Consider the following 115,343-nt stretch of genomic DNA (forward strand, 5'->3'; position numbering starts at 1 on the left):
TTCAGGCCGCCATGCGCCTATCCTTGCATCGCTCTCTCGCACAGGCACAGAAGTATTATGACGACGTCGATATCGCGGAAAACCCGGCAGCGGATTTGTTGGGGTGAACTGGCGCTAAACGAAGAAGGCGGTAACCCATGGGTTACCGCCTTTGAAATCAAGAAATCTGAGCATGGGTAACCCGCGGGTTACTACTCGTTCAAAACAGCTTCGAAAGCTTCAACCGCTCTCTGGAGCTTCGACCGGTCAATCGAACTAAAGTCCTGACCAGACAATATCCTGCACTCTCCTTTTCGCGCAGTGACTTTTGAGCCTCCCACGTGGAACTCATACTTCACGCTTTCGGCTTTCTCAGGTCGCTTGTCACCACCCGGTTCAGCATCAGTATCTGCCAAGAAGGCATCCAGCGCCTCATTTTGCTCACCGGCTGTGGATGCGCGCACCAACACATCTCTTAGCCCAGCAGCTGAACCCGATGACGCTCGAAGTTTACGCGCAACCTCAACGCCAAGGTTTCTGGAGACACTCTTTGGAAACAGCAACGCACCCTCAAGTTCATTGAGCAGATAAACAAAGCTGCGAATGTAAGAGCGTTTCATCTTGTGCAAAGATGAGTACAGCCTTCCGACCAAAGCTTCTGCATCCCCTGCCCCCAACTCTGAATCTTTGGAAGCAAGAATTGCGACTTGCGCCATCTCAGCAAAAGTCAGGTCCTCCCGAACAACGTTCTCCTCAACCATGTCAATGTAGAGGTCGATGCGATCGCTCTGGGATTCGGCAACTCGCGCTGTAACACTGGCAAACCGTTCATCACCGGTCTCTTCATAAAGCTGCTTAAGAGCAGTTACCCGTCTCCAACCTTTTTTGAGCTGGAAGCGACCATCTGAATCTTTGTAAAGTTCTATGGGCTCCTTCTGGCCACGTTCCTGAATTGAAGCCTTGAGTTCATCCATCTCATCGGAACTTGCGACGGCCGAGAGATCCAAGCGATCTCTTGGCAGATCTGTCGTATGGATTTCATTGATGCCTACCGCAACCAAGACTCGCCCTTCGTCACGAGCTCTACGATACTCCTTGGCATCGGAGGCATTTTGCCGTCGCTGTTCGACACGGTTCTCAGTGCTTTCATTTAAGCTGTTTGCTGTCTCGCGCACCGCAGCCCCCATCGGACCCACTTCGCGGCGGCGTGTTTTCTTGAGGTCATCTTCATCAATCGGAGTGAAGCCAAACTTATTACCGCTCATTCTACCCGCTCCTCAACTTTAGTACGTGCATCCCAGGCCCGTAGGACAACATCCTTAAATTCGCTGTATGCACTATCAAAGGACTGACGCGCCCGCTTCCATGTGTCTCGAGTCATCTGTCTGTAGTCTTGCTCGTAAACAGACATCTGGAATCTGCCTGACTGCTCGACGGCACGCGTCATTTCGATAGGATTTTGACAGACGTCAGCTTCGAAGACATTTTTAAAAGCGTCCATCATCGCGACATGCAAAGAGTTGCTAGCCTCGAAGCGAGTCATGAGAACGCGTATATCATCGAACCGTTTAGGAAGAGTAATACCGGCATCCTTTGCAATACGTTCGAACCCGCTGGTTATGTCTTCCAAGGCATCGCCAAGCTGACCAAGATAACTCGTTGTACTGTCATACTCCCAATAGCCAGGACCAGACGGAATATAGAGGATGTCAGCAGCAAAGGCCGCATTCAAAGACTGGTATCCAATTGCCGGCGGGCAATCGAAAACAATCAAATCATATTGGTCGTCAGGCAACTCATCGAGATATCTTGCTACGCATCCAAAAAAACTCCACGCCTTATGAATGGACCTGTACTGAGCGGACGCAAATTCAACGAAGGCCGCGTTCGCACAGCTCGGGATGATGTCGATGGTCGACCATGAAGTTCTTTGAATGAAGTCTTGTACACGTTGCGCGCCAATCGACTGAACATCTTCAGGCAATTCGTCCGCAGTAGGGTAGGGGCAATCTGCGGGATCATCATATTCGTCCGCGATCCGGTTCGCCTCACGGCAGAGATCGCGGCACATAATGCCCCAGACAGTATTCCACTCTCTAACTTCAGCCAGACCCATTGAATGCGTGAGTGTCGCCTGGGGGTCGAAATCCACCACCAGAACACGGTAACCATCAAGCGCGGCCGCATTCGCCAAGTGCTGGGCAACGACAGTTTTGCCGACACCACCCTTAAAGTTCGAAACCGCTACTCTCATAGCCCGGCCTGCCGGCCTTCGAGGCAGAAGGCTTTTACCTCTAAATCTCAGGCGCCGTCTCAACTCATTTATCTCAGCCAGAGAAAACCATCTTTGCCGCCCATCATCTTCAGTCGCCCCTTGCGGAAGAGACGGGTCTTCTGCCAATTTCTTTCTCAAGGTGTCCGCCGGGACATCAAACATGAACTGGCTAATTTCCCAGATCGAGAATGGTCGAAGCACTTTCTCGTCAGCGGGCGAGAAAGTAGCGCGGCGGACGGCAGCCTGTTGAGCCAGGCTTCGTTCGTTCATAGCTTGAAGGTCGGTGTGGTCACGCATGGTGCTGCTCTTGTTATATCACGAATACCTTCTAATAACGCGATTTCCGAAAACTGCAAAACGTAAAGAATGGAATTTCCGCTTTTTCGCCTCCGACTTTGTAAAAACGGGAGGTATTTCGAAAGCGAAGCTATGTTTTGGTGACAGGCAGCGATCAATTACCAGATATATGGTGACACTCGACCCCCAATAGGGTGACAGCAGAGTGTCACCCATAACCTATTAACCGAATTTTCTTTTGAATTTGAAGAAATAGGCGGCCATCCTGTTTTTCAAAGCCCGTTGACAAACTACGGGATTTCATCACACTGAACCCAATTGATAGAATCGGTCAGCGAAACCGATCCGCTCGAGGCACGGTGGCAGTATCAAAATGGAAATAAAACGATTTACAGGATATCAGGCCGGTTCTCAGAAGTACGATCTTTTGACTGCAATCTCTGTTGCAGGATTAAATGGCACACCCGGCTTTCAATGTTCGATGATGCGGCTCATTGCGTTGATAACGGCCCGATACAACTGGCGCACTGATGAGCTGACGGTCGGGCAAAAAGAAATGGCCCGCCTCTGGTCCGTGGACGAACGAACCGTCAAGCGAGAGATTAAGCGATTGGCGGATTCTAATATTCTTCTCCAGCTTAGGCCTGGGGTTAGAGGCCGCGTTGCAGCGTATCGGCTCAACTACGCAGAAATTTATCGCCTGAGCGAACCGGTTTGGCAAAATGTTGGTTCTGATTTTGTATCGCGCATGGAGACACAAAGCCCAAAATCAACCGAAAAGGTTGTTCATGTTCAGTTTGGCCAAGAAAGACCAGCAGCTGTTGAACATGAAGGACAAGACCTTCAGGACCCGTGGGGCAGGGCGCTTCGGCGCCTATCAGAATCTGAAGCATTATTGTTTGAAAGCTGGTATCGCGAACTCAAATTTGTTGAAGCGCAAGATCAAACGATCACCTTGCGCGCACCCAGCAAGTTCATCGCGCAATATATTCAGTCTCACCATTTGAAACCTTTGCTTGGAGCGATCCAGCTCGAGTTTGGGCGAATTCATAAAGTGTGTCTGCTCGGCTAACAATCCAGTTTTGAAGCTCGCGTGCTGTGCCTTGAGACCACCAAAATTGCTGATTTCAACCGTTGAGTTTGGCCTCTAACACCCCAATGGTTTTCAGGATGTCATCGAACAAGGGGGTATCCCCGATGATCATTTCTTGCATCCCCACATAGTCCCGGCGCAGCGCTGCTTTCAGCTCAGGGTTTGGTAGCAATCTTAGAGATCCAGGCCTGGCATTCTCGTAGTTAGCCCAAGCCGCTTTGAAGAAGACGGACTTATGGTGTGCAACCTGATCCAGCAAGTCGATCTGTTCGATAGCGCGAGAACGGGACTCGTGCGTGATCAACTGAGCCATGTCGTAGTAGTGGCGCGACATACGGTCGGCCAGAGGTTTGGTGATGTCTTGATGATAGAGCATATGCAGGATCGTGGCTTTTTCCCAGAATGTGCGTTCAACACCCAAGACCTTCACATCAACGTCGCCCGCCCCCAACAGGTCTGGAAAGGCCTGATGCACATAAGGCGATATCCTGCGAGACTCGGCTGGTAGGTGAACCCCACGGGCGCCAAATTCGAACCGTACCACCGGTTGGATGTAGCCGCTGGCCGCACTGGTCTCCGATGGATAGGCGAAAAGCAAGGTTTGGGCATCATTTGGATCGACTGACAGGGAAAAATGCTGATCCAGCGCGGCGTCAAACTTGACCTCGGTTTCTTTCAACAGCGGACCTGAGACTACCCTAGTGGCCGTATCCTGAAGTTCCTGCAGCAGTTGCTTTTGTTTTTTGCCGGAAAGGGCAGGGTGCTCGGGGTCACGTTCGCCCTCAAACCCGAGCTGCGCCCGGTCGAGAGACAGATCCACGTCTTCTGAGAACCGATGGATGATGTCATAGGCCTTGGATAGCGATGTCCCGCCCTTGAAGATCATGTGAGCGCCAAAAGAGGGCAGGGCGAATAGATGTTTCAGTGACCAACAGACCCAGAAATCCTTCTCGACGATTGCTTTGGACAAACCAAGCTGTGCGGCCGATTCCTGAAAAGCCTCCTCACGGTTCTTTGGAGTATCGTTGGCAAACTGGTCCACGATCAGTTCCGCGCCACGATTTGCCGCACTACCGGGTGCATCCAGGCCGGTACATATCTACTTTGTGTTGCGAGCAAGGCGCGGTCCTTAATATCCAGATTGCGGGCTAGCGTGTCGACAACACGGCTATCCACCCGGTTTTTGCCAACATAGCGTAACGCCTGAAATACGGCGCCGGTTTTCTGGCCTGCACCAACTAGCGTTTTGGATGATGCATTTCGAAACTGGATGACTTGTCGACCAATTGTCTTGGTGCGGGTCGGGCCGTTGGTCATATAAGTCGGCTTGGACGGCACTTGGGTCGACAGCCCCAACTGGTTGGCTGCCATGGCAGGGGAGGGCTGTAGAACCTGGTTGTTTTTGCGTGCAATCGCTTTGGCTATGTCATCGGCTGACGGAGACAACAGCCCTAATCGGGCGCTCTTTCTCGGATAGTCATAAAGCCCACGCGTTAACCGTCGGACCATCCCTTGATCCGCCAAACGCGACAATGCCTGATCCACGCTTGCGCGGGAGCCAATATCCAGAAAGTCGGTTGGCGCAAAGATTGCGCCCCGGCCTTTTCCGATGATGCGTTGTCTAATCGATGAGGTGATCATAGCTTTCTCCTTGTCAGAAAATATAATACTTTTTTCTGACATTCAAGCTAGGGGAATATCTGGGTGTTTTTGTAAGTAGGGCGGAAACCGGTAGTTCGCTGCATCTGCGAGAGCCTCCCGTAAGGAAAGATAAAAGCGGCCATTCACAGGGGAAGTTGCTCCATCCCGACTCTGCACCAGCCATCAAGGTCAGCGACGCGTATTCAGTACATACAGAAGCTTACAAAGCGCTCTTGTAGAAACTCGTTTTGGTAAGGGACGAAAAGGGCTGGTGGCAAGCGGATTAGGTGAGCTCAAACAAGTCGCTCTAATGCGTCCGCCCGATTGGATATGGCGCTCGCGGCTTAATTGCTGCCGTTGGTTCGGGTCACCTTCCGATGCGGTGCGACCGTCAATCCAGGCATTCGCCGCAGCAGCGAAGGTATGGCATCGAGTTTGATCGGGTTGCGACCTGATGTCAGGCGATTAACTTCGGGGTCGAGTTCTTCCAAGAAGTGCGTATGTTACTAGTCAAATCACTTGAGTGGACATTTTCCAGCTCTGGTCGTTCTCCACTAAAGGACAAAAAATGCACGACATAGTTAGCGACATTGACAACGAACTTGATGTCATTTTCGGGGAATACAAAGATCAGGAAGCTGTTTCCAACTTCGTACAAGCTGCACGAGCAGCCAATCTGCGCGGCACCTTGTACATAGGCTACCCAGTACTAACAGTTGACGACGAAAAGATAGAGTTTGACGCCGTCTTAGTATCGCGGAACCGCGGCGTTATTGTCTTCGACCTGTACTCTCTTGGCGCCAACAACGACACTGGCCTCGACGAAGAAACCAAGACTAGACAGGAACGGCTGTACGTTGCCCTATACAATCGATTGAATTCCTTTTCGGAACTTCGAAGAGGCCGCAATCTACTCATAGAAATTTCGACAGTTACGATCCATCCGATTGCTGGAACATTTGAACAAGATGACGAAAATCAAATCGTCGGATTGGAGCGCTTATCTGAACTTGAAATACTTGATGAAAGTCTTTGGCCTGATGACGCTAAAATAGAGCACCTGAACGCTGCAATCCAAAGGATTTCCAACCTCAAACCTAAGAAAAAAAGGGCCAAAGTTACGCTACCCAACTCAAAGGGTGCGATCATCAGAGAAATTGAAAAGAAAGTTGCAAATCTTGATCTCTGGCAGAAACGAGGCTCAATCGAATACGTAAATGGTCCTCAGCGCATCCGAGGCTTGGCTGGATCTGGGAAAACAGTAGTTCTCGCCCTGAAGGCCGCATATCTGCACGTCAAACGTCCAGACTGGGATATTGTTGTAACTTTCAATACTCGGTCGCTTTACCAGCAGTTTGAATCACTGATCACCCGCTTCGTTTATGCGCAAATCAGTGAAGAGCCGGACTGGGAAAAATTACATATTATGCATGCTTGGGGCGCGGCCGATAGAACAGGTGTGTACAAGGAATACGCCGCCCGAACCAATTCCGTTTATAGGGATTTTGGTACGGCAGCGCGGTTATTCGGCTACGAAGATGCATTCAAAGGTGCGTGCGATGAGGCTTTGAATGGCACCGTAGACGATGAACTAGAAATGTATGACATGATGCTGGTTGATGAAGCCCAAGACCTTCCCAGCAGTTTCTTTCAACTTGCGTATCGTATGGTAAAGAAACCTAAAAGAATTGTATGGGCATACGATGACTTGCAAAACTTGAGTGACGTTCAACTGCCCTCCGCAAAGGACCTCTTTGGCCTGAAGGCCGACGGTTCACCAAAGGTGGTACTCAAAAACAACCCTGATCAGCCGCTGGAGGACATTGTGCTTCCACGATGCTACCGAAATCCTCCGTGGACACTGCTTTCAGCACATGGAATGGGGTTTGGGGTACATCGTGATCCCATGGCGCAAATGTTTACCGACCCCTCGATTTGGGAACGTTTGGGTTACACCTCTACAAAGAACCAGATCAACTTTGATCAAGACGTAGAAATAGAGAGGACACCTGACAGTATCCCGAGTTTCTTCCCAGAACTTTTGAATCCCGAAGAGACGTTAGTTGGTTGGAAGTTTGAGAATAGCCAAGCACAATACGATTGGGTTGTCGAAACCATTAAGACGCTAATTTCGACCGATGAATTGGAGCATAGCGACGTGCTAATAGTACTTCCCAATGTCCGGCGAAGTAAGTCTGACGGCGCAAAAATTCTCAAAACGTTGCTACGAGAGGGAATAAATGGCCACATTCCCGGTCAAACCTCCTCGAGAGATGAAATCTTCAGGGAGAATTCTATCGCAATAACACATATCTACCGAGCAAAAGGCAACGAAGCACCTGTCGTTTTCATACTGAACTCGGAGTTCTGCGAGAACCCCTATGGCATCAAACAACGGAGAAACATCCTTTTCACGGCCATGACGCGGTCTCGTGCTTGGACCTACATTCTTGGCGTCGGTGATGGAATGGATCAACTCGGCACGGAGCTCGCAAAAATTAGGGATGATGGGTTTAGTTTAAACTTCCACTACCCCACTCGCGAAGTGGCTTCCCAATTGGCTGTGTCAACAGACTCGCTCTATGATGAAGGTGTCGTGGAAGAATTTGACGACTTGCGGGAGGCACTTAGGAAGGCGAAAGAAAGTGGCGGCTGGAAGCAACTACCGCTAGATTTGAGACAGGAACTTGCCGACTTGAGTGGTGGCCACGAAGAATGAAGCCATCAGCTATTGTCGGCATCCTAGACCGGTTTCTTGTAGAGGGTCTGGCGTCTGGTATCTTTTTGGGCGTGCAGACTCACAAAGTCCATGAGCTTGGCTCGACAATGGTAGTTCGTCCACAAAACAGGATCGGAATGATCACAAATGGTGGTATCACTCCATCAGAGTACATCGCCATACTCGACGGGGATACCTATTCAGCCGTTTTCCAAGATGGATCGATCCTTTACATGGAGTGCTCCTTTGAAGGTCGAACGCTAATTGATCATCGGTATCTATTCATACCTTGCCCGTTCGACGCTTCAATAGTCTCGCAAAGACCGGATCACTTCTCTCTTGCTGACTGGTTAAGGGATAGTATTGAATTGGAAGGAAAAGATGTATTTAGCAGCCGAGGCGCATTTCGGTTTGACTGCGCGCGAAATGTAAGTGAGGAAGTAAAGGATCCGCACCCAATATCGCACTTAACCATTGGATCAGGAGACTGTCGGCTACCGCTCAGGGGCCCCATGCCTGTTTCCTCATTTCTGAACCTAGTCTTCGATAATTTTTTTCGTCCATACAGGCCATTTTGGCTTCAGTTCGCACCTTATTTGAACCTGGATCAAAGCGAGGTGACAATCCGGCAGAACGAAGAAATTTTGCATCATATCAATTGGGAGCCCCAGTGAGCTGTTATAAGCCCCCAACGTCCGCAACCAACAAACTGCGATTTGCAAGATATTTGAAGATTCGGTTGTCAGGAGGTCACAATAGAGAATGTTTGAAGTTGTAGATGATAAGCGACGGCTGATCAGAGCACTGGAGCAGCTTGTAGAGAATGCCGATCTTTATAAAAACGAAATTGGGTTTTGGGCAAAGGCCAGCATCACCAGTGCTATAGAAAGAAACCGTCTACTTGCAGCCTTTAAGCATGGAGAGGGAAAAGTTGTTGGTTTCTTGATCTACAGCGGCGTCTTCCCGACGAGCAAAATACAGGCCATTGCAGTTCACCCCGACTTCAAGCGTGTTGGTGTTGCGCAGTTACTGCTGGATGCAGTTATTGAAAAGCTTGAACGGGAAGGCTTCATGTCCGTAAGCGCTAGGCCCGCCGAGGACCTGCATCCAGCGCAAGCTTTCTATGCGCGGAATGGGTTTGAGGTTGCGACTATAGTCGAAGGTGGGAAGGCTCGAAAGAGGCGCATTATTGTTCGAGAACGGACTCTGGCGGTACCAACCTTATTTGATGCATTGGAAGGCGCGGCTCAGGCACCAAAATCATCAGTGCTGCCCGCCAAAGATCGTATATGGGTGCTGGATATCAATGTTCTCTTCGATTTGATTAAACACGGGCGCGATCGGTACCAACGAGCATATCGAGTCTTCGGTGCAGCGTTAGCTGGGCGCATCAATGTCGCCGTAACATCGGAATTCCAACGTGAATTGGCTCGATCTAAGCCGAAGCAGGGAGCCGACCCGATTTATGAACTTGCTTCGGCGTTACCTATGCTGCACTTGGATGACGCAGCAGGGTTGAGCGCCCTGACTAATGAAGTGCATCATCTTGTTTTTGTTCAAAAGGGATCGAGGCAAGCTGCGTCAGTGCAGGCTATGAGCGATAGCCGTCATGTGGCTGAGTCTATCAAGGGAAACGCAAGTGCATTTATTACCAGCGACGGACCGATGCTCAATGCGAGGAGCGAAATTCGAGCAAAATTCGGGTTGGACATCGCCGCGCTTGATGAATTTGACGACGCTCTTGGTTCATACGGCTTGGATGTCGATCTGACACAAACCAACGCTGATGGATTCACAATCACTGGCGGAACAATTGAGCAAATCAAGCCTATCGTAGCGGCCTGTAGTGCAGGGGCATTGCTCGCTGACTTTGAACAGGATAGCCGATTGGCAACAACGGCCGTCAATCTTACAAAGGGGCTAGATGGTGAAGTTCTGGGATGTTTATGTCTCAGGCAATCGCAGATTTTTGGTGAGCCGACGGAAATTCTACTTCTATGCGATCAAAGCAAAGGTGCAGCAACACATGCTGTTGATGCGCTATTGGCAAAGATCATTGGTGAAGTTGCGGCTATTGGGCCGCAGCTTGTGCGAGTTTCAACGGTTCAAGGTCAAACGGTAGTTTCCCGCATTGCTTTAGAGCAAGGCTTTCGACCTGCTGAAAGCAAGCATGTGTTTGAAAAGCTCATGTTGGGCTGTCCCGTAACACCTCAGTCACACGAGGCCATTCAAAACAAGCTTCGCTTGATAATCAGCGGGGAAGCCTGCGATCAACTAATGCCAGCAAGCTTTGAAGGAGTGGATCTATTATATGAGAATGAGCGTTCCGAGTTTGATGATCTGGAATCCTTTGCGTCTCCCGCTCTTTTTGTTGTAAATCAACGTAGTGTCATCATTCAACCAATTGGCAAGTCGTTTGCTGACCAGTTACTCGGCACAACAAATCAAATGAGCTTTTTAGATCAGTTCGGTGGGGCCACGAAGTCTGAAAAAATCTATGTTTGCAGCGGTCGTAAGCGTAGCTCGTATCATGTTGGACAACTGGTGTTGTTCTATGAGTCTGGCAGAACAGGTGGACGAGCGGCAGTAGTCGCGGCGGCTAGCGTTAAGAGTGTGACGCTTCTGGATAAGGAAAAGGTCACAAAGCAAAATCTATCTCAAACAGTTCTTGATAGCGTTGAGGAGATGTCGTCCACTAGTGAGGTAACACTGGTGAGGTTTTCAAATTTGCTCAGATTGCCGTCGCCTGTAGGGTTGTCGCGCTTGAAGGCTCTCGGTGCGCATTCGGGACAAAACTTTGTATCCGCCACGCGTATAGCAACCGCCGTTGGACAATCCATTCTTACGGAGGGATGGAAGTATGCAAGCGAATGATCACGCGATGATCTCAATCAAGCCTGGATTTGCGGCGAGTATTCTATCCGGGATGAAGACGATTGAATTGAGGCGGCGTTTTATCGATCTTCCTCTTGGTTCAAAGCTGTGGATTTACTCGACCCTACCAGTAGGGGCTGTTGTCGGGGTCGCTACTTTGGAATCTGTGGACAGAGACTCACCTCAAAACCTCTGGAAGAAGTACTCAGGCAGAACCCAGATCAGTAGCCCTGAATTCGATGCTTACTTCTGTGGATGCGAACAGGGCGTTGCGCTCGGTCTCAATAACATTCAAACCTTGGAACCAGTTGGTTTGCAAACCATCCGCGAAATTCGAGGCGTCGCATCTATGCCGCAGGTGGCTGTACGGATTACTCGAGAACAAGCAAAGTGTTTTTGTCTGAGAGGAAATACCTCTGGGGGCAAGTTGGCTGCAAGAGCGTAAAAGGTCTGTACCTATTGCAGCAAATGATAGTGGGCGTCACACGAACCTGACGCAACCGTCATAGAGCGACCACGACAGTGTGAACGCTGTACATCAGATTGCGCACCAACTCATCATTCCTTTTGCAATGAAAATGGCAATAAGCCGCAGGTCTACACGACGAAGCGTTGCAAAAAACGTCGACAACCGCCAGTTATTGTCCGCATTGCTTGAGAACTCTTCAGCCTCTCGGCGATAGACCATTAGCCTTCATGATCATTTGAGCCAATTCGGAGACACGCTCTTTTAGATCAAGAACATCAAAGTCGACGTCGCTGCCATCACCACAAATTCTGGTCGCCACTCCAACTTTGTCTGCATCTTTGTAAACGTTGTCGGAGCCAGCCTTTGCATTCTTGCGCTCAAAATAGAAAGCATGATCCCAGGCGCCACCAGCCAAAGGTGCACCGTAGACTTTTGGATGAAGCGCCTTCAGACTCTCTTGCAGCCGGTCATGGGGCACGTAATTCTCAATTTCGCGACCCTTCGTAATCCAGACAATGCCCCCGTCCTTGGACATTTCCTCCTTCAATCGGTGCGCTGCGGGTTTTGGGCGCGCACCTGAGCTATCTCTATCGCTATCAATCACGACTGCAATATTCCTGTTTAGGTCACGCAACCTAATGAAACCGTCTAGTGCAGTGTCATCTGCACTCAGATGGCTAATCAGTCCACCGCCATAAAACATGATTGTGTAGTGAACGCCCTCAACCAGGTCAGGACTTTCGGCCTTCAACCAATGGCGGATGTAAATTCGATCAGATGGCCCTTCGACCCAAATCACGGCATTGGCTTGCAGAATGTCAGATGCATGACAGCCGAGATCGTCGCAGATCTGGTGCTTCTCGCCTCTCAGTATCGCTGGCGTCACATAGCTCTGCACCCCATCATTATGCACACGAAAGACAGATGCGCCCGGCGTATCAATGAAAGCCGCCGAGTGCGTCGCAATGAAATACTGATTTTCTGTTTTCTCTTGCAGGTATCTAATCAGCTTACGCTGCAACAAGGGATGAAGATGGATCTCGGGTTCTTCAATGCACATAATGACGTTTTGGTGGATTGTGCAGAAGGCTGCGATGAGAATGACTTCGTGGATTCCTGTCCCAAAGGATGAAAGTGGCAATGTCTTGCCATCAATCTGCACTTGTAGATATCGTTTGTGATCCGGAACGGTTAGCCTTGCCCCTGGTTTGTCGATTACGGCCTGAAGGAATCTCTCTATCCGATCAAAAAGCCCCATTTCCTCTTCATAGTGCCTAAAGTCTGGATTTTTTAGTCTGGCGAGTTCGACGACCAATGATTGCCCCGATAGATCACCGGTTGCATTGTCATCATTTCCAATAATTCGCTTCGCTGGAATTAGAAAACGATCTGTTGCAAACTCACTCTGTAGTCGCACAAGACTGTCTAGTAGTTTTGGAACAGCATAAACGTAATTCGCGACAGCATCTTGCCCTCGGTGAACAACCATATTGTCTATCTCCGGAAGACGCAGACGCTTCATGTCTTGCCATTCCGAAAGACTCCAAGTTTCTGCAACCTCAGCTCTGTCGAATGATTCAAAATGAGCCCATCTCGACTTTGTTTCAGCTTGCTTTATCCAAATGCAGCCATTTCTCTTGAGTGGTTCACATAGCCTTTCCAGCATTGCTCGTTCTTCTACTGATCGTAAGTCCAACTTTTGACCAAGGGACCTATAATAGGGTTCAGCGATAGCCGCGGGTGTCAAGCCAATGGCCACCCTGAACTCTCCGCGCTCATTACCCAAAAATTGATCTTCCCACGATTGTGAAGCTTCACTGGAATCTTGTTCCAGTTCGACATCATCAATCGTTGGCAACCGGTCCTTAATCAGATTAAGGACAATCGACTTCCCTGCATTATTCGGCCCAACAAAGAAATTTACCCCCGAGAACGGCGCAATGTATTGAGTTTCGGAACCGATGCCCCGGTAGAACTGGACCGCGAGGCCCTGGAGGTAAGTTGGCATGCTCAACCAAGTCAAAATTGCAATCTAAACTATAGCCGCAATCAGTGCTTGAAACGCTCTAGTGCGTCAACACTATTGCAACTAAAGCAGCCCTTACGAACAGGTCGAAAGGGTTGGCTTCGATCAATGATGTCGTTCTGCGAAAGCTCAGTTTGTCCGACGAACTGGGAGTTCATGACTGCTCGAAATACCAAGCGCAGCGAACGGCTGCTTCGAAGGGTTGCACCGCGGCGACGGAACTCCGTGACCAACGGCAGGAAAGGGCCGGCTAGTATCATCGACCATGTCGGGCTGTTACGAGTATTAGGTTGCCCTCCTCAGAACTTGCGGGCAACGTCCAGTTTCGTAAGTTAAGCGCCAGCATCAGAGAGGACATGGAATGAGCTGGACCGAATATCTCGACACACACCAATCGCGCTTTGTCGAAGAGCTGTGCGACTTCATTCGTATCCCATCGGTGTCAGCCAAACCCGAAAACGCGGGCGATGTTCGAAAGGCCGGGCAGTGGGTCGTTGACCGGTTGGTCGCGGCGGGCATGGAAAACGTTCAGATGATGGAGACGGCAGGACATCCGGTGGTCTGTGCCGATTGGCTGCATGCTGGACCGGATGCGCCTACCATTCTGATCTACGGTCATTTTGACGTGCAACCGGCTGAACCTTTTGAGCTATGGTCCTCGCCTCCGTTCGAGCCGACGATCCGCGGGGATCGGATTTACGGGCGTGGGGCAACCGACGACAAGGGTGCCATGTTTATCCCGATCCTGGCCGCCGAGGCTTTGCTGGCGGAGACCGGGAAATTGCCTGTCAATGTGCGGTTTTTCTTTGAAGGCCAGGAAGAGATCGGGTCCCCCGACCTGCCGCCCTTTATCGAGGCAAATCTCGACCGGCTTCAGGCTGATATGATCTTCTCGGCCGATGGCAGTCAGTGGGACACCGAGACGCCGCAACTGGTTCTGGGGCTGAAAGGGCTCACTTCGCTTGAGATCTCGGTTCAAGGTGCGAAATCGGACTTGCACTCTGGTATGCACGGCGGCGGTGTTGCAAACCCGGCGATGGCACTGGCCCAGTTGCTGGCCAGTATGAAATCGACCGATGGTCGGATCACGGTGGATGGCTTCTACGACGATGTCGTCGCGTTGACGGATGAAGACCGCGCGGCAATTGCACGGGTGCCCTGGGATGAGGCGGCCTATCTGGCGCAGACAGGTGCCCCAGCGACGCTGGGTGAACCGGGATACACAACGCGTGAAAACCTGTGGGCACGTCCAACCCTTGAGGTCAACGGGCTGACCAGCGGTTGGCAGGGGGAAGGCACAAAGACCGTTTTGCCCGCAGTTGCTTCGGCCAAGATCACGTGCCGCCTGGTTGCCAATCAGAACCCCGAAAAGGTCTTTGACTTGATCTCGGCCCATGTCGAAGCTCACTGCCCGCCTGGTGTGACGGCACAGGTATCTCGCAATCCCGGTCGTGCGGACCCTTTCCTCGTACCGGCCGGACACAACGCAACCGCGATCGCGGGACAGGTCCTCGAAGAGGTTTATGGCAAACCCGCGTACAAAACCCGCGTTGGAGGCTCGATCCCTGTGATGTCGACCTTGCTGGACGAACTGGGTTTACATGCGGTCATGTTTGCGTTCGGACATGAGGATGAAAACCAACATGCCCCGGACGAGTTCTTTCGTCTGCCGACCTTTCGGCGCGGCCAGACAGCATATGCGAGGTTGATGGAACGGTTGGGTGAATAGGCATCTGCAGCCTCTGTTCACCCGTTTTCACAAGCTTCCGACATCACGGCATGGGTGCGGTCAATGACATGCCGCACCTCTGGAAGAAATCGGTCTTCATGATGTGTGACCAACCACTGATCATGTTCCAGATCATCAATCAGGGGTGAGACTGGTTTCAGACCCGGCTGCGTGTTTCCGATGAAGGTGGGCAGAACCGCCCGGGCCAGCCCTGCATTTGCAAGCTCCAGCGCATTTTTCGGCGCAGTCACTTCGATGGCGTCGTCCTTTTGCGAATGCGCCCTCAGCCATTTTGCCGAAGGTGTATTGGACATGACCCGAGCCCAGGTCAAAACGCTTTCATCCGTGGCGTAGACCGCAAACCGAACGCGCCCGATCTTGCGACCCGCCAGGTTGATCTCTTCTGGTCGGTGGTTTCGAATGCCGATCGCGGCCTCCCGGTGTCCGATCTTCAACACCTCTTCTGACGAGATGAAGCGCAGCCGAACCGGCATTGATCCGGTAAGCCTTCCGACCGCGCTGATCAAAACCCGTGTTACCCACGTCCCGGCCGAGATTTTGACCAAAGGTGGTGCGCTGGCAAGGCTGCTGTCTGTGACAGGTATGACGCGCGCCTCGATGCTTTCTACCTTTTTCAACAGCGTTTGCCCGTCTTCGGTCAGGTCATACCCTCGCGGTTTGCGGTGAAACAGCTCAGTTCCCAGGTTACGCTCAAGCTCGATCATGCGTCGATCCAGGGTGGGTGCGCTCTTGCCGGTCTGTTCGGCCGCTGGCCCAAGCCCGCCTGCTCTGGCGACCGCAAGGAAAAGCCGCAGGTTGTCCCAGTCAAAGTTGCTTTCATTCATGAAATAAAGCTTACATTCTGTGTTGTTGATGAAAAGACTTTGATGGCGTTTTTTCTGAAGGATCAGTCACGGGGTCCAAAGATGAACTTTCTCGAATCCGAAATCTCACCCCTTGGCATGGGATGCTGGCCGATCGGCGGCAAGATGTATTGGGGCGAACAGTCTCTGGGTTATACCCGATCAGACGACGAAACCTCGATTCGTACGATCCACGCCGCATTGGATGGTGGGATCACATTGTTTGACACCGCTGCCGCCTATGGCGCGGGGCATTCGGAACGTTTGTTGGGCAAAGCGCTAATGCACCGGCCCGACGCCCTGATTGTCACAAAGATCGGGGTTGGGATCGATGAGGCAAGCAAGCAGATTTCGTTTGACCCTTTCACCCCGGATCAGGTTGGCCTTGCTGTAGATGGGTGCCTGTCGCGGCTGGAACGGGATCGGATCGATCTCTTGCTGTTGCATGTGAACGATATGCCCATTGCTCAGGCCATGGCGGTGTTTGACGAGTTGGACCGGGTGAAAGAGGCCGGCAAGTTGCGCGCCTATGGTTGAAGCACCGACCATTCACAAAATGCCCGGGCGGCCTCAACCCGAGATGGTTTTGAGGCGGTGGAATACGTGTTGAACGTCTTTTTCGACGCGCCCCGCATGCAACAGATTGTCCGAGAGGAGGGGCTATTATCCCTTATCCGCTCACCTCTTGCGATGGGGTTGCTCTCGGGCAAGTACGATCAGAACAGTGTCATGGCACCGGACGACGTGCGCGCATCAGGTGAAAGCTGGATGGAGTACTATTCGGATGGAAGGGTAAACCCTGATTTCATGCAAAAGCTCGAAGCGGTTCGGGATTTGCTGACCACCAATGGTCGAACGCTTGTTCAAGGGGCTCTCGGGTGGATATGGGGCCAATCAGAAACATACGTACCGATTCCGGGCGCTCGGACAGAAGAACACATGGAGGGCATTTCAGGAGCACTGACCTTTGGTGCCTTGCCGGTTGAAGTGATGAGCGAAATAGAAAACTTGATTACACGCAACCCCAACGAGCCAGACCGCCCCAGGTAACTATAAGAACTGTATCAAAACTGTGCACCCGCAGCGAGTGTCGGCAAAACGGGCTGCTAACGCGGCATTTCAGTTTTCTGTTCAAGGTCTGCTTCGGGCCGTGGATGTGTCGTGGAGAACGAGGCAGGAGCCCATGCTGCGTCTTCTCCGAGGTCTGCATAGAGCCCAGAGTGACCGATGCCGCAAGTTGCATGAACGGCTGTTTTGCTGATCGGTTCGCGCTTCAAAGCTATTGTCCAAAGACTTTTCACTCTTCGTAGTAAAATGAAAAATACGTCATAGTTTGGCCGCTGTACTCTTTCTCAATCTCAGAGAACGCGCCATCAGTGAGCCTGCCGATAGCAGTCCTCCAAAACTGATATGCCGACAAGTTTTCCGGTAAGACCCGCACCTGCCACTGTCCGCTACGTCCTCGAAGTGACAGAGAAAATGCTAGGCGTCCTACACCTTTGCCCCGGAATTTTCTGAGAACGAAAAACTGCCCAACATCCCAAATGCGATGATCGATTGGAGAGGGTCTGACAAGGCAAAAACCTGCGACTTCGTCGTCTGTTAAAATAAAGTATGGGTGGTGGTCTGCATTTTCCCAGTATTGAGCAAGCAAGTCGTCTGGGTAGGCGTACATACCGTTTGTGGAGATCGGCCAACCGGCAAATTCGGACATGTCGTATAGGTAGAACTGGAACATGTGCTCCAACCTATTCCGGTCCTCTTGAGCAATGCTCTTTAGTTCAGTTCCCATGTTGCCTTAGACCCTGAGTTGTTTGATCTATATAACAAGTCAGCGAGCGAGAAGTTGCAACAGGTCTAATCTGTCAGCTTCGAAGAACCTTGATTGCGGTTTCCCTCAGAGCTGACATTTATCTCCGGCCCTTCAAAGGCTGCTTCGTCCCGCATCCTGTGATTTCGCAAACTTCGAGATTTTGCGTTTGCAGCGAATGGCCGGTTCAACGGGCCGCGCCGCAGCATCTCGACCAGGTGGTGGAGGTCTGCTTTGGGCCGCTGTGTGAACAGCAACGAGGTCCGGATTGAGCCGCGGCTGTGTGAAAACGCTGACTGTCTAGCGCAATATGCCGAAAACAACCTCTACCTTTCTGCTCTGGTCTTTGGAATGTCCGGGCTACACGCGCAATCGCTATCAATTGCATCGCATTCTCGGTAACACAGTGTTTGATCTCGGGCGGGGACTACCACGGCTTGAATGTTTATCAGAAACACCCGGCGATCGATCTCAGAATTTCGACAAACAATAGTGCGCTGTGAAAGGCATCAGCGCATCCAGGGGGCACGTATTTTGCATGTGTGTCCCTGGAGGTTTCAACTATTGTGATACAACCCGATTAAGCAATAGGCTGCTTCCGAACCTCGGATAGTGACTATTCAGGACTTGAGCCGAGGGACAAGCCGGCTTCTGCGACTTTGAGACAGTGAGTGACAGTGTGATATGAAGAAAACATGTCCTACATGCTCCTGTTTTGGCCTTTTGAGAAAGGGCTGTATGTCCTGCGGTGGGACGGGCAGGGTTACCGACTATGACACTGATATAACTTTCGCGCATACGCCACGCCGTTCGCTCGGCCAAGGTGTTAGGGAGGCGATACGAACTATGCTCGTTTGGAGTATTACAATTGGGGCGATCTCTTTTGTGTTAAGGTATTTGATTTAATATCAAAAACCAACTTGGTAACCAGAAACGGGAGCGCATGAGATTGTTTTTGTTAGTGAATGGCCGATTGCCGATAGCTTGAAGTGGCCGCGAAATGCAATGCGATTTTTTCTTGCTCTGGTGTTACGTGCGGCGTTAGCCTGCCTGCATTTCAAGTAGCTATTTCCGGGAACCAGCATGATCTTTAGAATCGCTTTCGCACTCTTCTTCACACTGACAACAATCGCAAATGCTGACGACAGACGGATTGACAAAGATCGGCTGGTGGTAATGACCATCAATACTTACTTCATGTGGGACGGGCGTGCGCCGGAAGATGGGTCGAGCCAAATCGACGCGGCGATCCCCTGGAAAAACTCGCCAACAGAGGCCGACGAACATATGGAGGCAATCGCGGAAGTAATCGCGCGACACAATCCAGACATCATCAATCTTGTCGAGGTCGAAAACGAAGCCGCAGTTGCCCACCTTAACTCAGAGTTTTTGGACGGGCGCGGTTACAACGTGTTCTTTGCGCAAGGCGGTGACACGTTTACTGGGCAGGATGTGGCGCTTCTGACAAAGATTGATCCGGTCGACGGTCAAATCCACTTCGACGATCAATTCGGTGAGAGCGGCAATACTCGAAAGCGGCTGACCAAACAGTACAGAGCGCGTATTGATGTCGGCGACCTAAAGCTGTTGATCGTTGGTGTACATTATCTATCCCGCCCTGATGACAGATCGCGTCGATGGGACCGTCAGGCTCAAGCTGATGCGACGAGGCAGATTGTGAGAGCCCATCGATGCGCGGACTGCGAGGCGGTAGTGCTTGGCGACTTCAATGACTACGATGGCGAAACCGGGTTTCGCGACCACATTGACAGCACTCCGATCAGTTCCGTTTTGCCAATTCTGAAAAAGATGCAGCAGAATGACAGCTCTGACAATCTGATCAACTTGAGCGGAGATATTCCGAAAGGTCTGCGATATACCGCTTTCTGGGATCAAGACGAAGACGGCATTGTCGATCGCCCACATGAGCTAACATCGATTGACCACATACTTGTGTCGCCAAACCTGCACGCGAAGTTGGATAGCGTCTCTGTTGATCATGACATGCGAGAAGTGATCGGCTCAGCAGATTTCGTCAGTGACCACTATCCGATAGTCGCGTTTTTTGATCTGTCGGACGGTGCCGGGGCCTCAACCCAGACAATCAATTTGACGAGCATTCTTCCCAACCCGGCAGGAAACGAAAACCAGAACGAGCTGGCGGAAATCACCAATGAAGGTTCGTCGGAGGTTTCGTTAGACGGGTGGCGGCTGGTCGACCGTGGAGGTTCCCATTGGGAACTGAGTGGTACGATTGCTCCTGACAGTTCGATTACGATAAGGCGTGACGGCCAGCGCATGGCGATGACGAATACCGGGGATACGATCGAACTGCGAGACAGTGACAATAGACTAATCGACTCGATCACGTATTCGAGCGCCGTCGAAGGGCAATTCGTGTTTTCGAACTGAACGATCCATATTGGACCCAGCTTTGCGGGTGCCGTGAATGGCGTAAATCGAACTGCGACCGCAGCGATGTGATGAGCGGCGAATGTCTCTCGTGCGCCACTCATGGGGGTGGCCCGGATCGTCGGGTTTCGGTTGCCTTTGTAGAGTCGAGTGAGGTTTCCTGCTCCACCGGACTTACCCAACTGCACTGTCCATCTCTATGCAATCGAGCAAAAGCGGTGCTAGGCGGTAGAATGCGGTTCTCTTGTATGCCGGTGTGACCTACAAGCGCCGCATTGAGTGCATGTTGTATGTGCTCACCCTTCGACCAATTGACATAACGCGATCGTGGGCAAGTCATGCGTTTCACCGGGGGTGTAACGAGAAGCGGCTCACGGAAGCGACCCCGGCAATACACCTGTGACCCAGAGGCTAAATTTACGGATCATTAACCAAAAATTTCGCATGTTTGTGACACAAACAAGTGTCTTGGATGCGGTAATGAAAAACCAATTGGTCAATCATGTAAAACGGGTCATTGCTGGTGACCGAAACCGATACGGCAAACTGGTCAAGTATGACGGACAAAGCGGTTTTTCGGAGGAAGAATTGCGAGGTCTGGAGGAGTTGAACACGCGGATTCCGCCACCTGGTACCATCACCGAACCTGCGTTTTCTCCGCCTTATGTAAGTCGAGATCGACTGTCCCACGAGAACGCGGCTGGTGGTGGATTTGTCAGAGGTGATGACGGGGCCAAGCGGCCTCATTATTGGGGGCACCGAGAACGATTGCGTACCCGCTTCTTGAATGGCGGACATGCGCCCATGCCGGAGTACGAGTTGTTGGAGCTGCTGCTGTTTAACGCAATTCCAAGGATCGACGTGAAACCACTGGCAAAGAGGTTACTCGCGGAGTTCGGCGACTTAAATGGGGTCATCGCCGCATCAAAGCACCGAATTTTAAAAGTGGAAGGGGCCAATGATTGGGTTTTCTACCATCTCAGGGTTGTGGAAGCGTTCGGACACAGAATGGCTCAGGCCAAGGTCATGCAGAGAGATGTTGTGTCGTCGTGGGAGGCCCTGGTGACATACTGTCGAACAGCCATGGCACATCGAGAGGTCGAACAGTTCCGTGTTTTGTACCTGGATCGAAAGAACGTCCTAATATCTGATGATGAACAGGCAAGGGGAACAGTGGATCACGTGCCGGTCTATCCGCGAGAGGTTGTCAAACGTGCGTTGGAGTTAAACGCGAGCTCGCTCATTCTGGTACACAATCATCCTTCTGGTGATCCAACGCCAAGCAAATCGGATATAACTATGACAGAGCGAATTAAAGACGCCTGCGATACCATGGGTATTCTCATTCATGATCATGTCATTGTTGGAAAAGAAGAAGAGTTTTCGTTTAGTGCGAACGGATTGCTCAATGGTTTCTAAACAGCAGCTTAACCGCTTCGACTCCCGGGCGATCGAACATCTATTGGAACCCTTCGTCTCTCCCTGCGGCTTGAGAACTTACTTCCCGACCTGGTCTGTTCAATCCGTGGTCAATCAACACCTTCCAGTGTCTGGCAAACGTCAGGCTATATCCGAATGTAAGAGCACCCAAAATACCCACTAAGATCGTGGCTGCTATCCCCTGGGGCGTAAGAAAGCTGTCTAGATCCTGTGTTTGCAGAAGTTTTGCGTATGCAGCGAACGTGCTGCCAAACATTGTGGTCAGGAGAAACACAATTAGGCCTACGCAAGGTGTCATCAAGTAATGGAAGCCGATGGGCATTTGGTTGAATGGGCGAGATCCATAGATCCGGCGGGCCCCGAGCAAAATGCCGACAATCAGCTGTATGAAATTCATGTGAGTTCTCCAAATTTGTAAGTCACAAGGTGTTCGACGACTGGCTTGGCCGAACTGTTTGCCATTATGTACTATCCTATTGCCTTCAAGGCGCTCCTTTGGTGCAAGAGCGATGCAAATTGCCTTGTGGCGGCGTGAAGGTTTTTCCAAAACGACTTGGCTTTTTTGCGACTGAGCAGCGAGCTGCTGCTGTTCGCAGAGACCTGTGAGATCCGCGCGCGGCGCGCGGCTCACATGATCCGGTAGACAGGGCTGGGGATCGACGCGCCTCGCGCGCTCACCCCGGCCCTGGCATTACACTTACTGTGATCGCAGACCGCGGGGCGGTCTGCTGCGCTTGTTTTCCCGAGCGTTGCGGGGCCGAAAAGCTCTCGTATCTGATCCGGTCCAGGGGGAAGGCGCAAAGAGAGACCCGCGCTAGGCGCGGCTCGCATTTCTCTTTTTTGTACGCCTCAAGCAGAAATCGCGAAAATCCCGGTTCCTCCCACGCGCGCGCGGGCCCCTCCAAAATTTGCCCGATTTCAGCCTGACCCCCAGTCCTCAGATCAGATCCGGATCTTTTCCATCGGCCCCCCTCCTTCGCCGGGAAAAACGCGGTGGGGTGCGGGTGGCTGATGTTCAGGCCATCGGGTCGTTTCCGTGACCCGATGGAACAAACCGAAACAAGGGCGGTGAGGCCGGGCGCAGATCGGCCACCGCATCACCACGAAAGAGAGGCCAAGAATGGCTGCAACCACACAACAGACCGTTGAGCCCGGTCAGGTCGATTATGCCCCTATCGCTCAGCAGAATGACGCTTTCCGTAAGCGTCAACCGGAAGGCGGCGAGGGAATGATTGTTCAAACAACCGCCATCGACAACATGGGTCCAATCTTTGTCGCGGCCTGTCTGGCCCAAATCGCCACCTATGACGATTTCACCGAGGACAACGATCCCCACGGCACCCATGAGATGGGGTTCATGGACATCATGGGTCGCAAAGTCTGGTTCAAAATCGATCTGTACGATGAGACCTATCAGTACGGGACACCGGCCCCCACCGATTTGAGCAAGACGCGCCGCGTCCTGACCATTCTTTTCCCCAGCGATTATTGAGTTCGGTCCCGGCCATGCGGTCGGGGCTGGATGCGCAACCCGCGCAGGAAAGGAGGTGAGAACATGAACCCATACACCCTTGAGCGTCAACGTCAGTTGGCTTGGAAGAACCTCAAGAAGGGCAGCCTTTCGACCAAGATCGCCCGCGCCTTCTTGAAGAAACACGCCGCCGCCTAAGCGGCCTCGCTCTACCCCAACAGGGGTAGGGCACCCTTACCACGAAACTTCACCATGAGAAAAGGGTTACCCCTATGACTAAGCAAACCAATATCACCGCAACCGAAGCCCGCTTTCCACTGGCTTCGCTGACACTTTCCCCGATCAACCCGCGTCAGACCGTATCAGAGGCCGAGGTAGTTGAATTGGCGGAGTCCATCTGGACTGTTGGCCTGATCCAGAGCATCGCCGGTCTGGCCGACGACAAGGGCGGTGCTGAAATCGTGGCCGGTGGGCGTCGCCTGCGCGCGTTGCAATATCTGGCTCAGAAACACGACAACCTTGCCAGCATCCGCCCCGAACTGGCGAACCCGCTGGTGATGATCGCGCCGGATGTCGAAACGGCGCAGACATGGGCGACTGCGGAGAACATCACCCGTAAGAACCTGACCCCCGCCGAGGAAATCCGCGCCTATGGTAAGATGGACAAGGCCGGTGCGCCTGCCGCTGGCATCGCGCGCGCCTTTGCTGTGACCGAAGGGCATGTTTACAAGCGCCTGAAACTGGCGGGCCTGCCGGAACAAGTGATCGACGCACTTGCTGCCACCGAAATCAACCTTGGCGAAGCTGCTGCGTTTACGATCTGCGACGATGCCGACCTGATTTTGCAAGTGCTGGAACAGGCCCGGAAAGGCCACCTGTCGGAATACCAGATCAAGAACATGCTGAAACCGGATGCGGTCAGCGCGTCGGATCGGCGGGCAAAGTATGTCGGTCTGGATGCCTACAAGGAGGCCGGTGGCCGAGTGTCTGGCGACCTCTTTGCCGATAAGACCCTGCTGGACGATGAGGCAATCCTTGACCAATGTTTCGCCGACAAGCTGGCAGTGGCCGCGCGCACGATCCGGCAGGAACAAGGTTGGAAATGGGCTGAGGTTGTCGATGCCAGCTACTTTGGCGGCTACGATATCGACCAGATGAAATGCGCCCGCATCTATGCCGAGCAAGGAGACCTGACCGAGGAACAGGCCGAGCGTTATGACGAACTGGCCGAGCTTGCAGAGGCGGAAGTGTTGGACGAGGCAGGCGAGGCTGAGTTGCAGGCGCTGCAAACCATTCTTGATGGAGAATATAGGGACGTTCAAAAAGACTGCGCCGGGATCATCCTGCATGTCAGCAATTCGGGCGAGTTGAGTGTTGTCGAAGGACTGGTCAAGCCCGAGGACAAAGAGGCGGCGATTGCCGTCGGTGTGTTGGCCGTGTCGAAGCACAAAAAATCCGACAGCAGCGCCGACACATCCAGTAAACCGCGCATGTCACAGGCTCTTGTCGATGATCTGAAACGGGTTGTCACGGGCGCACGGCAACATGCGGCGGTCAACAACCCCGATCTGATCCTTGCCCTTCTGGCCTTTCAGGTTTCAGGTGGGGCGAAATACGGTAATCCCATCGGTCTGAACGCAAGCGCTGTACCGAACTGGCCGACCACCGAGGCCAGCGGCTACGCACTGGATGGGCGCTTGACCACACCGACCGAATGGGACGGTGATGCTTTTGACCGCGATTTGGCGAAGGAATTCCGCAAGTTCCGCAAGAAGGGTGACGACCACGTACAGTCTGAGTTGATCCGGCATCTGGCGGCGCTTCTCAGCGGCGGCGACAAGACACTGAAAGCCCTGATCGACAAAGAGGTCAAGACCGACATTCGCGCGGTCTGGACGCCAACTTTCGACAACTTCTTTAGCCGCATCGCAGGGCCTTACCTCAACGACACCTGGAAAACCGTGCTGGGTTTGAAGGCTGGCAACTATCAGGTGAACACCTTCGAAAGCCTTAAGGTTGGCGACAAGCGCAAGAAGCTGCATGCGCTGTTCAATGAGCCTGAGACCCGCGAGGCGATGAAGCTGAGCAAAGCGGTCGAGAAGCGGATCGCCACATGGGTGCCCGAGGGCATGGCCTAAAAACCGCAGGCGGGGCGCGCAAGCGCCCCGCCACACCGATGACTTTTCTGCAGGCGATAATGGGTTGAAAACGAACACGGAAAACAGCCGATAGAGGTGGGCTTCAGGCAGCTTTGCCTTGAATGGAGCGGTAAGATAATATATATTAATGATAGATATCAAGTGAAGGTGACAATGCCAGATACAGCGGTTGCAAAAGTGTTCATGACCGGCCGGTCTCAGGCGGTTCGGTTGCCGAAAGAATTCCGGTTCAAGACCGATGAAGTGCGGATCAGGGCCGAAGGCTCGAAGGTCATTCTTGAACCCATCGAAAACGATTGGGAGTGGTTGGACGAGCTGCACAAGCTGGGTCCGCTCGATGAGGATGCCGCGCGGGCTGCCGAGGAAGATGTGCCGCCGCAGGACCGCCCGGAACTGGATGTGTTCAAGTGAGGTTCTTGCTCGACACCAACGCCGTCATTGGGATCATCGCGGCCAATAGCAGTCTGATTGACCGATTGTCTGAGCATGTGCCTAGCGATTTCGGCGTTCCCTCTGTCGTCATGTATGAACTCTATTGGGGCGCATACAAAAGCGCGAAGGTTGCTGAGAATGTGGCGCGTGTGGATGCGCTCAGGTTTGAAGTGCTTGACCTGTCAGCCGCCGATGCGAAAGCCGCTGGCCTGATCCGCGCTGATCTGAACAAAAAAGGCACGCCGATAGGGGCGTATGATTTGTTGATTGCAGGGCAGGCGGTTTCGCGATCCCTGACGCTCATCACCAACAACGTCAAAGAGTTTCGTCGGGTTGAAAACCTGATCCATGAGGACTGGCAAACATGACCAAAGTCACCACGCCAACCGTCACAGAGAGCGCAATCCGCCGCGTGTGGAAATCTGCGCAGATGTATATCGCGTTCCACAAGGACCAGAAAAAGCGCAAACGCGAGGAGCCGAAACTTTGGCCGCCGAAGAACGGCAGCGCATCTCTGCATGGTGATGTCACCGAGCAGGAGGCCATTGTTGTCGTCAAGGCCGCTGATGCTGAAGACACCCAGGATGTGCAAATCAAGCTGCATCCCAGCCGGATCGTTGTGCGCCGTGATGCGGACAAATGGTGGCAGGGTGTTGCGATGGACGATCATTCAGTGACCGTCCGCATGGCTGACAACACGATCATTGAAATCCGGCATGACGGGTCGATCAAACGCCGGTCCGCCGAGGATGAAACCCATGTTGAAGCGGATGGCAGCATTTTCAAATGGACACCGCACGCAGAGGCCATGATGACCGGCGACGGGGTCGAAATGTCCCGACGTACCGACGACCGCATTGCGGCCATCACGCATGACGGCGTTGTCGATCGCGCGCGTAAGCGTTAGCCTGACTTCAATACCTTGAGACTTTCCTTCGGTTAAACTGGTGGCCCGCATCGTCGGGTCATTCTTTTGCCACTGCGCTAGCGTCGATGTTCCTCTGGTGTCGCTTGGCACCTGGGGCCGTTGCCCCATGTGCCGGCCCGACTGGTCGCTTCGCTGTGACGGCCGTCACTGCGGCCGGAGCATCCCCGAACCGTGTTGCCAGGACAAACACAACCCTTCGCCTCCGCTTATAGAAAAGGGCGACCTGCGCCACCACGCGCGGTGCCATTCTCCTAAATGTCATTCCAATTCGGGAAGGCCACCAACTCGCGGATCTGAACTATGAGAATGTGATAGATCGACTTGGTTTCGCCGCCATCAGAAGTGGATCGGTGTTCTAGCCTTTCGCGCGCATCGTTCCCAATAGTTCGTGCCACTAATCCGGTCTGACAGTCTTCAACCCGTTGCCATGAAGATCCTCGCTCCCCGTGTTTCTTCAAGATGAACATATGCGAGCAGTCGGGTTTGGCGCTGCTGATCTGGCAACAGATCAGCAGCTTCAACGGCTATTTTCCGCAGCCGGGCAAGCCCGGCTTTGCATCGCGAAACAAATTAGCCGCTGACATCCCCTTCGTGCCCGCAAAAGCCATGTTCATCGAAACACTCAAAAGCGAGGATCTAACAATGGCAACTCAAACTCTGAAGCTGAACGTCAAAGCCGGCGAAAAAGATGGCACGAATTACTGGGACCGCTGCGGGGTTCTCTTTGTAAACACCGACGACGTTTCCGGCGAAATCAAGTCGATCACCGTCAAACACAGCATGTTCCCCAGCGTTGAAATGGTGGCTTTCCCAAAACGGAATGACGAGGACGGCGTGACCGAATAACCTGAGGGCAGGGCGGCACAAGTCGCCCTTTCCTGTGCTCCGGCTCCAGTACGGTCGCGGATCTGCCGCATCACTACAGGCGCCGTCTGGTTGAGCCGACACAAAGGTCTGGATTGAGCCCAAACTACCTCTGTGCAAACGCTCTGCTGGACACTTGAACTGAATTTCCCGAAGGGTCCTTGGTGTTGGCAAAAACGTAGCCATCAGCCTGATGAATCTTGCCGAACGTCAAACCATTTCTACTGGCGGCTTCGCAAAAGGCCGCGACGTCCTTCACGTCAAACACAAGTTTCACAAGAACTTGTCCTTCTTTTTGTTTGGCTGAAGCAGGGTGCAAAAGTATCGTAGAACCAGCGGCTTGTGGCTTTAACTCGGTAATGCGGTCGCCTTCGGCACGAGAAACTGAAAAGCCAAAATGCTCAGCATAAAACTCGACCATTTGCTCGATTTTCTTAGTATAGATCACTATTCGTCCGAGTGGTGCCGGCATCGTTGTAGCCTTTGGGCAATTCCTTTTGAAATGCATAGCAAGGAAAACACTTCCATGTCAGCTTTGGTCCACATACCTGACATATTGGTAGTGGGCAAATCCCGCGCTTTAAGCGCGTGACCGCGTGCTAGGCTCCAGCCGGCCTTGCCGGCCTACACCCCGAACCACACATGCCCATTCTCCCTGCGGCCCGGGTGTTGTGAAACCTGTCTCAACCGAGCCAGCTTTCACCGCGGCCGCAAGTCGCCTGGTCAAGTCCGTTTCGGCCCTTCGGGTGACGCCCGTTCGCTTTGCCTTTTGCAAGGACCACGCTCGATAGACATCGAGCAAAGCGCAGACCGACGAGCGGTCTGCGGTGCTTGTTTTCCCGAACGTCAGGGGGCCGAAAAGCTCTCGTATCTGATCCGGTCCAAGGGGAAGGCGCAAAGAGAGACCCACGCCAGGGCGCGGCTCACATTTCTCTGTCCCATGCGCCTCAAGCAGGAAAACGGCTTTCACGCGCAATGCGCGCAAACCTTCCGTTTTTCAGCCTGACCCCCAGTCCTCTGATCAAATCCGGATCTTTTCCATCGGCCCCCCTCCTTCGCCGGGAAAAACGCGGGTGGGCGAGGGTGACTGATGTTCAGGCCATCGGGTCGTTTCCGTGACCCGATGGAACAAACCAAACCACAAGCGGATAGGCCGGGGAGCATCGGTACTCGCTTCGCCACAGAGGAGTTTTCAGATGATTTACAATCGTTATATGCGGGGCATTTCATGCGGCGGACTGGTAACAGGGGAGGCGCTGACCAACGACCAGCTGCACCAAGCTGTCCCGTCAATTTTTGCAACCGAAGGTCACGAAAGCCGCTCTGAGCGCTTTGTGCCGGTTCCGACCGTGAACGTTCTGGACGGGCTGCGGAAAGAGGGGTTTGACCCGTTCTTTGCCCAGCAGGCGAACACCCGTGTTCCGGGCAAGGCCGCGTTCACCAAGCACATGCTGCGGCTTCGTCATCGTTCGATCACCAATAGTGACGGCGAGTCCTTCGAAATTGTTTTGGTCAATGCCAATGACGGGACCAGCAGCTATCAGATGATCCCCGGCTATTTCCGGTTTGTCTGCGCAAATGGCCTGATGGTGGGCGATACCTTTAACGAGGTGAAAGTACGGCACTCAGGAAATGCTGTGTCCGAAGTCATCGAGGGCGCGTTTACTGTTCTGGATGATGCCGAAGAGATCACGGAGCAGGTGCAAGACTTCAAGGCCATCACCGTGAACGACGCTGAACGGAAGATTTTGGCCGAAGCCGCACACCAACTGCGTTTTCCCGATGCTGATAAAGACGACAGAAAACCCGCGCCGATTGATGCGACACGGTTGCTCAGCACGCGCCGAAACGCCGACCGTGCCGCTGATCTGTGGACTGCGTTCAACGTGGTTCAGGAGAATGTCATCCGAGGCGGGATTTGCGGACGCGTCCGGACAGCCGATGGTCGGACCCGCCGTCAGCGGACCCGCGCTGTTGCCGGGATCGACCAAAACAAGACGCTGAACCGCGCCCTTTGGACGCTGACCGAGAAAATGGCCGAATTGAAAGGGGGTGGCGCATGAGCGCCCCTTTACGGTCCATTGCTCGAACTGCGGTGGCCAGAACGTCAAGCGCGAGGCCCACGCAGAATGGAAACCAGAGCTACAACAGTGGGAGTCAACTTCGTCTTTCCTTGGCTTGCTCAATCCTCACAACAAGCACAGACCCAAGAGTTTTGAAACGGCTCCTCCGCTGGCGGGGCCGAGGGTTATCCAGTGAGGTCAATTTCAACCTTGGGTGAAATTGACCTGACCGAAGCAGGCTGTAAGCAGAGACACTAAAAATCTCAGCGTCAGTCTGTAGGTAACCCTCGGCCAGCGCTACCCCTGCCGCCAGCGTGACGATAAGGCTTTGCGCCAACAGACCGAAACAGGTTCAATGCAGTGTTGGATCCTTTATCGTCGTGCGGATCATTTTGGCGATTTCTTTGTCGTTCTCCAACATCACTTGCCGGAACAACCTTCCGACGTTCACACTTGCTCGCAATGCAGGTGGAACATCTTCCAGCAGGTCGAGTATTTCCTTTTCGACGTCACCGCCTTCAAGGGCCGAAATCTGAAATCGGATCGGAGTACGAACGATGTTCCTGACTTCATTCGTAGTTTTTTTGCGCTTGCTCATTGTGCTCCCCCATTCAGGTGGGCTCGGATCAAGGCTGCGATTTCGGCGTCGTTGCCCCGCAAGACCTCTTTGAAAAATGCTCCAAGGTTAAAGTTCTTCTGGAAGGCGGCAGGTATGTTGCTGCGAACCTCTTCCAGCGCGGCGGCAGTCTCGCTGCCATCTGAAGTGGATATCTGAACCCTGATCGGTTGCCCTGCCGCGCCCAACTCTTCAGACCGGACGGGTGCCTCGTGCTCTGGTGCTGTGATGACCGATTTAGACCTTCTAGGTTTTGCGGTTGGTTCCATTTCTACTACCGGCTCAGTCCTTGCCGGTCCGGCGGGCTCGGGCTTTGGCTCGGCTGCAGGTTCGGTTTGTTCCCGCTTGCTCACATCCGTCACCGTCGGCGCGATCTCCGACGCGGAGCCCGCCAGCAGGCTATCTATGCTCTTAGGCCGCGACATGATGCACCTCGCTTTCCTTTATGGCGTTGAGCACATAGCCGGCATTGCTCAGCGCCTTGTTGCAGCGATCCGCCATGCGCCGCGCATTCGACCTGGCCGTTTGCGTTTCCGCGTGTTCCGCAGCCTCTTCGGCAAAGCGCATCAAACGCCCGATTGTGGTTCCCGTCCGCAACGCGTCGTCCATTGCGGCAGAGTCGGCAATGCCACCAATGCAGGTAAACTGCTTTTCCAGCGCCTGCTTACCTTTCTGGATGCCGGCTGACTGCGCGATGGATTGCCGGGTGAACACAATGCGGAATTTGTCCTTAGGGTCTGCCGCGCTGCCAATCTGCTTCAATGCAACTTCGCACGATCTGTATGTGACCATGATCGGATTATACTCTGCCGATGAGCCGTCAGACGGGCACAGCACCATGTCGGCCACAGCCATCGCCATCGCGGCGGTCATGCTGGGTTCGCCTTTGGTGTCGATCAGCAGATAGTCAAAGCCCCCCGCCTTTTCTGCCTCAAGAATGTGGGCATAAGCCAGTTTCGCATTCTCTGCATCTTCTTTGGCAAATTGCCCCGCCTCGATCAGAAGCTCATCGGTTGGAATCGGCTCCAGTCCGTTCCTGGGGTTCAACCATTCCGAGAGTGTACCCTGTGAATCCAGATCGAGGATACGGACACGTTTGCCCTGGTGGTGCAATGCGGAAGCGAAGGCGACGAGCATGGAAGATTTTCCAGCTCCGCCCTTGGAGTCTACGGCTGCATAGATTTTCAATTTGGTCTCCGGGTCTGCGCCCGAAAGTCACGCCGCTCAGCGGTGTGCCAAAACCGGGCTTGCGATTTCTAGTTATCGCGCGATCCGGCACCCGCGCTGAAAATAATGCTATTGCTTTTCTAAGCAATCATCAACCGTCGATCCTCATGAAAGCCAAAAGGGTTTTGGTTCAGACATTTGCAACACGCCAACTGGTCAACGACATTCGGGCAAATGGCTTATGGCAGCGGGTCGGTGCGAGATGGCACATGTGTATGTTAACGAGCCAACTGGCGGCCGAGAAAAGGCGTTTGATGTGAGCCGGATGCCAAGCGGCTGGTGATGGACGGCAAGCGGTAAACGGTGGTGCCTCTCGCTACGGATCGGCTGCATCCTACGCATACTTTGCGGGATTTTGTAGTTTGTGCTATCGACAAATTAAGGACTTGCAGTCGGCTACTTATTCAACTTACAAATGAATCTACATACGCGCGGTCTGCCGGGGCCTCGCACGATTTCTGATCGTGGAGAACCGCCCCGATGCCGTCAGGCGTACCCAAATCTGTCACTACAACTATGCGTTTCGACGAGGACGAACTGGCGTTTCTAAAGGAACGTCGGAAGATCATGCAGCTTCGAAGCGTGACCGGGCTAGTACGTGTTTGTATTCGGATGGCCCTTGGTATTCCCAATCTTCAAGAGCAGCGGCTGCTTCAGCTCCAACAACATCTCATTCAAGTGCGCGGCATGGCTGGCAATCTCAACCAGATGGCCAAAGCGGCGAATGCCGGGAAATTCCGACTGAACAAACGCACCGAGGATCTGATGATCCAAATGGACGAAGAGATCCACGAACTGCGGGGATTGATTGAACACTACATCAAAGTGGCAAAGACCCGGTCTCTGACAGAGGCACTGGAACTGGAAAGAAAAGCCGAAGAAGCACGCGCTCATCGCACATCGCCAAAGGTTCGAGCCTTGTTGGAGCAAAAGAAATGAGCAGTTTTATCGACGCTTACGATCCGGCTTGCGATCAGCTTTTTGGGGTGTTGGACCAGGCCAAAGAACCTGAGCCGAACCTTGAACGGAAGCTTTCCGAAATCGAGCCAGCCTCATCAAAATTCCTTCATGAATATGGGTTGACCCTCTCTGTAATAGCCAGGGGAGGCGTCAGATCCGCTCGCGGTCTATTCGGGTTGCTGTTTAGATTTGTTGAGAGCGAAGCCAGAGAGTTCCTTTGCAGCGATACCTTTCAGACATATCGTGGCAAGGACGCGCTGCGTGAGCGTGCCCGTCTTTGGGCAACGAGCTGGAAGCACGCGCAAACGACTGCAACGAGATTTACCTATCACATTCACCTCAGATACCCGATTGATGCAGATCCTTTTGCTGCCAGTGTGGCCGCTCAGAACTTTGCACGCGAGTTGACTGGTGGTGGTTTCGGCGGGTGTTACGAATTTATTCTGGTGCATCACCACGATACCGGGCGGATGCACTCAGACCTGATTATCAATCGGGTACCGCGTTCAGGAAACCTCTTTCATATAAGCAGGTTTGCAACCAAACCCGATCATTTGCGACGTCTCTTTTTTGTAGCCTGCTGTGAATCGGGTGCGATAACGGACCCAGCTGGCCCTGATATTGGGACTGCACCATGACCAGTCTCATCGCCTCTTATGATCCCGCCTGGGATGCGCTTTTTGGAGAGTTCCAATTGGTGCCGAGCCTTAAACCCCGGCCCGGCGCGCAGCAGGGCACCGGCGGCCGGAAGTCGTCCAGGCCCACCAAAAGCCTGTCCGGTGGTCCAGCGGGCATCATTGCAAACTCACTGCTGACGCAAAAGGCTGTGGTGAAAGTCGTGCCGAGCGGTGGTGTGACTTCTGCGGGTCGGTTGGGCGGTCAGCTGGCCTATATTTCCCGGCAGGGCACAATCACTACGGAACGGGGCGAAACAGGCGAACTGCTGGATGGCATGGATGCGCTGAAAGCCATTCAAAAAGACTGGGCTCAGGACTGGCAACGGATGGATGCGCGCACCACCAGCTATACCTACCATGTTATTGTTTCATACCCGAAGGACACGGATCACTATGCGGCAGAAGCGGCCGCTGAAACCTTTGCACATCGCCTGACGGGTGGAGAGTATGGCGGGCAGTACAAATTCGCCATGGCCCACCATAGGGACACGAACTATCCGCATACACATCTGATCATCAACCGCGCAGCCCAGGACGGCAAGACGCTACATCTCGGGCGCTTTGGGATCACCATGCAGGAGCTGCGCGACCTGCAGGCGGAAACTGCCCGTGATGTCGGAATTGTTCTGAACCCAACCAGCCGCTTTAGCCGGAATCTTGCCCCGGAATATGAAAGCAGCGCCCGCATCCACGCGCGTCGCAACGGCCGGGACTTGCGCGAACGACCAGCCCCCGAGACACGCACCGGCTTTCCTTATCATGGTCGGGGCCGACGGACGCCGATTGCACCGGAACTACTTCAATCGCTCAAAGACCAGCGCAACGCAGAATATTTCGCCCTGGGCGATACCCTCCGGTCACATCAGGCCAGGGTCTCGCAGGGGATTTTCACAACAGCATACCCAGGGCGTGCCGAGACCCTTGGGACCTTTAGCAAAGCTGTACTCGGCGCAGCTGCAATCCTGTTGCCGGACGGGGTTCTTGAGAAAGAGGAAATCGACATGAATACGCAAGTCGCCAACCAGATGGACCCGGCCCGAGCCCCGGCCATTGATGGTGAGATGAAGGCCATTGGAACTGATGTCCGTGAGTTTATCACGAGGATGGACGCCAAGGCCGAGGCCATGGAAGACGAGGACAAACGCGGTCAGACAGAGGCCGCGATTTCGCGTGTCCTGCGGGACTATGAGCCGCTGATGGATGACGAGACCAGGATGTTCTTTGGCAAGCGGCTGGAGCGGGACGATGATATCGAGGTTGGCCGCGATGACGTTGATCCGACGCGCCAGCGCCGGGCAGTTGAACGGGATGCAACAGATCCAACGCGCACTCAGCCCATCGGGCAAGAGCGTGCAGGCTCACAGGGTAGGGCGCGAGCCGATGCAAACGATCCGCGCGCTGCTGCCACCAATGCTGTGCTGAAGGATGCCGACAGGAAGGTGGCCGGGCGGTTCGAAGCCATGGGTATCAATGGCGACCTGGTTCTTTCGCGCATCCGCAATGGCGCCGACGTGGACAAGCAGACCCGCGAAAACTGGTTTGATCGAGATGTTAAGACCTTGGCGAACGCGCATTCGCTCAGCGAGAACCAGGCGCGGATCGACATGAAGGCCGCGTATAAAGATGCTTCTGAGATCTACCGCGATGCACGCGCCGAAATCCGCTCGATCAATCATGCATTCTCCGAGGGTAGGGGAGAAGAGTACCTGAAAGGGCGGGTCAACGAGGCCATTGTCTCCGAGCTGGAACGTCAGGATCAGCGGAAACTGGATGATCCCAGCTACAAGAAAGAAAACCCGTTGGATGTCTCAAATCGCCTGCAGGAGAAGATCACAGGCCGCGCGCACGATCGCGGTGAGGGCGAAGCACGCTCGGGCCCGGCGCGGTCTGGCGAAAGAACCGATACCCGCGCCGCTGGATCAGCGCCGCGGCGTCCCGATCTGGACGTGGGTGTACGCGGTCAAATTATCGGGACCGGTGACGCGCTCTTTAAGGAAGACGAGAAAGACAGCATGTCGCCATACGTCGATCTGAAGGTGGAGGGTCGCGACAAGCCGTTCCGCGTCTGGGGTGTCGATCTGCCCGACCTGATGCAGCGTGACAACTTGTCAGTCGGTGACACGGCCACGCTTGCGCATGACGGCTACAAGAGGGTGACGGTCAGCAAGATAGATCCCGAGACCGGCGAAGAGAAAACCATTGAGGCAAACCGGCGCGCCTGGAAAGCATCTGACATCGAGCGTGCGCCGCGTGAGGAACAACGCGGGCTTGAACCACAGCAAGAGGCCGCACGTATCAAAAGGGATGCACCCCAAGACAGGCCGGAAGAAAAAGGCCAGCAGGACCGTACTGTCCGGCAGGAGGTCTCTGTTGAAACCGGCGTCACAGGTGTCATCGTCGATGCCAAAGAGGCTCTGGTGCGCCCCGACGATCCGAACAGCAAGTCGTTCTATGTCGATATGAAGGTCGAGGGCAAAGACGAGCCGGAACGGATCTGGGGCACCGCCCTGCAAGACCAGATGGCGCGGAACAACATTTCGATCGGTGACTCCGCCACGTTCGTCAAAGCAGGCAAAGAGGAAGTCACCCGGTCACGCCGGAACCCTGAGACCGACGAGCCAGAGCGCGTCAATGTCACCCGCACGGCTTGGGATGTGAAAAACCTCGATCGACAGATTGACCGTGATCCTGTGGTGCAAGAGCAACGGCGTCGGGAGCGAGAAGAACGCGCTAAAGGTGATCGGGGTATCAGCCGATGAGCCGCCATCTGGAAAGCACGTTGAATCGGGTGTTCGGGGAGCAGTTGCTCTCCGATCCCCTTTTGTCTGAAATCGTCCTGAATCCGGATGGCAAAATCTGGATCGAGCGCAGCGGTGAGCCCGCCATGCGCCTGCTGGACGAGCCCATGGGCGAGGATGATGCGGAGGCGCTTGCACATGACCTTGCGGGCAGTAATCCCATTTCTGAAAAAACACCGCTTGCCGGGTCGCAGTTTGAAATCGACGGGTCATTGTGGCGGGCGCAGGTCGCGGTCAAACCTGCCGTTGAGGCTGGCGTAGCGTTTGCTTTGCGTCGAGCGGTGGCAAAGCAACTTTCGCTCGATGATCTGATGCTGGGTTTGCCGAATCTGGACGCCAACATGGATGATCTGAAATCCGGCGTTGATCCTGCGGATGCGGCCGTGTTCGAGGCATACGAGAACAACGTTTTTGGGGATTTCCTGCGCGCGGCCGTAAAGGCCAAATGGAACATCCTTTTGTCGGGGGGTACATCCTCGGGCAAGACGACCTGGTTGCGCGCCTGTCTTGGCGAAGTCGATCCCTCAGAGCGGATCATGACCATTGAGGATGTGCTGGAGATCCGACCCAGCCAGCCCAATGCGGTGTCTTTGGTGGTGAACAAGAACGCATCAAGCAGCGACCTACTGAAAGCGTGCCTGCGATTCCGGCCGGAGCGGATCATCATGGGTGAGCTGCGCGGCGCGGAAGCCTATGACTTTCTGTCTGCCATCAACTCAGGTCATCCGGGCGGGATTTCCACGCTTCACGCGGCATCACCGGAAGCCGCACTATCGCGCCTGGCCCTGATGGTTCTTCAGGCGGATACCGGCCTGACCTATTCAGAGATCCTTGAATACTGCCGCTCGATGATTGACGTCATTATCCAGTTTCGGAAGACAGGTGATCAGAGGCGACCGGTTGCCGTCCGGGTATTGCGGCAGAAGTGATTACAACCCAACGAGCATAGGAAAAAAACATGGCATTGAATTGTGGATTTTGTGGAACCGAAATCAAAGGCGGCTATCGCGGTTGCTCAGCGTGCGGTGCCGTCCTGCGCCGACCGCCGCTGAGAAGACTGGTACTCAATCTATTCCTGTTGCTTATTGCGGTGGGCGTTTTAACCCAGATCGGAATTGCCGTGAGGAGCGCCATACTACCCTATTCGGAACTTCTCGCCAGCCTTGTTGGAATCTGTATCCTGACGCTGCTTCCATTAGCAGCTGTCTGGTTCCTGGTGAAGTATCACGTTCAACGCCGATGGTACAATGTGAGCGTTCGGCGCTGAACTTGATTGGCATTGCAGCAAGTCGGCCCAGCTATAACATTGATCCTGGCCCGTTTGCGTTTTTTTACAATGTGCATCCATGTCCAGAACCTTTTCTTATTCTCGGGTCTCAATCGTGGAGCAGACTCCGGGAACGCGTACGCGTACCCTCAATGGAACGCTTTGGTGCAAAATCGAGCAGTGGTATCCCGGTCTGAACCTCACGAAAAAACGTAAATGGCGACCTGATTGCCCCGCACTTTAAGGGACTCTCCGAAAAAGAAACAAAAACCCGCGGAAAATGAGAAGTTCACTAGTATATTGGTTTTCTGACAATAAAAATTTTCATGTAGTAGATGTCATCTCGCACTGTGACATCCATCCCAAGTGATTGAAACACTGACAACAGCTCATTTTCCGTGATCGCACGCATCAATACAGGTCCTTGGTTTATGCCGTTGACATGCCATGTTGCTTTGTATACCTCGTCGTCGATCCATTCCCAAGTTTGATAGTAGTTCATTTCAGGCGACCAGTTCTGGGGGCTGCCGGTTGGCTTTAAGGGTTTTAACTCGTCATAGTGCCTCATGCTAAAGAAGAGATGACCGCCAGCTCGAAGGCACTCTGCCATGTTTTTGACAGCGAAATGTAGATCGGCATTTGTCAATAGATGTGCCAACGAGTTCTCAAAACAAATTACAGTGTCGTACTTTTGCTGGTTTAATGCGCGCGGCAACTCGTTCCACGAGCATGGGAAATTTGGAATCGCCAACCCTTTTGAATTCGCTTCTTTAGAAAGTACTTCGAGAGCAGATTCCGAAACATCTGTAGCAGTAACCTCGTAACCCATTTCGGCAAGAAGGAGCGCCTGTGTTCCTATTCCAGCGGCACAATCAAGAATGGATGTAGCCCTAGGCGCGTACTCGTCAAAAACCTGAGTCAGCATGTACCTAGACGTTTCAAGCCAGCCGTTCCAATCGTCGTCGATCAATTTGTAGTACGCGGCCATGGCATCGTAGAATTGCGAAGCTGGCAGAGAGTGCTCTTTGTTTTTGTTCATTTTTGGGATCTCCTTATGGTCAATTGCAGCGCGGGGATCAGCACTGATGTTTGCTATTCCGAATTACGAGCAATTCTAGATGCAGCCTCGGCGACAACAGTCTTGTAGGACCCGAAAGTTATTCGGAAGAAATTTGGCGAAGGAGGATAAAATTCTTCGCCTCCTAGTACGTCGATGCCGTAGGATTCCTTCATAAATTCGCGGGCAGAGTTATGCGCCGGGTCTACGCCACACCACAAGAATATACCGCCGTCCGGCATCTGCGGGTTTAAAGCCGGATTGGCGTCCATCGCCGGGTAGATCAGACTCAAGCCATCGTTGACGCGCCTGCGAATATCAGGCATTCGACACATCTGATGAGCGCATCCGAAAAGCATGAGTTGCGAGAACGTCGATGTCATCAGTATCGGGCCACCGTAAAAGCGATTTATTTCCGCGCTCAACCGGGGATGACAGATCATGAAAGATGCCGTTACGCCTGCTGCGTTTAAACACTTGCCGTAGCCGGAAAAGGTGATGGAATTGGCGGCGGTGTATTCGCTTGCTGAATAAACTGGTGTATATTGTTGGTCTTCTAAGAACCCCGAATACACATCATCGGAAAGTAGCAATGCACCCGACTGTTCACACAAGGACGCAATCTGATTGACATCAAGTCGGGATAAGGCTTTTCCGGTAGGGGAATGTGGGTTTACCAAAAAGAGACAGCATCTTTTGGCCTCAAGTTCGCCGCGCAATTGTTCCAACCAACTTGAACCGAAATCCAAGTAAGTGCAGCTTCCGCCATGAGATTGAATGCTAGCCAAAAGAGGGCGGTAGACGGGTGCGCCGAGAAAGATGAAATGATCTATCCATTTCGAAGCGAGAAACCCGGTAACCAAGGCGCATGCCAAGCTTATCGAAGGAATGAAATGTATTTGGTTTGCGTCTACACGTCTACCTCCCCTCTGCGATTCCAAACGAGCTATTTTTTCCTTGACCTCATAGAAGCCTTCTGTGGGCCCATATGCAGATCTTTTCTCGGAAACTGCATCGTTGACGTACCTGAAAATAGCATCATCTGGCTCGAAGTCGTGTTCTCCGCTTGCCATAGGAAGAATGTGAGGATCGGATGAGCACCACTTCAATTCCTGCGTTCGCCGGTTCCAAGACAATTGGTCTAAATATGTCTCACTAGTCTGCAGAGGATGCTGCAACTGAGGCACCTCGGGAGATAGGGTCATGACCCAGTGCATCCTTGTAGGATTGACGATGCCAATCCATGTAGACCCATTCCGAAGTCACGTCCTGTGGGCGCTCGATTTCTATTGGAGCCAAGCTAGCCGATTGTATTTCTTGAGAATACTCAGCCAGCCAATCGACATTGAAGACCGTATCTGCGTATCTAAACCCGTGATCCGGAGTGATGCACAGTACTCTGGCCTTTGGGGTTATCGACTTGATGTGAGATCCAACAAGATAGGTTGCTCCACCAGTAGGACCGATTAAAACACCCGCTTCGCGGTGCAACCGGTGCACGGCTTGCACCATATTTGACATCGGCACCCAGTGGACTTGATCGACAAGACTATGTCGTAAGTTTGAAGCGACAACGTCAGCCCCCATGCCCAGAACGGCGTTGTAGGCATCTGTGCAAAGACGGTTCACTTGGCCGGTAGTTGGACCGAAGAGAATAGAAGAATTGTGGTCTACAGCTACTATTTTAGCGTCTGTGTTCTTTTGCCGAAGCGCCGACCCAAGACCAGAAATTGACCCACCCGTACCGACGGAACATACAAGAACGTCAATCGGTCCGGAGGCGTCGAAGATTGTGTCGGCGACTTCCCCGCTGTAGGATAATGGATTGTCAGGATTTGTATGTTGCTGAGGCCAGAAGCTGTCGGGATTTTTGTCTAGAAGATCGAGCAGAACCTTCTTGCGATCAGCTTGAATACCACCCTCCTCCCCAGTTGGCTTTTCGAGAATCTGAATAGCAACGTCGAGGTTTTCTAACCTCCAACGAACAGACGGACTAAGTGGCCCGGTTACCAGGCTGAGATTGACGTCGAAGTGTTTGCACACGATAGCTAGAGCTAATCCAAAGGTCCCAGAACTGCTTTCGATTACGAGGCCGTTGGGTTTGAGCGCTCCCGTTTCGAGGGCTTTGCGAACCAAGGCATAGGCGGGAACGAGCTTCATGATGTCAAATTGGCACAACACCAAGCCGGGAGAAAACTCAATAACCGATGGGCGCATGAGTGAATCAAGTGCAGTCTTCATTTTAATGTCCCATCGAAACGTGTCGGGGTTTAGGAAAATTCGTATTCGTCAATGTTGTGGTAAGAAATAAAGAGCTCTTCGCCAGCGTAGATCTCCCTAGAGCTGAAAAGTTCAACATAAGCGTCTACCTTTCCGATTTTACACCACCGCAATTCCGAGTTTGGATTCGCATCGTGGTTGATGATTGAGATCGGGCCTATCGCGGCGTGTATCGGAGAGTTTTTTGTGCCACATTTGTAGGATCCCCTGTCTACAAAATAGAGATGGTATGCGGAGGTTTGTCTGATCAGCGACGCATCTTTGCCTGAGAACGTCCGAACTGGGTCGCGCAGGATGGAAACACCTCTGTCGATGTTAGTGCTGGCGCGTACACCTAAACCCATATCAGGCGTTTCAAAATAGCTGACTAAGTCGTTAACTTTCCACAGATCTCGTAGCTTGAGCAATTCCCCCATCTCAGTTAACCGGAACCAGTTTGAGGTCTTCTCTTTCCCCGAGAAACTTCTCAGATTCAAAGACGTGCTCGGGATCGGCCGAGCTAAGTAGAATGCGGGCCACCGGTAAATCCGACGCCGCGATTCCGGTATTGTAGCCTATGATGATTTCCTCCTGGGATTTCCGGCCGGACCCACCGTCGCTAATGTAATTGGCAAGCTCGCCGCGAATATCAAAACTTATGCCCTCCGCTGCGCTTGCGTCCTTGAACATTCCCATTTGCGGAATGTTCGTTGTGACTATGGGGAAGTTGGCGGCATAAACACTTTTGCTAATGCCGCCACCCGCGGCTATCACCGACGAGCCAGGCTTTAGCCAGTCAGCCTGTAGAGGCTCCGGCCCATGGCCCGCGCACCCGAAAACGAATTCAGACGCCCGCACGGCGTCCTCGAAGCCACTTTCTGTATCCACAATCTCAAAGCTGGTGGCGGGAAATAATCGAGATAGATCATCGAGAAAGGCTTGCAATTCCGTTCTTTTTCGCTGGCTAATAATATAGAGTTTCTTGATTGTTGTTTGGTCCAGGAGAAGGGACACAATGGTCGATTCTGCAACGGCACCAGATCCGATCACAGTTGATGTCATGGGGTCTTTGGGTTGGGTAGCCGAAGCCAACAGTGTATTGATGATCCCAGTGCGAATTGCGGTGACTGCCCCACAGTCCATGAAAGTGACAAAGTCATCTTCGGTTCGATCTACGATCAACAACGAGGATAAACTACCTGTGTAGTGTTCCCCGCCTAGCTCGATGAATGACTTTGAAGCAGAAACATAAGGTGCAAGCTCGGCGGCCAGCATGCTTATGGTGACATCGCCTTTGTCACTCGACGTGGCTATTTTCGCAGGATTGTCCATCCTACCGTCAGCAACCATGATCATGGTTTCTCTTATCGCACCAATAGATTTCTTGTAGGTATCGAGCGTGACGTTCAAAGCTTCGCAACCGACAAATTTTACCTTCATGTCAAAACCTTTCTTTTTCAACAGCGTGTTAGGATTCTTCAATTTGATTGTTTCGAATGACTACTCTTGGAGGAGAGGCTTGTTGGTGTAGGTTGGACTCGATGAAATCCATTTCATAAGCGGCCGTATTGGCATACAGAAGGAGATCACCGTGCTTAGGGGTTTGGGGGAATTCAATGCGCCGCCACGAAAAGGCGTCTGTTTGACTGCACGTGGAACCCATAACGTGCGCGCGTAGGACAACTTCGTCGCTATCTGACGTTTGGGGGATAAGGTAGGGATCAACTAGAAAATCCATGCCGAACCATCGGCTACAGAAGCTCAAGCTATTTCCGTCAACCACAACAATGGGCTCACGGTCACTGCACTGCTTCACGCCGTTTACCTGAAAGACACTTACTCCTGCCTGATCTAATAATGAACGACCCGGTTCAGCGATGACGCGGATGCCATTCGTCCTCAAGGTGTCGCAAAGACTGCTGGGCTGACCATCACCACGTTCAAGGATTTTAGACAGAAACAAGTGACCGGGGCACCGTGTCCAATGCTCATAGTATTCCGAAGCTACGCGCCGTTCATGATAAAGCCCCGCTTTTTCTTGGTCAGAGAGGTTCTTGAAATCAGACCATGTTGCCTCGGGCAAATAGGAACATGGAAAACCACCACCGATATCAATGGTGTCCATGTGTGAGTGCTCTGAGCGCCAGCGTTTGATGTACCCTAGGCAGTTCAAAATCATCTTTGTTCGACTGGAACTGTCGGGCGAGAAGAGATGGAAATGAAAGCCTCTCAGTCGCAAAGGCCCATTAAGACATGCGTTGACTGCGGAAGGGACATCCTTCTCAACAAACCCAAATCTAGATCTGGCATTTTTAGGCCCGCTAAGTCTGATAAGCACGTCAAGAGAGGTGCAATCGACGCTCTTCAAGACCTCCTTAATGAAGGAAATCTCGGAAGGAGAATCGAGAGAGATCGTGGCCATACAACTAGCTGCTTTTTTCACCAGCGGTTTAGATTTGTACGCTCCGCTAACCAAAATTCTCGACCCGGAAATTCCAGCCTCTAGAGCTATGTCCAGTTCCTCTAGGCTTGAAACGTCAGCACCTATGCCTGCTTTTGCACATTCGCGCACAAAGATGGGCGCTTTGTTCACTTTCAAAGCATAGCATAGGAGAGATTTACTACCGGCATTGCATAACGCCTCTTTGTGCCTCTTGATGTTTCCGGCGAATGTGTCAGGAAACAAAATGTGAAAGCTCCTACCGAGACGGCTTGAGACAGAACGCAACAAGTCACTTCCAGGTTGCGATAACAAAAAAGCCGCCTCTGAGTTCATCAGTGGCCGAAACTTCAATGGACTGCCTCCAAGGCTTCGCCCAAGACGGTTTCAACAATTGAAATACCGTCCGCCATTTGTTGGGCGCTAATCGTCAGCGGTGGAAGGATTTTTATAACATCGTCTTTCGGCCCACATAGCTCCAGTAAAAGACCGTCTTGAAAGCAATTATGTTGCATTTTTTTCGCGAAACCGGGATTGCCGGTTTTGAGACCCTGGATAAGCCCTTTCCCAACTACAGACATATTAAACCGAGTTGCGATCTTTTCCAGATGACCCTTCAGGAGCAAAGACTTGTTTTCAATTGCAGTTGAAAAATCGGCTGTACGCCAAAACTCATCTATCGCGGCTCTTGCGGTTATAAATGCATGTGAGTTCCCTCGAAATGTTCCATTGTGTTCGCCCGGTTTAAGAACATCGAACTCGGGTCGTACTAGAACCATCGACAAAGGTAGGCCGAACCCGGAGAGGGACTTTGAAAGCGTAACAATGTCTGGCTTTAGGCCCGCTTCCTCGAAAGAGAAAAAATTTCCGGTTCGCCCGCACCCCACCTGAATATCATCGACTATCAGGAGGGCCCCTATGTCTACTGACAGTTCGGCAATAGACCTTAACCATTCCAGAGATGCGCAGTTAATACCACCTTCTGCTTGCACTGTTTCAAGAACTATCGCTGCGGGTAGATCGACGCCCGACGAAGGGTCGTTGAGGAGTTTTCGAAGCGCAAAAGCAGTGTCAATGTCTTGGCCCAGATAACCGTCGAACGGCATTCGCGTAACACTGGCGTTCAACCCGGCCCAGCTTCCTCTATGGTGACTACTTCCTGTTAAGGATAGCGCACCCGCTGTGCAGCCGTGGAACGCGTTGGTAAATGCAATGATGTTTGGTCTTTGTGTTACGTTGCGCGCGATTCTCAATGCAGCTTCAACTGCGCTCGCTCCGGTTGGTCCTGGAAACATCATCTTGTAGTTGAGGTTCCGGGGTTTGAGTATGTGTTCGTGGAATGCATCCATGAAGTCTCGTCTTGCAACGGTGGCCATATCAAGCGACATCGCAACGCCGTCGTTTTGTATGTATTCTATCAGCTTCGATTTTAAGAAGTTTGGGTTGTGGCCGTAATTTAAAGCGCCACATCCGCTTAGAAAGTCGAAGTACTGTCTTCCGTCTTTACACTTCAAAAACGGGCCGCAGGCCGTGTCGAATATTTCCGGAAACACTCTGGAATAATATCTGACTTCAGATTCTGACGCCAATGAGTCGCTCATATTATCACCTAATTATGATTGGTCAGTCATTTCCTTATTGTTAGTAACCAGGACACTCAAAATACAACGTGAAGTTGATTTTTTATTTAGAAAATTACAAAGTAAGTTTACATTTTAATGTTTTCATATTTAGCGTGCTCTAGCGGGCTGTATGGTGGTCTTTTGGCTTAGTGATACACCGCCGGCCAATATCAAAATTCCGCCCACTAAAGTTGCTAACCCCGGCTCCTCTCCAAAGAATACAGCCCCAATCAACACTGCAAAAACAATCCAGGAATAATCTACCGGCCCAACCACTGACAGAGGGGCGGAGCGATATCCTATTATCGTCGTATACTGAGCGATGATCGCGACTGGGCCGAGAAATATGCAAAATAGAAGCTGATAAATCGTTATGGGTTGCCAGCTCAGGAAAGATGGGATGCACATTAGCGCAATTCCGAAGAAGCAAACATAGAGCATGACGCTTAGCGCTTTTTCTGCCTGACCCAAAATCCGGATTAACAATCCTTCGACAGCAAAGAGTAATGCGCTTCCGAAAGCAGCTATAGACGGCCAAAAGGGGAGGGTACTTTGGAAAGCTCCTCTTTGCAGAACGATTAGAAGAGCGCCAGCCAAAGAGAGAATTATGGCGAGCCAAATGCGTGGGCCAACATGCTCTTGCAGAAAGAGCGCGCCTAGAATAACGACCAGCACACCGTACAACATCCCGAACGCAGTTGCGTCGGCTATATCCATATGAGCGGAGGACCAAGTTATGGCAACGGCTGCAGCAGAACCCGACAATGCTCGCAAAAAGTGGGTGAATACTTGGTCACTTTTGTATGTAGAGAGACCGCCATTAAGGTGAGCAACTAGTGCGACAGTTGCGAATGCACCAATGTATCGTAGAAAGGTAATTTGGAAAGTGCCGATCATGCCGTCAGCGAACTTTGCCGCCGCGTAAATCAGTGACCAAAGGAAAGTGCTCAATAGCACCCAAAGTATCGCAGGAAGATAGTTGATCTTACTCAATTTAGTTGGCCCTGATAAACTGGTTAGGGCAAGAAAGCCATTATAAAATGCCATAAGCAAACGAGTTTTTTTGACTTTGAATGAGGAAAATTGATGCCCGACATTGGACGTATCTCATTGAATGCGGTCAGAGTGTTTCTAACTGCCGCGAGACATAGAAGCATCAAACTGGCAGCGGCTGAGCTTGGTGTCACAGCTGGGGCTGTAAGCCATCAGGTCAAAGGACTTGAAGCGGCGATGGGTGTTCAACTTGTGATCAGAAAAAACAACGCTATCGATTTGACCGATGTTGGCGACAGGCTTGTGAGTCACGCTGCGCCCGAGCTTCACAAACTAGAACAAGCCGTGAAATCTGCGTTGCCCGGTCACTCTGAAATTATGGTTCAAGCTCCGGTTACTTTCGCGACGAGATGGTTGATTCCAAGGCTTCAGGACTTCCGAAGAGTCCAGCCCGATATGCGGATAAGTGTCGAAACAACTACTAGCATAGGATTGAATTTTTCCGACCGCTGCGACGTCTGTATCGCTTATCATTCGATTACCGCCATGCCCAAACACGCCGACGTATTATTGTTGGATGCGTGCCGACCATATTTGTCTCCTAATATGTTGAAGGGGTTAGGTGCCGATTGCTCGGTGGAGAGTGTGCCAGCAATTCAAAGTTCCAGCGGAAATTGGGATTGGCATCTTTGGTTGCAGCAAAGCTATTCCGAAGAGATGGAGCTAAACTTTGTGGGCCAGTTTGATTTAGACGACGCAGCGCTGCGCGCTGCTTCGGCCGGTATTGGGATGGTCTTAGCACCAGAGTTTATGGTCAGAGATGACGTAAAGCTTGGTGCTTTGGTGGCTTTGCCCTCCTCGAAAGAAGTCCAACTGGGTATCTACTCGATCCACCGAAACGGTCCTCCACGTCGGGAGGTAGAGCTATTCTGCAAATGGTTAACAGAAGCGGTGAAAGTCTAGTGTCCATGCTTTGGAGAGTTTTGTTGCCTAATCATCCAGTGGAATTTATTGTGCGAATCCAGCGCGATATCTGGCAGGCATGAGCACATGGTTCCTAAAAGGTACAAGACCACGACTTCTCAGTTAGGAGTTAAAGCATTTCGGGGCCCTTTCGATCTGCTTCGATCCGGAGATGATTTGGACACTCCAACCATGCGGGCCGGGCGATTTGGCAAAGAACTTGACTGGAATAGCTCCGTTACCGAAGTTATGACGCTAGCATTTCCAAGGGCCACGGGCGAATTGCAGGCATCTCTCGTCGCAAGATGTGGCGGGTAGACTTCGGAGGAAAGAGTTGGCCCGATAAGCCTCGGGCAACGACTTCTTGCGGGTTTATTGGACCGCCATCTTGCCATGCCTCAAGGCGTACATCTGTATAATAGTTAACTAATAGACATGGAACTCGAGCAAAGCGCGCTTGCAACGCTGAAGCCAGACGATGGTGGCCGTCCATAACTACTCTGGTAGAGCTTTCCACCAGGATAGGTACGGTCCATTCGCCAGCGATCCTGATCATCTCTGATACGACTCGCAGTCGATCAGAAGAATATTCTTCCGTGGGCAAAAGTGTATCCGGATTAAGAAGAGCGAGCCTCATAAGTCTAGATCCTCCATGAAAATCTGCTCCTTAGATATAACCTGCAAATGACGTTAGACACCGTTGGAATTCAAAGGGTCGATATTAAAAATTATTTGAAACTATTTGGCAAAGCCAGCAATAGAGCCTCAAGTACAAATTAGTATCGAACAGCAATCAAATGAATAAGAAGAGTTTCATCCTGCCTACATATCAGTGTCTACCTGTATTTGGAATATTTTCTATTTGCTTAATTGCCATCCCGATCTAAGTTTTTCTTCTAAGGATAATTCGGAATTTATTAGTCTTGGCAGAAAGGTCACGATGACAGGGCAAACATCGTGACCTGAGCCCCAGGTTTCCTCCACCTTGCGGAGAGTCCTTGAGTTTGAGTGCTCTGCTACCCAACCTTCTGCCACCTGGGCATAGAGTTTTCCGCAACGAGTCCCTCGCTGCTTTCATCGCTTCCGCTCCTTCTCCCAGCCAGGGACTCGTTGCGGAAAACTCTAATCAAAAATGGCCGGAAAATCGGGGTTCAGAGCAGGCGAATGCGCCGAGCATCCGGCAAGATTAGCGGAAGCCAGTAGTAGCCTCCAAAAGCCGCCAAATGACGCCCTTTGTTTGATCTAGTAATACAGTCGCGAAAAATGACACGAGTCCTCAATGGTGAGTTTTCCGCTTTGGGTCGATATGAACGGCTTTTCCCATTTGCCAACTATCGGGAGCAATGTCAGCCTTATTGCATATCGCGCTCATCCGTTGCGATGTAGGGGTCGCGAAGAGTATTTCAGCATCAAACGGCAGAGTTAACCAAGCATCGCTTTGGAGTTCCTGTTCAAGTTGACCTGGAGCCCAGCTGGCGCATCCCGCAAAGAACAGACAGTTCTTCGGGCCAGTTCCTGCTGCAACGGCCTCTAAAATATCACCTGACAGCGTTAGCTGGGTGTCGTCGGTAACACGAACACTGTGGTTCCAGCATTGCGACCCCGCTTTATGAAGAACGTAACCAGATTGCGGCTCGGTAGGGCCGCCATCTAGCACCGTTTGCGTTGCAAGAGTTGAATCGCCGAAATTAACATTCCCAAAAACCTCGGAAAGCGTCCGTACGGTGCTACGATTGACGACAAGACCGACTGAGCCTTCGGAGGAGTGATCTACAATTAGTATTAGTGTGCCGCCAAGTGGGCAATGACGAATGCTGGGGAGTGCAAGAAGATATTTTCCGAGTAGCATTATGAGTTCTCCTGCGTTATCGGTTCTGCTTGGAAACGTCCCGCTGGAGAAAGAGCCAACAATATTGCCGAGACCGTTATCCCAAAAGCGGCAAACCAAGTGGTGAACTCCACACCCGCGTTTTCGCCAAGCCATCCTCCGACCAACGCACCAAACGGTAGTGCCATACTATGAAACACTGAAGAACTGGAGGTGACACGGCCCATTAATTCAGTTGGCGTAACAATCTGCATAATACTGATGCTAGCACCATTGAATATGCCTTGACCCAAGCCGAAACAAAAACTCGCTAACATCAAAATAGAGGATATCCAAACATCAGTATAGCTAGACACCGCGACCAAGGCGGCCCAAGCAGCCGTACAGCATATACCGTACACTGCGGTCATCCCTAATCCCAACCGTGAGCTTACAGTTTTCAACGTCATTCCGGCAAGCAATACGCCAATCCCGCCTGGAAAAAGAACGATACCGATATCGAGCGGCTTTATTCCGAGCGTATTTGACAAATAAAAAATATAAACAGCCATCATTGCCGCGTAGAAGAAATTCCAAATAGCAGCCGAGAAAAGTATATACCGACGAATTGGATGCCTCAGTACCTCCATGATACCCTGATGGATTTCGAGAAATACAGATGTATGTTCTATCTTCGGCTGTTTGCGTTGTTTTGACCGCAATCCCCAAAGCGCAAAAATAGAAACCAAATAACTTGCTGCACCCACAAGCACGGCACCCGCAGCTGAAAGTAGTTGTACGAGGAACCCGGACAACGGAACGCCGCCAACTTCTGCGAAGGCGCGTGAAATCCCGAATTTGCCATTTGCATCTACAAGATGCTCTCGCGCGACAGTCTGCTGAACAAAAGGCGTTAGAGCCATCGCATGGAAAGATTTTGCGGCTCCAAATAATGCAACTAAGGCAATGAGTAAGTGCAATGACAAAAAGTCAAATGCGGAGAAGATGGTTGTCGTAACCAGAATCGTCGTGCACAAAATTCCGGTCAAGATCAGCACCTTCCAAGCACCGATACGGTCTATTGCTACGCCGACAAACAGACCGAGCGCTACCATCGGGAGGAATTCAGCAGCAATCAGCACACCCATGCTGCTAGGCGTAGCATTGAGTTGAAGAACAGCTAAAAGCGGAATTGCAATAATAGTAATCTCGCTGCCAAGCAGCGCAGTTGATTGTGATAGCCACAGGAGGTGAAACCAATTACCAGGTCTTATTGAGTCCACAGATTCAATGTCTGAACTGTTGCGAAAGATACGACTACACACTTGATCGCCCGTTTTCGATTGACGCTGCAAAAATGATGTCGCCCATCGTCGTGTTGTCGATCGGCAAAAAGTTTAGTTTCCGCATCAATGCAATTGACGCCTGATTGTTAATATCCACAGTGGACCGCAACTCTTGAATGCCATGATCCAGCTTGAGCCGATCAATCATCATTTCGACCGAACGCTTCCCTATACCCATGCACCAGAATTTTTTAAACACAACATATGCGATCTGCGCCTGGTGGGAATCCTTGTAAATCGTTGCTTGGACGTATCCGAGATATTGTTTCATCGTCGGGGCAAAGATCATCCAATTTAGCCAAAGTTGGTGCCCGTCTGGTGAACACCCTAGGGCGCGTCGCTGATATATTTTGCGCAACTCCAATAAACTATCTGGTGGAGTATCGTCGATATAAGTATATAGTTCCGGGTCGTTTAACCCGGCAAACATAACTTCCGCATGGCTTATCTTGAGAGGTTCCAGAATTAGTGGGGGAAATTCTGTCATTTTATTGCGATGGGCAGAATTCGAGCATGCCAAGATCAAATGCTCGGATTACGGCTTCTTTGCCCTGTTTCAAATTCTGATTAAACCTTCTGAGAAAATCTGAGAGTTGTACGGGGCTTGAAAGTTCAAGAAACTCGACTGCAATGTCCCGAGATAGCGGAAGAGATCGGTGGTGGTTAATCACTACGAACATTCGTTTCCCTGCCGCTCCGTAGGCGGTGGAAACAATAGTGCCAGGGGTAACTTGAATCGTGCGTTGTGTCGTGGCTTCATCAAGGAAGGGATTCAAATTTCGCTCGTAGGCCATGTCATCGAGCAATAGAACATCTATATCATCTTTTTCTCGAAAGAAATGTATCGCCTGCTCATAGGTTTGCAGAATCGGTTCACCTCGTCCGTTCAACGAAGTGTTAACTAAAATTGGATAACCTGTTAGGTCGCCAAACGCGCCAATGATCTCATGCAAAAATGGATCTTCCTTCTGGTCCAATGTTTGCGCGCGGGTTGAACTATCGGGATGATACAGCGCCGGTAATGCGTCTTGATGCTCGGTATGAATATGGTGGACGAAGTTCATATATGGGCTGATGGTCGGTCCTTTAAGAAACTTTTTGACTGCGCTTGCATGGATTATCGGAGCAACTGGTCGCCAGTCTTGTCTTTCCTTTATCAGATTGAGCCGTGTTTTCGATGATGAGAGAAGAGGTGACGCGAGCAGGCTACGGCCACCAAGTGCACGCGGGCCAAACTCAGAACGCCCGGAACAGCGGGCTATCACAGCCCCGTTTTGTAACCGCTTGGCTATTTCTACTGCTTTCATCTTCCCAATGGACTTAATGAAGGGAGAATGTAGACGCACGGCTGCATTAGGGTTCTGATCCGCACAATCAGGACCTAACCGGTCAGAGACAGGATTCACTCTATAGAGTTGATTTGGAGACGACCAAATGGATTGACCGTAGAAGGCACAACCTACAGAGATTCCCGCATCGTGCGGGGCACTGGGAAAAAAATATTGGTCAAAGAGTTGACTGGCGCCAATCTTTGAATTCACCAAAATATTAAGAAATGTACCGCCCGCAACTGTAAAGTTTCGCGATAAATCATGATGTTGTGCGCGCCGCGCATACGCGAGACAGGCCCGTTCGAGTGCGTCCTGAACGCATTGTGCTAGCCCAATGTGTGCAAGCGGGTCGTTGGAAACTTGCAGCAGCGCTTGCCAATCATTGTAGAAAGTGACGCGATCTTCCTTATCTACTACCAGAGGAACAATACTGTCTTGACCGGATTGTTGGTGACCATTTGTCAGCGAAGCAAGGGCCATTAATTGACCGTGAGCATTCTCTGATCCAAAAACGAAGCGTGCAACATTATCGTACATACTGGAAACGCTATCGACAAAGATCTCCGGTGCGGGATGGGGTTTCGTGAATTCGCGCTCTAACAATTGTGGGCCGTTTCCGTCAATCCTGTAGATTGACATGCATTCAGTCTTCAACTCTGACAGTGCTGCCTGGGTCGATAAGCGGGCGCTAAAAGCTTCCATTCCGAGTGCAAAATCTAACCCGTCGTAGGTGGAAGAACCTGCACGATCAAGAACCAAGACAGTTGCATTGTCAAATCCAGAGCACCCAAAGCTCGAAACCGCATGAGCAAGATGGTGTGAGATAAACTGCAAGCGAGGATCTTGTAGGGAAAATGCCTCGAAACTGTCGTCGATCAGAGGTAAGTGCATTCCCACGCCACCGGGAGCAGCAGATTGTATGCAAATGACAATATCTGTCACGTCTGTCATCTGTAATCCCGCAGATGCGACACATTCTGATATCGGAATGCTGGAGTTCAAAACAGCGCGACCATCGTGCTTTTTACGCGATAGGCGCTCTTGCTGCACTGCGCTGCGCAATTCTCCATCGACAACCAACGCACAGGATGCATTGTGGCCGAGATGCAAACCCAAACTTATTCTATGCATGATCCGATCAACCGAGCGGATGGAAGCCGAAAGTGAGGATGGTGACAGCTTCGTTTTTCGCGATTGGTTCGCGACCGTGGGTTATGCTACCAGCGAACATGATGATAATGTCGCCGGGATTGAGGTCAAAGCGCTCTGGACTCGCCTCACTAGGATAGAGCACAAGATGCGAGCAAGAAGTATCAACGCGAGTATGCTCCAACATTAGCAAAACATTGAGCGAAAAAATGTCAGTGTCGATATGCGGCGCGATACCCTGACCTGTTCGATCATAGAAAATATAACTCGCAATGCCAGTGGGTTGAACATCCCCCGCGTAGGTGCGAACAAATTCTTGAAGTGCTTCTGACAAAGCTAGAGTGTTCGCAATTTCACCACCGTAACCAAGGAAATGGTCCGTGTTGTCTCGGGCTGATTGGCGGGTTTCCCTTGCTTCTGCTTGTAGTGAGTTAAGCAAGTCGTCGGTTATGAAATCTGGGCGCCCAAGCCAAGCTACGCCATTCCTTGATATCCGGTGGCTGTATGGCTGGAGGCCCGTTATGCAATTTCCAACTATATCAAAAACCGCACGGTTTTCCACTTCGTCGGCGACAGCGCTGTCTGGAGCCAAACCACCGGCAGCCAAGCCCAACAGCATCTTATAGTTAGCTCGCTCTCCCTCATCAAGTGTATTGTTGAAATCCAGCAGTTTAGCAGTAATACTTTGTGACATTTTGTAATCTCCGAGCAAAAGTCGATCTGTGGTCGTGTTCAAACTGGTTTGAATCCGAAAGCCACGATTCTAACGATTTCGTTTTTCTTCATTTTCTCGCGAGCATGCATCACGCTATCGGCGTAAAAAATTATTAGCTCGCCGCGCTTCAGGTCAAGCCGAATTGGTTCTCGGTCTTTGGGATAAAGCACCAGGCAGGACGGTTGATCTATATGTTTATGGTCCAACATCAAAATGGTGTTGAGCGGGAATTCGTGGTTATCAATATGGGGTTCAATCCCCATACCTTCAGTGTCGTAGTACAGATAGTTTGTCTTGCCGGTGGGCACCACCGCGCCAGCCCCGTCAGACACCAGATCCCTAAGTTGCTCAGAAAAAGCAACCAATTTTGCCGCTTTCTGGCCGGTTGATACAAGGTGGTCTGTAAATCGTTCGGACTCGGGGTATAAATGACGCGACTCGGCATCAAGCATATCCAGAAGTTCGTCGGTCATAAATTCGGGGCGACCTCGGTATATTATTCCATCAGGTCTCATTTCTTTTCTATTTGGCTGCAAGTTTGAAATGGCAGCTAATGATGCTTTGTAGGCGCCGGAGCTAGCAGTATTCTCGGCGGTGTCAGAGCTAGAAAGAAATCCACCGCATGCAAGCGACAGCAGCAGCTTGTAGTGTTCTCGATCCTCATTAGAAAGATTATTTGACAGATCTGAAAGTTTTGCCTCTAAACACATATTGGGCCTTTTAATGAATCTGGTATATTTGTAGAAGCAACGCAATAATATCGCGTTGCTTCGTCGTTTTTAGATTACCGTATATTCAGCGCCTTCGGTAACGCCAATATTTCGCTGCGGATTTTCGAAGTAGCCGCCGCAGAAATTGGCTTCACATACGCAAGCTTTTCCTCGACATTGGCATCGTGCTGAAGATTGGAAAGATGCCCTGCGGCTGAATTGATAATTTCATCGAAAACGGCCCGCTCTTCTTCCCCCAGGTCTTCCTTGAGGGCTGCAAGCTTCCCTGTCAGCGTGGATAGAGACTGCTCCAAGTCTTCTCCGGTCAGCTCTGAGCGATAAAGTGAATCAGACATCACGTAGTACCTTTCTTGGCTAAAATGTGGTCAGCAAAAAAATTGTTTTGCTAACCCTAAGATAGCGCCATTTCCAAACCGCGCAACCTAGAGTAACCTCAAGTGATGGGAGTTTGGAATTCCCTAAAGTATCAAAGTGATAGTTGCGTGCGCGCGCGGGCAGACCGCAAATTTTACATGCCCACCAGCAAGTATCCGCCTACAAAATCACCTCTATCTATATAGTGCGGTTGGGTCTTTTCTTACTTGTGTAATCAGTTGATTCGAACGTGCTCCGTTTGCCAAAAAGCGTGGGCCGATGAGGCATCAGCTTGATCGTGTAGCCGTCTATATTGAACAGATTCTACCACTGATGTGGCACAGCAACCCGCCACCCGAGAACGCAAGCCACCCTTCACCTAAGAAGGTTTTCGGGCTTACCCCTCATCCCTTATGATACAATCCTGCCCCCTACCGGAATCGGCCCCATTAAGCCTATCTGTCACTAACTGGTATCGGAATTCTCACGTTTGGATCGACCCTGCGACTGCCTTCCAGCACTGCCACTGCCGTCTCGTTCAACAGATTGGCAACCTCCATCGCGTCCTCTGGCGAGAAGAAGTGAACCTGTTCCCGCTCGCCGTCATTGACGAACAGTGTCACAAGTTTACCGGCTCTGGGTGTTTCTGTTCCTGTTGCTGAGACGGTTCGTGGTTTGGATTTTGCTGTTGTGAGCGGGTCGTTATCAGGCATGTTGTTCGGCGTTTTCATCGGGCTTGGCCTCTTTTTGAAGAATGTCGGAGAGATGGAACAACAGCAGCCGGACTAGGCCAGCTGCGCGCTTTCTCCGGTAAACAGAGGCATCAACCTGTTGACTAGCTCGTCAGGTGAGAGGCGATGTGCCAGATCCGCAAGTTCGGGCTCACTGTCTGGGTTGACCGGTGCCAGATTCAAGAGGCTGCCGAGGTTGTCCGCAAAGCTCGGCGCCTTCACCGTTTCGATTGCCTGCGTCAGCTGGCGGTCTTCGGCTGTTTCTCCGGCATCGGCAGCCTCGCGCGGATCTTCGAAATACCCATAGCCGGCCACACCCTGATCAAGATACCCGTTATACTCAGGCGGATCAAAAACACGTTGTCCAGTGACGGCCGCACGCTGCGACAAGGACGGTTTGGCGACAGGCTCAGGCTCCGGTTCTTCGGCATTGGCCGAGTTTGAGGAACCGGCATCCTTCAGGAACTCATCATATCGGGTCACAACGCCATCTTTGACCACGGGAACATCCGGCCAGGGCTTGCCCTTCTGACTGTCATTCAGCGCTTTGAATCGATGGTCTTTATAGTAGGACACCCGGTTCGTGCGGATCGGGAACATGCCCTTGCCGGTGATAATGACCTCTTCCTTGCCGAGACGGCCGATTTCTTCGGGGGTGAGCAAAGCCCGGCTTTTCTCGGACCAGCTCTCAGACCGGCCGGGCTCTTTCGACCAGTTGCGCCCTGAGACGGATTTTTGCGTCACCGTCTTGTTGCCAAGTGCGTTGGACAGCTTTTTCTTGGTCTCTTCGGAATTCGGTGTCAGCCAAACATGCAGATGCGAGCTTTCCGTCAATATCTCTTCACCTGCAGGTCCATAGTGTTCACGCAGTGAGGCCGGCGATTGCACAATCAGACACAAGCGACCACCATAGCCGGGCAGGGTAGTCACAGCATCGAGCACGCCTTGCATTTTCCCCAACGAATGAAACTCATCGATCAGAAACAGGACGGGTAGGAAATCCTCACCCGAAGCCATGAGACGCCGACGCAGCGCGTTGATGGCGCATTGGATGAACAGACGCACCAAAGGCCGCGACACCTGCTTGTGCGCCTCCGGAATCGAGATGTAGCAGGTCCGCGGTTCCCAACGCATCGATTCAAAGTCGAAGTCATTGGCCTTTGTCGCGCGCGCGATCGCAGGGTTGCGCCAGGCATTCAGCCCCCCGCCCATCAACACCGACAGGTAAATCCCCAGCTGTTTGTTGTCTTGGCCGGCCATGCGCAGCATCGCGCCTTTGGAGACCGGATCTGGCGCGCGTGGGGCGAGGGCGGCAAACATGCCCTTGTAATCCGGTATCTCATCATCGCCCGCCACTTCCGGCGTCAACACCTGAAGAACCCGGCCGAGCGACGGTTCAGGTTCGTTGCAGACGATGGCGGCCGCGGCCTCGAAGATTTCCTGCGCATCTTCCATCAATGACGCCTCAGCGCCGGTTGAACTTTTGGGCGAGAGCAGCGCGGCGCTGATTTCCGAGATCCGCACAAGCCGGTCTTCCAGATCTCCCATTGCCGCAATCTCAACCAGCGGGTTGAAGCTGTGCGATCGGCCGACAAGTGACCCGTCCGGGTTATTCGGAAACTGCACATCGAAAGGCGATAGGACCCGCACCTTGTCGCCCTTTGCCAACCGCCGCCGCGACGTGGTTTCAAAAAGCTCGCCTTTCACATCGTAGACGATGAGAGAGCCTGGGTAGTCGAGCAGGGTGGGGACAACGATACCGACACCTTTACCGGATCGAGGCGGACCCGAGACAAGCACCGTGCCCTGGTCATCCGTTTGGGCGCGCAGGTGAGGGGCTTTCTTCTCCGGTTTGCCCAGTTTGCCCAGCACCAGGCCCCAATCACTGATCAGACGCGCTGCGCGGATCTCTTTGGTCGTCGCCCAGCGTGCATCCCCATGCGCATCAGTCGCGGTCACCCCAAACACCATGCCGCCGAAGAGATAAGCAAGGCCGGCCCCGGTCATCAACCCGAGGGTGATGCCACCCCAAAGCACCAGGTCCCAATCCTTTTGGTGCAGACTATTGCGCTGGCTGAGCAGGAGCCAAGGTCGCCATGTTTCAATATCGCCATTCACCTTCCAGGCTATCAACAGCGCGGCCCAGAGCGGGATGCTGAGGACGCCAACTGCTATCGTATAGGGAAGGTGGGTCTTTGCCTGTATGGTGCTCATGGCATTCTCCTTCAGGACAAGAATGTTAAGGGGTGGAGAGTTCGAAAACGCTGCGGGGCACAACCATGTTGCGCCCCGCCTGGAATGACGCTCAAGGGGTCACATATAGAGGTCTCGCGATACGAACACGTTGATGTGCTCGCCCTGATTCACCCAGATTGTCGGCGGGATCGACAGGTACTCCTCAAAGGCATCCTGACCGGAATTCGCAAAGCCATCGGTGCCGGTGGACAGATCGTTCTCGCTCAGAGTGCGATTTCCGAAGCTCGATATGCCCGAGAAGATCGAGATGAAGAACGCCGCTTCAAACTTGAGGCCAAAGTGGTGCTGCACATTGCCCGTCAGACCAGCCCGGCCGAGACCATCGACGCCGCGTGACCCGATCATGATGGAGCGCTTGTCCGTTGTCATCACCCGGTTCCAGGCCACCAGAACCCGGCGCTGACCAAGGGAGATATCCGACGAATATTCACCAATCAGCGTTGAGCCTTTGGGTATCAGGATCGTGGTTGCATCCGCTGACCACACATCCCGGCTTATGGTGGCTTTCAGTTCACCGGGAAGATCGGACGATATTGCTGTATCCAGAACGCCCGGAATCATGGTGCCTTGTGTGATCAGACGATGGACATCCTGCAGCTGCGTGGCCCGCGACGTCTGGACGGTACGAGATGCAGCGGCATCGAGGAAGTCGTTGCCCGTGCTGTTATTCGAGCCGCCGCCAGCACCGGCCCCAGCAGCACTGCGCCCAAGGCTATTGGTCAAAGGCTGGGTCAACCGATCTTCTTCAGCCGCAACGGCATCCTGTATCGCATCGCCCTGCTGTGCCGGTTCAGACGTTTGGCCCGGTTCTGTAATCGGCCGGTTGGCTTGAATCCGCGCAATCAGCTCCCGTTGACGCCGTTCCGCCGCTAATCGATCCTCTTCCAGCTTTTTTAGGAACGCCTCGAGGGCCTGTTCTTGCCGTTCGGTGCGTTTTTCCAGCGCCGCGAGGGCCGCTGCATCAAGATCCGGGGTAGGGGTTTCTGTTGCCGTTTCTTCAACGGGTGCCTCGGTCTGTGCAGCTGCAATCAGTTCGCGCAATTCCGCCAGCTCAGCCTCCAGAATGGCAACGCGCGGGTCAGGCTCTTGTTCAACCTGGGGCAATGGTTCCGTTGGCACGGTTCCAAACAGGGTGCCCCCCTGATTACGCTGATCCGGCGTCTGGTTGACCTCGGGAATGATGCTGCCGCGTCGGCCGCTTTCATCCCCGCCGCTGTTGATCCAGAGGAACAAGCCAACAAAGGCAACCAAGGCACCGATGCCGAGGATCATGGGCAGGTTCAGACCGTTTTTTTCTTCCTCAGAGCCTACGATGCGGTTTTCAAGCAGTTTGTTTTTCTCAGACATCAGCGGTTCTCCCCACCTTGACGTGAATTGCGCTGTGACGTTGATGACGAAACCCTGCGCGGCTTATTCGGGTCGCGGTTCTGGTCGATTTCATAGAGGGGGATGTTGAACACGCAGACGACATACGGCCCGTCGCGCAGGACAAGGCGCGGATAAACACCGGTCACGACAATGGTCCCGTCTGTCAGATCCGTTGAGTTGACCAGACGTTCGCGCCCTTTTGCGTCCATGGCAAAGACAGCAGGCCGCACGCTTTGCTGTTTCAGGCGCAGGTAGGTCTTGCGCCCATCATCAAAGGCCACTTCTGGTCGCAACAACCTGTCACCGCTGGCGCTGTATTGGAGATTGGCAGGCCGCCCGGTGGTGTTAAATGCCGTCTGGATGTTCCCGGCTTGTCGCGGTTTGAAGCCCTTTTTCTGATCCGGATAGCTGAACCGATAGAGAAACCCGACATTATCAGGTGGACCGGCTTCATGCGCCTGAAGGAGAAATACATAGCTGCGCAGGTTGGTTTGCAGAATGAGGTTGCTCGCCTGCGTGGTGGCATGTTTGGCCTTCAGGACAAAGCCGTTGCCAGCGGTCAGAGGGATAAAGTCCCAGGTCTTTGGATCGCCCCGAACCTCATCGACCATCTGTTCATCGTCTTGAAGGTGAATGCTGAGCGCATATCCCCGCGAAACATCGATCTTGTAGACCTCGTCGGGGTGATACACAAGTGTCCGGACCCGCGCGTCCGTGCGTGTGCCCCGTCCTTTCTGTTCAGCTGAGACAGAGGCCGCGCCAAGCGCCAGCATCACAGCCACAGTGCAAATCAAACGCAGCATTATCGCGCCTCCTCATCCAGTCGGTAGTTGGCGACACAAAAGCCGGTTGGGTTGTTCCAACGCTCTTCCAGTGTCATGTTTCCGGTGCGGTCGAACTCGTACCCAATCGTGACTACGAAATTCCGTGTCGTAACCGGGGCGCCCTGTTGTTGGCGCGCGCTTTTCGTGACGCGCAGCGTGGCCGAGTTTGAGCTGTTCAGCGTGACAGACCGAATACGGACATCAACGCGGCCGTAGTTGCCGTAGATGTTCATGGGGCTGTTCGGATTTTCCTCATCATAGAGAGCAGCCAGATCCTCGGCGGCCCCGCCACAGGTTCGCCCATACACATCGGTCAGCCGCTCACGCTGATCGTGCGCGTCATAGGTTTCCCGATCACGGGCATACTGGAACAACAACGCCTGCGTGACATATTCGTCATCGTCCAGCGTCAGATCGCCCAGACGGGATTCCACGTTGACCAAGCCGGTATGCTTGTCGACAGTCATTGTGATGGGCACGACCTGTTTGAGCGGAGCGAGGCCCATAACGGCCGCAACGCCCATGACGCCGATCAGTGCGCCGATCCCGCCGATGACATAGGCAATCCGCGCTCTGCGCCGCATCGACAGATACATCTCATCTTCCCAGAGGTCGTGGCCGTCGTGAATGTTGGTGGTATCGGGCAGGGGAGAGCCCTGATACTGCCCGTCAGGATTGAGCGGATCGGGCCTCAAATCTGCTGTTGCATGTTGCATCTGGTGACTCCTCGTCTGTCGCGGGGCCAGCCCGACAGTGTTTTCAATGAGTTCTGATCAGTTTCCGCGCTGTCTTGCGTCTTCGGCCATACGTTCGGCACCGCGCCTCACCGAGTCGCGAATGCGCTGGTTATTGGCCTCAGTCCCTGATGGTTTGTCGGCTTCATTCACCGCACTTGCGCGCTGATTGGAGACGTCGCCCAAGTTGTTGCCGCCAGAGTTTACGCCAGTCAGCTGGCCACCCAGAAGTTTCATACCGGCCTGACCAGTACCTTTGATCTGAGATTCACCGAGGTTGAGAGCTGCGCCGCCGATCCGCTGTGCGATCATCGGACAGATCAGCAACAGCCCGGCTGTAATCCCGCTGATTCCTGCCAGTTTGAACATCTCAAGAGGGATGTCTGCTCCGGAAAGAACGCCACTTGAAACAGATTCCGAAACATCCTCTGTGGCGGCCAGAGCAATACCCATCACGCCAAAGAGCAAAACCTGGAACAAAATCAGCATGGTTATTCCACGCACCCAGCCATTAAATATCTCGGCGGAGCTGCGGAGGTAGGCCCAGACGGCCAGTACAGGGAAAATGGCCAACAATATCGCCAGAAGGACCTTGGAAGAAACGAGCAAAGCCAGAGCAACAATGATCATCACAAGGATGAAAAACGACGCAAGCAAAGCCATAAGAACTACGCCCAGTGCATCACCACCAAGGTAATCTGTCACCCCATACGACCCTAATGCAGTCGTGATGTTTCTGAACGATGTGTCAGCAACATCAGCAAAAGCAGAGGCGACGCCACCCGCATCGCCGCGCCCTCCGAAGCTGCCGATGATTGTGTTGCCGACATTGACGGGGAATTGCGTGACAAAGGGATAAATGTACTGGGTCCAGAGCGCCCCACCCGAAACAGCCAGATAAAACAATGTGAACCGAAATGCGAAGGTAATAAAGCCGTCGAGGGAAAAACTGCCCCGGAATCCGGCCGTAACCGCCCAGACCGCAAGTGCTCCGCCGGCGAGCAGGGTCAGGAATTCAGCGCTTGGGGTAGCAAGCGCCTGAAACACTTGCTGCGATCCACCGTTTATAAGTCTGTCAAAGCTCTGATCAGTACCGACAAGGAAATCTCTGATGCTCATGACCCATCATTCCTTTTTCTGTATTTCAGGATGCAGTCTTTCATGGCTCGCTCTGCTTCTGAGAAGGCATTCGATGCGAGTCCGTACTGTTCAGAAATCTCTTCGACGGACATGCTCATCAGATCGTCGTCGATTTCGATTTCTTCTGTGATACGCACGTCCAGTTCCGGCATGGGTTCACCGGCTTCAAAAGCGGCTTCGCACTTTTCAGCGAATGCGAACCTGACCTCGCCTGCCTTGCGAGTGAGAGATGCGCGACGAGCATCCGACAACCGCGACTTTTCCCGCTTTTCATCCGCCGTCAAAGCAAGTGCTGGCTGCACCGTTGCAAGAGGAGCGGCGACGAAAGCAGCGATGAGTAGGGCGTGAGTGGGAATGCGCATCAGTTTGATCCTTCAGGTCTGTACGCCTGACGCGCGACGATATCCTGACCGCGCAGACGCTGGTTTACGATTGCGGCGTCCAGCTGACCTTGTGCAGAGAGGGTCTGCAACAAACTGGCGAGCATCATGCCGTTCTCAATCGCTATGCGTGTATTCAGATCGATGCTAGCTTTCAGATCACCGGTCGCGGAAATCTGCTCACGATACCCGTCATAGCGTTCCATCGCTTCACCAGCCCCGGCAAAGCCTTCCTCGGCAATTGCCAGCCCGGCCATGCTCGATCCGGAAACCAGATCATGTGACCTTGTTGCTGGATCTTCCGCCGAACGTCCCAACGCCTGCAGCCCGCTCAACGGCTGAAAGTCCACCCGCAACTCTTCCATGTGATTGCTCAGGCGGCGGTTCACCGAATTGCCGGTCATAGAGAGTGTGGAAAGGGACGAGGACAGCTTGCGCGGGGTTATGTCGCCACTGAACAGGTTGCTGATCGTTTCACGCGCGCCGGTGATGGCACTGTGCGTCGCCCGCGCCTGGCGCAACTGTTCCTGAAGCTCGTTCAGCTGCAACAGGGCGTTGTCCAGAATCTCAGTGTTCAGACCGACCATTTCGCCACTGGAATTCAGCAATGCGATCAATTCCGCATGTTCTGTGACACTATAGGTTGGCACACCCTGGGCTTTGGCTGGGCCGGAGGCTCCGACAAATCCGGCAAGTGCAAGGGCAACAACCGCGGCGGTGCTTTTGAGAATGGTCTTCATTGTCTTGTCCTTTCAGGGGAGGGGTCAGATTTTGCCCGCGCTGAGCGGCAGGGTGGTGGAAAGGCCGGTTTGGGGGACCGGCTCTGCGTCTGAGATGTTGCAATTGGCCTTCAGCTCGCGGGGCGGATCGAGTGCATCACCGGTAATGGTGCAGGCTCCGAGAAGCGGCAGGCCAAGGGCAACGAAAACAAGTTTGCGGATCATTGGGAGGGCTCCTGTGGGGCTTTGGGGGTCATGTAGGCATCGAGCCAGCCGTCTTCGCCGTGTTCAGCGCGCAGCTGGTCCATCTCGGCAACGCTGTCGCCGGTGGCTGACAACACCCGGTAGAATTGCTCGGGAAGCTCAAGCCGCGTTGACACAACGGCGGACCCGTCTCCGTCATTGATCAGCACAAGACGGGATTTGGGTGGCATGGACGATACAGCGTTGAACTCGGCATCAGTGAGCCGGAATGCATCCACATAGGTTTTGTGGTCCGCTTTGGGGTTGGCAAAGAAGATGCGGTTTTCTGTCGATTGGATCAGCGTGTCCGAGATTGAAGATTTGGCGGCATCTGACGTTTCCTGCGTCATGAAGACCAGAATGCCATCCAGCTTCCGGATGGTTTTGATCCAATCCTGAATTCGGGGGCCAAACCGGGGGTCATCAAACAAAGCCCATGCCTCATCAACACTGATGATCAGCGGTTTGCCTTCTGCCAGTTTGCGCTCGATCCGGTAGAACAGGTAATCCAGCAGGGGCAGGCGAATGTCTGAGGCTTTGAGCAGGGCCGTCATGTCAAATGCGGTCACGGCCTGATCGAGGCTGAAACTGTCCTCATTGTTGTCGAATAGCCATGCGCGACTACCGGACCCATACCATTTGCTCAGCGCATCGAGCAGCTGCACAGGCGCGTCAGCATCGTCAACAGAGCGCAGCGTGTCGGCAAAATCCGAAAATGTGCGCAGCGCGGGATCACCCGATGCAAGGCGGCGCAGGCCAGTGGCAATCCGACGTTCCTGTTCCGGGGTGAGTTTTTCTGTGCCTGTCAGGCGTTGAATGAAACCCTCAAGCCATTCGATCCCAACCTCATCGGTGGCGACAGCAAACGGATTGAAGCCGAGGTTCATGCCGGATTTCAGATGAAGGTATGTGCCGCCAATCGCCCGGATGAATGTCTCGGACCCACGATCCTTGTCAAAGGCGATGACATGCGGGTGTTCGGGCAACCGGTAGCAGCTGGACATGAGGAAGTTCGCCAGCAGGGTTTTGCCTTCACCGGTCGCCCCAAAGATTGCTGTGGTTCCTGGCCCCTTGGACTTGTCAGAGCCTTCACGGTGGAAAGAGAACCAATAGGGCGTACCGCCCAGCGTCCGGAACGCCGCCACAGGCCCACCCCAGCGCAGTTTTTTCCGCGATCCCGTCGGCCAGGAATGCAGGTTGGCGAAATCGGCAAAGTTCTTGTCGGACACAAGGCGTTTCTTGCTTCGGGTCTGATAGGCAAAGTTGCCGGGCAGCTGCGCCCACCAGGCCGCCTCCAAGCCTATGTCTTCGCGCCGAGTGCGCAGATCCGCGCCAGTAAGACAGGAATTCACCCGCGTGGCTGCGTCTTCTAACTCCTCGCGCGTGTCGCCCAAAACAGACACCGTGAAGTGATGCCGTCCAATGGACATGGCACGGGAGGCAACCGCATCGCGCGCCTCATTCAGATCCTTTTGTAGCGACTCCGCCTCATCGCCTGCATCTGCCATGCCTCGCTTGGCGTCACGGATCTTTGTGCCGCCTGACACGCGATCCATCGGCGCATAGCATTGGGTGGCAATGAACTCGCAGCGTTCCCCCAGAAGCTCATCGAACATGTAGTATTTTGACCGTTCCGGGTAGGCATTGACCGCAAAGACAGCCGCAAACCGATCCTTGTCCCCGCCCGGCGACAAGCTTTGAACATGGTCTTTGCGGAAAGTGATACGCCCGTTTGGCACGGCATCCGCCAGATGGGTCCAGACGGATGGGGCCTTTTGCCAAATCCCGCTTTGCAGCATCGAGAGAAATGACAAAGTGCGGCTGCGATCTGCCTCTGACCCGGTGAGCCGGCGCGCGCCAAACACTGACAGATCGCGCTTCGCCTGTTCTGCCGCCACATGCAGGGCCTTGCGGTTCTTTTCGCGGGCGGCACTTGCGGCTGGATCTGTTGTTGCAGAGCGCAGAGACCGCAGCCCGGCATCCAGCAACCGTTTGCCGCTGGTATAAGGACGGCGAACGATTGTTAGGAAGTGGAGCAGCTCATAGGTCTCGTCCTGGTTCAGCTGAGCGCGATAGTGGCGGTCCAGGTCTTCGGAAAAGCCGGGGCCGTTCACAGGGGGCAGCGTGTCGGACAGCTTCACTTTTGTGCGAATGATATGGCTATAGAATGCTGTCCGGTTGTCTTCAAAGCTGGACGCAAGCCGGGCGAGCGTATCATTCGCGGCTTTGATTGCCGCTCGGTCAGCGGTTTCGTGGATGAACCCGGTTAGTTCCAATACCGCCACCAGATCACCGTTGCTCGTCGTGAATGTTCCGTCCGACAGGAAGCGAACAAACGGGATATGCGTGGTCGCTGGCACCTCTCGCGCGGCGCGGTGCGCTGACGGCATGGCCTTTTGAATCTCCGGGTGCATATTCATATCAGTCTCCGGCGTAAGAATTGCCGCCCCAGTAGGGCTTGTTCGGGGTGAACAGTTTGCAGTCAGCCATGGTGGCGACATGATCCGGTAGGTACGGATCGACGCTCACGACCCAGCGGGCAGCGGCATAAGACGGGGCAACGGCCAGCAATCCCCAGAAGCCCAAAAAGCCCTGTGTCATGATGAACGTCATCAGGGGAATGCTGAGCGCCACGATGTGAAACGTCATCGGCATCCCGGCCCTCTCAGAAGGCCGGGTAATCGCCTGGAATATACGGTTATCGTCGCCCATCAGGTCGCAAATCCCTGAATGGCTTCGGCAATGCCAAATGCACCGTAGAAGATGCCCAGCACGACGAGGATCACAAAGAAATGGCCCCATGTGACCGGCACGCGGGGGCTGGCGGCCGAGATCCCAGCCAGCGCAATGGCGGCACCACCGAGCAGAATACCATTGGCGCCGGTCACAAAGGTGCGGATTTGGGTCAGGATAGACACCGGGGCGTCAAACAGCGATTGCGCCATGGCCGGGCTGCTGAGTGCCATGAACGCCAGCAATGTCAGCACGGCGACGTTTTGAGGGTTCCGGTTCATTTATAGTAGTCTCCTTGGACTGGGGTGTTCAGGCGTCGGGCGGAAGCCCGGCCCCTTCAAGAACGGTTGCGACGTAGTGGGTGGTTTCCGAGTAAGGCGGGACGCCCTCATAGCGTTCCACGGCTCCGGGTCCGGCGTTGTAGGCGGCGAGCGCCAGACGCCATGTGCCGAACTTCAGGAACATGGCTTTGAGATACCGCGCGCCGCCATCTAGGTTCTGAACCGGGTCATGCGGATCTACCCCAAGGGCGGCGGCAGTGGGCGGCATCAGCTGGGCTAAACCGAGCGCACCTTTTGGGCTGACCGCGTTGGTATTCCAGCGGCTTTCCTGATGAACCAGCGCATGAAACAGCGGCACCGGAACACCGTGGCGTTTGGCGGCGCGCTCCGCTTCATCGGCCCATTCGCCCTTGGCACGCGGGGTTGCGATCCTTGATACGACCTGTTCAGAGTTGCCGCCATCCTCATATATGAGGCAAACCATTGCACCTGCCCGGAATGCCGGTTCCAGGCAGGTGCGGGCGGGGGCGGTCGCACACAGCAAGCGCCTTCCACTCAACAGCGGGCCATCACGGCTCGCGCAAATCGCGGCCTCGTCATTCTGAGCAAATGCCGGGGCTGCTGCTGTCCATAGAAAAGCAAGAGTTACGAATGCGGCTTTAGCCATGGTCGCCTGCTCCTTTAGGAAGAATGGGGCTATCCCAGATCGTGTCGCGCTCATCGCCCGATGCGCGGCGCTCGTTTGCCGGTGATGGCCGCACACTCTGACCGGCAGCGCCCCCCTCCGGTGGTCGTGAGTGATGGCTGGAGGGGGACGCGCCACGATGCGGGAACGGGCTCATCGGCCCATCGTCAAACCAGCACCAACTCGCATAACGGCCTTCCTCAGAGGCTTTGGTGAGAAGTGCCAGCGCCCCTGCATCTTCGGGATTGTCGGCAACAAAGACGGCAACCGGATCTGTGGTATCCAGCAGCACGGCCGATGCGATCGGTGCGTCCACCGGCAGGTTGAACCGCAATTGCTTTTGAAACGCGCGGCTCTGTTCGGTCAGCGCATTCAGCACGTCCAGTTCGCGTAGGCCTTCAAACGGGATCCAGTTGTCCGTCACCAGCATCATGCTGATTTCATGCAGAACCGGATAACCCGCCTTGGCGATGGAGAAGCTGGCGATCAGGATGGCATGGCCGGACCCCATCGCTTCGATGAGGTGCAACTGGTCGGCAAACACCTTCTCGAACTTTTGTGCCAGATCCACGTCAGCGAAAAATGAACAGTCAGGCGCGTGTTTGAAGATGAACCGCGCGCCATGCGCCGTTGGTTCCATGGCCTTGTATTCTGCCACCACCAAACCAAACGGAGTTGCACCGCGCCCATCTGGTCGGAGGTTGGCAAAGATCCGGTTCCGCCTGGCAACAATCTCAGCCTTGTCATCGACCCTGAAGTATTCCGGCACATAGAGGAAGCGAAACAGGTCCTGGCCCTTGACGATCTTTCCTACCGCCGCTCGGCACAGCGCGTGATAGATCACACCCCAGAACCGCTTGCTCTGCATCCTAGGATACCACTTTCCCAAGTCAGCCTCATGCCACAGGAAGTGAAGAACGCTGGTGATCGTCAGTTTGCGTGGGGCAACCTTGGCCTCGGTTGGCTTTGCGCCGGTCTGTTCCGGCGCGATGCGGCTCTTGCTGTTTTTGCGCAGCGGAAATCCAAGTTTGAGCGTGGTTGTCCCAGCGTCAGGATCTTCAGTTATGGCCGACGTCTGGACCTGCGCCAGTCCGGATAGTTCGTCTGGAGGCAGGAATGACGGGCAACCGACTGCGTGATCGGGCCCGGTGCCGGGCATACGTTTGACGATGAACCTGCGGCCAACGGCAGCGACATACATGGGTGGCGCCGGAACCCGACAGCGGCATTCAACGCGATCACCGGCTTGGTGCGCCTGTGACAGGCAGGTTTGACCTGTTGCGCTATCGGGGTTAAGCGGCTTCTGCCAGAGATAGAGAGTCAAGGGCTTGGCCTTTCATCTCTTTGGTGCGGCGGCTTCTCGGCTTTGGTCTGAACATTGAGTGAGCAGCCGCCGCTTCCATCTTTCTGCACTGCGCGCGAACGGGGCTGGCGGACATTCGCAGGCTCTTGGGACAGCCACTGCCGGGTCGCTGCCGGTCGGCATCTTTCGGTTGGACCAACGCGCAGTACAGCTGTGTTCAGAATTTCTGGAAGGTCAGTACTACTGACATAGTTAACATAAAACGGATTACGCGGAATGCAACTGCGGCGCTTGCAGGCGTCTGACAGCCTGCAGGCTATTAGATCCACGAATGGTTCAAAAACCAGCCAAAGCTGAGGTCTCACGGTCGAAGTCATTTTGATTGACTCCGCCGCATAGCTGTCCTTTTTAGGAACAGCGTCGGGGTTTGCTGTTTGCTTCATTGTTACGGTTTTCTCTTGATGCGCGAGAATTGCCCCGGATGGCTTTGGGGCGTCTCTGGCCCTGTCAGTTGTTGGCGCAACCGACAGGGCCGTTAACTGCTCGATTTAGTTCTCTTCCTCCTGCTGCATTTTAGTTTCCAGTCTTTCAGCTCTTGCGCACCAGGACTGACGTTTGCCGCCCCAGTATTCGCGCGCGAGACCCTCAGAAATCAAAGTGACCCCAACATCGTGCCCGTCCACACGACCAACCGCTAGGAAGCGGCCATGCCTGTCGACGTCGTCTTCGACTTCAAGGTCGATGTACCCGGCCGTTTGGATGAGTTCTGTGAGCCGTTTCGTGGCTTTCAAACCCAACGCTTTTTCGGCGTCACATTGGGGTCGGTAAGTTTCGGGGGTATCGAAACCAACAAGCCGGTAGCTGTCACCGCCATGGTCAATCGTATCGCCGTCAATGACGGTCGCGTCAGCGGCGGGCACCCTCAACGTCGATTTCCGATGCCCGATCAGATCTGCGAGCAACGCTGCACAGAGTAGTATAGCCGTGAGAGAAAGAAGCTTTTTCACCTGGCTTGCCCTCCTACTGGAGTAGCAAAGCCAATCCCGTGAAAGACTCGGTCCAAAACATCGATTAGTGAAAACTGCTTACTGCGCCTTTCGGACTGTCCCGAAAGCGGTGCGACCTCAATCCTCGTCTTCTTCCTTATCGAAATCCAGGTTGATCTGCCCCCGCACACCATCTGTCGTAATGGTAAGATCTTTGTGGAGAGTAATGTCGCTGCCCTGTCTGAAGCGACTGTGAAAATTGAAGAGGCCCGGAAACAGTGACAGTCTTCGCGGAACAACCCCTTGGGACGTTGCCCTCTCTGAGATGAGGACGTTGTCCTTACCGTCGTAGCGGTAGATGCAAATGTATTGCGGACGTCCATTTTGCCCCAGCTCGACTAGGTCATACCGAAACTCATAGTCCTTACCTGATGCATCAAGGTCTCGTGCTTCACCTTGGGTGATCAATGGAAAGTTCTTTCTGTGCGGCATGGTCGTCCCCCTATAGGACGACTTCTTGCATTCTTTCGAATTCTCCGAAAGTTCTGATCTGGTAAAATCAATAATGCAAAATTTTAAATTTGCAAAACAGAAAATATGATGATCTAACTTTCTTGCAGAAATCAGCGCAAACGATCCTCGAACTCATTGCTGCCGAAAGGACAATACCATGTTTCGACTGAAGCTACTGGGATGCACATCAGCTATCGCTCTTGGATTCACCGCTCCGGCTTACGCCTACCCAATCGACTGTGCGATTTTCTTATGCCTTGCTGGAGGGTGGCCGAGTTCACCAGATTGTAATGCCGCTCGGGCCGAGTTCATACGGCGTATCACCCCCCTGCCGGTTGAACCGCCGCTTCAGCTCTGGCGTTGCCCAATGGGCGTAACCACTGGTTCTGCCGACAAGTCACCCATGCTGCGTCTCGACGCTATCAAATCGTTAAGTGCCAATCCCCTTCCTGAATTTCCCGGGACATATGGCAATACCCCTCAAGTTGTAGATGTCACTTACTCTCGGGACTCTTGGTCAATGCTCGATGTCTCTGATGCCTTGGAATGGGTACCGCTTGGAACAAGGGAAACACCATTGGCAACTGTCGGCGCCGGTTCCCCTGCCCTCTCTGAGCCCACGTTGGCCAACGTGAATCTATCAGCTCCTGATTTCGATGTAGTCCGATCCATACGGGTGTGGCACGTCCGTCACTACAGCTACAAAGTGCGTGAACGCGAAGGGCCTTGTGAAACGCGTTTGGATATGGATGTCGGATCCTATGACGAAAGCGCCAGTTTCGGTTGGTCCGATCGCGCACCTGGTCCGCGCCCTTCGTGGCTACCTCTCCGGCGACAATGTCCAAGCTACTACCGCGGCGTGGGTGTCGAATGGTCGGACATTTTTGGCCGCTACGACTATGTGCTCGTGCCATACTAGCGAATACAAACAGTGGCTATCTGAGCGCGGCCAGAACACGGCTGGCCTACGTGCTCGACGCTATCGGCATGTCTTTGTGCGTTGAGCCGAAAAGCTCACAAATCTGAGCCAACACGTTTTCGCGAACACTTGGCACCTCATACAAGACGTCGTGTCTCGCGTTTTGCATCAGCTCGAATTTCCCGTTTGGCCAACGTGTCATCCTGTCCTTGATTGCCGGAATTGCGACGATTTCATCCTCAGCGCCGCAAAACGTAAGACACGGGATGTCGGGAGATTTCAGTTTGGAAAGTACTCGAGTTTCTTTGAGGGCCTGAAACAACCAGGACATACTGGGCCCGCCAATCTGCTGGTCAGGCAAGGATACCGAAACGTTCTGATAATACTGGTACATATCAGGGTCATGTGTCAGTCGGTTGTCGTCGAAATCCGTTGTCAGCACATAGCTCTCGCCACGGGTACCAGGAGCATAGGTGGCGCCTTTTCCAAGAGCTTGAAACGCGCCTGATAGAGGCCATGCTCCGAGTCGTTGCAATGTCGGTAAGTTAATGTCCCAAAGGGGGGCCGTGAACGCGCATGCTGCGATTGGCATGCCTTCGATTATTGCACGCAGACCGACACACGCGCCCAGAGAGTGCCCAATGAGATACCAAGGCTGTGGCAGATTGAGAGACTTGGCCGCTTCTGCCGCGGCCGCAACGTCCTTCTGGTAATCAGAGAACCTGACGACATGGCCCATCATCGGATCTTCGGCGATCCTGTCGGAAAGTCCCTGGCCGCGCCAATCAACGGCGAAGGCAGTATAGCCAGCGCTATGGAGATATTCGACAGTACGTCCGTATTTTTCGATGTTTTCCGTTCTCCCCTGAAACAGGAATACAGTGCCCTTGGAGGATTTCTCCGTTGGCCAATAAGCCACCCGGAGGCGCACATTGTCATCGGCAAGTACCCAATAGGCGCACACATCGGATGGGCCTTCCGCGACATCGGGATGAATGGGGGCTTTATCCAGAGGAATCGTCTTAAGCATCTAGTTCTCTCGTTTTTGTTGCGTTCAGCCGACCTAAAGTGGGACGTGCAAGGAAACATGCAGCCAAGACTAGGGCCATAACCAAAAGGATCGTGAAGCCGGGAAACACACCAATGAGCATATAGGTCACCGTCAACAAGAGCAGGACCCCATACATCGCCATCAAGGACAATCTTTCCGCGTTCTCGCCGTTCAGCAGGCCCAGGCTGGTGACCGCTTTACGTATTCTGGCTGTGCAGATCACAAACACTGCGAAAATCACAAGCAGACAGAAGAAGCTGTAGTAGAAACCTGGCACATTCTGATGGAAGCCGTATCCGTTAGAATGCGGGCCACTACTCCGAATAGGGGCTTGCAGATCGGCTGCTAGCCAACCAACGATGTCCCTGCTGCCAGAGAGCAGGAAGCTGGCTTGAAGCTTCATCAAGATGGTGATCATCAAGCCCAATGAACAACACCGGAATACCCCAATCATCAACTCGTCGCCGATCCTTGCCAGACGTCGCCGCTGTTCTACAGCCCCATCGTGGGCGAGACCCGCAGAAAAATCGATGAAATCGTCGGTGAGTGTATAGAGGACGATCAAGCCGGCAAAGAACAGATAGGACCCAAAAGCATTCAGCAGAAAGACGAGCCCGGAGAAAACAATGGCGTTCGGAACCGAAACCAGATCATGTTGGAAGATCGCAATTCTTCCCCAGTCTACCGGCCAGTTCCCTGCGTTTCCAGTTAGCAATGGGATCAGGTATGTTTCCACCCAGTTGAAAGCTGAGGCTATCAAAACGGTCACAACAAACACTGCCCAATAGACATAGGACATCGTTGTAACCCTGCTTGCCCAGCTTGTTCGTGGCGACTTGGAGCTCAAATTCGTTACTACGTCAGTTCGCCATTCTTCTTTCCACTGCTTTAACAGATTAATCAACACGGCGAGATAGATTGGTAGAAGTACAAGGAAAACGACTGTCCAATTCGGGGCCCACAAAAAACCGACTTGCTTTGTCGTACCGGTTGGAAGTGCGAAAAGAACGTTGTGAATGTTCAATGAAAACGACATCAGCCCCAAAGCGGTGGCGGCGGCGAACACGACGGCAGGCAAGCCCAATGAAGAACGAGCACTAAATATCGCCTCCGTTCGCCCGGCCAACCCCGGGATTTTCGTCGGCTCCACCCTCTTGTCGCCTTTCGTTGTGCTCGTGCGAGCATTTTGCTCTCCGTCTTTGGTCGCGCCGGCAGAAAGCTTCAAATCGCGTTTTTGAATGCTCCGCCTCTCTCGTCGCTTTGTTGCTAATCGTCTGTTGGCAGCATTGAGTTCCGCCCTCCACGCCGTGATGGCGTCAGGATCGTCACAGCCGAATACACGTGCCAGCCAATGAATGTTGTCGGCGCTAATACCCTTGTCATTGTCCTGAAACCAATGCTGGACGGTCCGAAGGTCTACGCCCATTTTGTTGGACTCGAATTGCGAGACTGTGCTGGCAAGAAGTTCTGGCGTCCAAGAGCCGACTGGTAGTCCGATTTCATCGGTCGGAAGACCAGCGCCGACAGACATCAAGTACTTAAAGAGCTCTTTGATGTCGCTGCCGTTGTTCGGCGGAGGAACAAAGTATTTCCCGCGCTTGATCAATGGCTTCCACGCTTTTGTTTCGTTCCATTTCGTCCTGTGTCGTTTCGTTTCGTGCGATTGTCAACGAGCCGAGATACTCAGCTAAAAGTTGAGCAATTTCCTGCCTCATTCCAGAAGTGGAACGCAAAAGTCGAACAGTGAAAAGTCCCCTGCCCTCCGGTTGACGTTGGATTTTGAGGAATGGACTTGTAGGACACCAAGGAACGAAAATGCAGACACAGCAACCAAACGAGCGTGCAAAGAGAGCCGAACCGATCATTGAGGTGCAGGATGCCCGTACCGGCAAAACAATGGTGCTTGTCTATGCTTGGAACAACGGACAGGTAAGCGTCGCATCTAACAGCGAGTTAAAGGTGGTCGAGCTTTCTCCGTCAGCGCGACTTCGTCTTTGAGAAAGTGATCCTCATGTTTCGTCGAATGCCTCGCGATCACTGATCTTAACATAATACAGTATGGCAACTATGAGATTAGACCAGTTTCCCTACCCTGGAATGAATTGGTGCCGCAGTTCAAGTATCTTTGACCCGAATGCTGGTATCGCACAACCGGCAACCAACTGGACAAGGTTAAGGCGGCAGGTTAACAAGCCGTGAACCCAGCGAGAGTGCAAGGTCTCATTGCAACTTGAATTTGGGGGCCACACACATGGCAAGAGTTATCTCCCGCGCGCCCAACGGCGTGCTTGTTGGTGATCAACGCAAAGATCAGATCCTTCTGCTTCAGGATGTCGACGGCGACGGCACCGCATCCGGCGCTGGTGAAACGACCGTTTTCTTGGATGGAGAAAATGCATCGGGACTAGCTGATCCGACCGCCAATATCTTCACGATCCATCAGGCGTCAGACAAATCCGTCTATGCCGGTGACGGCACCACCGATACAGTCTATCGTCTGCAGGACCTCAACAATGACGGTGACGCGCAGGACACAGGAGAAGCCAATGTCTGGTTTTCAGCGGATAACGCAGCCGGATTTTCGACGGTTACGCCAAACGGCATCCACGAAGGCAGCGACGGCGCGATATATATTGCAAATGCCGGTGTAAGATCAGCGCCGCAGGACGCGATTTACAGCACTGTTGATCTGAACGGTGACGGTGATGCGAATGACGAAGGTGAAGCGACCCTCTGGCTGGATGTGAAGACCATCGTCGACACCGCTGTACCGTTTGATCTGAGTTTTGATGGCGATGTTGCCTATCTGAGCGATCTGGCCGGGGCCGCGGCGGACGTGATCTATCGCATCGAGGATGTGAACGGGGATGGCACGATCCAGTTGGATGAAGTGACGACATTCATCACGGATGACATGAGTTTCGGCGCGCCGGTTGATATTGCCAATGCAACGGCGATCGACGGGTCCGTCTACACGCTCACATGGTTCGCAACCGGAGGGGATATCCTCAAGCTGTATCGTCTAACGGATCAGGACGGATCAGGCCAGATTGACGACGCAAGCGAAGCGGTCGAGGTGTGGAACGCTGATGCCCTGTCCGAGGGTTTCGATGCCGCGATCGGATTTTCCGTTGCGGCGGATGAGGATGGCAATGTCGTCCTGACCGGCAATGACTTTGGCGGTAACAGCCATGTGATCTCGCTGAGCGATCTGAACGGGGATGGCGATTTTCTGGATGAGGGCGAGACGCTGGTCTTCGGCTCGAACACCTATGACGATCAACTCGACCGCGCCCGCGCCGTCGAGTATTTCGAGGGCACCGCGCAGGTGACCGCCGCGACTGTCGGCGCGGGCAATCACTTCTCGGTCTTTTTGGATACCGAAACCAACACGCTTTATACCAGCGGTGAGAATGTTGTTGGTCAGTTGGGCAATGGCGCGACGGGGTTTGATGTGAAAACCCCTCTGGCCGTGCAGATGCCCGAAGGGTTCGATGCCAAGATTGTCTCGGTTTCCGCCGGTCTGCTGCACACGACCTTTCTGACCGAAGATGGCGATGTCTATGCCTTTGGCTTCAACAATCGCGGGCCGCTTGGCACCGGTGACGAAGACACCCGGACCACTGCTGTGAAGGTTGAGGCGCTGGATGACGTCAACATCGTGGCCATCGAAAACGGCAATGGCGTTTCTTATGCGATGTCTGACACCGGTCAGCTTTATGCCTGGGGATCCAATTCAAACGGTCAACTGGGTCTGGGCGATCAGGACACGCGTCTGGAACCCACCGTTGTCGAAGCACTGGCGAATGAAACCGTGGTTTCGGTGTCATCCGGCACATCTTTCACGCTGGCGCTGACCGCAGATGGTCAGGTCTGGGCGTTCGGCAGCAACACCGACGGTCAGCTCGGCTCGCCCGATGCGCTGGAAGAAGACGGAAGCCCCGCGCGGCGTGCAACAAGCCCTGTTCTGGTGGACGGCCTGCCGGATAACCTGACATCGGTGACAGCCGAAACCAAAACCTCGTTTGCCGTTACCGAGGACGGCCGGGTCTTTGGCTGGGGTGAATCGCGGTTCGGTCAGTTGCTGCAAGGCACGGACAACGGCGACGGCACCTTTGCCGTGGATCAGGCCGATGTGCTTACGCCAGTTGAGTTGACCGATTTCCTGCCCGATGGCGTTGTCGAGATCAAAGGCGGCGCGCGCTGGTTCATGGCGCTGACCGAGGATGGCGACGTTTACGCCTGGGGCCCGAATGACGAAGGCCCCACTGGTGGCCTCGACGGCGATCCGGCAGCGGAAACCGATGCGACCTTCTATCCGACTCTGGTGGCAGAGTTGGACGATGTGAACGTGGTTGAGCTGCATACCGGTCCGAATTCGATCATCGCGGTGACCGATACGGGTGAGATCTTCACCTGGGGCTCGAACTCGGACGGGCGGTTGGGCTTCTCGTCAGAGGGCTCTGTCTATGCGCCGACGCAGATTGAGTTGGGCGGTGAGGCCGATCCGTTCCTTGTTTCCGCCGATCCCGGCGACAACGGGCGTGATATCTCGAACGACGCTGAACTGACCTTGACCTTCACTGAAGAGGTGAATACGTGCGAAGGCACTCTGACGTTGGTCAACCGCGACACGGGCGAGCGGGTTGAAATCGACGTGACCGACACCCGGCTTGTCTCATTCGATGGCGAAAAGGTTGTCGTGACACCGCCCGAGCATCTGGACACCGATGCGCGCTATTATGTCGAGATAACCGAAGGGGCCTTTGTCGATCTGGACGGCAACGCGTACGAAGGCATTGCCGCAGGTGACACATCCACCTTCAACTTCACCACCAGCGAGATCGCAGCAGACTCCGAGCCTGCTAGGGGCACGCGCAAGGACGATCTGCTGCGTGGCGGCTCTGATGATGACTACCTCAATGGCGGGCGCGGTGACGACATCGTGTCGGGGGCCGGTGGGGATGACCGACTAAAAGGCGGTCGGGGCAACGACACCTTGCTGGGCGGGGACGGCGATGACCGTCTGAGCGGCGGCTGGGGCCATGATGATCTGGTCGGCGATACCGGCGACGACAGGCTCAGCGGTGGCTGGGGCAATGACTCACTTGACGGCGGAGACGGTGACGACAACCTGAACGGCGGCTGGGGGAACGACACTCTTGCTGGTGGCGCTGGCGATGACCAACTGACCGGTGGTTGGGGTGTCGACAACTTCGTCTTTAACGGAGGTCACGACACAATCCGTGACTTTGATGCGGGCTTTGACTGGTGGTTCTGGTCCCGTCCAGGCGATCAGGTCACCATCGACATTGACGGAATCGACAGCTTTGACGACCTCATCGCCGCCGCCGATCAACAGGGCCGAAACACCGTGTTTGACCTTGGCGAGGAAGACAGCCTGACCCTGCGCAACACCTGGATCTGCGATCTGGACAGCGACGCGTTCAACTTTGTCTAAACCCCAAGCTGACCGCGCGGCCTGAAAGTCGCGGGATCAGGCGCGTGACGCTCGGACCCAAGCTGGTGCAGGCGTCGCGCCACACCGCCGCACCGGCGACATCTCTCCTTGCCCCACAAATACCTTACAGCTATTGTCAGCTTTTGAGTGGGTGCATAATTTACTGTTCAGTAGCTTAGAGTTGGTACATTTTAGTGTAGGCTCGGGGCTCTTCTTTGACGGCGGCACAGTTCGGCAATGCTGTCTTCACCACGAAGACCGTCTAAAATAATACGGATCTTCTCCTCTGCCGAAAGCTGGCGTCGTGCCTTCCTGCTGATTTCTTTAATGACCCACTCTGCAGAGGCTTTCTGTTTCCCGGATTTTATTCTCATCTCCACTCTCTGATGGTTATGATGAGCCTGAAATCCTCTGCTACGCAATCAACCTATTCTGTTCCAGGGGTGCTGATGGCAGACAGCTGGCCCAGAATGATATTCAGGGGCTGATCGGTTCAGGCATTCTGAATCCCGCAAAGTCGCGATTGCTGTTGGCGGCGGGTATTATGGCTGGCCTGTCGTGGAATGATCTGAACGGTGTTTTTCAACGGTATGCTTGATATCGGCGATCAGGCGTCGGGCAAGCCTGGATTTGTAGTCTGAAGGCTTTCGCGCGGTGCTACCCTATCCCACCATCTGGCTAGCGCAGGATAGCTACCGAGCGCATATTGACCTTCCGGTGCTTGGACAAAACAAGCAATCATTGGAGCAAGGTGACAATCGGCAATTGTAGTTCTTTCCTTATTAAGGACGTACCCTTCATCCGCGATTGTGTTCAAAGCGCGAAGCACCGTCATTGATGTTTCCATCCCGGATGTGATCTCGGTTTCATCACCCGCCTCGCCTATCGCTGGCCGAAAAACCCGATGGGCAAAAACCTGTCGAACCATGGAGCGGTAGCCATAACTGTCCAGTATTGAGATAACCTGAGTTGCCCGTGTCAGCGGTTTAGCCGAGGTTGGAACAAGGGAAGGGCCATCGAATGCGGCATCGACATACCGCACGATCGCCGATGTCTCATAAACATCAAATGCGCCATGGCTTAGGACCGGCACGCGGCCAAAGGGGTGTCGTTTGAGATAGTCTTCAGGGATGTCGTTGGCGAATGGATTAACTTCTTCGGTATCGTATTTCACGCCTTTTTCGTGCAGCGCGACACGGGCAATGCGATTGTAGACACTGTATCTATATCCACGAAGAACTACCGGCTTTGGCATGAGTGCTTTGTCCCCAAAAAGTTCGCGACCAGTCTTAGTCGGGTCTTTTCATGAACTCATAGCAGAGAATATGGATCCTGCGTCACTCTTCTCTCATTGCGTATTGCCAATAGTCACGGATCGGTTTGAGCAGGAAAGACGCCGGCGTTCTGGCATCTGTTTGCAGGAACGCGCTGACTGGCATACCGGGGCGGAGTTCTTGCCCATCAATGATAGCATCAAAACCGTCGTTAAGGGTGAGTTCGGCCGTATAGTAGCGCCGACTTGTCGCTTCATCGACCAGCGCATCAGCCGAGACACGGCTCACCTGCCCGTCTAGCTCCGGTGTCAAATTCGTATCGAAATTCGGAAACGTGATTGTGGCCGACTGACCGACAAACACCCTGTCGATTTCACTGGGATCAACCTCGACTGTCAGGGTCAGCGGCACATCGTCAGGAACAACGTAGGCCAGTTCGGTGCCAGCCGGTGCCACACCACCTACGGTATTGGCGCGTAGATCAAAGATCCGTCCGGACATTGGGGCGCGAAGCACGAGCCTCGCAATATCCGTCTCGATCACGCGCAGCCGCTCGCGCAACTCCGCTGCTCCTGGCTGAATATCTCGCAGTTCTGCTTGCGCAGCTTCAAGAAAAGCGGCTTCTTGCGTCAGGCGTTCAACCTCAAAACCAGCGATCCCGCTGCGCGCCTCGGCAATGCCGGCTTCCAGTTCACCGATCTCACCTTCCAACTGTGCGACCCCACGGCGAAGCTCGCTGACGCGGCGGGCGTCCGTCAGACCACGCTCAAGCAGGTTCTCCTGAGTGCCCAGGTCGCTTTGCAGAAGGTCCAATCGACGCCGTGCGGCCTCGAGCTGTGTTGTCCGGCCCCGTATGATGGCCTCGGTTTGGGTCTGTCTTTCGAGGAGTTGCGCGTTTGTTTGGGTCAGCGTCAACCGACGCGCGGCAAACAGGGCCGCTTCGTCATTCAGTACTTGCAAAAAGCCTGGAAGATCGCCGAACAGTTCCTCTAACCCGTCTCGGAACGTGACTTCTTGGGCCTGTCGCAGCTCTGAACTCAAACGATCAAGTCGGGCGACGCTTTCCAATAGCTCACGGCGGGTGAGCGCGCGTTGCGCCTGAAGTTCTGTGTCATCGAGTGTCAGGATGGCGTCGCCTGCTGCGATGCCGTCCCCTTCTCTGACATGCAAAGCTGTGATGAGACCGCCGGTCCGGTGTTGGATCGCTTGCTGGCGCGCTTCGACACCCACCTGCCCGGATGCCACGACCGCACCTGAAACCTCAGTCAGACCTGACCAGACTGCGATACCACCAAACCCCAAGCCCATCACAATCAGGCCGCGCAGCAAGTATCCGCGAGGAGACCAATCAGACATGGTGTTTATCCTCCGTTGCTCTGTGCGGGATCGCTGGTTTGCGCAGCCACAATAGCCGGACGGTTCTTGACGAAACGTTCCAGCATTTCGTCGCGAGGGCCAAAGCCACGCATCCGGCCTTTGTCGAGAAAAAGCACCTTGTTGCATTCCAGCAAAGCTGCCGGGCGATGTGACATCACAAGAGTGATTTTGCCCGCATCGCGTGCCTGACCAATGGCATGGTTCAGCGCCTTGGCCCCTTCTTCATCGAGGTTGGCGTTGGGCTCATCGAGCACGAGCAAGACCGGATTATCATAAAAGGCACGCGCAAGGCCGATGCGCTGTCGTTGCCCGCCGGACAAGCGAGATGAGCCATCTGTCAATTCAGTGTCGTACCCATCGGGCAGCGCCAGAATAAGGTCATGGGCCGCTGCGAGCCGCGCGGCAGCCACAACGTCGTTAGCGGTCGCATCTGGATCGAACCTTGCCACGTTCTGCGCAATAGTGCCGGGGAACAGAACCGCATCCTGTGGCAGATAACCCAGATAACGGCCGAGGCGATCCCGGTCATACTGAGACAACTCCGCGCCATCGAGGCGAACTTCGCCGCGTGCGGCGGGCCAGAGCCCCACCAGCGCCCGCGCAAGACTTGACTTGCCGGAGCCCGATGGACCGATGACCGCGATACTGTCTCCGGGTTCTGCTGAAAAGCTTACCCCTTGCAAGGTGGGCGCATTTCCACCCGGCGGCACGACTGCGAGATCTTTGACAGCCAGACGCGCTTTCGGGTTTGGCAGGGCCGTCTTTTCTTTCGCCGGTGGAATGCGGCTGAGAAGCTCCGCCAAAGACGTCCATGCCCGAGATGCGCGCTGGATCGCGGGCCATTGCCCCATAGTCTGTTCAACAGGTGCCAGTGCGCGGCCCAAAAGGATCGACCCGGCAATCATCGCGCCCGGCGTGAGCTGGTCAAGCAGCACAAGATATGCCCCCAAACCAAGGATGGCTGATTGTAAGAGCAGTCGAATGGCCTTTGTTGTGGCAGCAAGCGCACCACCGGTGTCCGATGCTTTCATGCTAGCCGCTATGGCCGCATCCTGCGCAGTTTGCCAGTTCGCCCTGAGTGGCGCAGCCATACCAAGGCCGACGACTGTTTCAATTGACCGGCGTGTTGTGTCCGAACTTGTCTCGGCCATTCGAGACATCCGCGCGGCCTCAGACTGCGCCGCCCGTGTGCGCCATTGGTTCAGTAGTGCAAGGCCGAACACAAGTAATACGCCGACAATCGCAAAATATCCGAGCCATGGGTGAAACAGAAAAAGGATCAGGACAAAGAGAGGCGTCCAGGGCAGGTCAAACACAGCACCCGTGTTGGGGGCAGCCAGGGTTGATTGGACAGATGACAGGTCGCGCAACCCGATCGCCGGCGCATTGCGATAGCCTGGCATCTCTGCCTGACGCAACACGGCGCGAAACACGCGGTCAGACAGAGCCTCGAAAAACCCTGCTCCGATCCGTGCCAGCATCCTGCCGCGGACATGATCCAGCAAGCCAAGTAGGCCATAGAGGAATACGACGATGGAGAACAGCACCAGAAGCGTTGCCGATGATCCGCTTGCAATCACCCGGTCATAGACCTGCAACATGAACATCGGCCCGGTCAGCATGAGGATATTGACCGCAGAACTGAACAGCGCCACGCCGAAAAACGCACCACGCCATCTGAACAGAGCGGTCCTCAGTTCCCGGCGACCGGATGAGAGATCAACTGGACGGGACATTCAGGTTCCTATTCCACGAGTGCCGTTTCTGGCCAGACCTGCCGCATTTAACAGGTAAGCATTAAGAAGCTGTTCACACATCGAAGCGTCCGGCCTTCTGGTTCTTTTCAAGATCCTGGGCGTTAAAAACGCATCCGTTCATGACGCCATAGATTCCCGCGGGCAAGGTTTGCGCAGCAACAATTGAACCGCCGAGATTGAAATCAGCGTCCGAATTGCCCAACGAGAAAGGGCGCATGGCCCCGGTCAGCACGATGGTCTTGCCGCGGGTCTTCCCATCCAGGTATCTTGCGGTTTCCTCCATCGTGCTGGTCCCGTGGGTGATCACAATGCGCGTCTCAGTTTGCTCGCTGATGGCCTTGAGGATGTCTTGCCGGTCTTCCTCGGTGAAATCGAGGCTATCTTTCTGACAGATTTGCCGGACTACCGGAAAATAACATCTGCCAACTTTGAGAACTTTCTCGACCTGATTTTCACCGGAGCTTGGAAAGGAAAGTGCTTCTTCAAACTCGTTATGCACCTTTTCGAGAGTGCCACCGGTTGCCAGAATTGCCAAAGAGTTGTCCAACTATATTTTTCCTCTTTCCAGAAGACACACGACCTGCTCTGCCACGAGGACAAATTGCTCTCCCGCGGAAGTCAGCCTGATCGGGTGTTCAGAACGATCCAGCAACTCCACCCCTGCCCAGCCCTCAAGAGATTTTATGCGCCGAGACAGCGCTGATTTTGTAATCAGGCGCTTGTCTGCGGATTGGCCGAAATACCCAGTTTCCGCTATTGCAATAAAATCCTCTAACCAGGCCAAATGCATGGTTGCAATCCTCATTTCTTTGGGACGTCCCCAGGTCAGGTATTCTTGCTCCAGCTTACGCTGAGCGCCCAAAAAGAAGGGGCGAGCTACATCCAGCCCGCCCCATCGTTTCAAGTAGGCTGTTAGACCGTGGGTTGATCAGCCAAAGAAGTCCCAGAAAGCGTCAAAGTCGAAGGAGCCGAAATCAAAGCTCTGGTCGCCATCGTTGAAGCCCTGGAAGTTGATGCTCTGATCACCATCATTGGTGCCACCAAAGTTCACGCTCTGGTCACCGGTGTTCACGTTGAAATCATCGTCACCACCGCCGAAGTTCGCATTCTGGTCGCCAGTGTTGAAGCTGAAATTGTCATCACCGAAGGTGACCGACTGAGTGCCGGTGTTACCTTCCGCGTCACCGAAAGTGACGGACTGGGTGCCGGTGTTGCCCGACGCGTCACCGAAATTTACGCTTTGGGTGCCGGAGTTGACGTTGTTGCCTTCGTTGCTTCCAAAGACGATGTTTTGTGTTCCTGTGCTCATTTTAAGCTCCTATTTGGATATGGATAAGAGCGCTGCGCATCTTATCGGGAAGTGAATTCTGTTAGCCAGTTCGCTTGTGCCTCGCTGGCGATGTCCGATCACCTAAGACCGCCGGATTTGTAAGGCAATTGAGAAATCAGCAAGTTGCGTTGACGAACACGCAACGCTTTGAAATAACGAACTAAATCGGGATTCTACCTTGAATTATTGTCGAAATATAACGGAGGCATCGGCGGCTCTGTGAGTTGAAAACACTCTGATGCGATGTTCGAAGATCCCTGAATGGTGCAAAACAGGAGAAACCGATCTCGTTCAGGGATGAAAACGTGTTTTGTCCCGAATCGAATGGCTCTTACGGTAGTTCCGGATTTGAGTAAGGTGCCCAAAAAATATAGTGACACAGACTCGAATCGGGATCGCCGTAGGCTCGAATTCTGGCATGCAGAGCTTGAACTTTGGCGGGGCGTCGGGAGGAACGGGAGCGAACATGATCGTTGTGGTGGAGGGTATAAGCGCGGCAGGCAAGACGACTTGGTGCCGGAGCCACGCTGGCGAGCACTTGATCCCCGAAACCTTTCCATCCGATCGCGGCAACCAACCGGCGCAAGGTCTGGCGACCGCACGCTACTGGACCGACTGGAACGTGAAGCGGTGGCGCGACGCCCTGGCGATGGAAGCTGCTCGGGGACTTGCGGTATGTGACACCGATCCACTAAAGCTTCACTACTCATGGACGCTGTTCCAAGCTGGCGCTGGCGAGCGCGCCCAGTGGGAGTTGCAGACTCAAACGACACGCGAAGCTATCCGAGATAGAAGGATCGGCTTCGCGGACGCGTACTTAGTGAAGATTATCGACCCTGATACGGCTCGCAGGCAAAGTGATAGAGATAAGACAAGAGTTCGGACGCGGTTCAACCTTCACGTCCGCCTCCAAGAATCGCTCGTGCGTTGGTATCGTGCCCTAGACGCGGTTTTATCTGGACGCGTCCAACGGCAACTGCCGCATGGAGGTCTGTCGATCGACGAACTGCGTTCGAACGAGCTCCGCTATAACTGGGAAGCGTTCGATGCATTCATCGCCTCGCTGGAGGATGCGTAACAGTTTCAACCTATCTCCTTAGGCCACGGACTTTCTAGCATAGCGCAGCGAACGGCAGTAAAACCCGCGTCTTAACGGTTCATGCGACGCACAGGTAAAATCGATCCAACCCAGACCGGCTCTTGATGCAGATCGCTGCAAAGGTGCCTGGAGCGCCCAAATCGACGGCATTGCGATTTGCAATTTGATATTGCATACGACGGTGTACTGAATATTGTGGCCTGTGTAAGTCGGAAGATCGGTCAGGATGATTGAAGAACTGCATCATATCCAAATTGCTATGCCCATTGGTAAAGAAGACGACGCCCGCGATTTCTATTCTGGCGTATTGGGGTTTTTTGAAGTTGAAAAACCGAACGAATTGAGCGGTCGCGGAGGTGTTTGGTTTGAAAGTCAAAATGTGCGCTTGCATCTAGGGGTAGAAGAGCCTTTTGCACCTGCAAGGAAAGCTCATCCGGGCTTTAGGGTTGGTTCACTGGAGAATGCAGTCGCACTTTTTAAGGCGGCATGTATTGAGTTTCGACCCGACATTGATCTACCCGACATCAAGCGAATATATGTAAGCGATCCGTTCGGAAATCGCATAGAAATACTAGAAGTAGCCACCACGTAGCGTTCCGCTTCAAGGGCAACTAAGTCTGCATAGCTGTCACAAGCCACTGAAAATCGGGCGCTGCAGCGCCACAAGGCCGCTCTGAGCCCAAAGTGCCGAATGCTGCAGAGTGTTCGAAGGTCCGTTTCTGTAGAATTAGTGCTTGATCTCAACTTAGGTTGAGGTTGTAGACGTTCGATTTGTCTCAAATTGGAGGACGATTGATGCAGGTATTCATATTGGGCGGCACAGGTACAATCGGAACTGCTGTTGTTGCGGAACTGGTGCGCCGAAACCATCAAGTCTTGGCTTTAAGCCGTTCGGAAAAGTCTGACGGACTACTCATGTCCGCTGGCGCGAAACCTTTCAGAGGCAATCTTACGGAACCGGACAGTTGGACAAATGCAGCTGTCTCATCCGATGCGATCATTCAAGCTGCTGCGACGTTTGGTAAAGATATGGGAGATGTGGACGCCAAAGCGATGAAGGCCTTGGCGCTGGCGGCGGAAACAAAAAGCGACCCGACCCGCCTGATCTATACTGGGGGATGCTGGCTCTACGGCGAAACTGGCGATGAGATCGCACTGGAAGATCGGCCATTTGATCCACTGCCCTCGTTTTCTTGGATGGTTACGCATGCCCAGATGCTCCTGGGCGCCCCTAATTTGCGCACGGCTGTTGTCCATCCGGCAATGGTGTATGACATGCGTGACGGTGGCGTGTTTCACCGCTTTTTGTCCGCTGCGAAGACTGGTCAAAGAATTGAAATCTGGGGAAGTAGGGCGACACGTTGGCCGCTGATCGAAAGCTCTGATTTGGCCCGAGCTTATTGCGACCTCGTGGAACGCTCTGACCTTGTGGGGTATTTCAATGCAGTTGCCGAGGAAGGCGTCACTGTAGGCAAGATCACTTCCGAGATATCCGGAGCCTACAGGTCTCCAGCAGAACCGATCATCCACTCTGTAGATGATGTCGTGAAAGAGAATGGTGCCTGGGCGAAAGGCCCGACCCTCGATCAACAGATGTCAGCGCGGAAATTACGGTCAACTGTTGGCTGGCAACCGCGCTTCATTGACTTCGCCGAACCCATCTCCCGGTGGATAGCAGACCTTCGGGCTTAGCCTACGTAAGGCAACATCGTCCGCTTTGCAGTCGTTCTCGCTGTTCAAACCAATCGAAACTGCTCAATGACCGCCCTGAGCCCACACCTACAATTTTTGGCAATGCGGCAAAGGTCTGCTTTTCTCATCGAGCCGCTTGCTGAGACGGGAATTGTTTTTTAAAGTCTGAGCACACAGTCACAATCTACAACGGGAGGGCACAAGCTGAACATGCGTATCATCCGCCGACTTCAGCATGGTCCCCGTTTCGCCCTGTAAATGCGTTTGCAGGGCGGGCCCGAGAAACAACCCTTCTATCGGTCTGCCCTAAGCCGCACCGCGGCACCTCTTTCTATGTGCAGAGACTCCGATGACTGTGATGAACATCAACGCTTTAAGCGTAATCCGTGGCAACGTCCTTTTCGATGAACTGAACCTGACAATTTCCAAGGGTGATCGTATGGGATTGGTTGCCGCAAATGGGCGCGGCAAGACAACACTTTTGGAATGCATCGCCGGTCAATCCGAACAGACCAACGGGAGTATCGTCCGGGCGCGCGGTTTGCGGGTGGGATATGTGACCCAATATGTGCCGGAACGCGCTTATACCAAAACGCTCTATGAGTGGGTGCTTGGCGCCCTTCCTGCCGAGCAGGCAGAATACGAAAGCTGGCGTGTAGACGTTGTGCTTGGTGATCTGAGTGTTCCGTATGAGTTGCAGCATCGTCTGCTCAACGAATTGAGCGGCGGATGGCAAAGGACTGCATTGTTGGCTGCCGCCTGGAGTCAGGAGCCAGACATCCTATTGCTGGATGAACCAACCAATCATTTGGATTTGCATCGTATAGGTTTGCTTCAGAATTGGCTGTCTGCCTTGCCACGTGAGGTGCCCGTCGTGGTGACGTCTCATGATCGAGCATTTCTTGACGCGACCACCAACAAAACTCTGTTTTTGCGCGCGAAAAGGTCACGTGTTTTTTCACTCCCATTTTCGGCAGCGCGGGTGGCGCTTGATGAAGCGGATGCTGCTGACCAACGGCGTTTTGCCAATGACTTGAACAAAGCGCAGCAGCTGCGCAAGCAGGCGGCGAAGCTGAAAAACATCGGCATCAACTCGGGGTCTGATCTTCTGGTGACCAAGACCAAACAGCTAAATGATCGCGCGGCGCAGATTGAGGCGGGTGCCAAACCTGCCCACCACGAACGCAGCGCCGGTGATATCAGACTGGTGAACAGCGGAACTCATGCCAAAGCTCTGGTCACTTTGGATGACGCAAAGGTCGAAACACCAGACGGTCGCTTGTTGTACAAGACCGGGCGGAAGTGGATTTTGCCCGGAGACCGCATCGTGCTTTTGGGGGCCAACGGCACCGGCAAAACCCGATTGGTAAAGATGGTGCAAAGCGCACTCTCAGGGAATGATGGGACGGTCAAATGTGCCCCTTCGGTAGTGCCAGCCTATTCAGACCAGCATCTGAGCCAGCTTTCGGACAGCGACACACCGATGGTTGCTGTTACGGGGCAGTTTGACATTGGTGATCAACGTGCGCGTGGCGTTTTGGCAGGCGCGGGTGTGAACATACAGATGCAAGACACCAAAATCGGTGCGCTGTCCGGGGGGCAAAAGGCGCGCTTGGCAATGCTGATACTGCGGCTCAAAAATCCGAATTTCTATTTGCTTGATGAGCCGACGAACCATCTTGACATTGAAGGGCAAGAGGCGCTTGAGGATGAATTGATCACACACGGCGCTTCATGTTTGCTTGTTAGTCACGACCGCAGCTTCTTGCGAAATGTCGGCAATCGGTTTTGGCTGATCACAGATAAGGGTCTGGAAGAAACGGACAGCCCCGAGCCGTTTTTGGCGAGAGAGATGAGTTTATAGCGATCATTTTGGTCCAACATTTTGTGCAGGGCAGTCGCATCGAAACGGACTTTCGTGTGTTTTTAACTAAAGCTCACTTTGTCCGCGTCTTGCCAGTTCATGCGGCGCGCGGCGAAAGCCGATCCATTCCAGAACGGCCCTTGCTGCAGATCGCGGCGAAGGTGTCAGGGGAGCCCATTCTGCCGGATGCTGCGATGTAGACGAATGACAGGTTTTCATTCTAAAATCGAGAATCTAGCGAGGCCAATGCCATCTATGACAGATCGTCATTCTGCCCATTGGCCGACCAGCTTGTCTATCTTGCTACCATAAGCTATTCGTATCATCACGGTCGGCAGACACCGAGGCGTCGCTGCTCCTTTGGAAGAGCTAAACCTGCCATCCTGACCAACGGCATCGCATCTATTCACTCTGATATGAGCGCCGCGTCATAAAGCCAGCGACCGATGATAGCGACTGGCGCTCGCCGTGGATGAACTATGCCGAAGACTCCTTTGCCGCTTCGAGCGGACGACTTGACGACTTTTGTGCGTGCCCTCTCAGAACAGTTGGGTGACGCGGGCCCATCGCACCTGACGCTCATGAATATGGCCGCGCGAGCGGCAGGCTACCAGAATGTGCAGCATATGCGCTCTGCATATGCAGCGGAGCAAAGACTGGAGCGCGTATCGCAGGAAATTCCTGCCGACGCCCGAACAGTTGAGCGTGCTTTGCATCAATTCGATAACTTGGCTCGTCTCAAACGATGGCCTTCCAAGCGCAGTATCCAGACACTTACTCTTTGGGCACTGTGGGCAACGCTGCCAACTGGCCGCCCCATGAAAGAGCAAGAAATCAATGAGCGCTTAAATGAAGAACACTTGTTCAACGATCCAGCCACGCTTCGGCGGACCATGATTTGCTGTGAGCTTCTATCGCGCCGTAAAGATGGTTCAGACTATCGACGGATCGAAAAAGAACCGCCCGCCGATGCCAAGGCGCTCATCCGTGCGCTCGGACCGCGCCGCCGGACGCGCGCTGAAGAAGTGGTGGAGCGGACCGATGCATAGAGGGTCCTGCTTGTGCGGTGCGGTTCGGATCACAGTCGAAGGCGATCTTCCGCAGCCGAATGCCTGCCATTGCTTCGCGTGTCGAAAGCAAACAGGTCACTTCGGAGCTTCGCTGGATGTTCCACGCTCGGCGCTAAAGATCGAGGGTGAGGAGGCGGTCCTCTGGTACCGTTCGTCCGAGAAGGTTCGGAGAGGTTTCTGTGTTACCTGCGGGTCGACGCTGTTCTGGGACCCGATCCACCACGACTGGACAGCGATTGCGATGGGCCTCTTTGATGGGCCAACCCAAACCTCGTTGTCGATGCATATCTTTGTCTCGGAGAAAGGTGACTACTATCAGATTGGCGATGGTTTGCCACAGAACGCCCAGTAAGCGCGTCACCCTTGAGGCGAAGGTCACCCCCTTAGTCTAGCGCTTGTGCGCAGTCAGACATTTCAAAAGCGGCCATTCGCGCAACCGCAGTAATAGTCCCGCTGGTCCCGCGTCGTCCCAGTTTATGCGCCATGCAGTGAAAGTCGATCCATAACAGACCAGCCCTTGTTGTAGAACGCGGCGAAGGTGTCAGGAGAGCCCCACCTGATCATCTGTCAGACCGCAGCGAAGGTCCGGTTTTCCCTTTTGCGGGCCAGTTGATCAATGCGACTCCCGCTATTGACGCACAGAGCCCTACCGCCACCGGGAGCGTGAATGTCTCGCCTAGGAACACGAGGCCAAGGATAACGCCAATGCCTGCCCGCAGATAGCTTTGGCTCGCAACCCCCATGGAACCGAGTGTGCGCAACAGCCGGAAGTAGATCAGGAGCGCAACCCCGGTGCAGAGGATTGACAAGATCGCCGTTGCGGCCATAGCCGTTAGGCTTGGAGCCAACGTCCACGGTCGATCCAGCAAGAGCGCAAGAGGCACTAGAACAACCGAAGCCCAGATCATCGTGCCGGTGGCTGTGGTGACGGCGCTGATATGGCCAAAGCGCTTGCCATAGATCGCCGCACCAGCGTAAAGCGCGGCCCCGATGAGGCAGGCGATTTGCTCGGCGACCTGATCACCGAGACCGCGCAGGACATCCACGCCGACGATTAACGCGACACCGACGAGACCGAGAACCGCCCCGGCCAATTTTCGCCCACCGAGCGCTTCGTGCCGCGTGACGAGCCCGGTTATGAGAAAAACGAAAATTGGGGAGGTCGAGTTCAGCACACTGGCAAGGCCGGTCTCGACGTATTGTTGCCCCCAGGCGAGAACGGTCCAAGCTCCGATGCTGTTGAGCACGGATTGCAACAAAAGCATCCGCCAAGTGCGGGCATCGCGCGGCAACTTTTCGGATCGTGCGCCCATCACCAGAAGCAGGAAGAGGGCCGCGCCCAGCACGCGGAGCGCGATCAGTGTGACAGGAGGAGTCTCCGCTACGGCCACTTTGATGAAGAGATAGGATGATCCCCAGAGCAACGCCAGAAGGGCCAACAGTGGCAGTTCTGTCCGTAAGTTGGCCGATCTCATGCTGTGTGTGCCTTTCGGCTATCAGTCGGCGCCTGTGCCCGGTCGAACATGCCGTAGTCCCGGATCACGCTGGCGATCCGCAAGCGGTAGTGGTCGAAAATCCCACTACGCCCTTTTGCCTGCGCGCCTCGATGAGCGTTGAGGTTGCGCCAGCGGGCTATTGTGTCTTCATCCTCGAAGAAAGATAGGGACAGAATTTTGCGCGGGTCGGTGAGGCTTTGGAACCGCTCCACGGAAATGAATCCGTCGATCTCATCGAGCATTGGGCGCATCTCGGCGGCGATGTCGAAATAGTCATCCTTTCGGCCCTCTGCCGGTTCAACTTCGAAGATCACTGCGATCATGTGCTGTCTCCGTGCGGTGCAGAGACGAGCTTGAGCCAGGTTCGATCCTCGCGGAGCAAGAACTTCTCGTTCTTAGCGAATTCGTAGTTTTTGCGCCCGAGTGGATCGGCGGCGAGACGCGCGCGATAGGCTTCGTAGTCAGCTAGGCTTGCCACATTGTAGATGCCATAAGCGAGGGTCGATGACCCCTCGTGGGGCGCGTAGTAGCCGATCAGATCGGCACCGCAGCGTGGGATCGCCTGGCCCCAGTTTCGGGCGTATTCCTCGTACTGGGCCTTCTTTGTCGGGTCGATATGGTAGCGAATTATACAGGTAAGCATAACGGATTCCTTCCAGTGGTTTCCACGATCCTAGAGGTTTGCTATCCGTAGATGCTTCGACTAAGGTCGAACTATGAAAGAAGGTCCAGATATCGCCCATATCGCTGCTTTGATCGGCGATCCTGCTCGTGCCAACATGCTGACCGCGCTGATGAGCGGGAAGGCCTTGACGGTCAGTGAGTTGGCTGAGGAATCAGGGGTGACAATCCAGACGGCGAGCTCGCATCTGTCGAAACTCGATGAAGGGGGCCTGCTAAGGCCCCGGAAACAGGGCCGGCACAAGTATTTTTCGCTGGCCAGCGATGATGTTGCGCATGTCCTGGAGGGTCTGATGGGCCTCGCGGCTGGTTCGGGATACTTGCGAAAGCGGACGGGCCCCAGAGACGCAGAGCTGCGCGAGGCGCGCGTATGTTACAACCATCTGGCCGGAGACATGGGCACGCGGATGTTCGACAGCTTAATGGCGCAAGGGCACCTGGTTTTGGATGGCCAAGAACTGGAATTGACCGATTCAGGCGCTGCATTTGCCTCAGAATTTGAGATCGACGTAGATACCCTGCGCAAGGCGCGTGCGCCGGTTTGCCGGGAGTGTCTCGACTGGAGCGAGCGCAGATCGCATCTGGCGGGCAGCTTGGGGCGCGCGTTTCTGAGCCGCTTTGAGGAGCTGTCTTGGGCAAAACGGGATCAGAAAACGCGGGTGGTGACCTTTTCTCGAAGCGGCGCAGCCTCGTTCAACGAGATGTTTCCTTTGGGCTGAGAGTATTCTGCGTTGCCGATAGGGCGCGCAATGGAGCCTTAAGTAGGCGGCTTCTGCGCGTGGCACAAATGTCATCTTTCAGACTTTGCAGCGATAGCTGTAATCTCAATCAGAGTAACTTCATCTCCCAAGTCAGCCCCCACGCAGGCTCTTTGAGACCAATTCTCTTTTGGTCCGATCCAATCACACCAGACCTCATCCATTGCTGGTTTCATCGCCATGTCGCTCAAGAACACAGTGACCTGAAGAAGTGTCTGTTTTCCGCTACCTACTTCTGACAGCTTGCGATCCAGAAAGCGCAGGCAGTTGCGTGTTTGGTCAGTAATCCCCTCTGCCGCTTCAGGGTCGTAGGCAACCACGTAGGCCATGCCATTGAACGCGACCGCATCACTTCGTCCGCGTGCACTGCTAAGAACCCGTTTGATTTGCATTGTTTTGATCTCACTGGATCGTTTCCTTGATCTCTGAATAGCAGACATTCCACTTGAGAAAACTGGCATCGGCTTTGTCCGCGTCTGCTCAGTTCGTGCTCCGCGCCGCTAAAGGTATTCCACCCCGGAACGATCGTTCATGGATCTCGCGGCAAAGGTGCTGGGAGATACTCCAGCGCCGTGAGCTGATGTACCGCGTCGCGCTTAAACCCGGCGCTGCAATTACTTGCCCCCATGTCGAACGCCTTGCCTCAAAGCTAGGGACAGTTCGACTAGTTTCAGATACTTGGAGGCTCAGGTGGCATTCTGTCATCAACGGAAGACCCGTTCATGCTCTCAAGGTAACGAGATTCAGTTCGACAGCGAAAGTCGTTCCCGGGCCAGCGTTTTTGGTATAAGTTATGGTACCATGATGGGCATTCATGATTTGTCTGGAAATGTTCATGCCCAGGCCTGTACCACCAGTTTTGCGCGTATCTGATGAATCCACCTGCGTAAACCGGTCAAACACTTTTGCCTCGTGCTCTTCCGACAGCCCAATTCCTTCATCCCGAAACAGAACCTTTGCTCGCGTGTCCGAAACCTGAAGCGATACACGTATTTCGCTCTTGGCTGGCGAGAACTTGATCGCATTTGACAGTACATTCAGGAAGACCTGTTGCAGTCTTTGTTGATCCCCTCGCACAATGACTTCGCAGTCAGGGAGATCAGAGCTTAAGACAATCCCCGCATCGCTCGCCAACAGGCGGTTGTCGGCGAGCGTCTCAGCAACCAATGCAACCAGATCCAGGTTTTCATGGGAATAGGCCATGCGGCCAGACTCGATACTCTGTAGATCAAGTATCTCTTCAATCAGTTTTAGCAACCTCATGCAGTTCCGATGTGCTACCTCCAGCACCTCCGATACTCTGTTGGGGAGTTCTCCAAGCTTACCCGTCCGAGCCAGATCGACTGATCCCCGTATTGAAGCAAGCGGTGTTCGCAACTCGTGGCTCATCGTCGCGATGAATTCAGATTTGGCTTTATATGCTATTTTTGATTTCTCATGCTCAGCCTTCAGAAGGTCGAACTGTTTGACCTGATCACGGTATTTCCGAAGGTAGCCGAGCGAACTATCGATGATAAATGTCAGAACAAAGATGCTTGTGAACAGTTGGGCCCAAGCCTCCGAATGAAGTGGCGCACCGGTAATAACGATATCTCGGATTGGTATGAACAAAAATGCCGCGCAGAAGCAAACAAGTCGTGTTACGAGGACATGCAGGACATAATGGCTATTCATAGCTGCAAATAGTGCAGCAGCAAACAGGAAGAAGGAGGACATAAAATGGGTCGTTGGCCCTTGGATTATAGCGATGCCAACTGAGTAGGTAATGATCAATGAGGTGCTAAACAGCGTGCTCAAATACAGATAGGGAAGCAATTTTCGCGCGGCCGCGTCGCTGAGATCCATACACGCCATAACACGGTTGAAGAACCAGAAATCGTACAATTCAGAAAGCACAAGAAACACGAGCATGATGCCAGCGAATTTTGCGTCATAGTAGTAACCAGCCAAAGCGAGGGCTGCGGCAAATATGAATATCCTTTGCCAAGTCAAGTCCAAGCCAGCTTGGGCGTAGTCCTTCATTTGTCGCATGAGAAGCGACATTGGTCTGGTTGGTACTTCACCCACCTCTAAGTCTGATGGGTCATTCAAGTCCTTACGCCCCGTTCTTACCCGAATATGAGCAATCAATAAGAAATTTATGACATCGAAAATCTACTTTGGGTAGAGTTTTTTGCGAGGAGTTCATTTAGTTGATCTGCAAGGGTAAGAGGATCAAAAGGCTTTGTTAAACAAGCCAGCGCACCACCGCATGTAGGTGATTCCTGAAAGCTGCTTTCGGCTTTTGCAGTCATGAATACAACAGGGGTGTTTTTGTACTCATCGAGTTTTCGCAGTTCAGCCAGAAGCTGGGGTCCATCCATTTCCGGCATCATCACATCAAGCAAGAACAGATCTGGTTGAAGCCCACTCAAGTTCTCAAGTGCCTCATGTGCGGAGCTGAACTGAGTTACTTGGAAATCTCCGACGAGTTCGAGCGACATGCGCGTAATTGTGAGCATGTCTTCATCATCGTCTACATGCACCACTCGTTTTGGATGGCTCATAACAATAGTCTTTCATCACAATATCTCACGAGCCTAGCTCACCAGTATTGTCATTTCCAGAAGTAACAGCAGCCCGCTCGTTTGAAAGCGTGAAGTCAACCATGAGGATTACTTCAAATTTGCTGCCCTGGCCGAGTGTACTGGAGACCGATATCTGCCCGCCATGCAACTCCACCAGGTTCTTTGTTATGGCAAGGCCAAGCCCGGTTCCGGATTGACCTTGCTGCTGTTTGCCCGCAACCTGTTTGAAGCGATCGAAAACCAAACCCAGTTGATCCTCAGGGATACCTTGTCCGCTGTCCTCGACCACGACCTTGACCGACGTTGTGCCGTTCAGAACGGAGATATTGATGAAACCGCTATCCGTAAACTTGATCGCGTTGTTGAGGAGATTCACAAAAATTTGTCTTAAGCGCATGGGATCGCCATGAATCGAAACCGGATCCGCCTCGACGCGCAGTTGCAAACCTTTTTCATCGGCCGCGACGCCAAATTCATCAGCTAGACTGTTGAGCAATTTGTCGAGTTCAACGGTTTCCGTATTCAGTACAACGCTCTCTGAATTGAGTTTGGCCCAGTCAAGCACCGAGTTGATGAGGCCGAGCAAGTGTTTACCCGAGGCTTCGGATTTGGCCGCTTGCCCAACAACCACGTCCGTAAAGTCATCTAGTAGCTTTGTAAGATCAGCGTCGTTACCAAGTTCCCTCCGCAAGGTTTGGTATTGAGGATACAACGCGACGTTCTTGAGAAATGCAATATAGCCAAGCACCACAGACAGGGGTGCACGTAACTCGTGGTTCATGTTGTTAATGAATTCGGTTTTTGCTGTGATGGCCTGTTCGGCAGCATGAAGCGCCCGTTTTAGCTCGGTGATGTCCGTTCGGATTCCGACGGTACTACCGTCACTGGTTTTTGACTCTGACGCTTTGATCCAGCTGCCATTTGCAAGTTCAACTTCTGTTTGACCAGTTGGGTTAGCGTGCAGCGCGAGCCGCTCCGCAATCCACTCCTCTTCGCATCCGTTTGCCTCAGGATACTGACCCCGTTCGACGCCATCGCGTAGAATGGCCTCAAATGAAACGCCCGGCACAATTTTCTCACGCGAAGCTCTAAAGAGCTCTCGAAACTTATCGTTGCACATGACAAGTCGGTCATTTCGGTCAAAAATGACAAAACCATCGTGAATTGAGTCGATGGCATTCATAAGCTGGCGCCTTGCCTGCGCCCTTTCTATGATCAGGCGCCGCGCATAATTGACGCCAAATAGCGCGATCACAACAATTAACGTGGTTGTCATTATCAGAACAAAGCGATGAGACTTGTCGATTTTCCAGCCATTGGTGGGCATCTTTGCAAGTTCCAGCACCACATCACCCAGCAGAACTTCCGTGAGAACGGGATCGGTTGCCCAAACAGACGGTGATCCAAACAACAGGGCATTGTTCTCGTCATTCTTTATTCGCGCAGAGGACATGAACACATTTGGTTCAGCATTCATCCCGGCCTCCTTAAGAAGCCAATCAAAATCCAGAACAATGTTTCCGACGATGTTTCCGGGTCCGGGTTGCGCATTTCTGAGCAAAAGCCCACGGCCTCCCTGAAACAACTCAATCGGTCCCACGATGACAGTCTCTTGTGTGTCAATTGCCTTCTGGACTGACTCTAGTTGCTTGGCATCGTCCCGATAATCGTAGCCAAGCGCGGCGCGGTTGGGCTCAATCGGGTGCACATCCGTGATTACGAAGTTCTGCGACCGGGCGATATTGACGACGCCGGGGTTATTGTTTCGAAGCAGCTGGGCCAAGGTCTGAAAATCGGAGTCTGTCTCAAATGCTTGCGCTACCGCGAGGCTGCGGGACATATGGCTATAACTCTCGATCAGACGGTCAAGACGGAATTTGACCGAATTGAGAGTTCTTTGGACATTCGCACGCTCTGCCTCTAGCTTTTGAGCGACGATAACATGATCCATGAATGCGACGCTCAATACGCCGAGCAAGATGATCGAGGCATATATCAGTGAAACTGTCCGCCGGTGCCGCCGCCTTCGCTCCTTCAGTGTTTCCCTTCGGTCCTGCAAACCAGCTTCCTATCGTTCAAAATCAACCTGTGTCCTCTGTCTACGAAATGCGCCTTTGTTCGCACACAGCAAAGGGGGAAATCTCTAAAGAGACTCACCTATTCGTTGAGGTCTTTTAAGCTCGCCATGAGTTCTTCGAGTTTCGGGCCGAGATCCACCCAGCCCACCTGGCCTTCTTTCAGACTGATGTCGATATGCTCTGCCAGGTCGCCGATAGCAGGAAACCCAATAGATCCAGACAAACCCGCAAGCTTGTGGCATTCGCGCCGAATACTCTCGAGTGCCGCAGTGTTAGTTGGTTCGGCCTTGAGGTCCGTTGCCGCAAGCGAAATAACGTCCAGACGCTCCTGACACGAAGTCAAAAACTTGGAGCGCAAACGTAATAGAGCATCATCAAAGCTGTTAGTGCTCAACGCGCTGTCCTCTCATGCCGGCAATTACATTCCATCGGTCTGGTTCTGCGCTTCAAGTGCCGCTGACAGATTTACCCCCGACTCCGCTCCAACAATTGCTTTCGACGCATTTGCATTCTCCAGTGCTGTCTCAAGAACTTCCGTCGCCGACGATAGATTGACAATCCCGCGCGTGATCGGAGATCCGATTTTCATCAGCGTCGGCATCTGACCAAGGTTGGCATACCATTCGTTCAGTGTCAGAAGTTTTACTTCGAGCTGATCCGTGAGATCTTCGACAGAAATTTCCGGAACCCGCTTGGCCAGCGCCACAAAGGTTCCTGACCCGGCATATGAAAGGATTGCATCATTGGCGATCAGTGCCTCCGCAATGATCTCGGCGATGTCAGACATCGAGTCTTGGAACGTTGAGTTGTCCAGCGTCATGAACAATTGCCGCGCGTTTGCAACCTGAAACCCAATCGCGACTTGGCTGAACATGCTCATTGCACCCAGTTTCAGCACATAGTTTTGCAGGGCAAGATAATCTAAACAGGAGTAGTCCATTTCAAGTCTAAAGGTATCTGCGAAATGCAACCTCCGGGTATCGTCCTTCTGTAACAAGGCGGCTTGGCGCGCGGCACGTTCGCGCGCAATACCCGAGGCCATTGTCATCCGGCCCTGCAGTTCTCGCCTGTTGAGCGGCTTGGTCAGATAATCGGTCGCGCCGGCTGCAAATGCTTCGTCTACGCTTTCTATCTCGGAACGTGCCGTGACCATGACAATCGGGATATCGGATGTATTGACTTCAGCCCGCAGGGCACGGCAGAGCTCAATACCATTCATACCTGGCATATCAATATCCAACAAAGCACAGCTAAACAGACGAGAGGGTTCTCGGACCAGGTCTATCGCTTCTGCCCCAGAGTTTACGATGTGAACATCGGTGTATCCGCACGCCGCCAATTCCATGGACATCAGGTCACAAAATAGAGGGTCATCATCGACAACCAGGATTCTCATTCAGAACTCCCCGGCAAAAGAGAAAATGCATTGGATAATTTCCCGTATAGATTGCGCTTTATCTTGAGCTGACGTCAAGTCAGTGAAATAACAATGGCTTCAGATGTGATGTCGTCTAAGTCTGGGCTGTCTTTTGTTGTTTCAATTCGTGCAATCAGCCCGTTCAAATCATCACAGCTGGCGCGCAAGCAATGACAAGTAGCGTTCCTTTCCCACTGAAAGCCTTTAGAATAAGAACCTTAACCCGACGGTACCGTTGAAGTTTTCGGTTTTGATGTCTGCGGTCCGATCGAATCCGGTGCTATATGCAACTTCGCCGTACAGATTAGCGTTGCCAAACAACCCAACTTCGCCACCAAGGCTGAGCTCTACACGTTTACTATTCGACGCCACATTAGATAGCTGCGTGCCTGCAACCGTAACCGCGTCACCGTCATAAACGAAATCACGGATCAGGCTGCCCACAACGTAGGCCTGGAGCCGGTCGTCTATCGCATATTCATAGGCCACGCCAATCCGACCGCTGGATGACTCCTGCGTGCCCAAATCGATAGAGTTATCTTGGCGATCGACAAAGTTGCCCATGTCAACGCGACCCCATGTGAACTGGAACTGAGGCACGATACTGGTATTCTCGCTCAGAGCGAAGCGCTGGCCGAACTCCAGGCTCGCGGCAAATAGTGTTGAACGCTCGCCCGAAGCTGTCTCACCAAGTATTGAAGAAGATATATCCGTCTCGAGCCAATTGGCCTGAACCTGGGCATCCACATACCCCCCGGAAATGCCGTAGTAGGTCGCCGTTGCGCCCAGACCATAACCGCTGGCGTCAATACCCCCGGTGAACACGCTGGTTCTGTTTGTGATTGTCGCCGATAGTTTACCATATTGAGCCGTCAAACCCAGAACCCACTGGCCCAAATCACCTTCTTCAACCGCAAAGTCCGCCCCCAACTGTACACCCCAGAAGTCGCCGTCACTCCTGATACCAGTATTGAAGCCACGTTTGGCGTTGTCGCCATAAAACCTCACCCAAGTAGGTCGGCCTGCCACCTGCGATCTTGCGCCGACGCGTTCGCGCAAGGTCGGCAGATTGTTGAACGCCCCACCTAGGACCGATCCGGTCACACCATAGGTCGCTCCCGCCGGACCGAGTTCCCCCACCAGCACAACAGTGTTACCCACTATTTCAAACTCATAACGATAAGCCCCGACCTCATAAGAGCTTTGGCCGGCAAAGACAAAAGCGTCTGCAGAGATGGTGCCATCCACCTGTACGAGCACGACATCAAAACCGTTGGCTGCGCCTGAGGAGACATCCGCAACCTCAATAGTACTGCGACCTAGAGCTGATCCCGCGATATAAAGCGTGTCAGCGCTGTTGGTGGCATAGTCGACATCGAAGCGCAGTCGCCCAGAACTCGAATAATCTCCTGCGAATTCGACACGGTCTCCTACCGATCCATTCCCCAGGTCGATCAAACCATTATTGATGACATCACCAGAAAACCGAGTTGTGCCGCCAAAGACCTGGATCGCCGCTCCGGCCTGAATTGTGGTAAGCGTAGAAGAAACGCGTTCCCCAAAACGTAATGTCGAGCCAGACTGAACGTCGATGGTCTCCCAATTACTAACAGCACCATTCACTGTGCCGCTGGTCCCGCCAGAAAACGTCAAAATATCGCCAGTATCTGCGCCGCCATCAAGATCGGAGATCGTCTCGAGACTTACGGCATCCAGTGTCAGCACGTCGCTGCCACCGCCCAGCCTCGCGCCGCCGGACCAGTTCCCCAAAATCGCGATACTTGACGCTCCAGCACCATTCTGGATATCGCCGGTTAATCTCGCGCCGTCATTTAATGTGAAAACATCATCTCCGACACCCAGCAATACATCTCCTATCACGACACCACCTGAGTTCACGGTGAATTGGTCATCATTTGCTCCAAGCACACTGGTGCCCAAAACGGTCCCGTCAACAGTCACCTGCGCGCTGCCGTCTTCATCCCGTATGGCGAAGCGCCCCGCATCGATACGACCAGTTGTGCCAATACTGATAATCGCTGTTTTCGTCGCGCCGCCCTGCGAGATCGTATATATACCGTCCCGACCAGCATTAATTGCCCCATCAATCGTTATCGATGAATTTGACGTAGTGTTCAAAACTCTGATCGCGTCGGCATTGGTTGCCGTCGTCGTGACATTGGAGCCAGCCGCGAGAACGACCGTGTTTTGATTGGATACAAGGCTTTGGCTACCGTCCCCCAGAGCAACGAGCGCTTCATCCGAATTCACCTGAACTGCATGTGCAGCGCTTCCGGTTGTTCGGATATTCGTCACGCCCGAAGATTTCATCTCAACCCCAACGCCATTGGTAAAGATGCCCCGAGCGGAATTTGCGGCAACTGATAAATCCAGGGTATCGTTGAATGTAGCAGAACTGTTGAGCAGGGTCAGCCCATTACCTGCTGTTAGATCAATCGTCGAAGCACCATCAAATGTAGCATCGCTTCTGTTCGTAAGGCGCAGGCCGCCAACTCCTGTAAAGAGACTCGTGTCTCCAAACGTCAACGAACCGCGGTCAGCGTTGACGTGCTGTGAGCCGCTGCCAGTTGCTGAGAAAATGGCCGCACCTTCGAAATTTACGGTACCACCGTCGGTCGGCGTGACAAGGCGGGTGTTAGCCGCCGTCGACTGAACAGTAGTTTGCCCTCGCACAGTAGCGATGTTGCCGGCTCCGGCGACATCCAAACCAACCCCAAGCCGGTTAAGTCCAGCGATCGTTAGATTGCCACCATCAATTGTGAATTCATTATTGCTCGACCCATCAGCCCCTAGTCGGATTGCATAACCTCTGGCGCCAGCGCTTGGCGGATTTCTTGAGTTGATAACAGTAACATCTCCTCCGGAAATCGTTAGACTCGAGTCTTCAACAACTGTAACCGTGGAAACCCCGTTGGAGTCAAAAGTGACAGGTGCTGATGCAACACAATCCGAGCCGCCATCTGCTGTGTAGGTACTTCCCGGAGTGCTGCAGGCCGCCCGAATTGAGGTCACGGTCAAAGGCACTAACGCCGTTGAGCATAAAATCGCAGCAAGAAATCTAACAGGACTGTTCATTGTTTTTTCACACAAAGAAACAGTTGCATCAAATTCAGGTAGACTAGCATGAGAACCGCTGTCAAAGTATCGTAATGATACCTGAAAAAAGGAGACTAAATGTGTTATTTTGGTAACATCAGTCCCTTTGCGACCGCAACTCAGCATGCGTACACCAGCAGATAAATCGCTTCCGCTGTTTTGGGAGCAACGAAGGCCACATACATGGTCCAAAGGTGCCGCTTCCGAGCGTTTTGCACCTGTAATTGATGCCTGGTGGTGCGATCCATACGATGGAACTGTAAGATCGCGACGTGATTGTCTCAAATAAAGCAGACCCGCCGGGAAGTTGGAGGATCTGCTCAAATGTACTGGTACTAAACAGTGGGAATCGCTACGTAATACCGCTAAGAAAGCTTGTGTGGATTAACCCGGAGGTTGCTCACAACAGTGTGCTAACGCGCCTCAACTATCTGGGGTAGGTTCGCTTCAGACGGAATACCGAAATGGCCTTCATCTCTGAAATTCACTACCGGACCGCTGATGTAGAGGTCAGTGACAGCACAACCCACGAGTTTGTAGAAATCACTCTAGGGCCAGACGATGATCCCGCCGACTTTGTTGTTTCCTTTTATGGAAACGATGGTGCCCTCATGGATGATGCAGGGGACAACATTCAGGCAACGGGAGTGGCTAATGGCGAAGTCCGGCTCAGCGATCTCGTTGGCGTCCCTGATCCGGACAATCCTGACTTCACGATCTACACGATCACCGCCACGAGCCCTGACCGCGAGTTGATCAACGCTACTCCAAGCCAGGTAGCTGATGAAGCCAACTATGTTGCGCTGACCAATACATCAACAGGCGTGGTCGACGACGCGATTGGCATTGGAAGCAACGGTCCAACTACATTGACCGGCGGGGCCGCAGACGGTGCAACGACAACAAATGCTCCGACGGTTGGGCCCGGCGAGTCGGTTCAATTCGACGAAGAAGGCAACAACGTTTCAGGGCCACGTACCCCGGGCAATTCGGATGTGCCATGCTTCACCGCTGGCACATACATCACAGTTCCCGGAGGGTTGCGATTGGTCGAAGACCTCGCAGTCGGTGATGAGGTCATCACTCTGAACCATGGTCCGCAACCCATTCGTTGGGTGGGTCGTCGGCACCTGTCGGTTGCACAGCTCAACGCGAACCCCAAACTCAAACCAATTCGGATCCGCAACGGCAGCCTCGGTAACGGCTTACCAAATCGAGACCTACTGGTTTCCCGGCAGCACCGGATGCTTGCATCATCGCGTATTTCCATGCGCATGTTCGGCGATACGCTCTCACTGATCGCGGCGATCAACCTTACACAACTGTCGGAGGTTTCCGTAGTAACCAAGCCGCGCGATGTGATGTATTTTCATCTGATGTTTGATCAACACGAGATTATCTTTGCCGAAGGCGCCCCTACGGAAAGCCTGTTTCTTGGTGCGCAAGCTCTTGAAGCCTTGGGGGCGCAAAGCCGGGAAGAGATATTGACGCTCTTTCCTGAAGTCGCGCGGGCAGATTTTAGACCGCGTCCTGCTGCGCACTTGCCTGTTCAGAAGAGACAGAAAAAGTTGGCAGCGCGGCATATCAAGAATGGTGTCCCCTTATTGGACACAGATTGGCAACACACTTAGCCATAGATACAGTCAATGGTACGATCTTGAGATCTTTGACGGCGGGAGCACTTCTTCGTCAGCGAAACCGTATAAAACGGCTTCAGTGCATTAAACGTCGAAGCGTCCAGCTTTCTGGTTTTTCTCCAGGTCTTGCGCGTTGAAGATACAACCGTTCATGATGCCATAAACACCGGCGGGCAAAGCCTGGGCCGCGATTACTGCGCCGCCAAGGTTGAAATCGGCATCCGACTTACCCAGTGAAAATGGCCGCATGGCACCGGTTAGCACGATGGTCTTGCCGCGGGTCTTCCCATCAAGATATCTTGCGGTTTCATCCATTGTGCTGGTCCCATGAGTGATCACGATGCGCGTCTCAGATTGTTCGTTAATGGCCTGAAGGATGTCTGCCCGATCTGCATCGGTGAAATCGAGGCTGTCTTTCTGACAAATCTGACGAACTTCAGGAAAGTAGCATCTACCGACTTTGAGGACTTTCTCCACCTGGTTCTCGCCCGAGCTTGGGAAAGAAAGAGCTTCTTCAAACTCGTTATGAACCTTTTCCAGGGTGCCCCCGGTCGCCAATATTACCAGAGAATTTTCCATCTTCATTCTTCCTCGTTCCAGAAGATACACCACCTGCTCAGCCACAGGGATAAACTGTTCTCCCGCAGGTGTCAGCCTGATCGGGTGTTCGGAACGATCCAGTAGCGCAACCCCTGCCCATTCCTCAAGAGCCTTTATTCGACGAGACAGCGCTGAATTCGTAATGAGCCGCTTGTCCGCGGATTGACCGAAATGCCCTGTTTCCGCAAGCGCAATGAAGTCTTTCAACCAAGCCAGTTGCATGGGCAACCTTCCTTCTAATTTGAGGCCTTCCCAGACCGACTCTGCATGTTTCAACTGGCAGCCAAACTTGGATATGAGAAGGGGCGAGCCGCCCTTAGCTCGCCCCCCCCTCCGTGTTAGGACATCTGTTAGATCGTCATTAGATCAAGCAAAGAAGTCCCAGGCACCGTCACAGTCGCACGAGCTAAAGTCGAAAATCTGATCGCCATCATTGAAGCCTTGGAAATCGACGCTCTGGTCACCGTCATTGGTACCGCCGAAGTTCACGCTCTGGGTACCGGTATTGAAGTTGAAATCATCTTCACCACCGCCGAAGTTGACGTTCTGATCACCGGAGTTGAAGTTGAACTCTTCATCGCCGAAGGTCACGGTCTGGGTGCCGGTGTTACCCTCAGGATCACCAAAGGTAACAGTCTGCGTCCCGGTGTTGCCTTCCGCATCCCCGAAGTTCACGCTCTGCGTGCCAGAGTTGGTGTTGGCTCCCTCAGCGTCGCCGAAGCTGACATTCTGGTCACCCGAGTTGACGTTTGTACCATTGTCGTCGCCGAAGGTGACGGTTTGAGTACCGGTGTTGCCCTCAGGATCACCAAAAGTCACCGTCTGGGTGCCGGTGTTGCCTTCCGCATCCCCGAAGTTCACGCTCTGCGTACCAGAGTTGGTGTTGGTGCCGTCGGCGTCGCCGAAGCTGACATTCTGGTCGCCCGAATTTACGTTTGTTCCATTGTCGTCACCGAAGGTGACGGTTTGGGTGCCAGTGTTACCCTCAGGGTCGCCGAAGTTAACGGTCTGAGTGCCGGTGTTGCCCGCGGCGTCGCCAAAGTTCACGCTCTGCGTGCCAGAGTTGGTGTTCTGGTCGCCGTTTCCGAAATTCACGTTCTGATCGCCAGTGTTGGTGTTGGAGCCATCGGAATTTCCGAAGTTGACGGTTTGGTTGCCGCTGTTGGTGCCACCAAAGTCCACATTCTGGTCGCCAGAATTGGCACCGGAGGTGGTGCCGGTGTTTCCGAACTTGAAGTCAGCGCTTTGCAGGTCGTTGATGTCGACACCACGCAGTGTCATCGTGTTGCCCAGGCCGTCGTCGATGATGACGTCATCACCGACTTGCGTGAGGTGGTTTGCGACCAGATCGTCGAAGTTCGTGATAGCGTCGAGGGTTGCGCCTTCGAAGCGGATCACTTCGTTGTCGTCGTTGGCATCAAAGTCGGTTACAACATCTGCGCCTGCCGAGAACACAAAGCTGTCGGACCCGGTGCCACCGGTCAGTTTGTCGTTGCCCGTGCCACCGTTCAGATCGTCTTCGCCCGCGCCGCCGTTCAGGACGTCACGGCCCGCGCCACCGCTCAGCGCATCATTGCCCGCGCCGCCGTTCAGTTTGTCACGGCCGCTGCCACCGTCCATTGCGTCGTTGCCTTCGCCACCGTTCAGCGTGTCACGACCACGACCACCAACGATTGCGTCATCGCCCGCGCCGCCGTTCAGTTTGTCGTTGCCACGGCCGCCTTCGAGAATATCGCTGCCGCCAAGGCCAAAGATTGTATCAGCTGCGGCAGTACCCTGAAGGATGTCCGCATTTTCAGTTCCACGAATGTCACTCATGTTGAGCTCCTTTTGCGTTCTGGGCGGCGTTCAGAAGTGCCCGCCCATTTGAAATTTCTGCGTCGTCAAGTTCACGAACGAGGGGGTCATGTTTGTCGTGAGTGGTGTCGATTGCGTGAGTTCACCTACACACCGAAAATTGCGTCGGGCAATTGAGAAATCGGCAACGCGCGTTGACGAATTTGCAACGGGTTGGAAAATGCTGGATTTTGACTGTTAAGGGCTGTTTTTACAGGCAAAAACTTGCCGATAGTCGACTCTGGCATTGCAAAAACCTGCTTGGATCGCGCTTTGGTAATCAAGCAAGAATTCGGCTGCCGGAACATGACGTTAGGTAAGCTTTTGCCGCTATCTGCGGAGAATCGGCTCGTGCCAATCCCAAAGCTGAGTCTTGCCTTCCCAAAGCCTGCTTCAGAGGATCTCAGAATGGTCATCAAACACGCCCACCTGCCAATCTCTTTAACAGGCGCTTTGGCCTTCCGCGGCCGATGAGTGGCCACGGAAGACGTCTTTGCAGGAGTCAAAGAGACGGCTCAGGAATGGGCTCAGTGACCGCGCTCATGGCGGCTGCAATAGCGATCAGCAGCCGATCCGAACCCATCGGACCATCAAGGCTTGCCCCAATCGGCATACCGGACGGGGACATCGCAATTGGCATTGCAAGCCCCGGTGTGCCCGCCAGGGCACCAGGCCCTGAGTTTCGGTCGTTGATGTAGAGAGACGCAGGGGCCCCGTCGATTTCAATTTCCTGACGGTTCTCAGGCGTCGCGCTGGACGCCGTTGACGCCGTTGCGGGGAACAGCATCACGTCTACATCATTCGCTTTGAAGTAGTCTTCATACGACTTTTGCATCTTCGGTCGAATGTCAGCAATTGCCTGCTCATAGACCTCTTGCGGGATTTTTTGCGCGGCATCCGGTATGACCAGCGCGTCCCAGAAACCGCGTACATCCGGTCCGACGGCTGCGTGCAGGTCTTCGACCGAACGACCATCGCCCCATTCCGCAAGAAACGCGGTCATCGCAGGCCATGTTTCGGTGAACAGGATCGGATACAGCCCTGCTTCCACCAATGGTCCGGCCTCTTGCAGGTCGGCCTCTACAAACACCACACCTTGCTCGCGCAGCCGAGAAACAAAGGCTCCAAAGGCTGACCGGACATCCTCGGCCAGATCATCCATGAACAATGCGGAAGGCAGCCCCACGCGCAATCCGTCCAGCGAGACCGGCGCAACAGCCTGCGTGTCATCCGAGAGCACTTCGTCAATGATCCGCACATCACCGATGGAGCGTGCAATCGGGCCGACCGTATCAAGCGTCGGAGCAATCGGTGACACGCCCGAATTGTCGTATCTGCCGTGGGTTGGGCGCAGACCATAGAGGCCGTTGAAGGCGGCCGGAACGCGGATCGAGGCCGCTGTATCTGATCCTATCGCAATTGGAACAAGACCCGCCGCAACAGCCGCAGCACCACCGCCCGAAGATCCACCCGCGATCCGCGTCCGGTCGTAGGGGTTCAGCGTCTGCCCATAGTGAGAGTTATAGCCGTTGGAACCGTATGCGAGCTCGTTGGCATTGTTCTTGCCAAAGATAATTGCACCTGCATCCAGCAACCGTTCGACCAGAGGCGCGTTGACCTCGGGCACATATCCTTTGAACAGCGCGGTGCCGAAGGTTGTTTCGATCCCTTCTGTCACCACCAGATCCTTGATCGAAATGGGCACACCAAAAAGAGGCAACGCGTTTTGCCCGGCGTCCTGTTGCGCTTGCAGTTCACGCGCACGCGCCAGAACAGCCTCTGCATCAAGAGAAATGAACAGATTGTAGTCACCGTTCAGGGCCGCCGCGCGCTCAAGCTGCTCCGTAACATAATCCACGAGATTGACCTCTCCGGACCGAATGGCCTGTGAAATCTCCTGCCCCGAGCGTGCAGCGGCTTGTTCGGCGCGCACGCCCCCAGCGAACAGGCCCGTCACTAGCAGTGATGTCGAGAACGCTGTGAATTCACGACGTGAGAGCTTGGTGTGAGAAGTATTATCAGTCATAAGTTGGTCCAACCATGTCCCTGTTTTTGTGTTGTTCGTATGCGTTGAAACGGTTTGGCGAGAACAAGATTTCCTGTCAGATTGCCAATTCCGAAGCTGATGTGAGTTATGCTCCTAGCAGTTGTTTCCATTGAGATTGAAGCCGCCGCGCGACAGATCATCCAAAGGGATTTTCTGTCTTTGGCCAGTACCTGCCGTGGCGTTTGGTATAGGGAATGCCGGCGAAGTCAGGTGTGATCGCGCCCGGGCTGGCGATGTGAATGACTTCGGACGCGATGGGTGCGAATGCGGCATAGAAGTGTTGAGTGGATTTTACCACCAAGGCCTTCATGCTGCCGATATCCATACCAAGATCGGTAAAGGCAGAGGGGTGGAACGTCTGACTGCGCAGGTCATTGACCACCAGATGGACGCCATCGGCCTCGAGCCACACGCCGGTTCCCATTGGCATCGAAGAGCCACCCATTTCCTGGGTCATATCATCGCGAATGGACCGGACGGTCGCCATAAGATCCACGGGTTGACCAGACATTTTTCCGATCTTGCCACCCAGACGGATCTGTATTGTGCCCCCCACGCCGACATCCTTGCACATCCGCACCAGCACAGGGTCCCAGAACAGGCCGAGCGCGATATCCTTCAGCCCGCGTTTCAGCACCTCCTGCAGCACGAAGGTGGAATCCGACGGCGCACCGCCACCCGCATTGTCTGCCGTATCAGCAAGCACGACAGGATAGGCGGTTGCGGTGTCAATCCGATCCAGCGCCTTCGAGATGTCGGGCCAATCGATCCGCAGGTCTTCACGCAAGTCCCAAAGCCGCGCGCCAAACTCGGCGGCAACGCGTTCGGCTTTGGCCGCGTCGCCATCGGCGATTGCCAGCATCCGCGATCCGACCCGTTCGCTATCTCCCCAGGGAAACCCATGGGTCAGAGACAGGCTCAGAACGCCATCCAGGCCTTCCCGGGCCTGCATCTGTTCGACGAAACTGCGCATCGGTTCCATGGGCGTCTGATAAAATGCGATCATGCGGCAATCGTAGTCGCGCATCACCGGGTTGATTTTGTCCAATGCGGTATCGGCAGCGAGCGTAAACAGCTCTCGCGCGCGTTCTGCGGTGTCCGTATGGGGATATTCCTTGAAAGCGACCAACAGATTGGCGGCGTCCAACATGGCAGTGGTCAGGTGATGATGAGGATCCAGCTCGGCCCCGACCACGGCAGACTTACCCAAAATATCGCGGGCGCGCGTTAACAAATCGCCTTCGCAATCGTCATAGCCCTCGGCCATCATTGCGCCATGCAAGGAAAAGAGGACGATGTCGGGGCGTGATCTTTCGATGTCCGAGAGTATTTCATCGCGAAATTCCTCATAGACCGCCCGGATCGTTGGGCCGGCGGGTTGGGCCAAGGCCGCCAGGCTTTCGACAACCTCCCACCCTCGTGCTTCGGCGGCGCGGCGCCATTCGATCAGCGGCGCCGAGAACGGATTCGGTTCCATCTGTGTGGCTTGGCGAGTCAAAAAGGTCTCTTCGAAAGCGGCCCGCCCCGTTGGTATTGGCGAGAACGAGTTGGTTTCGGTTGCCAGCAACGCAATCAGAACTTTCATGGCTTGTCCTTATGGTTTGCAGGGCCGAAATGAACGGCCAGTTGCGCGAGCAGATGTATCAGGATGAGAGCAAAAGCCACCGGCACCGCCAGGCCAAAGACAATCATCAAAACATCCATTGTGGCGGCCTGCCGCCCTGCAAGGCGTGCCAGATAGCCTTTGGCGGGGTTCATATTGGCCCCAAAAATACTGAACCACAGAATAGGTGTGACCAGAGCCAGAGCCCCAAGTGCCCGGATGACTGCCAGAGCATGACCGGTTGCGCCGCGCCTTTTCCGCATGTCAGGGAAAAGAGAGGGGTCGGTGTTGAGCCGAAAGGCGCAAGAGGCCCCCAGAAGACCTGCCCATACCATGGAATATCGCGCCAGCTCTTCAGTCCAGGCCGGGGGTTGCGACAGGATATAGCGCGCAAAAACCTGCCAGAGCGCGGCCCCCAGCATCACCAACACACCAGCAACAGCGCCCCAAAGCGCCAGTCTGTGGAGCGCCCGCGATAGCCGTTCTATCCAAAGGGCCGCAGCTCGCATGTCGTTTTATTGACCGATCGCAGCGATCCAGGCGTCCAGCGCCCCGTCGGGCATTGGCAAGGTCGCCCAACCGGCTTTCGACGCTTCACGGAAGCCGTCGCGCGCCGCCTCGTCCAGCCGGATCACTGAAATCCCCGCCTCTTCCAGTTGCTCGATCACTACGGTCCGGCCAGCCAGCCATTCGCGGTTGGCGGCATTTGCGGCCGATATGGCATCATCGACGATTTTGCGCTCATCCTCAGACAGCCCCTGATACCAATCTTCCGAAATGATCGCGAGGCGTGTGGATGGCGTCATCGACACATCGGTGAAATGCTTGATGAAATCTGTGTGCCCAAACAAAAGCGGCACGAATGGAGGGTTGATGTAACCATCCGCAATACCGGTTTGCAGCGCGTTGGGCACTTCGTTCCAGCTTACGATCGTCCCCTGGCTGCCCCAGGATTCGAATATGGCAATCTGCGCCTCGTCCAACGCCCGCATCCGCAGGCCCGAGAGATCTTCGATGGTGTTCACAGGTGTCTTGGTGGTGAAAATACCGGCAGGCCCGCCCGAGTATACAACGCCCGCGATCCGCACGCCCTTGGGCGCGATTTCTGCATTGACACGATCCAGCATGCCGCCGTCGTACAGAGCTTGATCCAGCTGGGCATCATCAGCAAAGAAGTAAGGCAGCAACAGACCAAAGATCGTACCGTCGAGCGTGCCGACCTGTTTGTTGTCGGACATAGAGACCTCAAGCAGCCCCTGGCTGACCTGATCGAGCCTTTCCGCCTCGCCACCCAAGGCACCCCGCTCGTATTCGACCGGGTCCATGCCATTGGCCTTGAGATGTTCGCTGAACGTATGCGCCCAGACATAGGTGCCCGAATGTTCAAGCGTGGGTGGGGTGTCCAGCGCAATTTTGACCTCGGCGGCCACCGGTGACACCAGACCGATGACCAGACCAGCCAGCGCCCCTCTGAGGAAGCTTTTACGTCGCATTCTGTGTTCTCCTATTCAAAGTGTTTCTAGTTCCACACGTCCATGGCGCGAGGCAGGAAAAGACTGATTTCCGGCACGAAAACCAGAATGCCCAGCACGAGAATTTCGATAATGACAAACGGAATGACCCGGGCCGCAAGCGCCCAGTAATTCACCCCTGCCACGGTCGATACGATCAGAAGGCACCCTCCAAGCGGCGGCGAGACCAGCCCGACCGACAGGTTGAAACAGATGATGATGCCCAGATGCACCGGGTCGACACCATTCGCCAAAGCCACCGGGGCCAGAAGCGGCACCAGCAGCGCCATCGCCACCGCAAGATCCAGAACCATGCCAGCAAGAATGAAGACGACATTCATCAGCAACAGATATCCGACGGGGCCAAGGCCCAGGCTGGTTACCGTATTGGAAATCGCCTTCGGCACCTGCTCCAGCGATGCAACATGACCCAACGCGGCCACCGCGCAAAGGATGATGAAAATCGAGCCACTCAGAATTGCGGTGCGTTGCAGGCTTTCCTGAATATCGTGTTTTGAGAAGCCGGCGTAGAAATATCCCACCACAAAGGCGGCGATCACCGCAATCGCGGCAGCTTCTGTCGGGGTCATCCAGCCAAACACAATGCCGCCCAGAATAATAACCGGCAGTGACAGGGCCGGAAAAGCAACGCGCAAAGCATTGAGGATAGGAACCCGGTCTTCTTTGGCGATGCGTGGATGGTCCTGGACAATCGCAAAGACCGTGTTGGTCACAAAAAGCGCCACGGCCAGCAGCAGCCCGGGCAGAATGCCCGCAACAAAGAGCGCTGCGACGGAGGTTTGCATGAGCGCGCCGTAAAAGATCAGAATGATCGATGGCGGGACAATCGGCCCGATGATCGCTGAGGCCGCAGTTATGGCCGCGGCATAGTTTTTCTCATAGCCCTGCCTTTCCATTTCGGGCACCAGCGTATTTGACAAGGCCGCCGCATCCGCCACGGCTGAGCCAGAAATGCCCGCGAAGAAAACCGACGTCATAATGTTGACATGGCCCAGACCGCCGCGAATGCCCCCGACAATGGCAACGCTCAGGTCAATCAGCGCTTTGGTGACGCCGCCTCGGTTCATGAATTCCCCAGCCAATATGAACAAAGGCATGGACAGGAGCGAAAAGACCGAGATCTGCGAGAATACTTTCTGCGGCAGTATGGCCAGGTACCGGGCATTATCGGTGAAAACAAAGGCCAGCACGGCCGCACCGCCGATGACATAGGCCAGTGCCAGGCCCGAAGCCAGCATCAGGACAACGCATATCGGAACAAGCCAGATCACGATGGCACCGACCGGGTTCGGTCGCCCCGGTCCTCATTCGATCCGGAAGCAAGGATCGTGTGTTCTGCCAACTTGTTCTTTCGTAGCTTCAAGTTCACTTCCCATTGCGCAGAAGGGTTTTGACAAACCTCTGGTGGTTCGGTCACTCAAGGGTCGAAATGATGTCGGCGACGCCAAAGCGCACCGGGTCGCAAGCAGGCACGCCATGTTCGGCGCTGAGATCTGCCAGACGCTGCCGAGCCTCCGTTTCGGTCAAACGTGACGTATTAAGACAGATACCGGCGCATTTGATCTCGGGCGCAACACGGCGTGACAACAGCACGGCCAGTTCCTTGATTTCAGAGATCGTTGCCGTCTTGTGACCCGGGAATGCCGAAAGCTCCTCGCGCCCATCTTCGTGGCAGACGACAAAAGCGGTCGGTTGCGCACCGTGCAGCAATCCCAGCGAAACACCGGCATAGGCCGGATGAATAAGTGCGCCCTGCCCTTCGATAACATCCCAATGAGCTGCATCGTTTGCAGGCGTCAGTTGTTCAACCGCGCCGGCGATGAAATCCGAGACGATGGCATCAACGCAGATACCCTTGCCATCGATCAGAACACCTGTTTGCCCGGTCGCGCGGAAGGTCGCGTTCATACCCTGCGCCACCATTTCCCGATGAATGGCCAGCGCGGCGTATTTCTTGCCAACCGCACAATCGGTCCCAATCGCCAGCAGACGCTGACCTGCGCGCGGCAAGCCGGTTGCGATCGGGTAATTGCCATGTGCCAACCGGACATCGTGGATGATCCCGCCGGTCCTGTCTGCTGCCTCTGCGATGGCGGGAATAGATCGCAGCGGAGTGTGCATGCCAGATGCCACCTCCATGCCCGCCTCCAGCGCCTCGACAATTCTGCTGATCCATTCGGGTGGTATTTGGCCGCCGATAAACGCGGTGCCCAGAACCAGCGTTCGCGCGCCTGCGGATACAGCTTCGGCGATACTTAGGTCCGGTAGCCCAAGGTCGGCGACGCAGCCCTCGTCCCGCAACTGTCCAATGCAGCGCTCCGGCCGCCAATACGCCAGACCAAGGCCGGTTTTTGCGAGCCCCGGGATTTGTGTGTTGCCCAGGTAGATCAGATAGGGGGAACTTATCTCTGCCATTTTGGTCTTTCGTTTCAGACTAGCCCCAAAGGGCGGTATCGTAGTGCTTCAGTTGTCCGTTTTGGTATTGCATTGCGGGGGTCCGGTCCGATGCCAGTTGCAACGGTCCATCCAGATCGGACCAATCCGAAAGGCTGCCAATCACATAGCCGGGGGCCATGGACAGCGACGTGCCTGACATGCAGCCCACCATCACGCCCATTCCGGCCTCTCTGGCGGCCCGGACCAAAGCCAGCGCCTCTGTCAGCCCGCCGGTCTTGTCCAGCTTGATGTTCACGCCCTGATACAGGTGCTTGAGTCGCTCGACATCTGCCGCGACATGGCAGGACTCATCCGCAAACAGCGGCACCGGGTTGTTCAACTCGGCAAGCGCTTCATCCTGCGCGGGTGGCACGGGCTGTTCGATCATCCTGACGCCAAGTTCGGCCAGCTTGCCGCTGACACGTTGCAGCAACTCAACCGTCCAACTCTGGTTGGCGTCCACGATCAACTCTACACCTGGCCGTGCCTTTCGAATGGCGCTGACGCGATCGACGATATCCTCCCCATCCAGCTTTAGTTTCAGAATGTGATGGTTCGAGGCGCGGGCGGCTTCGGACATCTCCTGGATGGTGCCCAGACCAACAGTTTGATCCACGTCGATTGCTGCAGGCCCCTCTGCCAGACCCGCAAGCGCCCAGATGCTTCGGCCGCTTTCTTTGGCCCGCAGATCCCAAAGCGCACAATCCAGTCCATTGCGGGCAGGACCTGCGGGCATGGCGGCGCATACAGTTTCGGCGTCAGCACCGTTTTCAATCTGAGCGATGGCTCTGTCGAGATCGGCTTTGATCTGTTCCATAGTCACGTCGAAGACGACGGGATAGATACCTTCGCCCTGCCCGGATTTGCCGTTGCGCGATACCGTGACATGGACACAATCCAGCGTTTCAATTGTGTAGCCGGCAAATTTGAAAGGCTCGGCAAGCGGCCATTTTTGCGGTGTGTAAACGACCTGTGTCATTCGCGTATCTTCTCGTGTGCCATGCGACCCTTGCGTTTGCTCAACAGCGTCGGACCGGCCAGCATCGCGATCACAAGGATGCCGGTCGCGATCTTCAGATCGCTTGGGGCGAGCCCGGCCGCGAGACAAAAAGAAATCAACTGGTAGTAGATGATGGACCCGATAAAGGGCGCGGCCAGTTGTTTCAGAATCCGGTCGCGACCCGTGATCGCCTCTCCGATCATCAGCGCGGCCAAGGCGTTGATCAAAATGCCCAGACCCATGTTCACATCGACAAAGGACTGGCTTTGCACCATCAGGCTGCCGCTGAAGGCCGAGCACCCCCCGGCAACCCCTACACCCAGAAAGATCATACGGTTGACGTTGTTGCCCTGCGCTTCGGCCATGTCGGGATTGTCCCCGACAGCTCGCATTGCGATCCCGCGCTCAGTGCTGAACCAAAAGCGCAATGCCAGAAAGAACAGCCCGGCCAGTACCCCGGCCAGCAATATCTTGCCCCCGTTGACCGACAGCGACGGCACAGAGACATAGTCAAACACCTTGGTTTCGCGAAACAAGGGAATATTGGGCTGACCCAGAATTCTCAGGTTCACGCTGTAAAGCATGGTCGTGACCAGAATCCCGGCCAAAAGGGTGTGGATCTGAAACCGAAGGTGAATGAAAGCGGTCAGAGTGCCCGCCATAAACCCGGCAACAAAGGCAAGGATCACCGCAAGATAGGCCGGAACGCCCGCCAGAATTGCCACTGCAGCGACCGCGCCACCCAGCGGATAGGCACCTTCAGAGGTCAGGTCGGGAAAGGACAGGATGCGAAACGGGATCATGACAGCGAGAACCACAAAGCTGAGGATCAGACTCTGGGCCAATGTGACGGGCACGAGCGCCCAAAACACAGAAAACACATCAGCCATTGCCAGCCCCCAGAAGCATGCGGTCGGTCTTGATCGAGAAATGGTCCGTCAGGCTACCCACGGTGGCCGAGGTCTTGTCGTCCCCGGTGATGTCAAGCTTCACCTTGCCCGCTTCCAGCATCAGAATGCGGGTTCCGTAATCCACGGCGTGTTGCATGTTGTGCGAAACCATGAGTGTCGTAAGCTTGAGGGTGTCGACCGCGCGGATCGTTGCATCAAGCACAAGCGCTGCCGTGCGCGGGTCCAATGCTGCGGTATGTTCGTCCAACAGCAGTATGTCGGGTTCATCCATGACCGCCATGACCAGGGACAGGGATTGGCGCTGCCCGCCCGACAGCAGGGACACCCGGGTGTCCAGCCGATCCTCAAGTCCCAGTCTGAGGTATGACAGTTGCTCTCTATACCAGTCACGGCGCTGCTTTGTCAGCCCGATCCGCAGCCGCGCCTTGGATTGGCGCAGTTCGGCCAGCAGCATGTTCTCGGCAATCGTCATGCCTGCGGCGGTGCCCTTCATCGGGTCCTGAAACACCCGCGCGACGTGGTTCGCGCGGCGGTGCACAGAAACGCGTGTCACGTCGTCGTCACCGATGCGAATGCTGCCCGAATCCAGCATGAGTGAGCCGGAAATGGCATTCAGTAATGTACTTTTGCCCGCTCCGTTCGAACCTATGATGATCGCAAACTCACCTTTTTGCAGGGTCAGGTTCAGCCCATCAAGCGCCACTTTCTCATCGGGTGTGCCCGAGAAAAACGTTTTCCTCGCCTCGCGGATTTCTAACATCGGTGCATCCCAGTCTGGGCGTACCGCCCGCAGGCGGTACGCTGATACGCTTAATCGGCGATGCAGTCGCAATCGTTGAATGCATCGGGGATCGGGGCTCCGACACGCGCCATGGCAGATTTGGAGATCGCCATGACATGATCCTCAAAGCTGGGCTTTTGCGGCGCAATCGACGCGGGGGACTCTCCGGCCAGAACGCGCACGGCGATTTCGCCGACCATCTCGCCGATCCGATAGTAGCTGACGGTAAAGCCGGCGGGGATCAGCCCCTCGTTGACCGGACCGTCATCCATGTTGACAACCGGCTTGCCCATTTGGGTCGCAGCACTACTGACCGCAGCGATTGCGGGCTGGATCATATTCGAGGCAGGCCCGTAGATAACATCTGCGGATGTCGACAGCGACGTGATGCGCGCCATGATATCATTGGTGTTGTCGATCCCGACGCTTTCAATCTTCAGGCCCAGCTCGGGACCGTGGGTTTCGAACAATTCCAGTGTGGCAAGATCGTTTGCTTCGGCCGGGTTGAAGGGAACACCGACACTTTCCGCGTCAGGAAACAGTTGGCTGATAAATTCCAGCGTTGCCTTGATGTCCAGCGCATCTGCGACGCCGGTGATATTCTTGCCGCCCTCTTCCCAACTGGGAACGAGCTCGGCGGCAACCGGATCGGTAACAGCCCCAAACAGCAGCGGTTTGTCACCGTCGCCGAAGAGATTCAGCATGTTCTGGGCAACCGGGGTGGTGATCGCCACGATCATGTCGGGGTTCGTTGCTTCGATCTTGGCAAACATCTGCGGCAACAGGGTCGGATCGAAATTAACGTGATCGACCGTTATTTCAGCATCGACGCCCGCAGCATCAACCGCAGCCTGAAACCCCTCCGCGACTGCATTCAATTGCGGATGCGACCCGAAATTCGCAATGGCGATTTTCTTGGTTTCAGCCATGGCAGTGGTCGCAGCAAGCGTTGGTACAGCCAAACTCACAGCGATTACGAGTTCGCGAAAATAAGTCCTCATTTGCATTCCTCCCAGATGCGAACTGCCAGCGTATTGATGACAATTGGGGGGATCGTAAAATTTACTAAAAGAAAATCAAGTTTTATTTTACGAAAACTTTGTGATCCATAATTGGTTTGTGGAGAGCCCGGACTGACAATAGTCTTGCAGCACCGAAACAGGAGAATTCGCTCGATGACAGAAGCAAACGGGGCGCGGC

105 protein-coding genes and 2 pseudogenes (1 of these 107 running past the window's edge) are annotated in these 115,343 nt (G+C 53.9%); 33 read left to right on the plus strand and 74 right to left on the minus strand.

Going from position 1 to position 115,343, the window contains the following annotated elements; all coding sequences use genetic code 11:
* Positions 1-191: 191 nt before the first annotated feature.
* Together ACR0J1_RS16105 and ACR0J1_RS16110 are read right to left on the minus strand one after the other, a co-directional pair.
* Positions 192-1,244, minus strand: coding sequence for a ParB N-terminal domain-containing protein (locus ACR0J1_RS16105; protein WP_480733651.1), 1,053 nt, complete (start codon positions 1,242-1,244; stop codon positions 192-194).
* On the minus strand, positions 1,241-2,551 hold the full coding sequence (locus ACR0J1_RS16110; RefSeq protein ID WP_480733650.1) for an AAA family ATPase: 1,311 nt from the start codon (positions 2,549-2,551) through the stop codon (positions 1,241-1,243). The genes ACR0J1_RS16105 and ACR0J1_RS16110 overlap by 4 nt, the downstream gene beginning before the upstream one ends.
* A gap of 373 nt (positions 2,552-2,924) precedes the next feature.
* On the opposite strand from ACR0J1_RS16110, the gene ACR0J1_RS16115 reads away from it, so the two are divergent.
* Positions 2,925-3,623, plus strand: a complete 699-nt coding sequence (locus ACR0J1_RS16115) for a DnaA N-terminal domain-containing protein (protein WP_480733648.1) — start codon at positions 2,925-2,927, stop codon at positions 3,621-3,623.
* 55 nt (positions 3,624-3,678) lie between these two features.
* On the opposite strand, the gene ACR0J1_RS16120 is transcribed toward ACR0J1_RS16115, so the two are convergent.
* A complete protein-coding gene (locus tag ACR0J1_RS16120) occupies positions 3,679-4,686 on the minus strand; it encodes a nucleotidyl transferase AbiEii/AbiGii toxin family protein (RefSeq protein WP_480733647.1) in 1,008 nt (335 codons plus the stop codon).
* 2 nt (positions 4,687-4,688) lie between these two features.
* Positions 4,689-5,285, minus strand: a complete 597-nt coding sequence (locus tag ACR0J1_RS16125; protein WP_480733646.1) for a DUF6088 family protein — start codon at positions 5,283-5,285, stop codon at positions 4,689-4,691.
* Between the two features lie 568 nt (positions 5,286-5,853).
* On the opposite strand from ACR0J1_RS16125, the gene ACR0J1_RS16130 reads away from it, so the two are divergent.
* The 4 genes from ACR0J1_RS16130 to ACR0J1_RS16145 all read left to right on the plus strand — a co-directional run bounded on the left by ACR0J1_RS16130 (position 5,854) and on the right by ACR0J1_RS16145 (position 11,323).
* Positions 5,854-8,004, plus strand: a complete 2,151-nt coding sequence (locus ACR0J1_RS16130) for a DEAD/DEAH box helicase (protein ID WP_480733645.1) — start codon at positions 5,854-5,856, stop codon at positions 8,002-8,004.
* A gap of 137 nt (positions 8,005-8,141) precedes the next feature.
* Positions 8,142-8,678 carry a DUF2290 domain-containing protein gene (locus ACR0J1_RS16135; protein WP_480734554.1) on the plus strand — a complete coding sequence of 179 codons (537 nt, stop codon included), beginning with the start codon at positions 8,142-8,144 and terminating at the stop codon, positions 8,676-8,678.
* 88 nt (positions 8,679-8,766) lie between these two features.
* A complete protein-coding gene (locus ACR0J1_RS16140; protein ID WP_480733643.1) occupies positions 8,767-10,878 on the plus strand; it encodes a GNAT family N-acetyltransferase in 2,112 nt (703 codons plus the stop codon).
* Positions 10,865-11,323 carry an ASCH domain-containing protein gene (locus ACR0J1_RS16145; RefSeq protein WP_480733642.1) on the plus strand — a complete coding sequence of 153 codons (459 nt, stop codon included), beginning with the start codon at positions 10,865-10,867 and terminating at the stop codon, positions 11,321-11,323. The genes ACR0J1_RS16140 and ACR0J1_RS16145 overlap by 14 nt, the downstream gene beginning before the upstream one ends.
* 220 nt (positions 11,324-11,543) lie before the next feature.
* Here the strand turns inward: ACR0J1_RS16145 and ACR0J1_RS16150 are convergent, their stop codons facing one another.
* Positions 11,544-13,355, minus strand: coding sequence for an AAA family ATPase (locus ACR0J1_RS16150; protein WP_480733641.1), 1,812 nt, complete (start codon positions 13,353-13,355; stop codon positions 11,544-11,546).
* Between the two features lie 379 nt (positions 13,356-13,734).
* Between ACR0J1_RS16150 and ACR0J1_RS16155 the strand changes: the two genes are divergently transcribed.
* Positions 13,735-15,102, plus strand: a complete 1,368-nt coding sequence (locus ACR0J1_RS16155) for a dipeptidase (protein WP_480733640.1) — start codon at positions 13,735-13,737, stop codon at positions 15,100-15,102.
* Between the two features lie 17 nt (positions 15,103-15,119).
* Here ACR0J1_RS16155 and ACR0J1_RS16160 read toward each other — a convergent pair whose 3' ends face one another.
* Positions 15,120-15,947, minus strand: a complete 828-nt coding sequence (locus ACR0J1_RS16160; protein ID WP_480733639.1) for a LysR family transcriptional regulator — start codon at positions 15,945-15,947, stop codon at positions 15,120-15,122.
* A 117-nt stretch (positions 15,948-16,064) separates the two neighbouring features.
* On the opposite strand from ACR0J1_RS16160, the pseudogene ACR0J1_RS16165 reads away from it, so the two are divergent.
* Positions 16,065-17,015 (plus strand): annotated as a pseudogene (locus ACR0J1_RS16165) (aldo/keto reductase).
* 247 nt (positions 17,016-17,262) lie between these two features.
* Here ACR0J1_RS16165 and ACR0J1_RS16170 read toward each other — a convergent pair.
* On the minus strand, positions 17,263-17,703 hold the full coding sequence (locus tag ACR0J1_RS16170; protein WP_480733638.1) for a GNAT family N-acetyltransferase: 441 nt from the start codon (positions 17,701-17,703) through the stop codon (positions 17,263-17,265).
* A gap of 1,155 nt (positions 17,704-18,858) precedes the next feature.
* Between ACR0J1_RS16170 and ACR0J1_RS16175 the strand changes: the two genes are divergently transcribed.
* The 8 genes from ACR0J1_RS16175 (at position 18,859) to ACR0J1_RS16210 (ending at position 27,463) form a co-directional block, all read left to right on the plus strand.
* Entirely contained in the window at positions 18,859-20,187 is a 1,329-nt protein-coding gene (locus tag ACR0J1_RS16175; RefSeq protein ID WP_480733637.1) for an endonuclease/exonuclease/phosphatase family protein, read from the plus strand.
* A gap of 480 nt (positions 20,188-20,667) precedes the next feature.
* Positions 20,668-21,606 (plus strand): RadC family protein, encoded by a 939-nt coding sequence (gene radC, locus ACR0J1_RS16180; RefSeq protein WP_480733635.1) that lies wholly within the window; start codon positions 20,668-20,670, stop codon positions 21,604-21,606.
* A 1,141-nt stretch (positions 21,607-22,747) separates the two neighbouring features.
* Complete coding sequence (locus tag ACR0J1_RS16185) at positions 22,748-23,119, plus strand: DUF3768 domain-containing protein (RefSeq protein ID WP_480733634.1); 372 nt, start codon at positions 22,748-22,750, stop codon at positions 23,117-23,119.
* A 251-nt stretch (positions 23,120-23,370) separates the two neighbouring features.
* Positions 23,371-25,236, plus strand: a complete 1,866-nt coding sequence (locus tag ACR0J1_RS16190; RefSeq protein ID WP_480733633.1) for a ParB/RepB/Spo0J family partition protein — start codon at positions 23,371-23,373, stop codon at positions 25,234-25,236.
* 174 nt (positions 25,237-25,410) lie between these two features.
* Complete coding sequence (locus tag ACR0J1_RS16195) at positions 25,411-25,668, plus strand: antitoxin (protein ID WP_480457392.1); 258 nt, start codon at positions 25,411-25,413, stop codon at positions 25,666-25,668.
* Complete coding sequence (locus ACR0J1_RS16200) at positions 25,665-26,057, plus strand: PIN domain-containing protein (protein WP_480733632.1); 393 nt, start codon at positions 25,665-25,667, stop codon at positions 26,055-26,057. Before ACR0J1_RS16195 ends, ACR0J1_RS16200 begins: the two co-directional genes overlap by 4 nt.
* Positions 26,054-26,596 carry a hypothetical protein gene (locus ACR0J1_RS16205; RefSeq protein ID WP_480733631.1) on the plus strand — a complete coding sequence of 181 codons (543 nt, stop codon included), beginning with the start codon at positions 26,054-26,056 and terminating at the stop codon, positions 26,594-26,596. The genes ACR0J1_RS16200 and ACR0J1_RS16205 overlap by 4 nt, the downstream gene beginning before the upstream one ends.
* 504 nt (positions 26,597-27,100) lie before the next feature.
* The gene (locus ACR0J1_RS16210) at positions 27,101-27,463 is read left to right on the plus strand and encodes a hypothetical protein (RefSeq protein ID WP_480733630.1); all 363 of its coding nucleotides are present in this window, start codon (positions 27,101-27,103) and stop codon (positions 27,461-27,463) included.
* 124 nt (positions 27,464-27,587) lie between these two features.
* On the opposite strand, the gene ACR0J1_RS16215 is transcribed toward ACR0J1_RS16210, so the two are convergent.
* The gene (locus ACR0J1_RS16215) at positions 27,588-27,929 is read right to left on the minus strand and encodes a VOC family protein (protein WP_480734666.1); all 342 of its coding nucleotides are present in this window, start codon (positions 27,927-27,929) and stop codon (positions 27,588-27,590) included.
* Between the two features lie 748 nt (positions 27,930-28,677).
* Between ACR0J1_RS16215 and ACR0J1_RS16220 the strand changes: the two genes are divergently transcribed.
* Positions 28,678-29,544: a DUF932 domain-containing protein gene (locus tag ACR0J1_RS16220; RefSeq protein WP_480733628.1), complete on the plus strand. Its 867-nt coding sequence runs from the start codon at positions 28,678-28,680 to the stop codon at positions 29,542-29,544.
* Between the two features lie 352 nt (positions 29,545-29,896).
* On the opposite strand, the gene ACR0J1_RS16225 is transcribed toward ACR0J1_RS16220, so the two are convergent.
* The 3 genes from ACR0J1_RS16225 to ACR0J1_RS16235 are packed head-to-tail and all read right to left on the minus strand — an operon-like array spanning position 29,897 to position 31,348.
* Positions 29,897-30,142: a hypothetical protein gene (locus ACR0J1_RS16225; RefSeq protein WP_480733627.1), complete on the minus strand. Its 246-nt coding sequence runs from the start codon at positions 30,140-30,142 to the stop codon at positions 29,897-29,899.
* On the minus strand, positions 30,139-30,585 hold the full coding sequence (locus ACR0J1_RS16230) for a hypothetical protein (protein ID WP_480733626.1): 447 nt from the start codon (positions 30,583-30,585) through the stop codon (positions 30,139-30,141). The genes ACR0J1_RS16225 and ACR0J1_RS16230 overlap by 4 nt, the downstream gene beginning before the upstream one ends.
* Positions 30,572-31,348 carry an AAA family ATPase gene (locus tag ACR0J1_RS16235; protein ID WP_480733625.1) on the minus strand — a complete coding sequence of 259 codons (777 nt, stop codon included), beginning with the start codon at positions 31,346-31,348 and terminating at the stop codon, positions 30,572-30,574. The genes ACR0J1_RS16230 and ACR0J1_RS16235 overlap by 14 nt, the downstream gene beginning before the upstream one ends.
* A gap of 555 nt (positions 31,349-31,903) precedes the next feature.
* Between ACR0J1_RS16235 and mobC the strand changes: the two genes are divergently transcribed.
* Genes mobC through ACR0J1_RS16255 form a run of 4 tightly spaced genes read left to right on the plus strand, consistent with a single transcriptional unit; the run spans position 31,904 to position 36,751 of the window.
* On the plus strand, positions 31,904-32,326 hold the full coding sequence (gene mobC / locus ACR0J1_RS16240) for a plasmid mobilization relaxosome protein MobC (protein WP_480733624.1): 423 nt from the start codon (positions 31,904-31,906) through the stop codon (positions 32,324-32,326).
* Positions 32,323-32,985 carry a relaxase/mobilization nuclease domain-containing protein gene (locus tag ACR0J1_RS16245; RefSeq protein WP_480733623.1) on the plus strand — a complete coding sequence of 221 codons (663 nt, stop codon included), beginning with the start codon at positions 32,323-32,325 and terminating at the stop codon, positions 32,983-32,985. Before mobC ends, ACR0J1_RS16245 begins: the two co-directional genes overlap by 4 nt.
* Complete coding sequence (locus ACR0J1_RS16250) at positions 32,982-35,783, plus strand: relaxase/mobilization nuclease domain-containing protein (protein ID WP_480733622.1); 2,802 nt, start codon at positions 32,982-32,984, stop codon at positions 35,781-35,783. The genes ACR0J1_RS16245 and ACR0J1_RS16250 overlap by 4 nt, the downstream gene beginning before the upstream one ends.
* On the plus strand, positions 35,780-36,751 hold the full coding sequence (locus ACR0J1_RS16255; RefSeq protein ID WP_480733621.1) for an ATPase, T2SS/T4P/T4SS family: 972 nt from the start codon (positions 35,780-35,782) through the stop codon (positions 36,749-36,751). Before ACR0J1_RS16250 ends, ACR0J1_RS16255 begins: the two co-directional genes overlap by 4 nt.
* A 630-nt stretch (positions 36,752-37,381) precedes the next feature.
* Here the strand turns inward: ACR0J1_RS16255 and ACR0J1_RS16260 are convergent.
* From ACR0J1_RS16260 to ACR0J1_RS16295, 8 genes are all read right to left on the minus strand, one after another.
* Positions 37,382-38,128, minus strand: coding sequence for a class I SAM-dependent methyltransferase (locus ACR0J1_RS16260; protein ID WP_480733620.1), 747 nt, complete (start codon positions 38,126-38,128; stop codon positions 37,382-37,384).
* 53 nt (positions 38,129-38,181) lie between these two features.
* Complete coding sequence (locus ACR0J1_RS16265) at positions 38,182-39,351, minus strand: pyridoxal phosphate-dependent aminotransferase (protein ID WP_480733619.1); 1,170 nt, start codon at positions 39,349-39,351, stop codon at positions 38,182-38,184.
* Positions 39,302-40,387, minus strand: a complete 1,086-nt coding sequence (locus ACR0J1_RS16270) for a pyridoxal-phosphate dependent enzyme (protein WP_480733618.1) — start codon at positions 40,385-40,387, stop codon at positions 39,302-39,304. The genes ACR0J1_RS16265 and ACR0J1_RS16270 overlap by 50 nt, the downstream gene beginning before the upstream one ends.
* A 29-nt stretch (positions 40,388-40,416) precedes the next feature.
* Positions 40,417-40,842, minus strand: a complete 426-nt coding sequence (locus ACR0J1_RS16275; protein ID WP_480733617.1) for an SET domain-containing protein — start codon at positions 40,840-40,842, stop codon at positions 40,417-40,419.
* A 1-nt stretch (position 40,843) separates the two neighbouring features.
* Positions 40,844-41,845 carry a hypothetical protein gene (locus ACR0J1_RS16280; protein ID WP_480733616.1) on the minus strand — a complete coding sequence of 334 codons (1,002 nt, stop codon included), beginning with the start codon at positions 41,843-41,845 and terminating at the stop codon, positions 40,844-40,846.
* Positions 41,846-41,873: 28 nt separating this feature from the next.
* On the minus strand, positions 41,874-43,181 hold the full coding sequence (locus ACR0J1_RS16285; protein ID WP_480733686.1) for a type III PLP-dependent enzyme domain-containing protein: 1,308 nt from the start codon (positions 43,179-43,181) through the stop codon (positions 41,874-41,876).
* Positions 43,182-43,195: 14 nt separating this feature from the next.
* Positions 43,196-44,446: a diaminobutyrate--2-oxoglutarate transaminase gene (gene ectB / locus ACR0J1_RS16290; protein WP_480733615.1), complete on the minus strand. Its 1,251-nt coding sequence runs from the start codon at positions 44,444-44,446 to the stop codon at positions 43,196-43,198.
* A 129-nt stretch (positions 44,447-44,575) separates the two neighbouring features.
* Positions 44,576-45,460: a DMT family transporter gene (locus tag ACR0J1_RS16295; RefSeq protein WP_480733614.1), complete on the minus strand. Its 885-nt coding sequence runs from the start codon at positions 45,458-45,460 to the stop codon at positions 44,576-44,578.
* A gap of 93 nt (positions 45,461-45,553) precedes the next feature.
* On the opposite strand from ACR0J1_RS16295, the gene ACR0J1_RS16300 reads away from it, so the two are divergent.
* Positions 45,554-46,423 (plus strand): LysR substrate-binding domain-containing protein, encoded by an 870-nt coding sequence (locus tag ACR0J1_RS16300; protein ID WP_480733613.1) that lies wholly within the window; start codon positions 45,554-45,556, stop codon positions 46,421-46,423.
* 1,276 nt (positions 46,424-47,699) lie between these two features.
* On the opposite strand, the gene ACR0J1_RS16305 is transcribed toward ACR0J1_RS16300, so the two are convergent.
* The 23 genes from ACR0J1_RS16305 to ACR0J1_RS16415 form a co-directional block, all read right to left on the minus strand.
* Positions 47,700-48,272: a YqgE/AlgH family protein gene (locus tag ACR0J1_RS16305; RefSeq protein ID WP_480733612.1), complete on the minus strand. Its 573-nt coding sequence runs from the start codon at positions 48,270-48,272 to the stop codon at positions 47,700-47,702.
* Positions 48,272-49,585: an MFS transporter gene (locus tag ACR0J1_RS16310; RefSeq protein ID WP_480734668.1), complete on the minus strand. Its 1,314-nt coding sequence runs from the start codon at positions 49,583-49,585 to the stop codon at positions 48,272-48,274. The genes ACR0J1_RS16305 and ACR0J1_RS16310 overlap by 1 nt, the downstream gene beginning before the upstream one ends.
* The gene (locus tag ACR0J1_RS16315; RefSeq protein WP_480733610.1) at positions 49,548-50,063 is read right to left on the minus strand and encodes a GNAT family N-acetyltransferase; all 516 of its coding nucleotides are present in this window, start codon (positions 50,061-50,063) and stop codon (positions 49,548-49,550) included. Before ACR0J1_RS16315 ends, ACR0J1_RS16310 begins: the two co-directional genes overlap by 38 nt.
* Position 50,064: 1 nt before the next feature.
* Positions 50,065-52,038, minus strand: coding sequence for a carbamoyltransferase C-terminal domain-containing protein (locus tag ACR0J1_RS16320; RefSeq protein ID WP_480734550.1), 1,974 nt, complete (start codon positions 52,036-52,038; stop codon positions 50,065-50,067).
* Between the two features lie 7 nt (positions 52,039-52,045).
* Positions 52,046-52,750 carry a hypothetical protein gene (locus tag ACR0J1_RS16325; RefSeq protein WP_480733608.1) on the minus strand — a complete coding sequence of 235 codons (705 nt, stop codon included), beginning with the start codon at positions 52,748-52,750 and terminating at the stop codon, positions 52,046-52,048.
* Between the two features lie 38 nt (positions 52,751-52,788).
* Entirely contained in the window at positions 52,789-53,481 is a 693-nt protein-coding gene (locus ACR0J1_RS16330; RefSeq protein WP_480733607.1) for a hypothetical protein, read from the minus strand.
* 74 nt (positions 53,482-53,555) lie between these two features.
* Entirely contained in the window at positions 53,556-53,837 is a 282-nt protein-coding gene (locus ACR0J1_RS16335) for a hypothetical protein (RefSeq protein ID WP_480733606.1), read from the minus strand.
* A gap of 474 nt (positions 53,838-54,311) precedes the next feature.
* Positions 54,312-54,587, minus strand: coding sequence for a hypothetical protein (locus tag ACR0J1_RS16340; protein ID WP_480733605.1), 276 nt, complete (start codon positions 54,585-54,587; stop codon positions 54,312-54,314).
* A 54-nt stretch (positions 54,588-54,641) separates the two neighbouring features.
* Positions 54,642-56,864: a type IV secretory system conjugative DNA transfer family protein gene (locus tag ACR0J1_RS16345; protein WP_480733604.1), complete on the minus strand. Its 2,223-nt coding sequence runs from the start codon at positions 56,862-56,864 to the stop codon at positions 54,642-54,644.
* Positions 56,865-56,900: 36 nt separating this feature from the next.
* Positions 56,901-58,190, minus strand: a complete 1,290-nt coding sequence (locus ACR0J1_RS16350) for a TraB/TrbI/VirB10 family type IV secretion system protein (protein ID WP_480733603.1) — start codon at positions 58,188-58,190, stop codon at positions 56,901-56,903.
* The gene (locus ACR0J1_RS16355) at positions 58,190-59,014 is read right to left on the minus strand and encodes a TrbG/VirB9 family P-type conjugative transfer protein (RefSeq protein ID WP_480734669.1); all 825 of its coding nucleotides are present in this window, start codon (positions 59,012-59,014) and stop codon (positions 58,190-58,192) included. The genes ACR0J1_RS16350 and ACR0J1_RS16355 overlap by 1 nt, the downstream gene beginning before the upstream one ends.
* Positions 59,014-59,751 (minus strand): VirB8 family type IV secretion system protein, encoded by a 738-nt coding sequence (locus tag ACR0J1_RS16360; RefSeq protein ID WP_480733601.1) that lies wholly within the window; start codon positions 59,749-59,751, stop codon positions 59,014-59,016. The genes ACR0J1_RS16355 and ACR0J1_RS16360 overlap by 1 nt, the downstream gene beginning before the upstream one ends.
* A gap of 57 nt (positions 59,752-59,808) precedes the next feature.
* Complete coding sequence (locus ACR0J1_RS16365) at positions 59,809-60,888, minus strand: type IV secretion system protein (RefSeq protein WP_480733600.1); 1,080 nt, start codon at positions 60,886-60,888, stop codon at positions 59,809-59,811.
* On the minus strand, positions 60,885-61,271 hold the full coding sequence (locus ACR0J1_RS16370; RefSeq protein WP_480733599.1) for a hypothetical protein: 387 nt from the start codon (positions 61,269-61,271) through the stop codon (positions 60,885-60,887). The genes ACR0J1_RS16365 and ACR0J1_RS16370 overlap by 4 nt, the downstream gene beginning before the upstream one ends.
* Entirely contained in the window at positions 61,271-62,029 is a 759-nt protein-coding gene (locus tag ACR0J1_RS16375; RefSeq protein ID WP_480733598.1) for a type IV secretion system protein, read from the minus strand. Before ACR0J1_RS16375 ends, ACR0J1_RS16370 begins: the two co-directional genes overlap by 1 nt.
* Positions 62,030-62,053: 24 nt before the next feature.
* Positions 62,054-62,233, minus strand: coding sequence for a hypothetical protein (locus ACR0J1_RS16380; RefSeq protein ID WP_480733597.1), 180 nt, complete (start codon positions 62,231-62,233; stop codon positions 62,054-62,056).
* Positions 62,230-64,671, minus strand: coding sequence for a VirB4 family type IV secretion/conjugal transfer ATPase (locus ACR0J1_RS16385; protein WP_480733596.1), 2,442 nt, complete (start codon positions 64,669-64,671; stop codon positions 62,230-62,232). The genes ACR0J1_RS16380 and ACR0J1_RS16385 overlap by 4 nt, the downstream gene beginning before the upstream one ends.
* A gap of 1 nt (position 64,672) precedes the next feature.
* Positions 64,673-64,963, minus strand: a complete 291-nt coding sequence (locus ACR0J1_RS16390) for a VirB3 family type IV secretion system protein (RefSeq protein ID WP_170456534.1) — start codon at positions 64,961-64,963, stop codon at positions 64,673-64,675.
* Positions 64,963-65,265, minus strand: a complete 303-nt coding sequence (locus tag ACR0J1_RS16395; RefSeq protein WP_170456536.1) for a TrbC/VirB2 family protein — start codon at positions 65,263-65,265, stop codon at positions 64,963-64,965. Before ACR0J1_RS16395 ends, ACR0J1_RS16390 begins: the two co-directional genes overlap by 1 nt.
* 28 nt (positions 65,266-65,293) lie before the next feature.
* Entirely contained in the window at positions 65,294-65,749 is a 456-nt protein-coding gene (locus ACR0J1_RS16400; protein ID WP_480733595.1) for a lytic transglycosylase domain-containing protein, read from the minus strand.
* A gap of 175 nt (positions 65,750-65,924) precedes the next feature.
* On the minus strand, positions 65,925-67,274 hold the full coding sequence (locus tag ACR0J1_RS16405; RefSeq protein WP_480733594.1) for a DUF1173 family protein: 1,350 nt from the start codon (positions 67,272-67,274) through the stop codon (positions 65,925-65,927).
* A 527-nt stretch (positions 67,275-67,801) separates the two neighbouring features.
* Positions 67,802-68,260, minus strand: a complete 459-nt coding sequence (locus tag ACR0J1_RS16410; RefSeq protein WP_480733593.1) for a thermonuclease family protein — start codon at positions 68,258-68,260, stop codon at positions 67,802-67,804.
* 117 nt (positions 68,261-68,377) lie between these two features.
* Positions 68,378-68,731 carry a hypothetical protein gene (locus ACR0J1_RS16415; RefSeq protein WP_480733592.1) on the minus strand — a complete coding sequence of 118 codons (354 nt, stop codon included), beginning with the start codon at positions 68,729-68,731 and terminating at the stop codon, positions 68,378-68,380.
* A gap of 178 nt (positions 68,732-68,909) precedes the next feature.
* Here ACR0J1_RS16415 and ACR0J1_RS16420 point away from each other — a divergent pair, with 178 nt between their 5' ends.
* Positions 68,910-69,671: a hypothetical protein gene (locus tag ACR0J1_RS16420; RefSeq protein WP_480733591.1), complete on the plus strand. Its 762-nt coding sequence runs from the start codon at positions 68,910-68,912 to the stop codon at positions 69,669-69,671.
* Positions 69,672-69,717: 46 nt separating this feature from the next.
* On the opposite strand, the gene ACR0J1_RS16425 is transcribed toward ACR0J1_RS16420, so the two are convergent.
* Positions 69,718-70,701, minus strand: a complete 984-nt coding sequence (locus ACR0J1_RS16425; RefSeq protein WP_480733590.1) for an alpha/beta hydrolase — start codon at positions 70,699-70,701, stop codon at positions 69,718-69,720.
* Positions 70,694-72,328, minus strand: a complete 1,635-nt coding sequence (locus ACR0J1_RS16430; RefSeq protein ID WP_480733589.1) for an RcgA family putative transporter — start codon at positions 72,326-72,328, stop codon at positions 70,694-70,696. The genes ACR0J1_RS16425 and ACR0J1_RS16430 overlap by 8 nt, the downstream gene beginning before the upstream one ends.
* A 209-nt stretch (positions 72,329-72,537) precedes the next feature.
* On the opposite strand from ACR0J1_RS16430, the gene ACR0J1_RS16435 reads away from it, so the two are divergent.
* A complete protein-coding gene (locus ACR0J1_RS16435; protein ID WP_480630649.1) occupies positions 72,538-72,720 on the plus strand; it encodes a hypothetical protein in 183 nt (60 codons plus the stop codon).
* Positions 72,721-72,973: 253 nt separating this feature from the next.
* A complete protein-coding gene (locus tag ACR0J1_RS16440; RefSeq protein ID WP_480733588.1) occupies positions 72,974-76,183 on the plus strand; it encodes an RCC1 domain-containing protein in 3,210 nt (1,069 codons plus the stop codon).
* 194 nt (positions 76,184-76,377) lie between these two features.
* Here the strand turns inward: ACR0J1_RS16440 and ACR0J1_RS16445 are convergent.
* The 7 genes and pseudogenes from ACR0J1_RS16445 to ACR0J1_RS16475 form a co-directional block, all read right to left on the minus strand.
* Positions 76,378-76,557: pseudogene (locus tag ACR0J1_RS16445) on the minus strand (IS3 family transposase); the annotation flags it as partial.
* Positions 76,558-76,790: 233 nt separating this feature from the next.
* Entirely contained in the window at positions 76,791-77,438 is a 648-nt protein-coding gene (locus ACR0J1_RS16450) for a glutathione S-transferase family protein (protein ID WP_480733587.1), read from the minus strand.
* Between the two features lie 82 nt (positions 77,439-77,520).
* Positions 77,521-78,813 (minus strand): HlyD family type I secretion periplasmic adaptor subunit, encoded by a 1,293-nt coding sequence (locus tag ACR0J1_RS16455; protein WP_480733586.1) that lies wholly within the window; start codon positions 78,811-78,813, stop codon positions 77,521-77,523.
* 5 nt (positions 78,814-78,818) lie between these two features.
* Positions 78,819-80,570 carry a type I secretion system permease/ATPase gene (locus tag ACR0J1_RS16460; protein WP_480733585.1) on the minus strand — a complete coding sequence of 584 codons (1,752 nt, stop codon included), beginning with the start codon at positions 80,568-80,570 and terminating at the stop codon, positions 78,819-78,821.
* Positions 80,571-80,643: 73 nt separating this feature from the next.
* Entirely contained in the window at positions 80,644-81,138 is a 495-nt protein-coding gene (locus ACR0J1_RS16465) for an asparaginase domain-containing protein (RefSeq protein ID WP_480733584.1), read from the minus strand.
* On the minus strand, positions 81,139-81,495 hold the full coding sequence (locus ACR0J1_RS16470; protein WP_480733583.1) for a LysR family transcriptional regulator: 357 nt from the start codon (positions 81,493-81,495) through the stop codon (positions 81,139-81,141).
* Between the two features lie 24 nt (positions 81,496-81,519).
* Positions 81,520-81,900 (minus strand): hypothetical protein, encoded by a 381-nt coding sequence (locus tag ACR0J1_RS16475; RefSeq protein ID WP_480733582.1) that lies wholly within the window; start codon positions 81,898-81,900, stop codon positions 81,520-81,522.
* A 487-nt stretch (positions 81,901-82,387) separates the two neighbouring features.
* Between ACR0J1_RS16475 and ACR0J1_RS16480 the strand changes: the two genes are divergently transcribed.
* The 6 genes from ACR0J1_RS16480 to ACR0J1_RS16505 all read left to right on the plus strand — a co-directional run bounded on the left by ACR0J1_RS16480 (position 82,388) and on the right by ACR0J1_RS16505 (position 87,998).
* On the plus strand, positions 82,388-82,999 hold the full coding sequence (locus tag ACR0J1_RS16480; protein WP_480733581.1) for a hypothetical protein: 612 nt from the start codon (positions 82,388-82,390) through the stop codon (positions 82,997-82,999).
* 247 nt (positions 83,000-83,246) lie between these two features.
* Positions 83,247-83,612 (plus strand): VOC family protein, encoded by a 366-nt coding sequence (locus ACR0J1_RS16485; protein WP_480733580.1) that lies wholly within the window; start codon positions 83,247-83,249, stop codon positions 83,610-83,612.
* Between the two features lie 203 nt (positions 83,613-83,815).
* The gene (locus ACR0J1_RS16490) at positions 83,816-84,712 is read left to right on the plus strand and encodes an NAD-dependent epimerase/dehydratase family protein (protein ID WP_480733685.1); all 897 of its coding nucleotides are present in this window, start codon (positions 83,816-83,818) and stop codon (positions 84,710-84,712) included.
* A 349-nt stretch (positions 84,713-85,061) separates the two neighbouring features.
* The gene (locus ACR0J1_RS16495; protein ID WP_480733579.1) at positions 85,062-86,576 is read left to right on the plus strand and encodes an ABC-F family ATP-binding cassette domain-containing protein; all 1,515 of its coding nucleotides are present in this window, start codon (positions 85,062-85,064) and stop codon (positions 86,574-86,576) included.
* Positions 86,577-87,055: 479 nt separating this feature from the next.
* Positions 87,056-87,625 (plus strand): DUF2087 domain-containing protein, encoded by a 570-nt coding sequence (locus tag ACR0J1_RS16500; RefSeq protein WP_480733577.1) that lies wholly within the window; start codon positions 87,056-87,058, stop codon positions 87,623-87,625.
* Positions 87,618-87,998, plus strand: coding sequence for a GFA family protein (locus tag ACR0J1_RS16505; RefSeq protein ID WP_480733576.1), 381 nt, complete (start codon positions 87,618-87,620; stop codon positions 87,996-87,998). Before ACR0J1_RS16500 ends, ACR0J1_RS16505 begins: the two co-directional genes overlap by 8 nt.
* A 208-nt stretch (positions 87,999-88,206) precedes the next feature.
* Here ACR0J1_RS16505 and ACR0J1_RS16510 read toward each other — a convergent pair whose 3' ends face one another.
* Genes ACR0J1_RS16510 through ACR0J1_RS16520 form a run of 3 tightly spaced genes read right to left on the minus strand, consistent with a single transcriptional unit; the run spans position 88,207 to position 89,785 of the window.
* Positions 88,207-89,121, minus strand: coding sequence for a DMT family transporter (locus tag ACR0J1_RS16510; RefSeq protein ID WP_480733575.1), 915 nt, complete (start codon positions 89,119-89,121; stop codon positions 88,207-88,209).
* Positions 89,118-89,465: an antibiotic biosynthesis monooxygenase family protein gene (locus ACR0J1_RS16515; protein ID WP_480733574.1), complete on the minus strand. Its 348-nt coding sequence runs from the start codon at positions 89,463-89,465 to the stop codon at positions 89,118-89,120. The genes ACR0J1_RS16510 and ACR0J1_RS16515 overlap by 4 nt, the downstream gene beginning before the upstream one ends.
* The gene (locus ACR0J1_RS16520; RefSeq protein ID WP_480733573.1) at positions 89,462-89,785 is read right to left on the minus strand and encodes an NIPSNAP family protein; all 324 of its coding nucleotides are present in this window, start codon (positions 89,783-89,785) and stop codon (positions 89,462-89,464) included. The genes ACR0J1_RS16515 and ACR0J1_RS16520 overlap by 4 nt, the downstream gene beginning before the upstream one ends.
* A 73-nt stretch (positions 89,786-89,858) precedes the next feature.
* Between ACR0J1_RS16520 and ACR0J1_RS16525 the strand changes: the two genes are divergently transcribed.
* The gene (locus ACR0J1_RS16525; protein ID WP_480733572.1) at positions 89,859-90,542 is read left to right on the plus strand and encodes an ArsR/SmtB family transcription factor; all 684 of its coding nucleotides are present in this window, start codon (positions 89,859-89,861) and stop codon (positions 90,540-90,542) included.
* Between the two features lie 71 nt (positions 90,543-90,613).
* On the opposite strand, the gene ACR0J1_RS16530 is transcribed toward ACR0J1_RS16525, so the two are convergent.
* From ACR0J1_RS16530 to ACR0J1_RS16560, 7 genes are all read right to left on the minus strand, one after another.
* Positions 90,614-91,042: a RidA family protein gene (locus ACR0J1_RS16530; RefSeq protein ID WP_480733571.1), complete on the minus strand. Its 429-nt coding sequence runs from the start codon at positions 91,040-91,042 to the stop codon at positions 90,614-90,616.
* Between the two features lie 259 nt (positions 91,043-91,301).
* A complete protein-coding gene (locus ACR0J1_RS16535; RefSeq protein WP_480733570.1) occupies positions 91,302-92,603 on the minus strand; it encodes a sensor histidine kinase in 1,302 nt (433 codons plus the stop codon).
* A 116-nt stretch (positions 92,604-92,719) separates the two neighbouring features.
* Positions 92,720-93,127: a response regulator gene (locus tag ACR0J1_RS16540; RefSeq protein WP_480733569.1), complete on the minus strand. Its 408-nt coding sequence runs from the start codon at positions 93,125-93,127 to the stop codon at positions 92,720-92,722.
* A gap of 25 nt (positions 93,128-93,152) precedes the next feature.
* The gene (locus ACR0J1_RS16545; protein ID WP_480733568.1) at positions 93,153-95,099 is read right to left on the minus strand and encodes a sensor histidine kinase; all 1,947 of its coding nucleotides are present in this window, start codon (positions 95,097-95,099) and stop codon (positions 93,153-93,155) included.
* A 206-nt stretch (positions 95,100-95,305) separates the two neighbouring features.
* A complete protein-coding gene (locus ACR0J1_RS16550) occupies positions 95,306-95,620 on the minus strand; it encodes an Hpt domain-containing protein (RefSeq protein WP_480733567.1) in 315 nt (104 codons plus the stop codon).
* 24 nt (positions 95,621-95,644) lie between these two features.
* Positions 95,645-96,622, minus strand: a complete 978-nt coding sequence (locus ACR0J1_RS16555) for a response regulator (RefSeq protein ID WP_480733566.1) — start codon at positions 96,620-96,622, stop codon at positions 95,645-95,647.
* 225 nt (positions 96,623-96,847) lie between these two features.
* Positions 96,848-99,886 (minus strand): autotransporter outer membrane beta-barrel domain-containing protein, encoded by a 3,039-nt coding sequence (locus ACR0J1_RS16560; RefSeq protein ID WP_480733565.1) that lies wholly within the window; start codon positions 99,884-99,886, stop codon positions 96,848-96,850.
* Positions 99,887-100,224: 338 nt separating this feature from the next.
* On the opposite strand from ACR0J1_RS16560, the gene ACR0J1_RS16565 reads away from it, so the two are divergent.
* Positions 100,225-101,391, plus strand: coding sequence for a Hint domain-containing protein (locus tag ACR0J1_RS16565; RefSeq protein ID WP_480733564.1), 1,167 nt, complete (start codon positions 100,225-100,227; stop codon positions 101,389-101,391).
* A 90-nt stretch (positions 101,392-101,481) separates the two neighbouring features.
* Here ACR0J1_RS16565 and ACR0J1_RS16570 read toward each other — a convergent pair whose 3' ends face one another.
* From ACR0J1_RS16570 to ACR0J1_RS16630, 13 genes are all read right to left on the minus strand, one after another.
* Entirely contained in the window at positions 101,482-102,219 is a 738-nt protein-coding gene (locus ACR0J1_RS16570) for an asparaginase domain-containing protein (RefSeq protein ID WP_480733563.1), read from the minus strand.
* 144 nt (positions 102,220-102,363) lie between these two features.
* Positions 102,364-103,815, minus strand: coding sequence for a hypothetical protein (locus tag ACR0J1_RS16575; RefSeq protein WP_480733562.1), 1,452 nt, complete (start codon positions 103,813-103,815; stop codon positions 102,364-102,366).
* Positions 103,816-103,940: 125 nt separating this feature from the next.
* The gene (locus tag ACR0J1_RS16580) at positions 103,941-104,252 is read right to left on the minus strand and encodes a hypothetical protein (RefSeq protein WP_480742505.1); all 312 of its coding nucleotides are present in this window, start codon (positions 104,250-104,252) and stop codon (positions 103,941-103,943) included.
* Between the two features lie 83 nt (positions 104,253-104,335).
* Entirely contained in the window at positions 104,336-105,859 is a 1,524-nt protein-coding gene (locus ACR0J1_RS16585; RefSeq protein ID WP_480733560.1) for an amidase family protein, read from the minus strand.
* A 157-nt stretch (positions 105,860-106,016) separates the two neighbouring features.
* Positions 106,017-107,465, minus strand: a complete 1,449-nt coding sequence (locus ACR0J1_RS16590) for a M81 family metallopeptidase (protein ID WP_480733559.1) — start codon at positions 107,463-107,465, stop codon at positions 106,017-106,019.
* Positions 107,462-107,992, minus strand: a complete 531-nt coding sequence (locus ACR0J1_RS16595; RefSeq protein ID WP_480734552.1) for a TRAP transporter small permease — start codon at positions 107,990-107,992, stop codon at positions 107,462-107,464. The genes ACR0J1_RS16590 and ACR0J1_RS16595 overlap by 4 nt, the downstream gene beginning before the upstream one ends.
* Before the next feature lie 6 nt (positions 107,993-107,998).
* Positions 107,999-108,976 (minus strand): TRAP transporter substrate-binding protein, encoded by a 978-nt coding sequence (locus ACR0J1_RS16600; protein WP_480733558.1) that lies wholly within the window; start codon positions 108,974-108,976, stop codon positions 107,999-108,001.
* 26 nt (positions 108,977-109,002) lie between these two features.
* A complete protein-coding gene (locus ACR0J1_RS16605) occupies positions 109,003-110,286 on the minus strand; it encodes a TRAP transporter large permease (protein ID WP_480733557.1) in 1,284 nt (427 codons plus the stop codon).
* A 142-nt stretch (positions 110,287-110,428) separates the two neighbouring features.
* Positions 110,429-111,430 (minus strand): N-acetyltransferase DgcN family protein, encoded by a 1,002-nt coding sequence (locus tag ACR0J1_RS16610; RefSeq protein WP_480733556.1) that lies wholly within the window; start codon positions 111,428-111,430, stop codon positions 110,429-110,431.
* Positions 111,431-111,449: 19 nt separating this feature from the next.
* On the minus strand, positions 111,450-112,430 hold the full coding sequence (locus ACR0J1_RS16615) for a dipeptide epimerase (RefSeq protein WP_480733555.1): 981 nt from the start codon (positions 112,428-112,430) through the stop codon (positions 111,450-111,452).
* Positions 112,427-113,341, minus strand: coding sequence for an ABC transporter permease (locus tag ACR0J1_RS16620; RefSeq protein WP_480733554.1), 915 nt, complete (start codon positions 113,339-113,341; stop codon positions 112,427-112,429). Before ACR0J1_RS16620 ends, ACR0J1_RS16615 begins: the two co-directional genes overlap by 4 nt.
* Entirely contained in the window at positions 113,334-114,122 is a 789-nt protein-coding gene (locus tag ACR0J1_RS16625; RefSeq protein WP_480733553.1) for an ABC transporter ATP-binding protein, read from the minus strand. The genes ACR0J1_RS16620 and ACR0J1_RS16625 overlap by 8 nt, the downstream gene beginning before the upstream one ends.
* 50 nt (positions 114,123-114,172) lie before the next feature.
* Complete coding sequence (locus ACR0J1_RS16630) at positions 114,173-115,144, minus strand: ABC transporter substrate-binding protein (protein ID WP_480733552.1); 972 nt, start codon at positions 115,142-115,144, stop codon at positions 114,173-114,175.
* A gap of 174 nt (positions 115,145-115,318) precedes the next feature.
* On the opposite strand from ACR0J1_RS16630, the gene ACR0J1_RS16635 reads away from it, so the two are divergent.
* Positions 115,319-115,343 carry the beginning of a helix-turn-helix domain-containing protein gene (locus ACR0J1_RS16635; protein ID WP_480733551.1) on the plus strand. The gene runs 572 nt beyond the window's last position, so only the first 25 of its 597 coding nucleotides appear in the window; its start codon is at positions 115,319-115,321; its stop codon lies off the right edge, out of view.

The sequence above is a fragment of the Ruegeria sp. CJ3 genome (assembly GCF_056536725.1).

Excerpts from the sequence above, each read along its gene's own strand:
- ACR0J1_RS16440 (WP_480733588.1), top strand. The coding sequence starts at position 72,974 with ATGGCAAGAGTTATCTCCCGCGCGCCCAACGGCGTGCTTGTTGGTGAT.
- ACR0J1_RS16565 (WP_480733564.1), top strand. The coding sequence starts at position 100,225 with ATGGCCTTCATCTCTGAAATTCACTACCGGACCGCTGATGTAGAGGTC.
- ACR0J1_RS16370 (WP_480733599.1), bottom strand. The coding sequence starts at position 61,271 with ATGCGCATTCCCACTCACGCCCTACTCATCGCTGCTTTCGTCGCCGCT.
- ACR0J1_RS16105 (WP_480733651.1), bottom strand. The coding sequence starts at position 1,244 with ATGAGCGGTAATAAGTTTGGCTTCACTCCGATTGATGAAGATGACCTC.
- ACR0J1_RS16320 (WP_480734550.1), bottom strand. The coding sequence starts at position 52,038 with ATGCATAGAATAAGTTTGGGTTTGCATCTCGGCCACAATGCATCCTGT.
- ACR0J1_RS16495 (WP_480733579.1), top strand. The coding sequence starts at position 85,062 with ATGACTGTGATGAACATCAACGCTTTAAGCGTAATCCGTGGCAACGTC.
- ACR0J1_RS16305 (WP_480733612.1), bottom strand. The coding sequence starts at position 48,272 with ATGCTACTCGGAAAATATCTTCTTGCACTCCCCAGCATTCGTCATTGC.
- ACR0J1_RS16350 (WP_480733603.1), bottom strand. The coding sequence starts at position 58,190 with ATGTCTGAGAAAAACAAACTGCTTGAAAACCGCATCGTAGGCTCTGAG.
- ACR0J1_RS16135 (WP_480734554.1), top strand. The coding sequence starts at position 8,142 with ATGATCACAAATGGTGGTATCACTCCATCAGAGTACATCGCCATACTC.
- ACR0J1_RS16185 (WP_480733634.1), top strand. The coding sequence starts at position 22,748 with ATGGCTGCAACCACACAACAGACCGTTGAGCCCGGTCAGGTCGATTAT.
- ACR0J1_RS16475 (WP_480733582.1), bottom strand. The coding sequence starts at position 81,900 with ATGAGCACAGGAACACAAAACATCGTCTTTGGAAGCAACGAAGGCAAC.
- ACR0J1_RS16395 (WP_170456536.1), bottom strand. The coding sequence starts at position 65,265 with ATGAACCGGAACCCTCAAAACGTCGCCGTGCTGACATTGCTGGCGTTC.
- ACR0J1_RS16330 (WP_480733607.1), bottom strand. The coding sequence starts at position 53,481 with ATGTGTTTAGAGGCAAAACTTTCAGATCTGTCAAATAATCTTTCTAAT.
- ACR0J1_RS16420 (WP_480733591.1), top strand. The coding sequence starts at position 68,910 with ATGTTTCGACTGAAGCTACTGGGATGCACATCAGCTATCGCTCTTGGA.
- ACR0J1_RS16545 (WP_480733568.1), bottom strand. The coding sequence starts at position 95,099 with ATGGATCATGTTATCGTCGCTCAAAAGCTAGAGGCAGAGCGTGCGAAT.
- ACR0J1_RS16255 (WP_480733621.1), top strand. The coding sequence starts at position 35,780 with ATGAGCCGCCATCTGGAAAGCACGTTGAATCGGGTGTTCGGGGAGCAG.
- ACR0J1_RS16205 (WP_480733631.1), top strand. The coding sequence starts at position 26,054 with ATGACCAAAGTCACCACGCCAACCGTCACAGAGAGCGCAATCCGCCGC.
- ACR0J1_RS16270 (WP_480733618.1), bottom strand. The coding sequence starts at position 40,387 with ATGAAGACTGCACTTGATTCACTCATGCGCCCATCGGTTATTGAGTTT.
- ACR0J1_RS16385 (WP_480733596.1), bottom strand. The coding sequence starts at position 64,671 with ATGAATATGCACCCGGAGATTCAAAAGGCCATGCCGTCAGCGCACCGC.
- ACR0J1_RS16140 (WP_480733643.1), top strand. The coding sequence starts at position 8,767 with ATGTTTGAAGTTGTAGATGATAAGCGACGGCTGATCAGAGCACTGGAG.
- ACR0J1_RS16130 (WP_480733645.1), top strand. The coding sequence starts at position 5,854 with ATGCACGACATAGTTAGCGACATTGACAACGAACTTGATGTCATTTTC.
- ACR0J1_RS16435 (WP_480630649.1), top strand. The coding sequence starts at position 72,538 with ATGCAGACACAGCAACCAAACGAGCGTGCAAAGAGAGCCGAACCGATC.
- ACR0J1_RS16515 (WP_480733574.1), bottom strand. The coding sequence starts at position 89,465 with ATGATCGCAGTGATCTTCGAAGTTGAACCGGCAGAGGGCCGAAAGGAT.
- ACR0J1_RS16335 (WP_480733606.1), bottom strand. The coding sequence starts at position 53,837 with ATGTCTGATTCACTTTATCGCTCAGAGCTGACCGGAGAAGACTTGGAG.
- ACR0J1_RS16620 (WP_480733554.1), bottom strand. The coding sequence starts at position 113,341 with ATGGCTGATGTGTTTTCTGTGTTTTGGGCGCTCGTGCCCGTCACATTG.
- ACR0J1_RS16555 (WP_480733566.1), bottom strand. The coding sequence starts at position 96,622 with ATGAGAATCCTGGTTGTCGATGATGACCCTCTATTTTGTGACCTGATG.
- ACR0J1_RS16355 (WP_480734669.1), bottom strand. The coding sequence starts at position 59,014 with ATGCTGCGTTTGATTTGCACTGTGGCTGTGATGCTGGCGCTTGGCGCG.
- ACR0J1_RS16460 (WP_480733585.1), bottom strand. The coding sequence starts at position 80,570 with ATGTCCCGTCCAGTTGATCTCTCATCCGGTCGCCGGGAACTGAGGACC.
- ACR0J1_RS16280 (WP_480733616.1), bottom strand. The coding sequence starts at position 41,845 with ATGAAGGTAAAATTTGTCGGTTGCGAAGCTTTGAACGTCACGCTCGAT.
- ACR0J1_RS16360 (WP_480733601.1), bottom strand. The coding sequence starts at position 59,751 with ATGCAACATGCAACAGCAGATTTGAGGCCCGATCCGCTCAATCCTGAC.
- ACR0J1_RS16340 (WP_480733605.1), bottom strand. The coding sequence starts at position 54,587 with ATGAAAACGCCGAACAACATGCCTGATAACGACCCGCTCACAACAGCA.
- ACR0J1_RS16250 (WP_480733622.1), top strand. The coding sequence starts at position 32,982 with ATGACCAGTCTCATCGCCTCTTATGATCCCGCCTGGGATGCGCTTTTT.
- ACR0J1_RS16615 (WP_480733555.1), bottom strand. The coding sequence starts at position 112,430 with ATGACACAGGTCGTTTACACACCGCAAAAATGGCCGCTTGCCGAGCCT.
- ACR0J1_RS16145 (WP_480733642.1), top strand. The coding sequence starts at position 10,865 with ATGCAAGCGAATGATCACGCGATGATCTCAATCAAGCCTGGATTTGCG.
- ACR0J1_RS16630 (WP_480733552.1), bottom strand. The coding sequence starts at position 115,144 with ATGAGGACTTATTTTCGCGAACTCGTAATCGCTGTGAGTTTGGCTGTA.
- ACR0J1_RS16220 (WP_480733628.1), top strand. The coding sequence starts at position 28,678 with ATGATTTACAATCGTTATATGCGGGGCATTTCATGCGGCGGACTGGTA.
- ACR0J1_RS16365 (WP_480733600.1), bottom strand. The coding sequence starts at position 60,888 with ATGAGCATCAGAGATTTCCTTGTCGGTACTGATCAGAGCTTTGACAGA.
- ACR0J1_RS16230 (WP_480733626.1), bottom strand. The coding sequence starts at position 30,585 with ATGTCGCGGCCTAAGAGCATAGATAGCCTGCTGGCGGGCTCCGCGTCG.
- ACR0J1_RS16285 (WP_480733686.1), bottom strand. The coding sequence starts at position 43,181 with ATGAACTCAGAGGCGGCTTTTTTGTTATCGCAACCTGGAAGTGACTTG.
- ACR0J1_RS16390 (WP_170456534.1), bottom strand. The coding sequence starts at position 64,963 with ATGGGCGACGATAACCGTATATTCCAGGCGATTACCCGGCCTTCTGAG.
- ACR0J1_RS16225 (WP_480733627.1), bottom strand. The coding sequence starts at position 30,142 with ATGAGCAAGCGCAAAAAAACTACGAATGAAGTCAGGAACATCGTTCGT.
- ACR0J1_RS16480 (WP_480733581.1), top strand. The coding sequence starts at position 82,388 with ATGATCGTTGTGGTGGAGGGTATAAGCGCGGCAGGCAAGACGACTTGG.
- ACR0J1_RS16110 (WP_480733650.1), bottom strand. The coding sequence starts at position 2,551 with ATGCGTGACCACACCGACCTTCAAGCTATGAACGAACGAAGCCTGGCT.
- ACR0J1_RS16450 (WP_480733587.1), bottom strand. The coding sequence starts at position 77,438 with ATGCCAAAGCCGGTAGTTCTTCGTGGATATAGATACAGTGTCTACAAT.
- ACR0J1_RS16585 (WP_480733560.1), bottom strand. The coding sequence starts at position 105,859 with ATGACTGATAATACTTCTCACACCAAGCTCTCACGTCGTGAATTCACA.
- ACR0J1_RS16315 (WP_480733610.1), bottom strand. The coding sequence starts at position 50,063 with ATGACAGAATTTCCCCCACTAATTCTGGAACCTCTCAAGATAAGCCAT.
- ACR0J1_RS16625 (WP_480733553.1), bottom strand. The coding sequence starts at position 114,122 with ATGTTAGAAATCCGCGAGGCGAGGAAAACGTTTTTCTCGGGCACACCC.
- ACR0J1_RS16300 (WP_480733613.1), top strand. The coding sequence starts at position 45,554 with ATGCCCGACATTGGACGTATCTCATTGAATGCGGTCAGAGTGTTTCTA.
- ACR0J1_RS16560 (WP_480733565.1), bottom strand. The coding sequence starts at position 99,886 with ATGCTGAGTTGCGGTCGCAAAGGGACTGATGTTACCAAAATAACACAT.
- ACR0J1_RS16485 (WP_480733580.1), top strand. The coding sequence starts at position 83,247 with ATGATTGAAGAACTGCATCATATCCAAATTGCTATGCCCATTGGTAAA.
- ACR0J1_RS16260 (WP_480733620.1), bottom strand. The coding sequence starts at position 38,128 with ATGAACAAAAACAAAGAGCACTCTCTGCCAGCTTCGCAATTCTACGAT.
- ACR0J1_RS16425 (WP_480733590.1), bottom strand. The coding sequence starts at position 70,701 with ATGCTTAAGACGATTCCTCTGGATAAAGCCCCCATTCATCCCGATGTC.
- ACR0J1_RS16535 (WP_480733570.1), bottom strand. The coding sequence starts at position 92,603 with ATGAAGGACTACGCCCAAGCTGGCTTGGACTTGACTTGGCAAAGGATA.
- ACR0J1_RS16500 (WP_480733577.1), top strand. The coding sequence starts at position 87,056 with ATGCCGAAGACTCCTTTGCCGCTTCGAGCGGACGACTTGACGACTTTT.
- ACR0J1_RS16160 (WP_480733639.1), bottom strand. The coding sequence starts at position 15,947 with ATGAATGAAAGCAACTTTGACTGGGACAACCTGCGGCTTTTCCTTGCG.
- ACR0J1_RS16380 (WP_480733597.1), bottom strand. The coding sequence starts at position 62,233 with ATGATCCGCAAACTTGTTTTCGTTGCCCTTGGCCTGCCGCTTCTCGGA.
- ACR0J1_RS16170 (WP_480733638.1), bottom strand. The coding sequence starts at position 17,703 with ATGTTCCAGTTCTACCTATACGACATGTCCGAATTTGCCGGTTGGCCG.
- ACR0J1_RS16265 (WP_480733619.1), bottom strand. The coding sequence starts at position 39,351 with ATGACCCTATCTCCCGAGGTGCCTCAGTTGCAGCATCCTCTGCAGACT.
- ACR0J1_RS16490 (WP_480733685.1), top strand. The coding sequence starts at position 83,816 with ATGCAGGTATTCATATTGGGCGGCACAGGTACAATCGGAACTGCTGTT.
- ACR0J1_RS16510 (WP_480733575.1), bottom strand. The coding sequence starts at position 89,121 with ATGAGATCGGCCAACTTACGGACAGAACTGCCACTGTTGGCCCTTCTG.
- ACR0J1_RS16400 (WP_480733595.1), bottom strand. The coding sequence starts at position 65,749 with ATGGTTTGCCTCATATATGAGGATGGCGGCAACTCTGAACAGGTCGTA.
- ACR0J1_RS16505 (WP_480733576.1), top strand. The coding sequence starts at position 87,618 with ATGCATAGAGGGTCCTGCTTGTGCGGTGCGGTTCGGATCACAGTCGAA.
- ACR0J1_RS16530 (WP_480733571.1), bottom strand. The coding sequence starts at position 91,042 with ATGCCAGTTTTCTCAAGTGGAATGTCTGCTATTCAGAGATCAAGGAAA.
- ACR0J1_RS16600 (WP_480733558.1), bottom strand. The coding sequence starts at position 108,976 with ATGCGACGTAAAAGCTTCCTCAGAGGGGCGCTGGCTGGTCTGGTCATC.
- ACR0J1_RS16520 (WP_480733573.1), bottom strand. The coding sequence starts at position 89,785 with ATGCTTACCTGTATAATTCGCTACCATATCGACCCGACAAAGAAGGCC.
- ectB (WP_480733615.1), bottom strand. The coding sequence starts at position 44,446 with ATGAGCGACTCATTGGCGTCAGAATCTGAAGTCAGATATTATTCCAGA.
- ACR0J1_RS16610 (WP_480733556.1), bottom strand. The coding sequence starts at position 111,430 with ATGGCAGAGATAAGTTCCCCCTATCTGATCTACCTGGGCAACACACAA.
- ACR0J1_RS16455 (WP_480733586.1), bottom strand. The coding sequence starts at position 78,813 with ATGTCTGATTGGTCTCCTCGCGGATACTTGCTGCGCGGCCTGATTGTG.
- ACR0J1_RS16150 (WP_480733641.1), bottom strand. The coding sequence starts at position 13,355 with ATGCCAACTTACCTCCAGGGCCTCGCGGTCCAGTTCTACCGGGGCATC.
- ACR0J1_RS16190 (WP_480733633.1), top strand. The coding sequence starts at position 23,371 with ATGACTAAGCAAACCAATATCACCGCAACCGAAGCCCGCTTTCCACTG.
- ACR0J1_RS16595 (WP_480734552.1), bottom strand. The coding sequence starts at position 107,992 with ATGCGAGCTGCGGCCCTTTGGATAGAACGGCTATCGCGGGCGCTCCAC.
- ACR0J1_RS16590 (WP_480733559.1), bottom strand. The coding sequence starts at position 107,465 with ATGAAAGTTCTGATTGCGTTGCTGGCAACCGAAACCAACTCGTTCTCG.
- ACR0J1_RS16125 (WP_480733646.1), bottom strand. The coding sequence starts at position 5,285 with ATGATCACCTCATCGATTAGACAACGCATCATCGGAAAAGGCCGGGGC.
- ACR0J1_RS16275 (WP_480733617.1), bottom strand. The coding sequence starts at position 40,842 with ATGGGGGAATTGCTCAAGCTACGAGATCTGTGGAAAGTTAACGACTTA.
- ACR0J1_RS16415 (WP_480733592.1), bottom strand. The coding sequence starts at position 68,731 with ATGCCGCACAGAAAGAACTTTCCATTGATCACCCAAGGTGAAGCACGA.
- radC (WP_480733635.1), top strand. The coding sequence starts at position 20,668 with ATGAAAAACCAATTGGTCAATCATGTAAAACGGGTCATTGCTGGTGAC.
- ACR0J1_RS16575 (WP_480733562.1), bottom strand. The coding sequence starts at position 103,815 with ATGAGTGACATTCGTGGAACTGAAAATGCGGACATCCTTCAGGGTACT.
- ACR0J1_RS16155 (WP_480733640.1), top strand. The coding sequence starts at position 13,735 with ATGAGCTGGACCGAATATCTCGACACACACCAATCGCGCTTTGTCGAA.
- ACR0J1_RS16375 (WP_480733598.1), bottom strand. The coding sequence starts at position 62,029 with ATGAAGACCATTCTCAAAAGCACCGCCGCGGTTGTTGCCCTTGCACTT.
- ACR0J1_RS16115 (WP_480733648.1), top strand. The coding sequence starts at position 2,925 with ATGGAAATAAAACGATTTACAGGATATCAGGCCGGTTCTCAGAAGTAC.
- ACR0J1_RS16245 (WP_480733623.1), top strand. The coding sequence starts at position 32,323 with ATGAGCAGTTTTATCGACGCTTACGATCCGGCTTGCGATCAGCTTTTT.
- ACR0J1_RS16195 (WP_480457392.1), top strand. The coding sequence starts at position 25,411 with ATGCCAGATACAGCGGTTGCAAAAGTGTTCATGACCGGCCGGTCTCAG.
- ACR0J1_RS16570 (WP_480733563.1), bottom strand. The coding sequence starts at position 102,219 with ATGCAACTGGCTTGGTTGAAAGACTTCATTGCGCTTGCGGAAACAGGG.
- ACR0J1_RS16325 (WP_480733608.1), bottom strand. The coding sequence starts at position 52,750 with ATGTCACAAAGTATTACTGCTAAACTGCTGGATTTCAACAATACACTT.
- ACR0J1_RS16540 (WP_480733569.1), bottom strand. The coding sequence starts at position 93,127 with ATGAGCCATCCAAAACGAGTGGTGCATGTAGACGATGATGAAGACATG.
- ACR0J1_RS16175 (WP_480733637.1), top strand. The coding sequence starts at position 18,859 with ATGATCTTTAGAATCGCTTTCGCACTCTTCTTCACACTGACAACAATC.
- ACR0J1_RS16525 (WP_480733572.1), top strand. The coding sequence starts at position 89,859 with ATGAAAGAAGGTCCAGATATCGCCCATATCGCTGCTTTGATCGGCGAT.
- mobC (WP_480733624.1), top strand. The coding sequence starts at position 31,904 with ATGCGTTTCGACGAGGACGAACTGGCGTTTCTAAAGGAACGTCGGAAG.